This is a genomic window from Enterobacter sp. 296B2, assembly GCF_034106185.1.
GTDB lineage: Bacteria > Pseudomonadota > Gammaproteobacteria > Enterobacterales > Enterobacteriaceae > Enterobacter > Enterobacter cloacae_N.
The window spans coordinates 1-111,812 of record NZ_JAWNCA010000001.1 but is presented as its reverse complement, the minus strand read 5'-3'; the positions used below and the strand labels follow the sequence as shown (position 1 = coordinate 111,812).

The 111,812-nt window shown below is 55.7% G+C and carries 110 protein-coding genes and 1 pseudogene (1 of these 111 running past the window's edge); 65 read left to right on the top strand and 46 right to left on the bottom strand.

Features of this window, described 5'->3' with window-relative positions; all coding sequences use genetic code 11:
* On the bottom strand, positions 1–51 hold the start of the coding sequence (locus URZ40_RS00555; RefSeq protein ID WP_004150795.1) for a general stress protein. The gene continues 135 nt to the left of window position 1, outside the view; 51 of the gene's 186 nt are visible here — the first part of the coding sequence; it begins with the start codon at positions 49–51; its stop codon lies off the left edge, out of view.
* 526 nt (positions 52–577) lie between these two features.
* Between URZ40_RS00555 and URZ40_RS00550 the strand changes: the two genes are divergently transcribed.
* Together URZ40_RS00550 and URZ40_RS00545 are read left to right on the top strand one after the other, a co-directional pair.
* Positions 578–1,921 carry a VOC family protein gene (locus URZ40_RS00550; protein ID WP_116339994.1) on the top strand — a complete coding sequence of 448 codons (1,344 nt, stop codon included), beginning with the start codon at positions 578–580 and terminating at the stop codon, positions 1,919–1,921.
* A 43-nt stretch (positions 1,922–1,964) separates the two neighbouring features.
* Entirely contained in the window at positions 1,965–3,470 is a 1,506-nt protein-coding gene (locus URZ40_RS00545) for a carboxylesterase/lipase family protein (protein ID WP_320719562.1), read from the top strand.
* Here the strand turns inward: URZ40_RS00545 and URZ40_RS00540 are convergent.
* Positions 3,457–4,299: a LysR family transcriptional regulator gene (locus URZ40_RS00540; protein ID WP_320719561.1), complete on the bottom strand. Its 843-nt coding sequence runs from the start codon at positions 4,297–4,299 to the stop codon at positions 3,457–3,459. The genes URZ40_RS00545 and URZ40_RS00540 overlap by 14 nt on opposite strands.
* Positions 4,300–4,413: 114 nt before the next feature.
* Between URZ40_RS00540 and URZ40_RS00535 the strand changes: the two genes are divergently transcribed.
* The 4 genes from URZ40_RS00535 to rimL all read left to right on the top strand — a co-directional run bounded on the left by URZ40_RS00535 (position 4,414) and on the right by rimL (position 9,004).
* Complete coding sequence (locus URZ40_RS00535) at positions 4,414–5,583, top strand: pyridoxal phosphate-dependent aminotransferase (RefSeq protein WP_163329325.1); 1,170 nt, start codon at positions 4,414–4,416, stop codon at positions 5,581–5,583.
* A gap of 155 nt (positions 5,584–5,738) precedes the next feature.
* Complete coding sequence (locus tag URZ40_RS00530) at positions 5,739–6,512, top strand: transporter substrate-binding domain-containing protein (RefSeq protein WP_023330389.1); 774 nt, start codon at positions 5,739–5,741, stop codon at positions 6,510–6,512.
* Positions 6,513–6,754: 242 nt separating this feature from the next.
* The gene (locus URZ40_RS00525) at positions 6,755–8,410 is read left to right on the top strand and encodes a glucan biosynthesis protein D (protein WP_116339984.1); all 1,656 of its coding nucleotides are present in this window, start codon (positions 6,755–6,757) and stop codon (positions 8,408–8,410) included.
* Positions 8,411–8,455: 45 nt separating this feature from the next.
* Positions 8,456–9,004 carry a 50S ribosomal protein L7/L12-serine acetyltransferase gene (gene rimL, locus URZ40_RS00520; protein ID WP_316379115.1) on the top strand — a complete coding sequence of 183 codons (549 nt, stop codon included), beginning with the start codon at positions 8,456–8,458 and terminating at the stop codon, positions 9,002–9,004.
* Here rimL and ydcK read toward each other — a convergent pair.
* Entirely contained in the window at positions 8,999–9,979 is a 981-nt protein-coding gene (gene ydcK / locus URZ40_RS00515; protein WP_116339979.1) for a YdcK family protein, read from the bottom strand. The genes rimL and ydcK overlap by 6 nt on opposite strands.
* 134 nt (positions 9,980–10,113) lie before the next feature.
* On the opposite strand from ydcK, the gene tehB reads away from it, so the two are divergent.
* Positions 10,114–10,707, top strand: a complete 594-nt coding sequence (tehB, locus tag URZ40_RS00510) for a tellurite resistance methyltransferase TehB (RefSeq protein WP_163329331.1) — start codon at positions 10,114–10,116, stop codon at positions 10,705–10,707.
* On the opposite strand, the gene pepT is transcribed toward tehB, so the two are convergent.
* Positions 10,704–11,933, bottom strand: coding sequence for a peptidase T (gene pepT / locus URZ40_RS00505; protein ID WP_320719560.1), 1,230 nt, complete (start codon positions 11,931–11,933; stop codon positions 10,704–10,706). The two genes, tehB and pepT, sit on opposite strands and share 4 nt — an antisense overlap.
* A 111-nt stretch (positions 11,934–12,044) precedes the next feature.
* Between pepT and URZ40_RS00500 the strand changes: the two genes are divergently transcribed.
* Positions 12,045–13,640 (top strand): ABC transporter substrate-binding protein, encoded by a 1,596-nt coding sequence (locus URZ40_RS00500; RefSeq protein ID WP_233003558.1) that lies wholly within the window; start codon positions 12,045–12,047, stop codon positions 13,638–13,640.
* 135 nt (positions 13,641–13,775) lie between these two features.
* Positions 13,776–14,450 carry a DUF3313 domain-containing protein gene (locus URZ40_RS00495; RefSeq protein WP_302218459.1) on the top strand — a complete coding sequence of 225 codons (675 nt, stop codon included), beginning with the start codon at positions 13,776–13,778 and terminating at the stop codon, positions 14,448–14,450.
* Positions 14,451–14,483: 33 nt separating this feature from the next.
* Here URZ40_RS00495 and URZ40_RS00490 read toward each other — a convergent pair whose 3' ends face one another.
* A complete protein-coding gene (locus URZ40_RS00490) occupies positions 14,484–15,380 on the bottom strand; it encodes a DMT family transporter (RefSeq protein ID WP_320719559.1) in 897 nt (298 codons plus the stop codon).
* A gap of 174 nt (positions 15,381–15,554) precedes the next feature.
* Here URZ40_RS00490 and URZ40_RS00485 point away from each other — a divergent pair, with 174 nt between their 5' ends.
* Positions 15,555–16,427 (top strand): helix-turn-helix transcriptional regulator, encoded by an 873-nt coding sequence (locus URZ40_RS00485; RefSeq protein WP_116339966.1) that lies wholly within the window; start codon positions 15,555–15,557, stop codon positions 16,425–16,427.
* Here the strand turns inward: URZ40_RS00485 and URZ40_RS00480 are convergent.
* The gene (locus tag URZ40_RS00480; RefSeq protein ID WP_320719558.1) at positions 16,407–17,573 is read right to left on the bottom strand and encodes a benzoate/H(+) symporter BenE family transporter; all 1,167 of its coding nucleotides are present in this window, start codon (positions 17,571–17,573) and stop codon (positions 16,407–16,409) included. The genes URZ40_RS00485 and URZ40_RS00480 overlap by 21 nt on opposite strands.
* A 92-nt stretch (positions 17,574–17,665) precedes the next feature.
* Here URZ40_RS00480 and URZ40_RS00475 point away from each other — a divergent pair, with 92 nt between their 5' ends.
* Positions 17,666–18,193 (top strand): XRE family transcriptional regulator, encoded by a 528-nt coding sequence (locus tag URZ40_RS00475; RefSeq protein WP_320719557.1) that lies wholly within the window; start codon positions 17,666–17,668, stop codon positions 18,191–18,193.
* 80 nt (positions 18,194–18,273) lie between these two features.
* Positions 18,274–20,238: a U32 family peptidase gene (locus URZ40_RS00470; protein ID WP_116339960.1), complete on the top strand. Its 1,965-nt coding sequence runs from the start codon at positions 18,274–18,276 to the stop codon at positions 20,236–20,238.
* On the opposite strand, the gene URZ40_RS00465 is transcribed toward URZ40_RS00470, so the two are convergent.
* Positions 20,239–20,469 (bottom strand): DUF2554 family protein, encoded by a 231-nt coding sequence (locus tag URZ40_RS00465; RefSeq protein ID WP_116341124.1) that lies wholly within the window; start codon positions 20,467–20,469, stop codon positions 20,239–20,241. It abuts the gene before it with no gap.
* Between the two features lie 243 nt (positions 20,470–20,712).
* Between URZ40_RS00465 and URZ40_RS00460 the strand changes: the two genes are divergently transcribed.
* The gene (locus URZ40_RS00460) at positions 20,713–21,075 is read left to right on the top strand and encodes a hypothetical protein (protein ID WP_166711126.1); all 363 of its coding nucleotides are present in this window, start codon (positions 20,713–20,715) and stop codon (positions 21,073–21,075) included.
* 173 nt (positions 21,076–21,248) lie between these two features.
* Here the strand turns inward: URZ40_RS00460 and URZ40_RS00455 are convergent, their stop codons facing one another.
* Positions 21,249–21,785: a dihydrofolate reductase family protein gene (locus URZ40_RS00455; RefSeq protein ID WP_316379122.1), complete on the bottom strand. Its 537-nt coding sequence runs from the start codon at positions 21,783–21,785 to the stop codon at positions 21,249–21,251.
* Between the two features lie 41 nt (positions 21,786–21,826).
* Positions 21,827–22,834: a transcriptional regulator FtrA gene (gene ftrA, locus URZ40_RS00450; RefSeq protein WP_320719556.1), complete on the bottom strand. Its 1,008-nt coding sequence runs from the start codon at positions 22,832–22,834 to the stop codon at positions 21,827–21,829.
* Between the two features lie 73 nt (positions 22,835–22,907).
* Here ftrA and URZ40_RS00445 point away from each other — a divergent pair, with 73 nt between their 5' ends.
* The 8 genes from URZ40_RS00445 to zinT all read left to right on the top strand — a co-directional run bounded on the left by URZ40_RS00445 (position 22,908) and on the right by zinT (position 30,926).
* A complete protein-coding gene (locus tag URZ40_RS00445; protein WP_163329350.1) occupies positions 22,908–23,321 on the top strand; it encodes a rhodanese-like domain-containing protein in 414 nt (137 codons plus the stop codon).
* A 156-nt stretch (positions 23,322–23,477) separates the two neighbouring features.
* Positions 23,478–24,581: a cobalamin-independent methionine synthase II family protein gene (locus tag URZ40_RS00440; protein ID WP_192982362.1), complete on the top strand. Its 1,104-nt coding sequence runs from the start codon at positions 23,478–23,480 to the stop codon at positions 24,579–24,581.
* A 202-nt stretch (positions 24,582–24,783) separates the two neighbouring features.
* Positions 24,784–26,055 (top strand): urea ABC transporter substrate-binding protein, encoded by a 1,272-nt coding sequence (urtA, locus tag URZ40_RS00435; RefSeq protein ID WP_116339951.1) that lies wholly within the window; start codon positions 24,784–24,786, stop codon positions 26,053–26,055.
* A gap of 24 nt (positions 26,056–26,079) precedes the next feature.
* Entirely contained in the window at positions 26,080–27,654 is a 1,575-nt protein-coding gene (gene urtB / locus URZ40_RS00430) for an urea ABC transporter permease subunit UrtB (RefSeq protein ID WP_320719555.1), read from the top strand.
* Positions 27,654–28,727, top strand: coding sequence for an urea ABC transporter permease subunit UrtC (gene urtC, locus URZ40_RS00425; RefSeq protein WP_316387201.1), 1,074 nt, complete (start codon positions 27,654–27,656; stop codon positions 28,725–28,727). The genes urtB and urtC overlap by 1 nt, the downstream gene beginning before the upstream one ends.
* The gene (gene urtD, locus URZ40_RS00420; RefSeq protein WP_320719554.1) at positions 28,727–29,524 is read left to right on the top strand and encodes an urea ABC transporter ATP-binding protein UrtD; all 798 of its coding nucleotides are present in this window, start codon (positions 28,727–28,729) and stop codon (positions 29,522–29,524) included. The genes urtC and urtD overlap by 1 nt, the downstream gene beginning before the upstream one ends.
* Positions 29,525–29,533: 9 nt before the next feature.
* Positions 29,534–30,232, top strand: a complete 699-nt coding sequence (gene urtE / locus URZ40_RS00415; RefSeq protein WP_163329615.1) for an urea ABC transporter ATP-binding subunit UrtE — start codon at positions 29,534–29,536, stop codon at positions 30,230–30,232.
* A 52-nt stretch (positions 30,233–30,284) separates the two neighbouring features.
* Positions 30,285–30,926: a metal-binding protein ZinT gene (zinT, locus tag URZ40_RS00410; protein ID WP_320719553.1), complete on the top strand. Its 642-nt coding sequence runs from the start codon at positions 30,285–30,287 to the stop codon at positions 30,924–30,926.
* A 46-nt stretch (positions 30,927–30,972) separates the two neighbouring features.
* On the opposite strand, the gene ydeE is transcribed toward zinT, so the two are convergent.
* Positions 30,973–32,190: an efflux MFS transporter YdeE gene (gene ydeE / locus URZ40_RS00405; protein ID WP_233003499.1), complete on the bottom strand. Its 1,218-nt coding sequence runs from the start codon at positions 32,188–32,190 to the stop codon at positions 30,973–30,975.
* 193 nt (positions 32,191–32,383) lie between these two features.
* Here ydeE and eamA point away from each other — a divergent pair, with 193 nt between their 5' ends.
* Positions 32,384–33,289 carry an O-acetylserine/cysteine exporter gene (gene eamA / locus URZ40_RS00400; protein ID WP_163329364.1) on the top strand — a complete coding sequence of 302 codons (906 nt, stop codon included), beginning with the start codon at positions 32,384–32,386 and terminating at the stop codon, positions 33,287–33,289.
* A gap of 31 nt (positions 33,290–33,320) precedes the next feature.
* Here eamA and marB read toward each other — a convergent pair whose 3' ends face one another.
* The 3 genes from marB to marR are packed head-to-tail and all read right to left on the bottom strand — an operon-like array spanning position 33,321 to position 34,408.
* On the bottom strand, positions 33,321–33,539 hold the full coding sequence (gene marB, locus URZ40_RS00395) for a multiple antibiotic resistance protein MarB (RefSeq protein WP_320719552.1): 219 nt from the start codon (positions 33,537–33,539) through the stop codon (positions 33,321–33,323).
* 33 nt (positions 33,540–33,572) lie between these two features.
* A complete protein-coding gene (gene marA, locus URZ40_RS00390) occupies positions 33,573–33,953 on the bottom strand; it encodes an MDR efflux pump AcrAB transcriptional activator MarA (protein ID WP_008502237.1) in 381 nt (126 codons plus the stop codon).
* Positions 33,954–33,973: 20 nt separating this feature from the next.
* Positions 33,974–34,408, bottom strand: a complete 435-nt coding sequence (gene marR, locus URZ40_RS00385; RefSeq protein ID WP_116339933.1) for a multiple antibiotic resistance transcriptional regulator MarR — start codon at positions 34,406–34,408, stop codon at positions 33,974–33,976.
* Between the two features lie 256 nt (positions 34,409–34,664).
* Here marR and URZ40_RS00380 point away from each other — a divergent pair, with 256 nt between their 5' ends.
* Positions 34,665–35,330 (top strand): MarC family NAAT transporter, encoded by a 666-nt coding sequence (locus tag URZ40_RS00380; RefSeq protein ID WP_302218442.1) that lies wholly within the window; start codon positions 34,665–34,667, stop codon positions 35,328–35,330.
* 46 nt (positions 35,331–35,376) lie between these two features.
* On the opposite strand, the gene URZ40_RS00375 is transcribed toward URZ40_RS00380, so the two are convergent.
* Complete coding sequence (locus tag URZ40_RS00375; protein ID WP_116339929.1) at positions 35,377–36,573, bottom strand: sugar transporter; 1,197 nt, start codon at positions 36,571–36,573, stop codon at positions 35,377–35,379.
* Between the two features lie 176 nt (positions 36,574–36,749).
* Here URZ40_RS00375 and URZ40_RS00370 point away from each other — a divergent pair, with 176 nt between their 5' ends.
* From URZ40_RS00370 to URZ40_RS00360, 3 genes are all read left to right on the top strand, one after another.
* The gene (locus tag URZ40_RS00370; RefSeq protein WP_320719551.1) at positions 36,750–37,538 is read left to right on the top strand and encodes a PhzF family phenazine biosynthesis protein; all 789 of its coding nucleotides are present in this window, start codon (positions 36,750–36,752) and stop codon (positions 37,536–37,538) included.
* Between the two features lie 26 nt (positions 37,539–37,564).
* The gene (locus URZ40_RS00365) at positions 37,565–38,359 is read left to right on the top strand and encodes a PhzF family phenazine biosynthesis protein (RefSeq protein ID WP_116339925.1); all 795 of its coding nucleotides are present in this window, start codon (positions 37,565–37,567) and stop codon (positions 38,357–38,359) included.
* A gap of 81 nt (positions 38,360–38,440) precedes the next feature.
* Positions 38,441–38,923: a GNAT family N-acetyltransferase gene (locus tag URZ40_RS00360; protein WP_163329372.1), complete on the top strand. Its 483-nt coding sequence runs from the start codon at positions 38,441–38,443 to the stop codon at positions 38,921–38,923.
* Here the strand turns inward: URZ40_RS00360 and ptrR are convergent.
* Positions 38,877–39,755 carry a putrescine utilization regulator PtrR gene (gene ptrR, locus URZ40_RS00355; RefSeq protein ID WP_116339922.1) on the bottom strand — a complete coding sequence of 293 codons (879 nt, stop codon included), beginning with the start codon at positions 39,753–39,755 and terminating at the stop codon, positions 38,877–38,879. The genes URZ40_RS00360 and ptrR overlap by 47 nt on opposite strands.
* A 98-nt stretch (positions 39,756–39,853) precedes the next feature.
* Between ptrR and sad the strand changes: the two genes are divergently transcribed.
* The 8 genes from sad (at position 39,854) to URZ40_RS00315 (ending at position 48,754) form a co-directional block, all read left to right on the top strand.
* Positions 39,854–41,242 carry a succinate-semialdehyde dehydrogenase gene (gene sad, locus URZ40_RS00350; RefSeq protein WP_320719549.1) on the top strand — a complete coding sequence of 463 codons (1,389 nt, stop codon included), beginning with the start codon at positions 39,854–39,856 and terminating at the stop codon, positions 41,240–41,242.
* A 129-nt stretch (positions 41,243–41,371) separates the two neighbouring features.
* Positions 41,372–42,961, top strand: coding sequence for a methyl-accepting chemotaxis protein (locus URZ40_RS00345; protein ID WP_320719547.1), 1,590 nt, complete (start codon positions 41,372–41,374; stop codon positions 42,959–42,961).
* 64 nt (positions 42,962–43,025) lie between these two features.
* Positions 43,026–43,952: a glutaminase B gene (gene glsB, locus URZ40_RS00340; RefSeq protein WP_163329378.1), complete on the top strand. Its 927-nt coding sequence runs from the start codon at positions 43,026–43,028 to the stop codon at positions 43,950–43,952.
* Positions 43,952–44,314, top strand: a complete 363-nt coding sequence (locus URZ40_RS00335; RefSeq protein ID WP_320719546.1) for a DUF4186 domain-containing protein — start codon at positions 43,952–43,954, stop codon at positions 44,312–44,314. Before glsB ends, URZ40_RS00335 begins: the two co-directional genes overlap by 1 nt.
* Positions 44,315–44,494: 180 nt before the next feature.
* On the top strand, positions 44,495–45,460 hold the full coding sequence (locus tag URZ40_RS00330) for a sensor domain-containing diguanylate cyclase (protein ID WP_320719545.1): 966 nt from the start codon (positions 44,495–44,497) through the stop codon (positions 45,458–45,460).
* An 83-nt stretch (positions 45,461–45,543) separates the two neighbouring features.
* The gene (locus URZ40_RS00325) at positions 45,544–46,071 is read left to right on the top strand and encodes a GNAT family N-acetyltransferase (protein WP_320719544.1); all 528 of its coding nucleotides are present in this window, start codon (positions 45,544–45,546) and stop codon (positions 46,069–46,071) included.
* A 116-nt stretch (positions 46,072–46,187) separates the two neighbouring features.
* The gene (locus tag URZ40_RS00320) at positions 46,188–47,639 is read left to right on the top strand and encodes a tagaturonate reductase (RefSeq protein WP_316379136.1); all 1,452 of its coding nucleotides are present in this window, start codon (positions 46,188–46,190) and stop codon (positions 47,637–47,639) included.
* Between the two features lie 200 nt (positions 47,640–47,839).
* Positions 47,840–48,754: a bestrophin family protein gene (locus tag URZ40_RS00315; RefSeq protein WP_116339904.1), complete on the top strand. Its 915-nt coding sequence runs from the start codon at positions 47,840–47,842 to the stop codon at positions 48,752–48,754.
* Here URZ40_RS00315 and URZ40_RS00310 read toward each other — a convergent pair.
* Entirely contained in the window at positions 48,742–49,290 is a 549-nt protein-coding gene (locus URZ40_RS00310; protein WP_320719543.1) for a GNAT family N-acetyltransferase, read from the bottom strand. The two genes, URZ40_RS00315 and URZ40_RS00310, sit on opposite strands and share 13 nt — an antisense overlap.
* 324 nt (positions 49,291–49,614) lie before the next feature.
* Between URZ40_RS00310 and URZ40_RS00305 the strand changes: the two genes are divergently transcribed.
* From URZ40_RS00305 to URZ40_RS00270, 8 genes and pseudogenes are all read left to right on the top strand, one after another.
* Positions 49,615–49,758 carry a hypothetical protein gene (locus URZ40_RS00305; protein ID WP_163329390.1) on the top strand — a complete coding sequence of 48 codons (144 nt, stop codon included), beginning with the start codon at positions 49,615–49,617 and terminating at the stop codon, positions 49,756–49,758.
* Positions 49,758–50,345 carry a hypothetical protein gene (locus URZ40_RS00300; protein WP_320719542.1) on the top strand — a complete coding sequence of 196 codons (588 nt, stop codon included), beginning with the start codon at positions 49,758–49,760 and terminating at the stop codon, positions 50,343–50,345. Before URZ40_RS00305 ends, URZ40_RS00300 begins: the two co-directional genes overlap by 1 nt.
* A 9-nt stretch (positions 50,346–50,354) precedes the next feature.
* Positions 50,355–50,825 (top strand): GNAT family N-acetyltransferase, encoded by a 471-nt coding sequence (locus tag URZ40_RS00295; protein WP_320719541.1) that lies wholly within the window; start codon positions 50,355–50,357, stop codon positions 50,823–50,825.
* 12 nt (positions 50,826–50,837) lie between these two features.
* Positions 50,838–51,278 (top strand): GNAT family N-acetyltransferase, encoded by a 441-nt coding sequence (locus URZ40_RS00290; protein ID WP_316379140.1) that lies wholly within the window; start codon positions 50,838–50,840, stop codon positions 51,276–51,278.
* A 145-nt stretch (positions 51,279–51,423) separates the two neighbouring features.
* A pseudogene (locus tag URZ40_RS00285) lies at positions 51,424–52,424 on the top strand (alpha/beta fold hydrolase).
* A gap of 44 nt (positions 52,425–52,468) precedes the next feature.
* Positions 52,469–53,209, top strand: coding sequence for a response regulator (locus URZ40_RS00280; protein ID WP_320719540.1), 741 nt, complete (start codon positions 52,469–52,471; stop codon positions 53,207–53,209).
* Entirely contained in the window at positions 53,206–54,504 is a 1,299-nt protein-coding gene (locus URZ40_RS00275) for an ATP-binding protein (protein WP_320719539.1), read from the top strand. The genes URZ40_RS00280 and URZ40_RS00275 overlap by 4 nt, the downstream gene beginning before the upstream one ends.
* A gap of 135 nt (positions 54,505–54,639) precedes the next feature.
* Complete coding sequence (locus URZ40_RS00270; protein WP_320719538.1) at positions 54,640–55,830, top strand: cytochrome c biogenesis protein/redoxin; 1,191 nt, start codon at positions 54,640–54,642, stop codon at positions 55,828–55,830.
* Between the two features lie 6 nt (positions 55,831–55,836).
* On the opposite strand, the gene tam is transcribed toward URZ40_RS00270, so the two are convergent.
* Positions 55,837–56,595, bottom strand: coding sequence for a trans-aconitate 2-methyltransferase (gene tam / locus URZ40_RS00265; protein WP_116339886.1), 759 nt, complete (start codon positions 56,593–56,595; stop codon positions 55,837–55,839).
* 81 nt (positions 56,596–56,676) lie between these two features.
* On the bottom strand, positions 56,677–57,261 hold the full coding sequence (locus tag URZ40_RS00260) for an NUDIX domain-containing protein (RefSeq protein ID WP_320719537.1): 585 nt from the start codon (positions 57,259–57,261) through the stop codon (positions 56,677–56,679).
* 86 nt (positions 57,262–57,347) lie between these two features.
* Between URZ40_RS00260 and URZ40_RS00255 the strand changes: the two genes are divergently transcribed.
* Positions 57,348–58,109 (top strand): DeoR/GlpR family DNA-binding transcription regulator, encoded by a 762-nt coding sequence (locus URZ40_RS00255; RefSeq protein WP_320719660.1) that lies wholly within the window; start codon positions 57,348–57,350, stop codon positions 58,107–58,109.
* 32 nt (positions 58,110–58,141) lie between these two features.
* On the opposite strand, the gene URZ40_RS00250 is transcribed toward URZ40_RS00255, so the two are convergent.
* From URZ40_RS00250 to URZ40_RS00240, 3 genes are all read right to left on the bottom strand, one after another.
* Positions 58,142–58,504 (bottom strand): DUF4406 domain-containing protein, encoded by a 363-nt coding sequence (locus URZ40_RS00250; protein WP_116339880.1) that lies wholly within the window; start codon positions 58,502–58,504, stop codon positions 58,142–58,144.
* Between the two features lie 117 nt (positions 58,505–58,621).
* Positions 58,622–58,993, bottom strand: coding sequence for a VOC family protein (locus URZ40_RS00245; protein WP_163329408.1), 372 nt, complete (start codon positions 58,991–58,993; stop codon positions 58,622–58,624).
* 100 nt (positions 58,994–59,093) lie between these two features.
* Positions 59,094–59,537 carry a PACE efflux transporter gene (locus URZ40_RS00240; protein WP_080327072.1) on the bottom strand — a complete coding sequence of 148 codons (444 nt, stop codon included), beginning with the start codon at positions 59,535–59,537 and terminating at the stop codon, positions 59,094–59,096.
* 375 nt (positions 59,538–59,912) lie between these two features.
* On the opposite strand from URZ40_RS00240, the gene URZ40_RS00235 reads away from it, so the two are divergent.
* Positions 59,913–60,950 (top strand): aldo/keto reductase, encoded by a 1,038-nt coding sequence (locus URZ40_RS00235; RefSeq protein WP_116339876.1) that lies wholly within the window; start codon positions 59,913–59,915, stop codon positions 60,948–60,950.
* 69 nt (positions 60,951–61,019) lie between these two features.
* On the opposite strand, the gene URZ40_RS00230 is transcribed toward URZ40_RS00235, so the two are convergent.
* Positions 61,020–61,967 carry an aldo/keto reductase gene (locus URZ40_RS00230; RefSeq protein ID WP_320719536.1) on the bottom strand — a complete coding sequence of 316 codons (948 nt, stop codon included), beginning with the start codon at positions 61,965–61,967 and terminating at the stop codon, positions 61,020–61,022.
* 280 nt (positions 61,968–62,247) lie between these two features.
* Complete coding sequence (locus URZ40_RS00225; RefSeq protein WP_096927994.1) at positions 62,248–63,234, bottom strand: aldo/keto reductase; 987 nt, start codon at positions 63,232–63,234, stop codon at positions 62,248–62,250.
* Positions 63,235–63,446: 212 nt separating this feature from the next.
* Between URZ40_RS00225 and URZ40_RS00220 the strand changes: the two genes are divergently transcribed.
* Positions 63,447–64,355 (top strand): LysR family transcriptional regulator, encoded by a 909-nt coding sequence (locus tag URZ40_RS00220; protein WP_320719535.1) that lies wholly within the window; start codon positions 63,447–63,449, stop codon positions 64,353–64,355.
* A 36-nt stretch (positions 64,356–64,391) separates the two neighbouring features.
* Here URZ40_RS00220 and URZ40_RS00215 read toward each other — a convergent pair whose 3' ends face one another.
* On the bottom strand, positions 64,392–65,291 hold the full coding sequence (locus URZ40_RS00215) for a LysR family transcriptional regulator (protein ID WP_316379150.1): 900 nt from the start codon (positions 65,289–65,291) through the stop codon (positions 64,392–64,394).
* 139 nt (positions 65,292–65,430) lie between these two features.
* On the opposite strand from URZ40_RS00215, the gene URZ40_RS00210 reads away from it, so the two are divergent.
* From URZ40_RS00210 to URZ40_RS00170, 9 genes are all read left to right on the top strand, one after another.
* Positions 65,431–65,739 carry a hypothetical protein gene (locus URZ40_RS00210; RefSeq protein WP_014831950.1) on the top strand — a complete coding sequence of 103 codons (309 nt, stop codon included), beginning with the start codon at positions 65,431–65,433 and terminating at the stop codon, positions 65,737–65,739.
* Between the two features lie 8 nt (positions 65,740–65,747).
* On the top strand, positions 65,748–66,437 hold the full coding sequence (locus URZ40_RS00205) for a type 1 glutamine amidotransferase domain-containing protein (RefSeq protein WP_116339868.1): 690 nt from the start codon (positions 65,748–65,750) through the stop codon (positions 66,435–66,437).
* A gap of 84 nt (positions 66,438–66,521) precedes the next feature.
* A complete protein-coding gene (locus tag URZ40_RS00200; protein WP_320719534.1) occupies positions 66,522–67,469 on the top strand; it encodes an aldo/keto reductase in 948 nt (315 codons plus the stop codon).
* A gap of 102 nt (positions 67,470–67,571) precedes the next feature.
* Positions 67,572–67,823, top strand: coding sequence for a hypothetical protein (locus tag URZ40_RS00195; protein WP_320719533.1), 252 nt, complete (start codon positions 67,572–67,574; stop codon positions 67,821–67,823).
* Between the two features lie 88 nt (positions 67,824–67,911).
* Entirely contained in the window at positions 67,912–68,484 is a 573-nt protein-coding gene (locus tag URZ40_RS00190; RefSeq protein ID WP_316379153.1) for an NAD(P)H-dependent oxidoreductase, read from the top strand.
* A gap of 2 nt (positions 68,485–68,486) precedes the next feature.
* The gene (locus tag URZ40_RS00185) at positions 68,487–69,506 is read left to right on the top strand and encodes an aldo/keto reductase (RefSeq protein WP_316379154.1); all 1,020 of its coding nucleotides are present in this window, start codon (positions 68,487–68,489) and stop codon (positions 69,504–69,506) included.
* Between the two features lie 59 nt (positions 69,507–69,565).
* On the top strand, positions 69,566–70,261 hold the full coding sequence (locus URZ40_RS00180; protein WP_316379307.1) for an antibiotic biosynthesis monooxygenase: 696 nt from the start codon (positions 69,566–69,568) through the stop codon (positions 70,259–70,261).
* A gap of 15 nt (positions 70,262–70,276) precedes the next feature.
* Complete coding sequence (locus URZ40_RS00175) at positions 70,277–71,080, top strand: carboxymuconolactone decarboxylase family protein (RefSeq protein ID WP_316379155.1); 804 nt, start codon at positions 70,277–70,279, stop codon at positions 71,078–71,080.
* Positions 71,081–71,468: 388 nt separating this feature from the next.
* Positions 71,469–72,137: a hypothetical protein gene (locus tag URZ40_RS00170; RefSeq protein ID WP_320719532.1), complete on the top strand. Its 669-nt coding sequence runs from the start codon at positions 71,469–71,471 to the stop codon at positions 72,135–72,137.
* A gap of 61 nt (positions 72,138–72,198) precedes the next feature.
* Here the strand turns inward: URZ40_RS00170 and silA are convergent, their stop codons facing one another.
* From silA to URZ40_RS00150, 4 genes are read right to left on the bottom strand one after another with little or no spacing between them, the layout of a single operon-like run.
* Positions 72,199–75,339: a Cu(+)/Ag(+) efflux RND transporter permease subunit SilA gene (gene silA, locus URZ40_RS00165; RefSeq protein ID WP_320719659.1), complete on the bottom strand. Its 3,141-nt coding sequence runs from the start codon at positions 75,337–75,339 to the stop codon at positions 72,199–72,201.
* A 10-nt stretch (positions 75,340–75,349) separates the two neighbouring features.
* A complete protein-coding gene (locus tag URZ40_RS00160) occupies positions 75,350–76,600 on the bottom strand; it encodes an efflux RND transporter periplasmic adaptor subunit (RefSeq protein WP_320719531.1) in 1,251 nt (416 codons plus the stop codon).
* Between the two features lie 11 nt (positions 76,601–76,611).
* On the bottom strand, positions 76,612–76,953 hold the full coding sequence (cusF, locus tag URZ40_RS00155; protein WP_316379158.1) for a cation efflux system protein CusF: 342 nt from the start codon (positions 76,951–76,953) through the stop codon (positions 76,612–76,614).
* Positions 76,954–76,976: 23 nt separating this feature from the next.
* Complete coding sequence (locus tag URZ40_RS00150; RefSeq protein ID WP_320719530.1) at positions 76,977–78,362, bottom strand: efflux transporter outer membrane subunit; 1,386 nt, start codon at positions 78,360–78,362, stop codon at positions 76,977–76,979.
* Between the two features lie 163 nt (positions 78,363–78,525).
* Between URZ40_RS00150 and URZ40_RS00145 the strand changes: the two genes are divergently transcribed.
* Positions 78,526–79,209: a copper/silver response regulator transcription factor gene (locus URZ40_RS00145; RefSeq protein ID WP_316379160.1), complete on the top strand. Its 684-nt coding sequence runs from the start codon at positions 78,526–78,528 to the stop codon at positions 79,207–79,209.
* Positions 79,199–80,653: a Cu(+)/Ag(+) sensor histidine kinase gene (locus URZ40_RS00140; RefSeq protein ID WP_316379161.1), complete on the top strand. Its 1,455-nt coding sequence runs from the start codon at positions 79,199–79,201 to the stop codon at positions 80,651–80,653. Before URZ40_RS00145 ends, URZ40_RS00140 begins: the two co-directional genes overlap by 11 nt.
* A 3-nt stretch (positions 80,654–80,656) precedes the next feature.
* On the opposite strand, the gene URZ40_RS00135 is transcribed toward URZ40_RS00140, so the two are convergent.
* Entirely contained in the window at positions 80,657–81,562 is a 906-nt protein-coding gene (locus URZ40_RS00135) for a LysR family transcriptional regulator (protein ID WP_320719529.1), read from the bottom strand.
* A gap of 117 nt (positions 81,563–81,679) precedes the next feature.
* On the opposite strand from URZ40_RS00135, the gene URZ40_RS00130 reads away from it, so the two are divergent.
* Positions 81,680–83,080 carry an MFS transporter gene (locus URZ40_RS00130; protein ID WP_316379163.1) on the top strand — a complete coding sequence of 467 codons (1,401 nt, stop codon included), beginning with the start codon at positions 81,680–81,682 and terminating at the stop codon, positions 83,078–83,080.
* A gap of 79 nt (positions 83,081–83,159) precedes the next feature.
* On the opposite strand, the gene URZ40_RS00125 is transcribed toward URZ40_RS00130, so the two are convergent.
* Genes URZ40_RS00125 through URZ40_RS00115 form a run of 3 tightly spaced genes read right to left on the bottom strand, consistent with a single transcriptional unit; the run spans position 83,160 to position 85,870 of the window.
* On the bottom strand, positions 83,160–84,155 hold the full coding sequence (locus URZ40_RS00125) for a DUF2891 domain-containing protein (RefSeq protein ID WP_320719528.1): 996 nt from the start codon (positions 84,153–84,155) through the stop codon (positions 83,160–83,162).
* 9 nt (positions 84,156–84,164) lie between these two features.
* Positions 84,165–85,151 carry a DUF979 domain-containing protein gene (locus tag URZ40_RS00120; protein WP_166711207.1) on the bottom strand — a complete coding sequence of 329 codons (987 nt, stop codon included), beginning with the start codon at positions 85,149–85,151 and terminating at the stop codon, positions 84,165–84,167.
* Complete coding sequence (locus URZ40_RS00115) at positions 85,148–85,870, bottom strand: DUF969 domain-containing protein (protein ID WP_192982276.1); 723 nt, start codon at positions 85,868–85,870, stop codon at positions 85,148–85,150. Before URZ40_RS00115 ends, URZ40_RS00120 begins: the two co-directional genes overlap by 4 nt.
* Positions 85,871–86,069: 199 nt before the next feature.
* Here URZ40_RS00115 and URZ40_RS00110 point away from each other — a divergent pair, with 199 nt between their 5' ends.
* Positions 86,070–86,615 carry a winged helix DNA-binding protein gene (locus tag URZ40_RS00110; protein ID WP_116339832.1) on the top strand — a complete coding sequence of 182 codons (546 nt, stop codon included), beginning with the start codon at positions 86,070–86,072 and terminating at the stop codon, positions 86,613–86,615.
* Position 86,616: 1 nt separating this feature from the next.
* Here URZ40_RS00110 and glgX read toward each other — a convergent pair whose 3' ends face one another.
* The 3 genes from glgX to treZ are packed head-to-tail and all read right to left on the bottom strand — an operon-like array spanning position 86,617 to position 92,960.
* Positions 86,617–88,692 carry a glycogen debranching protein GlgX gene (gene glgX, locus URZ40_RS00105; RefSeq protein WP_302218360.1) on the bottom strand — a complete coding sequence of 692 codons (2,076 nt, stop codon included), beginning with the start codon at positions 88,690–88,692 and terminating at the stop codon, positions 86,617–86,619.
* A gap of 15 nt (positions 88,693–88,707) precedes the next feature.
* Positions 88,708–91,176: a malto-oligosyltrehalose synthase gene (treY, locus tag URZ40_RS00100; RefSeq protein ID WP_320719527.1), complete on the bottom strand. Its 2,469-nt coding sequence runs from the start codon at positions 91,174–91,176 to the stop codon at positions 88,708–88,710.
* Positions 91,173–92,960: a malto-oligosyltrehalose trehalohydrolase gene (treZ, locus tag URZ40_RS00095; protein ID WP_320719526.1), complete on the bottom strand. Its 1,788-nt coding sequence runs from the start codon at positions 92,958–92,960 to the stop codon at positions 91,173–91,175. Before treZ ends, treY begins: the two co-directional genes overlap by 4 nt.
* Before the next feature lie 132 nt (positions 92,961–93,092).
* Between treZ and URZ40_RS00090 the strand changes: the two genes are divergently transcribed.
* Both URZ40_RS00090 and URZ40_RS00085 read left to right on the top strand, forming a co-directional pair.
* On the top strand, positions 93,093–93,620 hold the full coding sequence (locus URZ40_RS00090; protein WP_080329141.1) for a GNAT family N-acetyltransferase: 528 nt from the start codon (positions 93,093–93,095) through the stop codon (positions 93,618–93,620).
* A gap of 77 nt (positions 93,621–93,697) precedes the next feature.
* A complete protein-coding gene (locus URZ40_RS00085; RefSeq protein WP_320719525.1) occupies positions 93,698–94,444 on the top strand; it encodes a 5'-nucleotidase, lipoprotein e(P4) family in 747 nt (248 codons plus the stop codon).
* A 137-nt stretch (positions 94,445–94,581) separates the two neighbouring features.
* Here the strand turns inward: URZ40_RS00085 and URZ40_RS00080 are convergent, their stop codons facing one another.
* From URZ40_RS00080 to URZ40_RS00070, 3 genes are all read right to left on the bottom strand, one after another.
* On the bottom strand, positions 94,582–95,961 hold the full coding sequence (locus URZ40_RS00080; protein WP_320719524.1) for a NosD domain-containing protein: 1,380 nt from the start codon (positions 95,959–95,961) through the stop codon (positions 94,582–94,584).
* A 17-nt stretch (positions 95,962–95,978) separates the two neighbouring features.
* Positions 95,979–97,391, bottom strand: coding sequence for a glycoside-pentoside-hexuronide (GPH):cation symporter (locus URZ40_RS00075; RefSeq protein WP_407065504.1), 1,413 nt, complete (start codon positions 97,389–97,391; stop codon positions 95,979–95,981).
* Positions 97,392–97,489: 98 nt separating this feature from the next.
* The gene (locus URZ40_RS00070) at positions 97,490–98,500 is read right to left on the bottom strand and encodes a LacI family DNA-binding transcriptional regulator (protein WP_320719523.1); all 1,011 of its coding nucleotides are present in this window, start codon (positions 98,498–98,500) and stop codon (positions 97,490–97,492) included.
* A gap of 251 nt (positions 98,501–98,751) precedes the next feature.
* On the opposite strand from URZ40_RS00070, the gene URZ40_RS00065 reads away from it, so the two are divergent.
* Both URZ40_RS00065 and URZ40_RS00060 read left to right on the top strand, forming a co-directional pair.
* Positions 98,752–99,738, top strand: a complete 987-nt coding sequence (locus URZ40_RS00065) for an MBL fold metallo-hydrolase (protein ID WP_320719522.1) — start codon at positions 98,752–98,754, stop codon at positions 99,736–99,738.
* 1 nt (position 99,739) lies between these two features.
* The gene (locus tag URZ40_RS00060; RefSeq protein WP_320719521.1) at positions 99,740–100,651 is read left to right on the top strand and encodes a LysR family transcriptional regulator; all 912 of its coding nucleotides are present in this window, start codon (positions 99,740–99,742) and stop codon (positions 100,649–100,651) included.
* On the opposite strand, the gene URZ40_RS00055 is transcribed toward URZ40_RS00060, so the two are convergent.
* Positions 100,642–101,526, bottom strand: coding sequence for a LysR substrate-binding domain-containing protein (locus URZ40_RS00055; RefSeq protein WP_320719520.1), 885 nt, complete (start codon positions 101,524–101,526; stop codon positions 100,642–100,644). The genes URZ40_RS00060 and URZ40_RS00055 overlap by 10 nt on opposite strands.
* Before the next feature lie 113 nt (positions 101,527–101,639).
* Between URZ40_RS00055 and URZ40_RS00050 the strand changes: the two genes are divergently transcribed.
* From URZ40_RS00050 to URZ40_RS00040, 3 genes are all read left to right on the top strand, one after another.
* A complete protein-coding gene (locus URZ40_RS00050; RefSeq protein WP_320719519.1) occupies positions 101,640–103,127 on the top strand; it encodes a UbiD family decarboxylase in 1,488 nt (495 codons plus the stop codon).
* Positions 103,128–103,255: 128 nt separating this feature from the next.
* Positions 103,256–103,543, top strand: coding sequence for a VF530 family protein (locus URZ40_RS00045; protein ID WP_320719518.1), 288 nt, complete (start codon positions 103,256–103,258; stop codon positions 103,541–103,543).
* 7 nt (positions 103,544–103,550) lie between these two features.
* Positions 103,551–104,843: a glycoside hydrolase family 10 protein gene (locus URZ40_RS00040; protein ID WP_163329461.1), complete on the top strand. Its 1,293-nt coding sequence runs from the start codon at positions 103,551–103,553 to the stop codon at positions 104,841–104,843.
* Positions 104,844–104,884: 41 nt separating this feature from the next.
* Here the strand turns inward: URZ40_RS00040 and dsbG are convergent, their stop codons facing one another.
* The 7 genes from dsbG to URZ40_RS00005 form a co-directional block, all read right to left on the bottom strand.
* Positions 104,885–105,643, bottom strand: a complete 759-nt coding sequence (dsbG, locus tag URZ40_RS00035) for a thiol:disulfide interchange protein DsbG (RefSeq protein ID WP_320719517.1) — start codon at positions 105,641–105,643, stop codon at positions 104,885–104,887.
* A 41-nt stretch (positions 105,644–105,684) separates the two neighbouring features.
* Complete coding sequence (locus tag URZ40_RS00030; RefSeq protein WP_320719516.1) at positions 105,685–106,296, bottom strand: DsbA family protein; 612 nt, start codon at positions 106,294–106,296, stop codon at positions 105,685–105,687.
* A 7-nt stretch (positions 106,297–106,303) separates the two neighbouring features.
* Complete coding sequence (locus URZ40_RS00025) at positions 106,304–108,328, bottom strand: protein-disulfide reductase DsbD domain-containing protein (RefSeq protein ID WP_320719515.1); 2,025 nt, start codon at positions 108,326–108,328, stop codon at positions 106,304–106,306.
* A 48-nt stretch (positions 108,329–108,376) separates the two neighbouring features.
* Positions 108,377–108,745, bottom strand: a complete 369-nt coding sequence (locus tag URZ40_RS00020; RefSeq protein ID WP_320719514.1) for a hypothetical protein — start codon at positions 108,743–108,745, stop codon at positions 108,377–108,379.
* Positions 108,746–108,832: 87 nt separating this feature from the next.
* Complete coding sequence (locus URZ40_RS00015) at positions 108,833–109,393, bottom strand: RNA polymerase sigma factor (protein ID WP_320719656.1); 561 nt, start codon at positions 109,391–109,393, stop codon at positions 108,833–108,835.
* 5 nt (positions 109,394–109,398) lie between these two features.
* Positions 109,399–109,818, bottom strand: coding sequence for a hypothetical protein (locus URZ40_RS00010; protein ID WP_233003318.1), 420 nt, complete (start codon positions 109,816–109,818; stop codon positions 109,399–109,401).
* A 697-nt stretch (positions 109,819–110,515) separates the two neighbouring features.
* Positions 110,516–111,812 (bottom strand): HEPN domain-containing protein (locus URZ40_RS00005; protein WP_320719513.1); only part of this gene is annotated, 1,297 nt, incomplete at its 5' end.

The window sequence follows — 111,812 nt, the reverse complement described above, 5'->3', positions numbered from 1 at the left end:
TTTTTCACGGTCTTCAGCGAAATTACCGGAACCACCACGATGCTCTGCCATATTAAACCTCATATTCATATATTGGTTATGTCAGTACGATACGAAAATATTCCGTATCACTCGTCGTTCGATTAATAACTTTAGTCGCTATGGGGCATTCGTCAAATGCGTCTTGCTATTTGCGGTTGCGTTATTTTTGAATATTGAACGCTTTGCGCTTCGCCTGACGGGAAAATATTGAGAAGTGGGAGGGACTTGTAAACGTTAGCTAAGATTAGTCCTAAGTTTCGACTAAAAAGTTGAAAGGTGAAGATAAAATAAAGGGCGTGCCATGACTGATTATTTTGCAATCGGCACCGTGCGAAAAATTAATACTTTATAGCTAGAAAACTGAGCCATAAATAATTATAAGGAAAATCCTGGAAAAAGATGACGAGGCGAAAAGCGCGTTTCGGCAGGGAGCGTCAGCGACCGGTAGCACACGGTTTGACCACTGTCGTCTTAAGATCACAAATCAGAAATTCTTCCCCCCGGAAGGAACGGGTTTCTCTACACTCCAGGTAATATTCACTGGAGGCATGACATCATGGCGAACACCATCACGGCTGATGATATTCGGGAACATTTTTCGCAGGCTATGTCGGCGATGTACCAGCAGGAAGTTCCGCAGTACGGCACGTTGCTTGAACTGGTTGCGGACGTAAACCTGGCGGTTCTGGAAAATAACCCACTCTTACATGAACAACTGGCGAATGCCGACGAGCTGGCGCGCCTTAACGTGGAGCGTCACGGGGCGATCCGCGTCGGGACGGCACAAGAGCTTTCCACCCTGCGCCGTATGTTTGCCATTATGGGCATGTATCCGGTCAGCTATTACGATCTCTCCCAGGCGGGGGTACCGGTCCACTCTACGGCGTTTCGTCCGGTTGATGATGCGGCGCTGTGCCGCAATCCGTTTCGTATCTTTACCTCTCTGCTGCGCCTTGAGCTGATTGAAAACCTGGCGTTACGCGAGCGGGCGGCAGAAATTCTCTCTCACCGAAACATCTTTACGCCACGCTGTCTGGAACTTATTGATCTCCACGAGTTGGAAGGGGGCTTTACCGAAACGCAGGCGCACGAGTTTGTACAGGAAGCGTTAGAAACCTTCCGCTGGCACCGTCATGCAACGGTCGACCAGGAGACCTACCTGGCGTTGAGTCACGAGCACCGTCTGATTGCCGACGTGGTCTGCTTCCCCGGGTGCCATATCAACCACCTCACGCCGCGCACGCTGGACATTGACCGTGTGCAGGAGCTGATGCCGAAGTATGGCATTGAGCCAAAAATTCTGATCGAAGGGCCGCCGCGTCGTGAAGTGCCGATCCTGCTGCGTCAGACCAGCTTCAAGGCGCTGGAAGAGCCGGTGCTTTTCGCCGGTGAACACAAAGGCACCCACACCGCGCGCTTCGGTGAAATTGAACAGCGCGGCGTGGCGCTGACTCCGAAAGGCCGGGAACTGTACGATAGCCTGCTGGCCCAGGCCGGAACCGGTAAAGATAACCTCACGCACCAGCTGCATTTGCAGGAGATTTTCAGCGCCTTCCCGGACAGCGAAATGTTCCTGCGCCGTCAGGAGCTTGCCTATTTTCGCTATCGCCTGACCCCGGCGGGAGAAGCCCATCGCCACGCGTTTCGTCCGGGAGACGATCCGCAACCGCTGATCGAGCGCGGGTGGGTGGTTGCTCAGCCGATCACCTACGAGGATTTCCTCCCGGTCAGCGCGGCGGGGATTTTCCAGTCCAATCTCGGGAACGAAACCCAGGCCCGCAGCCACGGTAATGCCAGCCGCAATGCGTTTGAAGCCGCGCTCGGCTGCCCGGTGTATGACGAGTTTACGCTCTACGAGGAGGCGGAAACGCGCAGCAAACAGCGTTGCGGTTTGCTCTGAAATCGTTAATCTTCAGGGGTGTGATGGAAAAAATAAGGTTGTTATGCAAAATCCTTCCGCCCCTGTGGTTGAAACGCGCCAGGGCGCACTGTCTGGTTTAACCGATGAAAACGTTCACCGCTGGTGCGGTATTCCCTATGCCGCGCCGCCCGTTGGCGAGTGGCGCTGGCGCTCGCCGCGGCCTCCGGAACGCTGGGACGGCGTGCGTGAAGCCACCGCCTTTTCGCCCTCAAGCTGGCAAAGCAGTGAATATTGTCAGGAGCTGGGCGGGGGCGATCCCGGCCAGTTTTCTGAAGATTGCCTCTATCTTAACGTCTGGTCCCCCGTTGACCGTACCGGGCCGCTGCCTGTCATGGTCTGGCTGCACGGGGGCGGGTTTACGATCGGCGCCGGTGGCCTGCCGCCGTACAACGGCAAAGCCCTGGCATCACGCGGGGTGGTTGTCGTCACGATTAACTACCGTCTCGGCCATCTCGGCTTTTTCGCCCATCCCGCGCTGGAGGGGGAAGAAGAGCGGGTGGTGCATAATTTTGCCCTGCTGGACCAGATCGCCGCGCTCGAATGGGTGAGGGAGAATATCGCCGCGTTTGGCGGCGACCCCAATAACGTCACCCTGTTTGGCGAATCCGCCGGCGCGCGCAGCGTGCTTTCTCTGCTGGCCTCGCCGCTGGCAGCAGGATTGTTCCATAAGGCGATAGTGCAAAGCGGATACACCTTGCCGGACACGCCGCGCGAGCAGGCCCTGCAAAAAGGGGAAGCGCTGGCCGCCCATTTTGGTCTGGAGAACGCGACGGCAGAGCAGCTGCGCGCCATTCCGCCCGAGGCGTTCTGGCCGCTGACCGCGCCGCTGAACGTCGCCCCGGCGCCCATCTTCGGGGATTGCGTTCTGCCGGAGGCGATGCTGGACGTCTTTTTCGCCGCCCGCCAGCATCCCGTGCCGGTGATGATTGGCTCCAACAGCGATGAAGCCAGCGTGATGGCGGTGTTTGGGGTCGACCTCGCCGGGCAAATCCAGAAGCTTCGCCGGGAGCGCCGCTTCGGTCTGGGGCTCATCAAGCTGCTTTATCCGGGCGTGAAGGGCGATGAGGAGCTCGGCAGGCAGGTATGCCGCGACATGGCCTTCACCACCATGGGCTACGTGGTGATGCAGGCCCAGCAGCGCGTCGGCGGGCTTTGCTGGCGTTACTGGTTTGACTATGTGGCCGAAGCGGAACATGGCACGTATATCAACGGCGCCTGGCACGGCAACGAAGTTCCCTATGTCTTCGATACCCTCGGCCAGGTGGAGCCTTCACGTCAGTATGTCAATGAGCGGGATCTACAGTTTGCCGCCCAGGTGGCTGATTACTGGGTAAGCTTTGCGCGCGATGCCGGAACGCATGACTGCCTTCACGGGCCGACGCGCTGGCCAGCCTGCCGCAAAGGGCGGGACGTGCTGTTACGTATTGGCGTGAATAAACATGCAGGTTTCAGGCTTGAAAACCGCTTTATGCGCGCCCGCATGAGCCTCTTCAAACGCGTGATGAAGCACCACGTCAGCCTCGATTAAGCAAACAGGCGCGAAACGCCGACAGACCATTTTCCTGACAAGGCGTTGCGCGCAGCACCAGCCGGTAGCTCGCGCCGGTTTTTACACTTGCTTCATAGGGGCGCATCAGCCTTCCGGCGCGGACATCTTCTGCCACCAGCGTTTCGTCGGCGATGGCAACACCAAGCCCCTGAATGGCGGCGGTGATGGCGAGATCCATCGTATCGAAGTGTTGATTTTTGTGCATAGCAAAGCCCGGACCTTCCTGATTCGCCAGCCACAGTGACCAGTCTGTCTTATCCCTTGTCGGGTGCAGAAACGTCAGCGAACCCAGTGCGGCACCCGCCCTGACGGGGCTGAATACCGGGGTTAGCGCCTCTTCGAACAGCAGATCGCCTGCGCTCATGTGCGTGCCGAAGACGATGGCCGCATCGTAAGATTCGGTTTTGAAATTGACGTTATGATCGGTGGTGGTGGTGAGCGCGATCTGCAGGTCCGGCTGCTCGCGCTCTACCTCCAGCAGACGCGGCACCAGCCAGCGCATGGCGCAGGTAGGCGCCTTAAGCCGGATCACCGTGTGCAGGCTGCGAGCCTGGTCGGCTACGGTCAGCAGCTGCCCGAAAGCGGACTGCAGCTCAGGCAGCAGTGCGCTGCCATGGGGCGAGAGGCGCAGCCCGCGCGCGTGGCGCTCAAAGAGCGGAAAACCAAACCACGTCTCAAGAGAAGAAATCTTGCGGCTCACGGCCCCCTGCGTCAGACACAACTCTGCGGCGGCGTGGGTCAGATTCAGGTGACGCGCGGTGACTAAAAATGCGTCGATGGCATTGAGCGGGAGCGAACGGCGCGACATGAAAACACCTCAGCTATGCATTTTTCTCATGGTTATTATGACAACAATTCGATTGTCCCGGCAACGCACTTGTTGTTTGAATAGTTATGCAATGTCCATGAGAAGGGAAAGAGGATGACTTTACGAACGCCGGTGCAAACGCGCTCCAAGCTGCCAGACGTGGGAACCACCATTTTTACCGTTATTGGCCAGCTTTCGGCCCAGCATAATGCCATTAACCTTTCTCAGGGCGCGCCGAATTTTTCCTGCGACCCGAAGCTGATCGCCGGCGTCACCCGCGCGATGGAGGCAGGGCATAACCAGTATGCGGCAATGACCGGCTTGCAGCCGCTCAAGGAACGTATTGTTGATAAAATTGCCGCCCTCTACGGCACGCAGTATGACCCTGCCAGCGAGGTGCTGGTGACCGCCAGTGCCAGCGAAGGGCTCTATTCAGCGATAAGCGGGCTGGTGCACCCGGGCGATGAGGTGATCTACTTTGAGCCGTCGTTTGACAGCTATGCGCCCATTGTTCGCCTGCAGGGGGCAACGCCTGTCGCCATCAAGCTCACGGTCCCGGATTTTGCCGTCAACTGGGACGAGGTCCGTGCCGCCATCACCCCGCGCACGCGCATGATCATCATCAATACGCCGCACAACCCGAGCGGCCAGGTCTTCACGGCCAATGACCTGCAGCAGCTGGCGGCGCTGACGCGCAATACCGACATCATTATTTTGTCTGACGAAGTGTACGAACACGTCGTGTTCGATGGAGAACCGCACCACGGGATGGCCACGCACCCGCAGCTGGCGGAACGCAGCGTGATTATTTCTTCTTTCGGAAAAACCTATCACGTCACCGGCTGGCGCGTGGGTTATTGTGTGGCACCCGCAGAGCTGATGGACGAGATATGTAAAGTCCATCAATTTTTGATGTTCTCTGCCGATACGCCAATGCAGCACGCGTTTGCAGAACACATGACCGATCCGCAAACCTGGCTGTCGCTGTCGGCGTTTTACCAGCGCAAGCGCGATCTGCTGCACGGCCTGCTGGCCGATTCGCCGTTTACCCTGCTGCCGAGCGCCGGATCGTTCTTTATGCTGGCGGACTACAGCCGGTTCAGCGACGAGCGGGACAGCGAGCTGGTGAAACGGCTGATCGTTGAATACGGTGTTGCCACCATTCCGCTGTCGGCGTTTTATGCGGACGGCACGGATAATAAATTGATTCGTCTCTCTTTTGCGAAAGATGAGGCGACGTTACGGGCAGGTGCTCAAGCCCTGTGTCGGGTTAAACCACGCTGAGCCTATCCCATTAGGCTATTTTATTCGCCATTTTGGCACCGGGCAGTGCTCGAAATCCTCACGTACTACATGTACGTTCCGGTTTCTGTGCGCTGTCTGGTACCAAACTGTCTTCAACAATTACGCCTACTGGGATAGGCTCTGAGGAGTTTGAAATGAAATTACGCGCGTTAGTTGTCGGCATGGGATTGCTGTGTACCTTTTCGTCCTTCGCTGCCACCGAGTTGCGATACGGTCTGGAAGCGGAGTACCCGCCGTTTGAGAGCCGCAATGCCTCAGGCGAGCTTGAAGGGTTTGACGTTGAGCTGGGTAACGCCATCTGCAAAGCGGCTGCGCTGAAGTGCAGTTGGGTGGAAACCTCGTTTGACGCGCTGATCCCGGGGCTGGTGGCGAAGAAGTTTGACGCCATCAACTCGGCGATGAATATCACCGAACAGCGCCGCAAGAGCATTGATTTCACCCAGCCGATCTACCGTATTCCGTCTCAGCTGGTCGGCAAGGCCGGGACGGCGGTTGAGGCGACGCCTGAAGGGCTGAAGGGGAAAACCATCGGCGTGCTGCAGGGCTCCATCCAGGAAACCTATGCCAAAGAGCACTGGGAAAAGCAGGGTGTCACCGTGGTGTCTTATAAAGATCAGAATATGGCCTGGGGCGATCTGCTGAATGGCCGTATCGACGCCTCGCTGGTCATGTCCGCGGCCGGGCAGGCAGGTTTCCTCAGCAAGCCGCAGGGGAAAGGGTTTGGCTTCATCGGCAAACCGGTGTCTGACGACACTATCCTCGGCAGTGGGATCGGTTTTGGGCTGCGTAAAGGGGACGAGGCCACCAAAAAGCAGCTTGATGCCGCGATTGATAAAGTACGTGCCGACGGCACGATCGCTAAACTCGCTGATAAGTACTTCCCGGGTATCGATGTCAGCGTAAAATAACCGCCTCATTTGCCCCGTCAGCTGATGTCCTGACGGGGCATTTTTATACACATTTTCCAGGCTTTCTTTACACCACTTTCGGGCCGTTCTGGTCGACAGAAAATATTTCTCACTTTGTTCAGATAATCACCAGCCAACAATTGGATTCTTAACCATTTTTGTTTAGGCTGTGCGTTCTTTCTTGCCGTCATTTCGCCGAGCGCGAAACACATTCACACGACCATAAGGACGTTTTTCCAGGCATGAATCGCAGACGTTTTCTAAAAGGCTCGCTGGCAGTGGCAGCCCTGAGCGGTACCTCTGGCCTTGCTTCCCTGTTTTCCAAAGCGGCATACGCGGCCGACTCTGACATTGCTGACGGCCAGAGCCGTCGTTTTGACTTCTCCGTACTGCAATCCATGGCGCATGACCTGGCGAAAACCCCGTGGGGGGGTGCGCCGCGTCCGCTGCCGGAGACGCTGGCGACCATGACGCCGCAGGCGTACAACGCCATCCGCTACGATGAAAAGCAGTCACTGTGGAACAACATTGAAGGGCGTCAGCTGGACGTGCAGTTCTTCCATATGGGAATGGGGTTCCGCCGCCGCGTGCGGATGTTCTCGCTGGACCAGTCGACCTCGATGGCGCGCGAGATCCACTTCCGTCCTGAGCTGTTCAGCTACGGCGAAACGGGTGTGGATACCAAACAGCTGGAAGGGCAAAGCGATCTCGGCTTTGCGGGCTTCCGCGCCTTTAAAGCGCCAGAGCTGGCGCGTCGCGATATTGTCTCTTTCCTGGGGGCGAGCTATTTCCGCGCGGTGGATGACACCTACCAGTACGGCCTTTCCGCCCGCGGTCTGGCGGTAGATACCTTTACCGACACGCCGGAAGAGTTCCCGGACTTTACCTCTTTCTGGTTTGAAACCGTTAAGCCGGGCGACACTACCTTTACCGTCTACACGCTGCTGGACAGCCCGAGCATCACCGGTGCCTATAAATTCGTGATCCACTGCGAAAAAAGCCAGGTGATCATGGAGGTGGAAAACCATCTCTACGCGCGTAAGGACATCAAGCAGCTCGGCATCGCGCCAATGACCAGCATGTTCAGCTGCGGCAATAACGAACGCCGCATGTGCGACACCATTCACCCGCAAATCCACGACTCTGACCGCCTGGCCATGTGGCGCGGCAACGGGGAGTGGATCTGCCGTCCGCTGAATAACCCGCAGAAGCTGCAGTTCAATGCCTACCTCGACAAAAACCCGAAAGGGTTCGGGCTGCTGCAGCTCGATCGCGATTTCTCGCACTATCAGGACGTGATGGGCTGGTATAACAAGCGCCCGAGCCTGTGGGTTGAACCGCGCAACGACTGGGGTAAAGGATCCATCGCGCTGATGGAGATCCCGACCACCGGTGAAACGCTGGATAATGTGGTCTGCTTCTGGCAGCCGGAAAAACCGGTGAAAGCGGGCGCCGAGCTGGACTTCAAATATCGTCTGTACTGGAGCGCACAGCCGCCGGTGCGCTCCCCGCTGGCGAACGTCTACGCGACCCGCACCGGCATGGGCGGTTTCCCGGAAGGTTGGGCGCCGGGCGAAAATTACCCGAAAGTGTGGGCCCGTCGCTTTGCTATCGACTTCGTCGGCGGCGACCTGAAGGCCGCCGCACCGAAGGGCATCGAGCCGGTGATTACGCTCTCCAGTGGTGAAGCAAAGCAGGTTGAAATCCTTTACGTTGAACCGTTTGACGGCTATCGCATTCTGTTTGACTGGTACCCAACCTCTGACTCTACCGAACCGGTGGATATGCGCCTGTTCCTGCGCTGCCAGGGCGATGCCATCAGCGAAACCTGGCTGTATCAGTATTTCCCGCCAGCGCCGGATAAACGTCATTACGTTGATGACCGGGTAATGCGTTAACGATCGATTCCCTCTCCCTCCGGGAGAGGGTTAGGGTGAGGGGCAATGACCGCAACACAATCCGAAACTATTCCCGTATCTGACGCTCTCGAGCTTCGCGCCGTCGAAGAGCGCTATACCGCCGAACTGCATAACCTCGTCGTCAAAAACAGAGCCTTTCTGCAAACCGCTTTTGACTGGGCGCAGCACGTGGGCAGCGAGGACGATACCCGACGCAACGTGCAGAGTAACCAGATGCTGCACCAGCGCGGCTACGCCAAAATGTTTTTGATCTTCAGGGAGGATGCGCTGGTCGGCGTACTGTCGTTCAATGCGATTGAGCCAGCCAACAAAGCCGGGTACATCGGCTACTGGCTGGATGAAGCACATCAGGGGCAGGGGATCCTCTCGCAGTCGCTGCAGGCGTTTATGCGCTACTACGCTGAGCGCGGTGAGATCCGCCGTTTTGTGATCAAGTGTCGGGTGGCGAATCAGCAGAGCAACAGCGTGGCCCTGCGCAACGGTTTTACGCTGGAAGGGTGCCTGCGGGAAGCGGAATACCTGAATGGCGCCTATGACGATGTGAACATCTACGGCAAAATTTATACCCTATAGCGCCCCCAGCAGCGGCGTACGGGTGATGCGCTGGTCGCCGTTGATCACCTTTTCACCGCGCAGATGAATGCTCTCACCAGCAAAGGCTTCAATCACCGCATCGTCGGTAATTTCAACCCGATGCTCAATCAGCACGTCGCCGCTGATCCGCGCGCGTCCCTGAATCACCACTTTATCATCCAGCATGATTGGCCCGCCGCGCAGCCAGGCCTGGCCGCCGATCAGGACGTGGTGCTTGATGACACAGTTTCCTTCCACCACGGCGTTCTCCGCAATCTGCGAGCTGTAGCGCACCGTCGGGATGGCATCGTCATCAAAGCCGGCAATTACCCGGGCGTTGCCGTACACTTTGGCGCAGTCGCACACCCAGACGTTGTTGAGTTCGTTACCTTCGAGGATCGCGCAGTCGAACACTTCGGCGCGGTGCTCAACAAACGCGTTATTCACCATCGCCTCGCCGTAAATTTGTGCCTGATGCACAATGCGCGACCGGCTTACCGTCGCCCTGTCGTATATTTGCAGGATCTGGTCGTGGTCCGGCGTGAGGCCTTTGGCACCTATGATGACGCTGTTGTGCAGGACGCGCGCGTCGCCGAAGAGATGGCATTCGCCACGCACGCAGGAGTGCTGAACGGTGACGTTGTCACTTATTCGCGCCCCGTGGCTGACCTCTGCTGCGTCCAGCCAGCAGTTACCGCCGATATGCGCGTCGTGGCTGACGGTACACGGCAGGGTCAGGCGCGCGTTGCCGGACACGGTTGCACCGGCAAACACCACGCTGTTTTCATCGTAGATCCAGCAGTCTCCCTCCTGGGACAGGGCACGCTCATCGTCAACCCAACCGCCTTTCGTGCCGGCCGTCACGTCGCTAAAATCTACCGTGGCGATAACCTGCCGCAGCGTCGTTGAGTGGGGTGTTTCGCCGTTTTTCCATTGCCAGAGGCGGGTCTCGTCGCTAAGGCGATATTTGTTCATCTTCAAGTCTCTGATAAGCATCTTCACTAAACGTAGCAAATTTTTCGATTTTCGAACGGCTGGCAACCAGACGGTAAACGCCTTAAAATGGCATGTAAAATGCACTTTCAATTTATGAGAACGCAGGAAAAACAATGACCGTCGATGAGAATTACTTCACAGAGAAATATGGACTCACCCGCACGCATTCAGAAGTGCTGTACAGCGCGGGGATTGTAAAGCCCGGTAAGACGCTGGATCTGGGCTGCGGTAATGGCCGCAACAGCCTTTACCTGGCGGCCAACGGCCACGAGGTGACCGCCTGGGATAAAAACCCGATGAGCGTTGATAACATCGAGCGCATCAAGGCGGCAGAAGGGATTGAGAATCTTCATACCGCCGTCAAAGATCTTAACAGCCTGAGCTTTGACGGCGAGTACGACTTTATTCTTTCCACCGTGGTGCTGATGTTCCTTGAGGCGAAAACCATCCCGGGCCTTATCGCCAACATGCAGCGTTGCACTAAACCTGGCGGCTACAACCTGATCGTTGCCGCCATGGATACGGCAGATTATCCGTGCACCGTTGGCTTCCCGTTTGCGTTCAAAAGCGGTGAACTGAGCAACTACTATGAAGGCTGGGAGCTGCTCAAATACAACGAAGAGGTTGGCGAGCTGCACCGCACCGATGAAAACGGCAACCGCATCAAGCTGCGCTTTGCCACCATGCTGGCGCGCAAGCCCGCCTAACGGGCGGCCAGCAGGCAGATCTGCAGGGCAGTGTTGTAAGACGCCTCGAACGACGACAGCGGCAGAAATTCAAACTTCGAGTGGAAGTTATGCGCGCCGGTGAAGAAGTTCGGGGTGAGTACCCCTTTTGCCGAGAGCGCCGCGCCGTCGGTGCCGCCGCGCATAGGGATCGGTTTTGGGGTGATGCCGAGCGATTCCATCGCCTCAAACATCAGGTCGATGGCGCGCCGGTCTTCACCAATCGCATTGCTGATGTTGCTGTAGGTATCTTCAATGCTAAAGTCGACCTTCGCCGTCGGGTGCTGGGCGGCAATCAGCGCGGCGACGTCCGCGATCTGCTGCTTGCGGGCGGCAAAGCCGGCTTTATCAAAATCACGAATGTTGGCCTTTAGCACGGCGTCGTTCTGTCCGGCCTGAATGCCGTTAAACCAGATGTAGCCCTCGCGACCCTCGGTGCACTCTGGCGTTTGCTGGCGGTCGAAATGGCTGATGAAATCGGTCGCCATCAATAACGGGTTCACCAGTACACCTTTGGCGGACATCGGATGCGCCGTCACGCCGGTGAAGCGGATCTCAGCGGCTGCCGCATTAAAGTTCTCGTAGACAATTTCCCCCAGCTCGCAGCAGTCGATGGTCCAGGCAAAGTCGACGTCGAAGCGCTTAAGATCCAGCGCCTTTGCACCGTTCAGGCCGATCTCTTCATCAGGCACAAACGCGACCACAATGTCGCCATGCTGATGCTCAGCGGTGAGGTTTTCCAGTACGGTCATCACCACGGTTACCGCCGCTTTATTATCTGCGCCCAATACGCTGGTACCATCGCTGAAAATAATCTCTTCATTAGGGTAAGCCAGAATTTCAGGATGCTCTTTCACCCGCAGCCAGATCTCTTTTTCTTTATTCAGACAGAGATCTTCACCGGTAAATGTTAATATTTGCGGATGAATATTCGGTGATAAACCCACGTCAACGGTATCAATATGGGTAATAAAGCCAATGCGCGGCGCGCCGGGCACGTTGCCTTTTTTTACCGCCGTCACGGTAGCGAACTCGTCAATCACGATGTCGTCTAAACCCAGCTGCGCCAGCTCCTGCGCCAGTTCTCGCGCCATGTCGTGCTGGCCCGGGGTTGAGGGCAGAGTTTTTACTTTCGGATCGCTCTGGCTGGTAATCGCAAGATAGCGGAAAAAACGGTGCGTTAATTGTCTGGAAAGCGGCGAGCCCATAGTGTTTTCTTCCTTATTTATTTTTCAGGTGTTTGCCACTTCACTTTAATGTTATTTATGAAATGGCAAAAGAATTAATTAGCCGTCGAATTAAAAAGACAGGAATAAATGATGACAAGCAAACGCACAATGTTAACGCTGGCACTCGCTGCGCTCACGGTCAGTTCTACCGTAGCCGCGAAAACGCTGGTGTATTGCTCCGAAGGGTCACCGGAAAACTTTAATCCTCAGTTATACACCTCGGGCACCAGCGTGGACGCCAGCGCCGTGCCGGTCTATAACCGGCTGGTCGATTTCAAACCCGGCACCACGGAGCTGGTGCCGAGCCTGGCTGAGCGCTGGGAGGTGAGCGACGACGGAAAGGTTTACACCTTCCATCTGCGTCAGGGCGTGAAGTTCCAGAGCAATAAATTCTTCACGCCGACCCGTGACTTTAACGCCGATGACGTGATCTTCTCGTTTATGCGCCAGAAGGACGTGAATCATCCGTATCACAATGTCTCTAACGGCAGCTATTCCAACTTCGAAAGCCTGGAGTTTGGTAGTCTGATTACCGCCATTGACAAAGTTGATGACCATACCGTGCGCTTTACCCTGGCACACCCGGAAGCGCCGTTTGTCGCCGACCTGGCATGGTATTTTGCCTCGATCCTCTCCGCGGAATATGCCGATGCGATGCTGAAAGCGGGCACGCCGGAGAAGGTGGATATGCAGCCGATCGGCACCGGGCCGTTTAAGCTGGCGCAGTATCAGAAGGATTCCCGCATTCTGTTCACGGCATTTGCCGACTACTGGCAGGGAAAATCGAAGCTGGACAGGCTGGTCTTCACCATCACCCCGGATCCCTCCGTGCGTTTTGCCAAAATTGAGAAAAACGAATGTCAGGTGATGCCGTTCCCGAACCCGGCGGACCTGCCGCGCATGAAGGCGAACAAAGATATCAACCTGATGAGCAAAGCCGGGCTGAACACCGGTTTCCTGGCGTTTAACACCCAAAAGCCGCCGCTGGATAACGTGAAGGTTCGCCAGGCGCTGGCGATGGCGATCAATAAACCGGCCATTATCGACGCGGTGTTCCACGGTACCGGAACCGCCGCGAAAAACCTGCTGCCGCCGGGCGTCTGGAGCGCTGACAGCGAACTGAAGGATTACGATTACGATCCTGAAAAAGCGAAAGCGTTGCTGAAAGAGGCCGGCCTGGCCAGCGGCATGAGTATCGACCTGTGGGCGATGCCCGTCCAGCGGCCCTATAACCCGAACGCCAGACGGATGGCGGAGATGATTCAGGCCGACTGGGCGAAGGTGGGGGTGCAGACCAAAATTGTCACCTACGAATGGGGCGAATATCTCAAGCGCGTGAAGGGCGGTGAACATCAGGCCGCGCTGATGGGCTGGACGACCGCAACGGGCGACCCGGATAACTTCTTTGGTCCGCTCTTTACCTGCACCTCGGCAAACGGCGGTTCGAATTCGGCGAAGTGGTGCTACAAGCCGTTTGATAAGATCATCGCCGAGGCAAAATCGATAACCGATCGCGATAAACGCGTGGCGCTGTACAAAGAGGCGCAGCAAATCATGCATGACCAGATGCCGGCGGTCATGATTGCGCATTCAACGATCTTCGAACCGGTGCGCAAAGAGGTGACAGGCTACGAAATCGATCCGTTTGGCAAGCATTTATTCTGGCAGGTGGATATTAATCAGTAATTTTTCACTGCCCGGTACGCTGCCGGGCACTCTTTTCGCAATTTGTGCTGTCCGCATCATTTTTTGTCACAACAATCCCACCAGACTTTTGCTATAACTTCAAATGCATACTTGCAGATAACATGGAAAACTATCATGCGTCCTCAAACTTTTTTTAAAGTTGCAGTGCTTACGGGTCTGTTGGCACTGGCGGGCTGTTCTTCAAAAGTCGCCGCGCCAGAACAATATTCAGGCTTTTTAAAAGATTACTCCGGCCTGCAGCAGACGACCTCTGCGACGGGTAAACCCACGCTGCGTTGGGTCGATCCTTCCTACAACGAAGCCAATTACGACAGTATTATCTGGACGCCGATTACCTATTATCCTGCGCCTAAGCCAACCACGCAGATTGGTAAAAGAACGCTTGATGAGCTGTTGAATTACACCAATAACAAAATGAAAACGGCGATTGGTACCCGTAAGCCGATTGTGAGCACGCCGGGTAAACACAGCCTGATTTTCCGCGGTGCAATCACCGGGGTGAGTTCGCAGAAAGAGGGTCTGCAGTTCTATGAAGTGGTGCCGGTCGCGCTGGTGGTTGCGGGGACGCAGATGGCAACCGGCCATCGCACCATGGATACGCATCTCTTCTTTGAAGGTGAGCTGATCGATGCGGCCACCAACAAACCGGTGATGAAGGTGGTTCGTAAAGGCGAAGGTAAAGAGCTGACCAACGAAAGTACGCCAATGACCTTTGCCACGCTGAAGCAGGTTGTTGATGACATGGCGACGGATGCCACCATGTTCGACGTGCATAAAACAGCGAAATAACAGTAAGCGGCCTGCAGTTTGCAGGCCGTTTTTTTATGCTGTCCGCAAGCGCCTGAACCAGGTCTCTGGTTTTGTGAACATCACCATATTCCCGCCCAGAATCAGCAGTAACCCGACGATACCGTTAATGTGCCAGACGTAGCCTTCATACACCGTTGAGATGGAGAGCGCCACCAGCGGGAAGAGCAGCGTACTGTAAGCCGCTTTCCCGGGGCCGATACGTCCCACCAGCGTGAAGTAGGCGCCAAAGGCTATCACCGAGCCGAACAGGGCCAGATAGAGCAGCGCGCCCATGTAGGTGACCGTCCATTCCGGGGTAAAACTGTCGCCTCTGCAAAGCGCAATGCCGCCCATCACCAGCGTGCCGTAAAGCATCGCCCAGGCGTTGGTGGTCATGGTTTCCAGACCTCTGCGCTGATGGCGCATGCTGATCATATTGCCCAGCGAGAACCCATACGTGCCGAGGGCGGAAAGACCAATGCCCGTCAGAAGCGATACGCTCCAGCCGCTGGCCAGCAGGTCATCCCAGAAAAGGGTCACGATCCCCACAAGACCCAGCGCCGCCGCCGTCCAGAAACGCGCGGGCGGGCGCTGTCCGAAGAAAATAAAACAGTTAATGGCGTTGTAGAGCACCGCCATGGAGAAGATCACCGATTCCAGCCCGGTGTTGATGTGCGCGGCCGCGGTATAGAAGCACCAGAAGTTAAAGCAGAAGACGCAGCATCCCTGAAGCATGCAGAACAGGTGATCCCGCAGGGCCAGCTTGCGCAGGCGGCGCAGGGCAAGTAACACCACCATCATCGTGGCGCTGGCCACCGCGAAGCGCCAGAAAATTGACACCGTGGCTGCCACGGGACCCTGCTGCAGGAAAATGGCAATCCAGGTGGTTCCCCAGATGATCACCACCAGTCCGTATAATAATGCGTTCATATTTTTTCTCTTCTCAAACCACGGAAGCCCGCAGTATGGCGCGGAGAGCGACAGGGGACTTTCACCGGCTTGCGGTAGACTTGCAAAATCTTGCGCTTTTTTCTTTTCCGGGGGCTGGCAACGGGGGACAACAGTTCTTAGACTGACAGTTCACTCAATAACGCGCTAACGGTTATGTCTCACGCTTACGATACCTTTGAAACGCTACGCCAGCAGAATGCGGTCCTGCGGGAAACCGTTTCTCTGAATTCCGGCATTCAGCTGGCGGCGTGGTACAACAAGCGCGATACGATAACGGTTAAGAGCAACCATCACACCCTCAGTCTGTACGTCGCCGACGGTTACGAGAGCTATCAAAAGACGCCGGGCGGCTGGAAGAACGGCGGGGGACCGGATCGTTTCTGTTTAATGCCGAAAGAGAGTGAATCGACGTGGGATATCCGCGACGACCTGTCTTTTGTCCATCTCTACTGCACCGACGAACACCTGCGCGATGTGGGCGAAAAAATCTGGGACAAGCGGCCGCTGTCGCTGACGCTGGACGAGCGCATTTTTGGCAGCGACCCGAAGATCACCGCGCTGTACCGCCAGTTTCTTCTCGGCTGCGACTGGCAGCAGCAGGCCAATCAGCTCACCCTGAGTACGGCCTCCACGCTGCTATTGACCCACCTGCTGCAAAACTACGCTAACGTTCAGTGGAAGCTGCCGGTCGTTACCGGCGGGTTATCGCCGTTTGTTCTGCGCAACGTGCTGGCTTTCATTGAAGAAAACCTCGGGCAGCCCCTGACGCTGGCTGAGCTCGCGGCGCAGGCTGCCCTCAGCGAATACCATTTTGCCCGCATGTTCCGCCAGTCGACGGGGCTGGCGCCGCATCAGTACGTCATGCAAAGGCGCATGGAAAAAGCGAAAAACCTGGTACAGCATACCTCGACGCCGCTCACCGATATCGCGCTGGCCTGCGGGTTTAACTCCGCCAGCCACTTCAGTAACCGTTTCCGTAGCGTCATGGGCATCACGCCGTCTCAGCTACGCGCGGCGAGCGCGTGAGAACAGGGCGTAGCACACCCCACCCAGCACCAGCCCCCAGAATGCCGAACCGATGCCGAGGATCGTAACGCCGCTCGCGGTCATCAAAAACGTGACGATGGCCGCGTCGCGCTCCGCTTCATGATTCAGCGCCTGATATAAACTTCCGCTAATGGTACCCAGCAGCGCCAGACCGGCAAGGGTCTGGATCCAGCTGAGCGGCAGTGCTGCCATTATCGCGGTGATAGATCCGCCGAACACCCCCGCCAGCAGATAAAACCCGCCAGCCGCGATGGCCGCCAGCCAGCGTTTAGCGGCATCCGGGTGGGCATCCGGGCTTTGACAGATAGCGGCGGTAATGGCGGCTATGCAGATGGAAAAGACGCCGAAGGGGGACAGCAGCAGCGCGAGCCCGCCCGTAAAAATAATGATCGGTGAGACCGCCAGCGGATAGCCGGACGCTTTCATCGTCGCGAAACCGGGCGCATTTTGCGAGGCCATGGTCACCAGAAAGAAAGGCAAACCGATACTTACCAGACTGGTGAAGGTAAAGGCGGGGGCAATAAACTCAGGCATCACGGGGGAGAGGGTGATTTTATCGGTGACAACGTCACCTCCGGCCCACGCCACGATCCCGCCCACCAGCAGCGTAACGACGATGGCATACCGCGGTGCCAGCGCTTTCGCTACCAGCCACGCCGCAATCATGCTTCCGCACAGCAGAAAGTGCCCGTCCAGATGGGCAAACGCATGCAGCCCAAACTGCAGGAGTACGCCCGCCAGCATGGCGGCCGCAAGCGAATGGGGGATTAGCTTCATCAGACGGGCAAAAAGCCCGGTAACGCCGCAGAGTAAAATGAGCGCGTTGGCGAAGATGAACACGCCGATCGTCTCAGCCAGCGTTACGCCGTGCAGGCTTGTGGCGAGCAGCGCCGCGCCGGGCGTAGACCAGGCGGTCAGCACCGGGGCTTTATACCACCAGGAAAGCGCCAGGGTGCTGACGCCCATTCCTGTCCCCAGCGCGGTCATCCAGCCCGCGATCTGCTGCGCGCTGGCGCCCGCCGCTGCCGCGGCCTGCCAGATAATGGCTGCAGAACTGGCGTAACCGACCAGGACCGAGACAAATCCAGCCAGTGCGGCTGGTACGAGATGAGAGGAAGGGCGCATGGGAACTCCGTTGTGCGTTATAACGTCCGCGATAAGGTAACACTGTGCGTTATAGCGTACAAGTGGTATGCTCATCACCATCAGGAGGGAGCATGGACATTACACAACATCTTGCAGCAACGCTGAAAACGCTGCGCCAGGCCCGCGGCTGGAGTTTGTCGAAGCTGGCGGAAGAAACCGGCGTGTCGAAAGCGATGCTCGGGCAAATCGAGCGCAATGAGTCCAGCCCGACGGTGTCGACGCTGTGGAAAATTGCCACCGGGCTGAACGTTCCGTTTTCCGCGTTCATCACGCCCGAGGCGGACAGGCCGGCGGTGTTTGATTCGCAGCAGCAGGCGATGGTGGTTAAACCGCTCTTTCCCTGGGATGAGACGCTCAGGTTCGATCATTTCTCCATCACGCTGGCACCGGGCGCCCTGAGCGAGTCCACGCCGCACGAGGCGGGGGTGATCGAACACGTGGTGGTGGTTGACGGCGAGCTGGAGATGAACATCGACGGGGAGTGGCAGACGGTTTATGCCGATTCTGGCGTTCGTTTTGCCGGCGATAAAGCACACGCCTACCGCAACAGCACCGACCGGCCGGTGCATTTTCACTCTCTGATCCATTATCCCCGCTGAGGCTACGCAAAACTGTTTCGCTGTCGCATACTTCTGACTACAATAGCCGCCATTTTGACCATAACGGATAACGACGAAGTATGCGCCTGCAATCCCATCATCTTGAACTTTTAAGCCCGGCCCGCGACGCCGCCATTGCCCGTGAAGCAATCCTTCACGGCGCTGACGCCGTCTACATCGGCGGCCCTGGCTTCGGTGCCCGCCATAACGCCAGCAACAGCCTGAGCGATATCGCCGAGCTGGTGCCGTTCGCCCACCGTTTCGGGGCGAAAGTGTTCGTGACCCTGAACACCATTCTTCATGATGATGAGCTGGAGCCCGCGCAGCGTCTGATTACCGATCTCTACCAGACCGGCGTTGATGCCCTGATCGTTCAGGACATGGGCGTTCTGGAGCTGGATATTCCGCCCATTGAGCTGCACGCCAGTACCCAGTGCGATATCCGTACGGTAGAAAAGGCGAAGTTTCTCTCCGACGTCGGCTTTTCGCAGATTGTTCTGGCGCGCGAGCTGAACCTTAATCAGATCCGCGATATTCACCAGGCGACGGACGCGACGATTGAATTCTTTATCCACGGCGCGCTGTGCGTGGCCTATTCCGGCCAGTGCAACATTTCCCACGCCCAGACGGGCCGCAGCGCCAACCGCGGCGACTGCTCTCAGGCCTGCCGTCTGCCGTATACCCTGAAAGACGATCAGGGCCGCGTCGTGGCGTTCGAAAAACACCTGCTCTCCATGAAGGATAACGATCAGACGGCTAACCTGGGCGCGCTGATCGACGCGGGCGTGCGTTCCTTCAAGATTGAAGGGCGCTACAAAGATATGAGCTACGTAAAGAACATCACCGCGCACTATCGCCAGATGCTCGACGCCATCATTGAAGATCGCGGTGACCTGGCGCGCGCGTCAGCCGGGCGTACCGAGCATTTCTTTGTTCCGTCGACGGACAAAACCTTCCACCGCGGCAGCACGGACTATTTCGTGAATGCCCGTAAAGGGGATATCGGCGCGTTTGACTCACCGAAGTTTATCGGCTTACCGGTTGGTGAAGTGCTGAAAGTGGCGAAAGATCACCTTGATGTCGAAGTGACGGAACCGCTGGCGAACGGCGATGGCCTTAACGTGATGATTAAGCGTGAGGTCGTGGGCTTCCGCGCCAACACGGTCGAAAAAACCGGGGAGAACCGCTACCGCGTATGGCCGAATGAAATGCCCGCCGATCTCTACAAGGCAAGGCCGAACGCGGCGCTTAACCGTAACCTGGATCATAACTGGCAGCAGGCGCTGCTTAAAACCTCCAGCGAGCGTCGCATCGCGGTGGATATTGAGCTGGGCGGCTGGGAAGAGCAGCTGATTCTGACCATGACCTGTGAAGACGGCATCAGCGTGACGCATACGCTCGACGGCCTGTTCGAGGTGGCAAACAACGCGGAAAAAGCGCTTAACAGCCTGAAGGATGGCGTGGCGAAGCTGGGCCAGACAATTTACTACGCGCGCGCGATAGAGGTTAATCTGCCGGACGCGCTGTTCGTACCGAACAGCCTGCTTAACCAGTTCCGCCGTGAAACGGCAGAGATGCTGGATGCAGCGCGTCTGGCCCAGTATCCGCGCGGCAGCCGTAAGGCCGAATCTGTTCCTGCGCCCGTGTATCCGGACACCCATCTATCCTTCCTCGCGAACGTTTACAACCACAAAGCGCGTGAATTCTATCATCGTCACGGCGTGCAGTTGATCGACGCAGCCTATGAAGCGCACGAAGAGAAGGGCGATGTGCCGGTGATGATCACCAAGCACTGCCTCCGCTTTGCTTTTAACTTGTGTCCTAAGCAGGCGAAAGGGAATATCAAGAGCTGGAAGGCGACCCCCATGCAGCTGGTTAACGGCGACGAAGTTCTGACCCTGAAGTTTGACTGCCGTCCGTGCGAAATGCACGTTATTGGTAAGATGAAAAACCACATCTTCAAAATGCCGCCGCCGGGCAGCATCGTCGCGTCCGTCAGCCCTGACGATCTGATGAAAACCCTGCCGAAGCGTAAAGGCAGTTAACTACCTTACGTGCGTGTCCGGTTTGCGCGATTTCTGCCACTGGTGGTGTTCGCGCAAACCCTCCGCCGACTCTTCTGCCGCACTGCGTAACTCGTCGCTGTCGGCCTCATGCCGCAGCTGATGTTCAACATTTTTTACCCATACGTATTCATGGCCTTTGTGCCCGGCCATAAGCTGGCCTGAAAACAGAGCACAAATAAGCAGGACGACAGATAACCCTTTTTTTAGCATGGTGTTCACCGCTGAATAACATTGCGGAATAAGCATGCCGATCGTTTCTTCGTGTTATTATTCTTTTATTCAAAGTACGGCAAAGAAAATGTCAAATACTGTTGGATCGGAATTCGTCTTAGGAAATTTCCTAAATATGATTGTGGCGTTGTAAACTACCTGTTCTGGTACTGAAAGAGACGTTTACTTTAAGGATAATCCTATATAATAGAGGTTCTCTGGCTAAGGAATGGGTCTTAATTAATGAAAAAAATAATCGCGCTTGCGCTCCTTGTGGCGGCCGTAGGGGCTACCGCAGGGTTGCGCTATATCGAGAATGGCGAACCAGAATATATTCAGTCCGCAGAAACCCGCGTTGGTTCCTATTTAACCAGCGACTACGGACGCGTAGCCTGTAATAGCAAAAAAGTAAATGAACAACGCTGGGAATTAGACTGCACGCATCAGGCTGGGGGAAAAACATTCCAGTTCGCGGTGTATCCCTCTGAAAAAGCACCCTATGGTGTCTCGCGATCGTTTTATCTCGAAGCCCTTAACGATGATGCAAAACAGAGCGCTGAGCAGGGTCTGATGCGCTATTTGCAAATCAACACCAGGTCGAGTTAATCCTTAATAAGGCTGTTGAGCTTTCGTTGAGGAAGCCGGTGTTAGTTTGTTCGAGATCCGCTGCCCGACCATGGAGTGTCGGGGACGTAGAGACCAAAATACAAATCTATCCATGCAAGCATTTACCGCCAGAAAATGGCGGTTTTTTTTGCCAACTCGCTTGTGCCATGCCCCTATGATCTCACCTGATAGTGTGACTGTACCAGTCCCGAAGGGAAGCTGCGGCTTGATACCAGGGTTAAATCAATATCCCGGGACAGCGTGCCAAAAAGCGGTTTTCCTGAGCCGAGCAGCACGGGTACGGTAGTGATAACAATATCGGCGACCAGCCCTTCGCGCAGGAAGGACTGTATCACCTGCCCGCCATCGATATAGACGCGATTTACGTTTTGTGCCGCCAGATCGCCGAGAACCTCTTTTGGCGTGTTGCGTGAGAACTGCACTTTGCCCTTCAGCGCCTCGGGCACGGGCGTCCCGGCCAGCTGTCGGGAGAGCACCAGCACGGGCCGGTCATAAGGCCATGCGTCAAAGGTCAGCACCTTTTCGTAGCTACCCCGGCCCATCACGATCCACTCTTTATCGGCGATGAATGCGTCATAGCCATGATCTTCTGTCGGGTCATCGCGCTGCAGCAGCCAGTCGATATCGTCATTTTCTCTGGCGATGTAGCCATCAAGACTGACAGCGATAAAAACGTGTGTGGTGACCATCAGGAGCTCCGTATTCAAACGTAATCGAAAAGACTGACCGTTTAGCGGCCAGCATCAGGGGGCGAAAACTGTTTACGATACTGGGCAGGCGAAAGCGCATACTGCTGGCGAAAATGATGGCGCAGCGTCGATGCCTGACCGAACCCGGTCTGTTCAGCAATGCTGTCGATGCTCAACCGACTGCTTTCCAGATAATCTTTCGCTCTCAGCAGGCGTTCATTGATCAGCCAGCGTGCGGGCGTCATCCCCGTCGCCGCCTCGAAGCGGCGCAGGAAGGTGCGCTGGCTCATACCGACCCGACGCGCCAGCGAGTCGAGGCTGTGCGGCTCGATAAGATGCTGGTGCAGATAGTCAAACAGCTGGCCCAGGCGCTGGCTCTCACGCAGCTGTGCCACCGGGCGGCTCAGCTGCTGCGGCTGCGAACCGTCACGGTGAGGGGGGATCACCAGCCGCCGCGCCACGCTGTTGGCGGTTTCCATACCGTAATCCCGCCGGACGACGTGCAGACAGAGATCGATCCCTGCCGCGCTGCCCGCAGAGGTCAGGATGTCTCCCTCGTCCTGGTAGAGCACGTCCTCAACCACTTCGATTTCAGGGTAGCGGGCCTTAAGCCCGTCAATATAGCGCCAGTGCGTTGTGGCCTTGCGGCCGTTCAGTAGCCCCGTAGCGGCCAGCACGAACACGCCCGAACAGATGGACAGCAGCTGGGATCCGCGCGCGCTGGCCTGGCGCAATGCCTCGCAGAGCGCGTCCGGAACCGGTGCATCCAGCCCACGCCAGCCGGGAACCACGATCAGATCTGCCGACGCAAGCAGGCTCAAATCGCCATCAGTAACCATGCGGATCCCGCCGGTCGCCCGCAGTTCTCCGCTATCCACGCTCGCCACCGCAAAACGATACCAGTCGTCGCCCAGTTCCGGACGCGGCAGGCCAAAAATCTCCACCGCGACGCCAAACTCGAAGGTACACAGTCCGTCATAAGCCAGCACCACCACCTGCGGGCGGGAAATCTGCCTTAAATTTGTCATCTTTTTGCTGTTTTCTGGCATAAGCAAGCGCATTCATGAGCTGAATTTGTGGATAGAGTAGTGTTAACACAAACGCCAAAGATGAGGAAGGATCATGAGCTATGTTACTGAATTTCCGGCTGCCGAGCCGCAGGAAGCCGTTACCCATTTTCTGCGTCGCCTGAGCGTCGAAACCGACTGCGCCGACGTGCATCATGCCATCGCCAATAATGAGCAGGACTTTGTGCTGCTGCACGTGGTGGGGAGCCCGGAACAGTTTGCCCGTCGCCATGTGCCGGGGGCACTGCATATGCCCTGGAGCCAGATTACCGCTGAGCGGATGTCCCAATGGCCGGAAGGGACGCTGTTTGTCGTCTACTGCGCGGGGCCCCACTGTAACGGGGCTGACCGAGCCGCGTTGAAGCTGGCGCGTCTCGGGCTACCGGTCAAAATCATGCTTGGCGGCATTACCGGCTGGGAAGATGAGCACTACGCGTTTGCCAGCCTGGCGTCCGTCGCCGCGCTGTGAATATGAATTTTTTTCAACACCCGTGAAATTTTCTCGTTTGCCGGAAGCGGTGAGGTATGACATCTTTTTTGGACATTTAGACATCCAGAAGTCTAAATATTCAAATGATGAATTATCACTGCCGGCAATTATCGCCGGCAGACTGAGGAGATTTCCATGCAACGACAGCACGCCCCTTACCGCGCCGACGTAGTCGGCAGCTTTTTACGTCCGGATGCCGTTAAACAGGCGCGCCTGAAGTTCGCCAGCGGCGAAATTGATGCCGGACAGCTTCGTGCGGTGGAGGACGAGGCCATTCGCCACGTCGTCGAGCAGCAGTGTGCGTGCGGCCTGCATGTAGTGACCGACGGTGAATTTCGCCGTGCCTGGTGGCACTTCGACTTCTTTGACGGTCTGCAGGGCGTTGAGCGTTACGATTCACAGCAGGGCATTCAGTTCAACGGAGTACAAACCAAGGCCCACGGCGTGCGCGTGACCGGCAAGCTGGGCTTTGGCGACCACCCGATGCTGGAAGATTTCCGCTATCTGAAAAGCATCAGCGGCAATGCCCAGCCGAAGATGACCATTCCCAGCCCAAGCGTGCTCCATTTCCGCGGCGGGCGCAAAGACATCGACGCGACGGTTTACCCGGATCTGAACGACTATTTCGAGGACCTGGCGACCACCTGGCGCGACGCCATCCGCGCATTCTACGACGCGGGCTGCCGTTACCTGCAGCTGGACGACACCGTCTGGGCTTATCTCTGTTCGGACGATCAGCGCCGTCAGATCCGCGAGCGCGGCGATGATGCCGATGAGCTGGCGCAAATCTATGCCCGCGTGCTGAACAAGGCGCTGGAAGGCAAGCCGGAGGATCTGACCATCGGGCTGCACGTCTGCCGCGGCAACTTCCGTTCCACCTGGATTTCCGAAGGCGGCTACGAGCCGGTGGCGGAAGTGCTGTTCGGAACGGTTAACGTTGACGCCTTTTTCCTCGAATACGATAACGACCGCAGCGGGGATTTCGCGCCGCTGCGCTTCGTTCGTCCGGGCAAGCAGCAGGTGGTGCTGGGGCTGATCACCACGAAAAACGGTGAGCTGGAGAACCCGGAAGGCGTCAAGGCGCGTCTGGAAGAGGCAGCGAAGTACGTGGCGAAAGATCAGATTTGCCTCAGCCCGCAGTGCGGTTTTGCCTCGACAGAAGAGGGCAACAGCCTGAGCGAAACCCAGCAGTGGGATAAAGTCCGTCTGGTCACGCAGATTGCCAGCGAAGTCTGGTAAACCTTCCGGCACAGCGCTGCATTATAAAAGTGCAGCGCTGTGCCATTCTGAGTCGTTCTCTTTACATCCTGCACTCTGTTTCCTGTAATAGCGCATTTTTCATTCTGGCATCCTTTTTGCTCCTGCTTCGCTGACACCTTTATTTCCGCGTCCATGCCGTAACGGACGTTTTCGCACAGCGTTCTTTTTCAGGAGTGAAAATATGCAGCGTCGTACCTTATTAAAAGCCTTTGCGTTATCCGCGTCCGTCGCGGCGATGGGAATGAGTTTTGGCGTGCAGGCCGCCGATACCATCAAAGTGGGGATCATGCATTCTCTGTCCGGCACGATGGCCATCTCCGAAACCCCGCTGAAAGACGTCGCGCTGATGACCATCGATGAGATCAACGCCAAAGGCGGCGTGCTGGGTAAGAAACTGGAGCCGGTGGTGGTGGATCCGGCCTCGAACTGGCCGCTGTTTGCCGAGAAGGCGCGTCAGCTGTTGAGCCAGGATAAAGTGGCGGTAGTGTTCGGCTGCTGGACGTCGGTTTCGCGTAAATCGGTGCTGCCGGTCTTCGAAGAGCTGAACGGCCTGTTGTTCTATCCGGTGCAGTATGAGGGCGAAGAGATGTCGCCAAACGTCTTCTATACCGGCGCAGCGCCGAACCAGCAGGCCATTCCGGCGGTGGAATACCTGATGAGCGAAGACGGCGGCGGGGCAAAACGCTTCTTCCTGCTGGGGACCGACTACGTTTACCCGCGCACCACCAACAAGATCCTGCGCGCGTTCCTGCATTCGAAAGGGGTGGCGGATAAGGACATCGAAGAGGTTTACACCCCGTTTGGTCATAGCGACTACCAGACCATCGTCGCCAACATCAAGAAATTCTCCGCAGGCGGCAAAACCGCCGTGGTCTCGACCATCAACGGCGATTCCAACGTGCCGTTCTACAAAGAGCTGGCTAACCAGGGACTGAAGGCGACCGACGTCCCGGTGGTGGCGTTCTCCGTAGGTGAAGAAGAGCTGCGCGGGATCGACACCAAACCGCTGGTCGGCAACCTCGCGGCGTGGAACTACTTTGAATCCGTGGATAACCCGACCAACCAGGCCTTCGTCGCGGATTACAAAGCCTATGCCAAAGCGCACAAGCTGCCGAACGCCGATACCGTAGTGACCAACGACCCGATGGAAGCTACTTACGTGGGGATTCATATGTGGGCGCAGGCGGTGGAAAAAGCGGGCACCACCGACGTGGATAAGGTGCGTGCGGCGATGGCCGGTCAGTCGTTTAAGGCGCCTTCAGGCTTTACGCTCACCATGGATGCCACCAACCATCATCTGCATAAGCCGGTCATGATCGGTGAAATCGAAGGCAACGGCCAGTTCAACGTGGTCTGGCAGACGGAGCAGCCGGTACGTGCCCAGCCGTGGAGCCCGTTCATCGACGGGAATGACAAAAAGCCCGACCAGCCGATGAAAACCGCCAGCAACTAAGCCTTCACCGCAGGGAGAAACGTCATGAACGCCATGCGCATGTTCATCGCTCTTGTATGGCTTTCCGGACTGCTGCCAGGGATGGCGCAGGCATCGGATGCCGATCGTTTTGTTGCCGCCAGCCGCAGCCAGCAGGCGGATTTACTCACGCAGTGGGCCGCCGCGCCGGATGCCGCTCGTCTGCCGCTGCTTCAGTCTCTGCAAAAGGAAAACCTGTATACCGACAGCCAAAAGCACGCCTTTGCGCAGCGCAATGGTCAAATGGTTTCGCTCGGTGAAGCCCGTGTGATCGAAGGGCAAACCAAAGCCGTTCGTCTGACCAACCGGCTGCGCGTGCTGGCCGCTACGGCCATCGCTACACATCAGCTGGTGAGTGACAGTGTCACAGAAAGACGAGCGGCGGCGCGTCAGCTTCAGCGGGATGCCCAGTCGGGGATGCTCGCTTTTCTCGAAAAGCGGGTAAACGATGAAACGGACGCTGTCGCGCGCCAGGCGCTTTTACTGGCGGTGGCGAATCTCCAGCTGGCCAGCCCGCAGGCAGAGGTGCGCCACAAGGCTGTCGAATTATTAGGCCAGTCAGACGATCCGGACGTTCAGTCCAGACTCACCCCGTTCACTCAGGCGCAGACCGAGCCGGACGCCAGCGTGCGCGCGGCCGCGCAGGAGAGTCTTAGCCAGATCCAGCATCGACTGATGTGGGGCGACCTGCTGGGCCAGGCGTTTATGGGGCTGTCCCTGGGATCGGTGCTGCTGCTGGCCGCGCTGGGGCTTGCCATTACCTACGGCCTGCTGGGCGTCATTAATATGGCGCACGGCGAGATGCTGATGCTGGGCGCGTACGCCACGTGGATGGTGCAGCAGGCGATGGCCGGGCTTGCGCCCCAGTGGCTGGCGCTCTATCCCGTTATCGCGCTGCCGGTGGCGTTCTGCCTGACGGCGGGCATCGGGATGGTGCTGGAGCGCACCGTGATCCGTCACCTGTATGGTCGCCCGCTGGAAACGCTGCTGGCAACGTGGGGGATCAGCCTGATGATTATCCAGCTGGTGCGCATGACGTTTGGCGCCCAGAACCTGGAGGTCGCCAACCCGGCATGGCTGTCCGGCGGGGTGCAGGTTTTTGCCAACCTGACGCTGCCGTGGAACCGCATCGTGGTGCTGGGCTTTGTGCTGATGGTGCTGTTCTTTACCTGGCTCATTCTGAATAAAACCCGTCTGGGGCTCAACGTGCGGGCGGTAACGCAGAACCGCAGCATGGCCGCCTGCTGCGGGGTACCGACCGGGCGCGTCGATATGCTGGCGTTTGGGCTGGGCTCAGGGATCGCCGGGCTAGGCGGCGTGGCGTTATCCCAGCTTGGGAACGTCGGGCCGGAGCTCGGTCAGGGTTACATCATCGACTCGTTCCTCGTGGTCGTTCTCGGTGGCGTGGGCCAGCTGGCAGGCAGCGTAGCCGCCGCATTTGGGCTGGGCATTTTCAATAAAATTCTTGAGCCCCAGATGGGGGCCGTACTGGGCAAGATTGTGATTCTGGTAGCGATCGTGCTGTTTATTCAGAAGCGTCCTCAGGGGCTGTTTGCGCTGAAAGGGAGGGTGATTGACTGATGAGCCAGCCGCTAACCTTAACGCTGGCGCGTAAAGCGCCGCGCGTCACGCAGATTGCAGGCAGCCTCCTGGTGGCATGTCTGCTGATATTACCGTTTTTCGCCTTGCTGCCTGCGACGCATCCGCTGGCGCTGTCGACCTGGATGCTGACGCTCATCGGCAAGATCCTCTGCTATGCCATCGTTGCGGTGGCGCTGGATCTGGTGTGGGGCTATGCCGGCATGCTCTCTCTTGGGCACGGCATCTTCTTCGCCCTGGGCGGCTATGCGATGGGGATGTACCTGATGCGTCAGGCGTCAGGGGACGGCCTGCCCGCGTTTATGTCGTTTCTCTCCTGGAGCGAGCTGCCGTGGTTCTGGTGGGGCACCCAGCACTTTGCCTGGGCGCTGGTGCTGATTGTGATGGTGCCGGGCCTGCTGGCGCTGGTGTTTGGCTGGTTTGCCTTCCGCTCAAAGATCAAAGGTGTCTACTTCTCGATTATGACCCAGGCGCTGACCTACGCGGGCATGCTGCTGTTCTTTCGCAACGAAACCGGATTTGGCGGCAATAACGGCTTTACCGGCTTCACTACGCTGCTCGGGTTTTCGGTGACGGAAACGGCCACCCGCATCGCGCTGTTCCTGGCAACCGTGCTGCTGCTGCTCATGGCGTTGGGTACCGGATTTGCGCTGGCGAAGAGCAAGTTTGGCCGCATCCTGACCGCCGTTCGCGACGCCGAAAACCGCCTGACGTTTTGCGGCTACGATCCGCGCGGGTTCAAGCTGCTGGTATGGACGCTCTCTGCCGTGCTGTGCGGCCTGGCGGGGGCGCTGTACGTCCCGCAGGTGGGCATTATCAACCCCGGAGAGATGTCGCCGACCAACTCGATAGAAGCCGCCATCTGGGTGGCGCTGGGCGGGCGCGGCACGCTGGTGGGGCCGGTGATTGGCGCGGCGCTGGTCAACGGAGCGAAGAGCTTTTTCACCGTCGCCATGCCAGAGTACTGGCAGCTTTTTCTGGGACTGATTTTTATTGCCGTCACGCTGTTCCTGCCGCGCGGCGTCTACGGTCTGTTGCGTAAGGGAGAGAAATAATGCAGCCAACGGAAGGATTATTTACCCGCCAGCTGCCCGGCGATCGCTACCGGGAGCAGACTGACCCGGTGCTTCAGCTTGAGGCCATTAACGTCAGTTTCGACGGCTTTCAGGCCCTGTCCGATCTCTCGCTGAATATCGGCGTGGGCGAGCTTCGCTGCGTGATTGGCCCCAACGGGGCCGGTAAAACCACGCTGATGGACGTCATTACCGGCAAAACGCGGCCAAAGAGCGGCAGGGCGATTTACGATCAGTCCATCGACCTGACCGCGCTTGAGCCTGCGGCCATTGCCCGTCAGGGGATTGGTCGAAAATTCCAGAAGCCCACGGTCTTTGAAGCGCTGACGGTGTGGGAAAACCTCGAGATCGCCATGAAAACCGACAAATCCGTCTGGGCGAGCCTGCGGGCAAAACTCAACGGCGAGCAGCGCGACCGGATCGATGAAATGCTGGTGTTGCTGCGCCTTAGCAGCGAGCGCGATCGCCGCGCCGGGCTGCTTTCGCACGGGCAGAAACAGTTCCTGGAGATCGGCATGCTGCTGGTGCAAGACCCGCACCTGCTTCTGCTGGATGAACCCGCCGCCGGGATGACTGACGCAGAAACGGAATACACCGCCGAGCTGTTCAAAACCCTGGCGGGCAAGCACTCCCTGATGGTGGTGGAGCACGATATGGGCTTTGTTGAAACGATTGCCGACCACGTCACGGTGCTGCATCAGGGGCGGGTGCTGGCGGAGGGCTCGCTTCGCGAGGTGCAGGCCAACGAGCAGGTGATTGAGGTCTATCTGGGGCGCTAAGGAGCGATGATGTTACAGGTTAACGAACTGAATCAGTATTACGGCGGCAGCCATATCCTGCGCGGCGTGAGCTTTGAAGCCGTCACCGGCGAAGTCACCTGCCTGCTGGGGCGCAACGGCGTCGGGAAAACCACGCTGCTGAAGTGTCTTATGGGGCTGATCCCGGCGAAAACCGGGGAGGTCATCTGGCAGGGTAAAACGATCACCCACAGCAGGCCGCACCAGCGGGTGCAGTCTGGCGTGGCGTATGTCCCGCAGGGGCGCGAGATTTTTCCGCGCTTAACTGTGGAAGAGAACCTTCTGCTGGGGCTGTCGCGATTTCCCGCCCGCGAGGCGAAGCAGGTGCCTGACGAAATCTGGCAGCTGTTTCCGGTACTTAAAGAGATGAAGCATCGTCGCGGGGGCGATCTCTCGGGTGGGCAACAGCAGCAGCTGGCGATTGGACGCGCGCTGGCGAGCCGTCCGCAGCTGCTGATCCTGGATGAACCCACCGAAGGCATACAGCCATCCGTCATCAAAGAGATTGGCCATGTGATCCGCACCCTGGCAAACAGAGGCGACATGGCGATCCTGCTCGTTGAGCAGTTTTACGACTTTGCCGCAGAGCTGGCCGACAGCTATCTGCTGATGTCCCGCGGCACCATTATTCAGCGCGGGCGGGGTGAAAATATGGAGCAGGAGGGCGTTCGCGGGTTGGTTGCGATCTGAAATGTTATAATATAACATTCTCGTTCTTGTAAAACGGAACGAGGGCGTTACTTTGGCTGCACATATTGGAAAATTTGCCATGACTCTGGGGGCGCTGCTGGTCAGCGGCCAGCTGTTTGCTCACTCGCACGGTCATCAGATGACCGAAGCGGAACAGAAGGCGGCAAACGGCGTGTTTGAGGATAAGGACGTGAAGGACAGAGCACTGTCAGACTGGGACGGGACCTGGCAGTCGGTTTATCCGTTCCTGCTGGACGGCTCGCTGGATCCGGTCTTCAGGCAGAAAGCGCAGAAGGATAAAAGCAAAACCTTTGACGAGGTGAAAGCGTACTACCGCAAGGGATATGCGACGGACGTGGATGCCATCGGCATCGAAAATAACGTGATGGAATTTCATAAAGGCAAAGCGGTCAGCCGCTGTCAGTATGCTTACAGCGGCTACAAAATTCTGACCTATGCGTCAGGTAAGAAAGGCGTTCGCTATCTGTTTGAGTGTAAAGATGCCGACAGCAAGGCGCCTAAATTCGTGCAGTTCAGCGACCACACCATCGGACCGAAGGCCTCTTCGCACTTCCATATTTTCATGGGCAACACCTCCCACGAGGCGCTGCTGAAAGAGATGGATAACTGGCCGACCTATTATCCAAACGAGATGTACAAAGAGCAGGTGGTGGAGGAGATGCTGCACCACTAGGCTGTTGCTTTTGCCGGGTGGTGGCTTCGCCATACCCGGCACACGATTAGGGTTTTGTAGGTCGGGTAAGCGCAGCGCCACCCGACACGCTATCTTCACTTTTCACGCTCATCCCGCGCAAAATCATCAGCCACGCCACAATAATCGCGGCCATCATAATCACAAACAGCGACCAGTGCGGCAGGTTGGTCAGGATAATACCGGTGATCATCGGGTTTGCCGCCGCGCCGAGCCAGCCCAGCGCCTGGGCTGAGAAATAGCTCGCCTTCATCCCCGGCGGGGCGATGTTGTCGATCAGCATGTATTCACCCGGTGCGTAGATAATCTCACCCAGCGTAAAGACGGCGGCGGCGATGCCCCAGTAAATCAGGTTCTCCCCGGAGAGCATAAAGCCCCCCAGCCCCAGGATAAAAAACAGCGTTGCGGCAGTCATTAAAGGCCGAATATTGCTGGCGGAGATCTTGCGCCCCAGCGCATACTGCAGCGTCACCACCACGGCGGCGTTAACGGGCAGCACCACGGCGACCACCTTCTGGGCAAAATCGCTGTCGGCATTGGCGGCCAGAACATACTGCGAAATGCAGCTGGCGAACGATCCGCCCACGTAAGACGCGAGCAGGCCGGAGAGGGTGAACCAGAACAGGGCGCGGTCTTTCAGCAGCACCGACGGCTGCCAGGGCATCTTCTCCTCGGCGGTATCCAGCGCGACGCTTTTCTGCACGAAGAAATGAATAAACCCGAGCGGCAGCGCGGCGCAGAAGGCAGCCAGCCAGAACGGCAGCTGCAGGCTGTACATCACCAGCAGGGTGCCAATGGGCGGCCCGATCGTCCAGCCAATGTTCAGGAAGCTGTAGTTCAGCGAGAAGACTCGCGCTTTCTGGCTTGCGGTGAGCACGTCGGAGAACCAGGCCTTCAGCACCGTCGAAAAGACGGAATAGGCGCAGTTGATCAGGGAAAAGAACAGCACCACCAGCGTGACGTTATCCACCAGCGGGATCGCGACAAAACCGGCGATAAAGGCCACGATCGCGATCAGCATGTAGCGCTTTTTATCAAACTTATCGGCCAGAATGCCAAATCCCAGGCTGAACACTACGCCGACGGTGAGCGCAATCGTCAGGGCATAACCAATATTCTCGACGCTCATATTAAACACGCGCGTGAGATAAATGGTCATGAACGGCAGCGTTGCCCCCCGACCGATGGTTAATAACAATGACGATGCCAGCAGCGCTGCGGTTGAGCGCCTGAGAGATGGTTTCATATTCCTGCCCGACAATTGCTTATGCTTTTTATGTTGTGTCCTAAAAGGAGTATCACGACATAAGGGGCTTGTATAGCTCCCGATTTATCCCTAAGTGCTTCAGCTCCCTGCCAGAAATAATGATCTTCTCGCGACACACTTTTTTCTGTTACCTTGAAGTGTTAACAAATTATTAATAATTCAGGGGCAGGGTATGACGCGTAAAGACGGGCTGCTGGCGTTGCTGGTGGTCGTGGTATGGGGGCTCAATTTTGTGGTCATCAAGCTGGGATTGCACAATATGCCCCCGCTGATGCTGGCCGGTTTGCGTTTTATGCTGGTGGCGTTCCCGGCGCTCTTTTTCGTCGCCCGTCCAAAGATTCCGTTAAAACTGCTTTTGGGCTATGGCCTGACCATCAGCTTTGGCCAGTTCGCGTTTCTCTTCTGCGCCATTAAGTTCGGGATGCCGGCCGGTCTTGCCTCGCTGGTGTTACAGGCGCAGGCGTTCTTTACCATTATTCTCGGCGCGTTCGTGTTTGGCGAACGTTTACAGGGCAAACAGCTGGCGGGGATCGCGCTCGCGGTGTTTGGCGTGCTGGTGCTGATTGAAGCCAGCCTGAACGGTCAGGACGTGGCGCTGCTCGGGTTTATGCTCACGCTGGCGGCGGGGCTGAGCTGGGCCTGCGGCAATATCTTCAACAAGCTGATTATGCAGCATGAAGCGCGCCCACAGGTGATGTCCCTGGTGGTCTGGAGCGCGTTGATCCCGATAATCCCGTTTCTGGCGGCATCGTTTATTCTGGATGGCCCGGAGGTGATGCTGAACAGCCTGGTCGACATCGATCTGACCACGATCCTTTCTCTTATCTATCTGGCGTTTGTCGCCACCATCGTGGGCTACGGGATCTGGGGCTCTCTGCTGGGGCGCTATGAGACCTGGCGCGTCGCGCCGCTGTCTTTGCTGGTTCCGGTGGTGGGGCTTGCCAGTGCGGCGATACTGCTGGATGAAACGTTAAGCGTGCTGCAGCTGCTCGGCGCCGTGCTGATCATGGCCGGTCTGTACATCAACGTGTTTGGTCTGCGTGTACGTCGGGCGGCGCGGGTGAGTGGGAAGGCATAAAAAAGCCCCGCGTATGCGGGGCAAAAACGAATCAGAGGCCGTGCCGATTATAATAAGGCACGCCTAATTCGTCGGATTTGTCGCTACCAGCACCCATATGGTTGAAATCATAAGGTGACTGGTCATGTGCTGACGGCAAAATCATCGTGTCACGATTATTTTGCTGCGTTGCACCTGGGGTTTGCTCCGCGAAGGTCTGGCTGGAAAACAGCACCAGCAAGGCGAGGGCGGCGGAGGCGGTAACGTTCATTTTTTCCTCGGTTACGTCTGTTACAGGCGATGTTTAACTACAGTGTTTTAACGGATACAGATAACGGGATTCACCCGGTACGCTGGTGATTCGGTACTTATGAGGCGGCACGTCAAAGTAGTTCTTGAACGTACGCGTCAGGGTTTGCTGTGATTCAAATCCGTAACGCTCCGCCAGATAAAGGATCGGCTCATTGCTTTCTTTCAGTTTCTGGGCAATTTCCGTCAGTTTGCGGCTGCGAATATATTGACCTAATGAATGACCGGTCTCTTTTTTGAACATCCGTTGCAGGTGCCATTTGGAGTAACCTGAACGCTCAGACACTTTTTCAAGGGAGAGCGGCGATTCCAGGTTATCTTCGATCCAGTCCAAAATGCTATGAATAGTGATAGCGTCAGTATTGCGTCTGGACATCGTCATACCTCTTTTTCTGTTTACGGCAGTATTTTCTTCAGCAAAAGCTCAAGGGTTGCCACTTCATCTGCCGTTAAGTTTTTTGTTAGTTCCTGATGCAGTGTTTGTCCTACTAATTGATGACATTGCTCGCACATAGCCGCGCCATCGCTGGTGAGCCTGACCAGTACGCCGCGTTTGTCATTTGGGTTAGGGCTTCGTTCTACCCATCCTTTGCAGACGAGACGATCGAGCATGCGCGTTAACGCACCCAGATCGACAGAGAGCACCTTTTTCAGCTCAACCGGCGTGATACACCCTTCGCAGCGAATGGAGCACAGCACTTTGAACTGTGTTGCGGTGATATCCAGCGGTGACAGATAGTCATTGAGCAGGCGATCTTTTTTCTGGTTAACCATATGAATAAGACGACCCAGTGGAACAACGTCGTTGAAGATATCACTGGTGTTTTTCACAATGGTTGCCCTGGCAAGTAGTTTAGTCACGGCAGATATTATTGCTCAGGCAAGTATAAGTCAACTGAATGAATCGGCCGATGCCACGAATTGCTAAAACGTTTCATGAACTTTATTTGAAAGCTTGTAAATCATATAGATAACTGCTGGTTATCATTACCTTAAGAAAATAATCGTTACGTTGCGCTGAGGGCTGAGCGTCACACTTTCACCCTATAATTGCGATGTTAAATATGGATAAGGACAACGACGCACTATGTTGGATTTGATTAAAGCAATTGGGCTTGGGCTGGTGGTACTGCTGCCGTTGGCTAACCCGTTAACGACGGTGGCGCTTTTCCTCGGGCTGGCAGGGAACATGAACAGCGCCGAGCGCAATCATCAGTCGATGATGGCTGCCGTGTATGTCTTTGCCATCATGATGGTGGCCTATTACGCCGGGCAGCTGGTGATGAATACCTTCGGGATTTCCATCCCTGGCTTGCGTATCGCCGGGGGGCTGATCGTGGCCTTTATCGGCTTCCGCATGCTGTTCCCGGCGCAAAAGGCGCACGAGTCGCCCGAGGCGGCCAGTAAATCCGAAGAGCTGGAAACCGAACCGAGTGCCAATATCGCCTTTGTACCGATTGCCATGCCGAGCACGGCGGGGCCGGGTACTATCGCGATGATCATCAGCTCCGCGTCGACGGTGCGCGACAGCGCAACCTTCCCGGACTGGGTGCTGACGGTTGCGCCGCCGCTGATTTTTGCGATTATCGGGCTTATCGTCTGGGCGTCGCTGCGCAGCTCTGGCGCCATTATGCGCTGGGTAGGCAAGGGCGGGATTGAAGCCATTTCGCGGCTGATGGGCTTCTTGCTGGTTTGTATGGGCGTGCAGTTTATTATTAACGGCGTGCTGGAGATTATTAAGACCTACCATTGAGTTTATTGCCGGGTAAGGCGAAGCCGCCACCCGGCATAAACAAACCTCACCCGTGCTGCCCCTGTTCCTCCAGCGCCACCGGCCACTTGCGGAAGATGAGTACCGACCAGATCAGCGCCACCAGGGCCGGAATGGCTCCCAGATAGCCAATCGCCGACATCGACACGTGCAGGCTAATCTGATTTCCCACCAGCGCCCCCGCGCCAATCCCCAGATTGAATATCCCCGAGAACAGCGACATCGCCACGTCCGTGGCATCCGGTGCCAGGGCCAGGACTTTCACCTGCATGCCGAGACCAATAATCATAATCGCTACGCCCCAGAAAAGGCTCAGGATCGCCAGATGGCTTTCGCTGCCTGACGCAGGCAGCAGCAGCACCAGGCACGCCAGCAGCAGGCCGATGGCGCTGCTCACAAGCAGGGAGGCATGCTGGTTACCCAGTTTGCCAAACAGCACGCTGCCAATAATGCCCGCGCCGCCAAGGATGAGCAGTAAGAGGGTGGCAAAGTTAGCGCTAAAGCCCGCGACCATCTGCACAAACGGCTCAATGTAGCTGTACGCCGTGTAATGCGCGGTGACCACGATAACGGTGAGCAGGTAGATACTCAGCAGCGCCGGGCGACGCATCAACAGCGGCAGACTTTTCAGCGAGCCGGAATGTTCGCTCGGCAGCGCGGGCAGCAGCTTAATCAGACACACCAGCGTCACCAGCGCGCCCATGCCGATGGCGAAGAAGGTGGTACGCCAGCCGAAGTATTGTCCCACGATGCGGCCAATGGGCAGCCCCAGCACCATTGCCAGCGCGGTACCGGTGGCAATCAGGCTCAAGGCCTGGGCGCGTTTACCCGCCGGCGCGAGTCGAATAGCCAGCGACGCGGTAATCGACCAGAAGACCGCGTGGGCAAAAGCGATGCCGATGCGGCTAATGACCAGCACCGTAAAATTCCACGCCATAAACGACAGGACGTGACTGGCAATGAACAAAGTAAACAGACCGATCAACAGCCTGCGCCGCTCCATCTGGCTGGTCAGCAGCATAAACGGCAGCGACATCAGCGCCACGACCCAGGCGTAGATGGTCAACATAATGCCCACCTGCGCCGTTTCCATCTGGAAGCTTTCGGCTATGTCAGACAACAGCCCAACCGGAACAAATTCTGTGGTGTTAAAAATAAACGCGGCAATGGCCAGCGTGACCACGCGTAGCCACGCAACTCTGCGGGAAACTGTGTTCGTTGTCATAGGGATGTGGAGATACGTTGCTGGAAAGAAGAGGAGACGATCTTAAAACGTTGAACGGCGAAAACTCAACCATTATGTGACGCAGATCTCAATATTTACCTTATGAAAGCGGTAGCCGGAGGCACTGTTTTCATTGAATATAAAAGTACAACACAGCAAAAACAGGCGGTAAGACAATGCAGGAGATTGATTTTTATCTGGTAGATGCGTTCAGCAAAAGTGCTTTTGGCGGCAACCCGGCGGCGGTTTGCCCGCTGAAAGCGTGGTTACCCGATGAGACGCTACTGAAAATGGCGCAGCAGCATAATCAGTCGGAAACCGCATTTTTCGTCTGCACTAAAGGCGGCATTGAGCTACGCTGGTTTACCACGCTCGCCGAAGTCAATCTTTGCGGTCATGCTACCCTTGCCGCCGCGTACGTTCTGTTTAATGAACTGGATTATCCCGACTCACGGATCCATTTTGACACTGCGTCCGGTCGCCTGACGGTCAGCCGGGAGGGAAAGTGGATGACGCTGGACTTCCCGGCGTGTCCAACCTGTGAAGAGACGCCGCCGCCGGAGTTGCTTGCGGCGCTAGGTATCCGCGATTACGTTGAAGCCCGTAAGGGCCGCGCCTGGGTGATTGTGCTGGAAAACCGCCAGCAGGTTGAAGCGCTTGAGCCGCGCTTTTCGGCGATGACGCCGGGCGAGCATAAGGTGAGCGTGACGGCACCGGGCGAAGGGGAGTATGACTTTGTCAGCCGCTTCTTCTCGCCGGGCGTTTCCGTTCCGGAAGATCCGGTCACCGGATCCGCGCACACGATGCTGATCCCCTACTGGAGCGAAAAGCTGGGGAAAACGGCGATGTTTGCCCGTCAGGTCTCGGCCCGCGGCGGGGATGTACGCTGCGAGCTGCGAGGGGAGCGCGTATTGATGAGCGGTCAGGCGTCGTGCTACCTGAAAGGCACTGTGTATCTGCGCTAAAACTGATAACAAGAGAGGAAGAGACAATGCGGGAAATTGATTTTTATCTGGTGGATGCCTTCAGCGACAAAACCTTTGGCGGCAACGCCGCGGCGGTATGTCCTCTGGAAGAGTGGCTGCCCGACGAGACGCTTCTCAAGATGGCGCAGCAGCATAACCAGTCTGAGACTGCCTTTTTTGTGCGAACAGACGGTGGGTTTGAACTGCGCTGGTTTACCACGCTGCATGAAATTAACCTCTGCGGCCATGCGACCCTCGCGGCATCACACGTCATTTTTGAGTATCTGGACTACCCACATACGGAAATTCACTTTACCACGCGCTTCGTGGGCGAGTTGACGGTCAAACGCAGCGGCGACTGGCTGACGCTGAACTTCCCCGCGTGGTCGACGGAAGCCGTCGATAACCCGCCGCCGGCGCTGTTTAGCGCGCTGGGCATCCCGGCGGCGAAAGAGGTGCGCGTCGGGCGAGATTATATGGTGGTGCTGGAGAGCCAACAGCAGGTGGAGGCGTTAACGCCTGATATTGGCGCGATGGTACCGCTGGATAAAATGGTCTGCGTGACCGCGCCTGGCGAGGGTGAATATGACTTCGTCAGCCGCTTCTTCTGCCCGGGCGAAGGGGTACCGGAAGATCCGGTTACCGGGTCCACGCACAGCATGCTGATCCCTTACTGGAGCGAAAGGCTGGGTAAGACGTCGCTGAACGCCCGCCAGGTGTCGTACCGCGGCGGGGATCTTCGCTGTGAACTGAAGGGCGACCGCGTGCTGATTGGCGGCCAGGCAACGCTGTATCTGAAAGGGCGTGTCTTTTTGCGCTAGCCGGACGGCGTATAAGTTAATACTATGATGCACCCAGGCAGGCCTGCGCTATGTTGAAATAAAAACAACAAGGAGCCTGCCATGTATTCCATTACCTCTGAATCTGCCCGCCATCCGGACATTACCAGACTGATCGCGGCGCTTGACCGCTATCAAAGCGAACTCTATCCCGCCGAAAGTAATCATCTGCTCGATCTGGCTGCGCTGCCGGAAACGTCGCTGATCCTGATGATCGTCCGCGACCAGCAGCTTCAGGCCGTCGGCTGCGGCGCCATCGTGCTCAACGGGGACGGAACGGGAGAGATGAAGCGGGTCTATATCGATCCGGCCCATCGGGGCCAGCATCTCGGTGAGACGCTGCTGGCCGCCCTGGAAGACGAGGCCCTGAGCCGTCATTGCCACACGGTGCGGCTGGAAACGGGCATTAAGCAACGCGCTGCGGTTCGTCTCTATGAACAGTGCGGATACGAACTGCGTCCGGCCTTTGCCCCCTACGTTGACGACCCGCTCAGCCTGTTTATGGAGAAGGCGCTGGTTGAAGACGTTCGTTTAGCAGCGCTATAAACGCCTCCAGCTGGCGGGTCATCGCCCCGCGACGCCACACCAGCCAGGTGGTGAGCCAGCGCCAGTTTTCCGCCAGTGGCCAGGCTTCAACCTGATGATGGCCCGGCATACTTTCCAGCATTGAGCGCGGCATCAGGGCAATGCCTGCACCCGCAATGACGCAGGCGAGCATGCCGTGGTAGGACTCCATCTCATGAATGCGGCCGGGCGTGGCTCTGTCCGCATGAAACCAGCTTTCAAGGTGTCGGCGATACGAGCAGTTCGCGCGAAAGGCATAAACGTCGCTGCCGCTCACCTGCGCGGCGCGCGTGACCTCCGCCTGCCCGGCAGGTGTGACCAGCATCATCTCTTCCCTGTAGACCGGCATCCCCTCCAGCTCCGGGTGCGACAGCGGTCCGTCGACAAAAGCGGCGCTCAGGGTTCCCTCCAGTACGCCGTCAATCATCGTCCCGGATGGCCCGGTAGAAAGGGCAAACTGGATGCGCGGGTAGCGCTGGTTAAACTGCGCCAGCGTCTCGGGGATGCGCACGGCGGCGGTGCTCTCCAGCGCGCCGAGGGCAAACAGCCCCTGCGGCTCATCGCCCGCGACGACCATGCGCGCTTCATCCACAAGCGCCAGAATCTGCCTGCTGTAGCGCAGGAAGTTATGCCCGGCGGGAGATAAGCGCAAACGCTGGTTCTCACGAATAAACAACTCAACGCCAAGATCGGCCTCCAGCTGGCGGATGCGGGTCGTCAGGTTCGAGGGAACGCGATGCACCTTCTGTGCCGCCTGGGTGATGCTGCCCGTCTGCGCGACGGCGTTAAACATTTCAAGCTGGGTTAAATCCATAGCATTCTCGTTTCGTGAATAAGGTGGTCAGTATTATTCATTTTTAAGAAATAGCAGAGTGAGCCACACTTAATCAACCGTAATGCGTGGAGAACATCATGAAATATTCATCTGCTACACATGCCCTGTCAGTTAACCCGGCAACGGGCGAAACGCTCGCCGCCTGTCCGTGGGCGACGCAGGAAGAGGTTGAACGTGCCATCGCGCTGGCTGATGCGGGCTTTCGTCAGTGGCGGTGCGAAAGCGTTGCCCACCGGGCGCAGAAGCTGCGCGATCTCGGCGCCGCGCTGCGCGGCCGTGCGGAAGAGATGGCCCTGATGATGTCCCGCGAGATGGGAAAACCCATTCAGCAGGCGCGGGCGGAAGTGGCGAAATCAGCGGGTCTGTGCGACTGGTATGCCGATCATGGCCCGGCGATGCTGCGTGCGGAACCTACGCTTGTGGAAAACCACAACGCGGTCATTGAATACCGTCCGCTGGGACCGATTCTGGCGGTAATGCCGTGGAACTTCCCGCTCTGGCAGGTTCTGCGCGGCGCGGTGCCGATCCTGCTGGCAGGTAATAGCTATCTGCTCAAACACGCGCCGAACGTGCTCGGCTCGGCGGAACTTATCGCGCAGATTTTTGCAGATGCCGGTTTTCCTGAAGGGGTGTTCGGCTGGGTGAATGCCACCAATGACGGCGTAAGCCAGGCAATTAACGATCGCCGCATTGCGGCGGTGACCGTCACCGGCAGCGTGCGCGCCGGGGCCGCCATTGGCGCGCAGGCGGGGGCGGCGCTGAAAAAATGCGTACTTGAGCTGGGTGGCTCCGACCCGTTCATCGTACTCAACGATGCCGATCTGGACCTTGCCGTGAAGGCGGCGGTAGCAGGGCGCTACCAGAATACCGGGCAGGTGTGTGCGGCGGCCAAACGCTTCATTGTGGAAGCGGGTATTGCGGATACCTTTACCCGACGCTTCGTTGACGCCGTCGCCGCGTTAAAGATGGGCGCGCCGGATGAAGAAGAGAACTACCTTGGCCCGATGGCGCGCTATGACCTGCGCGATGAACTGCATCAGCAGGTGCAGGCGAGCCTGGCAGAAGGGGCAACGCTGCTGCTGGGCGGAGAGAAAATCAGCGGCGACGGGAATTATTACGCGCCTACCGTGCTGGCGAACGTCACCCCGTCGATGACAGCCTTCCGCCAGGAGCTGTTTGGTCCGGTTGCGGCCATTACGGTCGCGAAAGATGCGGATCACGCTCTCACGCTTGCCAACGACAGCGACTTTGGTTTGTCTGCGACGGTCTTTACCGCTGACGCAGCGCTTGCGGATAAATTCTCTCGCGAGCTGGAGTGCGGCGGGGTGTTTATCAACGGTTACAGCGCCAGCGACGCGCGCGTGGCCTTTGGTGGCGTGAAGAAGAGCGGTTTTGGCCGCGAGCTTTCTCATTTCGGGCTGCATGAATTCTGTAATGTGCAGACGGTGTGGAAGAACAGAGTGTAATTTATCGCCCGGCGGCGCCGCGCTTGCACCTCAGGCAAGACGGCGTCGCCTGTCATTTTTCTGCAATGGTTCTGTCATTTTCGTTTCGTAGACTCGCACGCGTCTAACGTCTTGTTACTGAAGAAAATTATGAACCTAACGCAAATTTTTCGTCGTATTGCGCAGCGTATTATCCCTCGCCAGTTTGGCCTGCTGACGGGTATCTTCTGCATCATTGGCCTTTTCTCCGCGCTGCAGCTCTCCTCATCCTTTCTGCTTAACGCCTCCCTGAAGGAAGCTCAGCGCAACGAACAGCAAAATCTGCTGGCGTACCAGCAGCAGAACAAGCTGGATCTGGCGCGCGTCTCCCTGCTGGCAGCAAGCGATCTGCTCAACCGCTCCGGCGTCTGGTTTATGCAGGATAAAGAGACCGGCTCGGAAGGAAGCTGGCACAGCCTGATGGAGGAGGCGCAAAAGTCGCTGGCGGTTTCACAGCAGGCGTGGAAGGCCTGGCTGGCGATCAGCCCGCAAAAAGATGAGGCGCTAATTAACAGCTACCAGCTTTTCTACGATGCCATTAAAGAGCAATCGGAAGCGCTTGTCAGAACCAACTCCATTGATGCCTTTTTTGCCGTGCCGGCTCAGGCGTTTCAGACCGACTTTAACGACAACTACGCGCGCTACCAGCAGGCCAGCGAAAAGCAGGCGATGCAGGGGCGTCAGGCCTTGATGGCGCAGCTCTCCGGTCTGCAAACGCTGTTCCTGTTGGCGCCTGTTCTGCTGCTCGCCATCGCCGTAGCGGTCTGGTTCGGCATGTCCCGTTGGGTGATTACGCCGCTGCGTCGCCTGATTGCGCATATTAACCGACTGGCGGCCGGGGATCTCTCCGGCACGCCGCCCGATGTTATGCGTTTTAACCGGGAGACCGGGCAGCTCAGCGACAGCGTTGCCACCATGCAGCGCGGCCTTCAGCAGCTGGTGACCCAGGTCAGCCACGCCACAGCCACGATGGTGGAGAACATTGGCTCCCTCGCAGAGGGAAACCAGAAGCTGTATCAGCAGTCGGCGCGTCAGGCAAAAGAGCTGGAGGAGGTGACAACACATATCGCGGCGCTGGAAACCCACGTGGAAGGCAATACCGGCTATGCCCGGCTCGCCAGCTCGCGTGCGGATGAAGCGCGTCAGGCCGCGGTGGGCGGCGACCAGATGATGTCGACCGTGAATGCGTCCATGCAGGCGATCGTCGAGCGATCTTCAGAGATGCGCGGGATCGTGGCGATGATCGACAGCGTGGCGTTTCAGACTAACATTCTGGCGCTGAACGCCGCCATTGAGGCCGCCCATGCCGGAAACCAGGGGCGAGGGTTTGCCGTTGTCGCGCGGGAAGTCGGGCTTTTGGCCAGAAAAAGCAGCCATTCGACGCAGACCATTCAGGAGCTTATTAACCGCTCGCTGCAGGGCATTGAAGACGGTTCTCGTGCCGTTAACCTGATGGAAGAGAATCTGCAGCAGGTCACTGGGCTTGTGGGGAATTTAAGCAGTTTGCTGAATGAGATCTCAACCGCCACGCTCAGCCAGGGAGAGAGTATTCACCAGATGACGCGCCAGCTTCAGGCGCTGAATCAGGTCTCCCGCCAGACGGATTTGCTGGTTTCTGACGCCTCGGAAGCCTCAGAACGCCTGCAAAAGCAGTCCGATCTTTTATTGCAGGCCGTTTCGCGTTTTCGTCTTAGCGCCTGACGCAATACATTAGCCTCTGTTATACTCGCAGCCCGTTTTAGCCTGAGGGCAAGGAGCAATAAGAGTGGCTGCGGTCATCCATAATGAGATGCTGGACGAGATTCTTGCGCAGGTTCGTCCGTTATTGGGAAAGGGTAAGGTTGCCGACTATATACCGGCCCTTGCCTCGGTGAGCGGGAATAAGCTGGGCATCGCTATCTGTACCATAGACGGACAGCGATACCAGGCCGGCGATGCGACTGAACGTTTCTCCATTCAGTCCATTTCTAAAGTGCTGAGTCTGGTCGCGGCGATGCGCCAGTACGAGGAAGAGGAGATCTGGCAGCGCGTGGGGAAAGATCCGTCCGGCCAGCCTTTTAACTCACTGCTTCAGCTCGAAATCGAGCAGGGTAAACCGCGCAACCCCTTTATCAATGCCGGGGCGCTGGTGGTCTGCGATATGCTGCAAAGCCGCCTCAGCGCACCGCGTCAGCGAATGCTTGAGATCGTGCGTCAGCTCTCGGGCGTGGATGACATTGCCTACGATTCAGTGGTGGCGCGCTCGGAGTTTGAACACTCCGCCCGCAACGCGGCTATTGCCTGGCTGATGAAATCCTTCGGCAATTTCCACAACGATGTGGCGACCGTGCTGCAAAACTACTTCCATTACTGCGCCCTGAAGATGAGCTGCGTTGAGCTGGCCCAGACGTTTCTGTTCCTTGCGTACCAGGGACACGCGCCGCATCTCGATCAGGAGGTGGTTTCCCCGCTTCAGGCGCGTCAGGTTAACGCCCTGATGGCAACCAGCGGCATGTATCAGAACGCCGGCGAGTTTGCCTGGCGGGTTGGCCTTCCGGCCAAATCGGGCGTTGGCGGCGGAGTGGTGGCGATTGTGCCGCATGAAATGGCGATTGCCGTCTGGAGCCCGGAACTGGACGAAACGGGAAATTCACTTGCCGGCGTGGCAGTTCTGGAGAAGCTGACTCAACGTCTTGGACGTTCCGTATACTGATGTCTGACCTGGACCCTCTCTTTTCCCGTCTGGCGCGATCGACGTTTCGCTCGCGCTTTCGACTGGGCAATAAGGAACGGCAGTACTGCTGGGACAAAGGCCCCGAAACCATTGACCAGCATGCCGCCGATTTTGTCGCTAAACGCCTTGCACCGGCGCAGCCCGCAAACGACGGTAAGCAGACGCCCATGCGCGGCCATCCGGTGTTTATCGCCCAGCATGCCACCGCGACCTGCTGTCGGGGTTGTCTGGCAAAATGGCATAGCATTCCCCAGGGCGTGCAGCTGAGCGCGCAGCAGCAGCACTATATCGTCAGCGTTATCCACCACTGGCTGGTGATACAGATGAACGCCCAAAAATGATAATTAATGCGTTCTGCTCTTAACGCCATCGGGCATTCCAGCCTCGCGCCCGGCTGGCGGACGAGCAAATCGTCATAAGGCATTGACGTAAAAATGGATAGCGGCTTAACAGGATGTCGAACACTGACAATGTCTCTGTTTAAGCTACGCTTTGAGTAACGCTTTACGTCAGGAGACATTATGAAAGCACCTGCAACACCTGAAAATGAAATGGACAGACTTAACGCGCTGCGCGAATCGGGTCTGCTTGAGATTGACAGTTCCCCGGCGTTTGACCGCTTAACGCGTCTGGCAAAGCGCTTTTTCCAGGTACCGCTGGCAATGGTCAACCTTATTGATGAGCATACGCTGATCGTTAAGTCGGCTGATGGGCAGGCACCCGGTTCCGTTCCGCGTAATATCTCATTTTGTGGTCATACCATCCTCACCGAAGCACCGCTAATTGTGGGGGATATGCTTCAGGACGATCGTTTTGCAGATAACCCGCTGGTGGCCGGCGAACCTCGCGTGCGGTTTTACGCAGGCTTTCCGCTGCGCCTGCGCAACGGCGCAAGCGTTGGCTCGCTTTGCCTGATTGATTACGCACCGCGGGAGTTCTCAGCGGCCGATCTCGCCGTGCTGGGGGATTTGGGCGCGCTTGCTGAAGACGAGTTTGCAGCAATCAGCGCGGCGACAACCGATGAATTGACCGGATTATTCAACCGACGGGGCTTTAACCAGCTCGTGCGCTTCACGCTCTCCATAGCCCGACGCCGGGCTGAGCCGTTAACGCTCGGCTGGCTGGATCTGGATCGGTTTAAGGATATTAACGATCGCTACGGGCACGAAGAGGGGGATAAGGCTTTAAAAACCATGGCGCAGTTGATGCGCGCCTCTTTCCGCGAAGCGGATCTGCTGGTTCGTTTCGGCGGCGATGAGTTTGCCGTGCTCTTTGCCGATACGGATGAGAAGGGCGCGTGGATTGCCATGCAGTATCTCGCTGAGCAGGTTGAAAACTACAATGCGCGCAAGCTACATCCGTGGTCGCTTATGTTCTCCTGGGGGCTCAGCGAATTCGATCATAACAGCAACGACCTGCAGCAGTGGCTCAAAGATGCCGATGAAAAAATGTATGCCATGAAGCAGCAGCGGCAGCGGGCCAGGTAACATAACAAAACCGTATGGCCGTTTCGTTTGCGTTAATAAAATGTTAAATGCAAAGTGAGGGTATTCAACGTAAGGACTCAACAATGAATACCCCACTGCAAATTAAAAACCTCTCCCGGGACGATATTCTCACCCATCTTGATGCGCTGTCCGAAATCCTCGAAAACTGCGTTAACGGCGGCGCATCCGTCAGCTTCATGCTGCCTTTTAGCCCGGAAAAGGCCCGTTCATTCTGGCTCGGCATAGCTGACAGCGTAGGGCGCAACGAGCGCGTTGTGCTGGCCAGTATCGATCCGCAGGAGGGCGTTATCGGCACGGTGCAATTGATTACCGACCAGCCGGAAAACCAGCCGCACCGTGCGGACGTGGCAAAGCTGCTGGTTCATGAAAAGGCGCGGCGTAAAGGAGCCGCAATGGCGCTGATGGAAGCGCTGGAGGCTGAGGCCCGGTCAAGAAACATTTCGGTTCTGGTGCTCGATACCTCCACCGGCAGCGGCGCGGAAACCTTCTACCAGCGTGCCGGCTGGCAAAAGGTCGGTGAGATCCCACGCTACGCCCTGATGCCGGACGGCGCCATGACGGCCACGTCGGTGTTCTATAAATTCCTGTAATTATTTCACAACCACGCCCGGGATTGATCGAAACAGGGTTTCTGGTCGTAAAGTTTTGATAAGTTATCGTACCAATCTTATCAGGCTGTATGACTAATCATAAAAGGAACCCCCTTGTGAACACGCTCAACCGTCGTGATTTTCCCGGTGCGCAGTACCCCGAACGCATCATTCAGTTTGGTGAAGGCAATTTCCTGCGTGCGTTTGTCGACTGGCAAATTGACCTCTTGAATGAACATACCGATCTCAACGCCGGTGTGGTTATCGTTCGTCCTATTCAGAGCGACTTCCCGCCCTCGTTAAGCACACAGGATGGGTTGTACACCACCATCATTCGTGGCCTGAATGAGCAGGGCGAAGAGGTGAGCGACGCTCGACTTATCCGCTCCGTTAACCGTGAAATTAGCGTATACGACGATTACGACGCATTTCTGAAGCTGGCCCACAACCCGGATATGCGCTTTGTTTTCTCGAACACCACCGAAGCCGGCATCAGCTACCACGCGGGGGATAAGTTCGACGATGCCCCTGCGGTGAGCTATCCGGCGAAGCTGACGCGGCTACTGTTTGAGCGCTTTAGCCACTTCAACGGCGCGCCTGACAAAGGCTGGATCATCATTCCGTGTGAACTGATTGACTACAACGGTGACGCATTGCGTGAACTCGTGTTGCGCTATGCGCAGGAGTGGACGCTGCCTGCCGCCTTTATCCAGTGGCTGAACGAGGCGAACAGCTTCTGCTCAACGCTGGTTGACCGCATCGTGACCGGTTATCCGCGCGACGAAGCGGCCACGCTGGAGGCTGAGTTGGGGTATCACGACGGGTTCCTGGATACGGCTGAACACTTCTATCTGTTTGTTATTCAGGGGCCTGAATCTCTTGCCCGCGAGCTGCGCCTGGATCAGTATCCGCTAAACGTGCTAATCGTGGACGACATCAAGCCCTACAAAGAGCGCAAAGTCGCCATCCTGAACGGTGCGCACACGGCGCTGGTGCCGGTGGCATTCCTGTCCGGGCTGGATACCGTGGGCGAGGCGATGAACGATGCAGCGATCTGCGCATTTGTCGAAAAAGCGATTTATCACGAGATAGTCCCGGTCCTCGATCTGCCCCGTGACGAGCTGGAATCTTTCGCCAGCGCGGTGACAGGGCGCTTCCGGAACCCCTACATCAGACACCAGCTGCTTTCCATTGCGCTCAATGGCATGACCAAGTATCGCACGCGTATTCTTCCGCAGCTGCTGGCAGGGCAGAAGGCAGTGGGAAAATTACCCGCACGTTTGACGTTTGCCCTGGCGGCACTGATCGCATTTTATCGCGCGGAGCGTAACGGGGAGAGCTACCCGGTGCAGGATGATGCGTTCTGGCTGGAACGGTATCAACAGCTATGGGCGCAGCATCGCGATAATCAAATAGCTACCCGTGAACTGGTGCACGCCGTGCTGAGCGAGGAAGCGCACTGGGAGCAGGACCTGACGAAGTTGGATGGTCTCGTCGACCAGGTAACGCTCGATCTTGATGCCATTCTGCTGAAGGGTATGCGCGCGGCGGTGAAGCCGCTTTGCTAATCACGTGACCCGGCTTCGGCCGGGTTTAAACAGGCATTACTTTAGTTACAACATACTATTTGCCATTACTTAAAAAAAACATGCAGCACCGTGCGGTTTACGTTCTTCAGATGAGAAAATGCAATGTTCCGTTAACATGCTTGCAACCGTGACGGGGATCACGTTTAATAGCCACGCTCTTTTCTTGCCTGAAACTCACTATGATCGTTCGTCCTAAACAGCACTGGCTACAACTGATTTTTGTCTGGCACGGTTCGGTACTTCCTAAAATCTATACCCGACTGCTGCTCAACTTCCTGCTTTCTATCGCCGTTATTCTGATGCTGCCGTGGTATACCTCACTCGGCATCAAATTTACCGTGGCACCGTTTAGCATTCTCGGCGTGGCAATTGCTATCTTTCTGGGTTTCAGAAACAACGCCTGTTATTCGCGCTACGTTGAGGCTCGCCTGCTCTGGGGGCAACTGATGATAGCGGCACGCTCGCTGTTTCGCGAGGTAAAAAACACCTTGCCTGACGATAAGCACCTGGGGGAGTTTGTCCGCCTGCAGATCGCCTTTGCCAACTGCCTGCGCATGACCCTGCGCCGGGATATGGATGCTGAGCAGCTCTCTCGCTATCTGGCTCCGGACGCTTTACATCAGGTAATGGGCGCCAACTCGCCGGCGAACCGTATTTTACTGATCATGGGGGAGTGGCTGGCCGTACGGCGGCGTAACGGGCAACTCTCAGACATCCTGTTTCACAGCCTGAACAACCGTCTGAACGATATGTCCATCGTCCTTTCCGGGTGCGAGCGCATTGCGACAACGCCAGTGCCGTTTGCCTATACGCTGATTTTGCACCGCACGGTGTATCTCTTCTGCATCATGCTGCCGTTCGCGCTGGTTGTGGACTTGCACTACATGACGCCGTTTGTCTCGGCGCTGATCTCCTACACCTTTATCTCGCTGGATACCCTGGCGGAAGAGCTGGAAGACCCGTTTGGCACAGAAGATAACGACCTGCCGCTGGACGCCATCTGCAACATGATGGAACGCGATCTGCTGCAGATGAACGATGAAGAGAACATTCCGGAAAGGCTGATGCCGGATAAGCACTATCAGCTGACCTGACGGGCATTCCACTCGTCGCGGGTGATCTCCCACAGTTCGGAGTCCAGCATCCCGCTGACGTAGGCTTTCTTTTCCGTTCTGATAAGCCGCATGCCGCTGCTGTCTGAAAAACGACGGGAGCGGCTGTTCGCGGCGGCCTTCGGCGCCCGCAAAACGGGTTTGTTCAGCGTATTAAACCAGTAATCCGTCGCCGCAATGCTGGCCTCACGCATATACCCCTGTCCCTGAAACTCCGGCGCCAGCCAGAATCCGCGGTTATTATCGTCAACGTCATACAGGCAGATAATACCCATCAACTCATCCGGCACCTCGCGACGGCGGATGCTCCAGAACCAGGCAATCCCTTTTGCCATATCCGGCAGCGCGACGTTGTTGACATAATTTTCCGCGCCGTTATCCGGGTAGGGCCAGGGCACTGTAGAGACCATATAGCGGACGATCTCCCAACGCGGATACAGCTTTTGAATCTGAACCGCATCTTCGGCAACCAGCGGTTTCAGCAGGAGACGTTCTGTCGTGAGTGTCGGTATCGTCATCTGCGGATCTCCATATTTAAGCGTTATGTTTTTGTTTGCGTTCTGGTATTTTCACTTCTATCACATTCTGTTTAGTTGCGTTGTAACTTATTTACTACCAAAATTTTGCTCTGCAGATCTCTCGATTACCGTCAGATTAGTTGGGTTAACCTACCCACAAACATAAGGAGTAATGTATGGTTTTGCCTGGAATGAATCCTGAGAAAAATCTACCCGGATATGATTATGCTCGCATGGCAGGTTTTGGAGCTGCGGATTTCGATTTCAAAGCATTGGGTTCCGCAATGGACTGTAATCGCGAATTCACACAAGCCGGGATCATTTATGCTGATGGAGCTCAACGATACCTGGTTCGTTCTGGTCAGCGTCATCCTAATGGTCAAAGTGGTATTGGTTGCGTCACCCGGTAACATACCACGGACGGGTAAATACATTATCGGTACCATTCAGTCGCTGGCGGTATTCTGATGAGCTTTCTGAGTTTTTTAACCGGACGCGTATTCCAGGATTTCCTGCTGCATGGCAAAGAGATAGAAGAGGCTGTTGCTCGTCGTGATAGCCGCCTTTTAAACCATTCCACTCCCGAGCTGGAACGGTATTTTTCCCGGCCGCTCAGCGAGCTTCCGCGTCAAAATCCTTATCCGGTAGCGGCGCTGTTACCTCTGTTTTTAGTGGCATTTGCATTAAACCTTTTGCCTTTTCTTCACGCATTGCCGGGCTTATCGCCATTACATCATGCACTGAGTTTTTTCATACCATCATTAACAATGACAGGCGTGCTCATTGCGATAAGCGTACTTCTGGCCCGTGGAAAGACGTCTGGATTGTTGGGGTTTATGGCCTTGTTCATCATTCTGCTGATAACGACCCTCGTTCAGGCGCTCCATATACTGCTTTCTCATGACGGAAGTCTTTGGCCACTGGTCATCGCATTTTTTGCTCTGCTACTTTGTCGGATGGTGATGAACAGCAGAGGCTTTGTGCTGTTTACGCTCTATTGTCGCACTCAGCGTCTTGCCAGACTGGCACGCGAAATGCGGCTAAAAAGCCATTAATGAGGTGATATGACGTTACGAACTGCTCAACCCCAGGAAGCCGAAATACTCTGGAATATACGCAATCAGGCGATTCGTCACGGCTGCAAAACCAGCTACGAAGCTGACGTGATTGCACGCTGGACGCCGGATCTGATGCCCGAGCATTACCGTCAAACGATCATTCAATACCCTTTTTACGTGGTGGAAGACGAGAAGGGCGTCATTGCGGCAACCGGCTACCTGGATCTTGATACCCATTGCCTGGAGGCCATATTCACCTTGCCCTCAGCCACCGGGAGAGGCATGGCGACCCGGATTATCAAGGCGCTTACAAACGAGGCGCGCAGTCGGGGAATAACCCGCCTGAGGCTGGATGCAACGCCTAACGCCCAGTCCTTTTATCAGAAGCTGGGGTTTGTGACGCTGGGCGAAAACTATCATCACTCGCGTATGGCGGGGGCTGATTTACGCTGTTTTGAAATGGCAATCGACTTGTAATGTGAGGAACGCATGGCAGTTACGGTAAGACCTCTTCGCGAAGACGACTATTCCCAGTGGCGACCGCTGTGGGATGGCTATACCCATTTTTATGATTGCTACCTTGACGAGCCCGTCACCGCATCGACATGGGAAAGGGCGCTCTCAGCGCATTCTCCGATATTCTGCCGCGTGGTAGAGAAAGACGAAAAGGTTATCGGTTTCGCAATGTGTGTTCTGCACGAAGGAACCTGGTCAACCGCGCCCATTTGCTATCTGGAAGATCTGTTTGTTGATGCCGACGAACGCGGTGCGGGAGCGGGTAAGGCGCTTATTGATGCCCTGATAGCGGAAGGCACGCGTGAAGGGTGGTCAAAACTTTACTGGGTCACCCGGGAGAACAATCCGGCACGTAAACTCTACGATCGATACGGTGACGCTGACGATTACGTCCGCTATCGAATCTCTTTGTAAGGCAACAGCGCCTGTGTTTGTATCACACTGTATCTGCATACCGGATACATACGCAGGCTTGCAATAAACCCGCTTTCGCACATATCCGCTATACATTGCAGTGTTGTTATATCCCCGTGAATTGTACTCAACCGGAGATACCAACATGTTCAGCAAACTCGCTTATTCAACGCTTGCTCTCACCGTTTCCCTTGGCACCGTCATGTCATGTCATGTCAGGCCGAAGTCACCGGCACTAACTTCGCGGCGGCTTTCGATCGTCCACAGCAAATTAACGCAGGCGATCTTAACGTCGGGTATGTCGACATTGGTCCTAAAGACGGCCAACCGGTTATTTTATTACACGGTTGGCCCTACGATATTCACAGCTACGCTGAAGTCGCGCCTGCGCTGGCGGCAAAAGGCTACCGCGTGATTGTGCCTTCCCTGCGCGGCTACGGCACTACGCGTTTCCTGTCTGCAAAAACACCGCGCAACGGCCAGCCTTCCGCAATGGCGAAAGATATCGTGAACCTGATGGACGCCCTGAATATCAAGCAGGCGGTATTTGCAGGCTATGACTGGGGCGCCCGTACGGCGGATATCGTTGCGGCGCTGTGGCCAGAACGCGTTAAGTCGCTCGTTTCGGTGAGCGGTTATCTCATCAGCAGTCAGCAGATTGGCAAACAGCCGTTGCCGCCAAAAGCGGAGCAGCAGTGGTGGTATCAGTTCTATTTCGCCACCGAGCGCGGTGCTGAAGGCTATGCCAAAAACACCCATGACTTCGCCCGTCTGATCTGGTCTCAGGCCTCGCCTGACTGGAAATTTAGCGATGCAACCTTCAACGCCAGCGCCAAATCCCTTGATAACCCGGATCACGTTGCGGTGACGCTTAGCAATTATCGCTGGCGCTTAGGGCTGGAAAAAGGCGAGCGCAAATACGACAGCTACGAGCAAAAGCTGGCCACGCTGCCGAATATCACCGTTCCAACGATCACCATCGAAGGCGGAAACAACGGGGCGCCGCATCCAGCACCGCAGGCCTACGCAGGTAAATTTACCGGTAAATATGAACACCGTACCTTCGGCGCAACCGTGGGACACAATCCACCTCAGGAAGATCCGCAGGATTTCGTCAAGGCAGTTGTTGACGCTGACAAACTCTGAAATGTGCTATTTTCAATACGTTACCCTTCGGTCTGGAGATTTCGGTGGAGCATATTGATCATATCCTTGTCGTCGATGACGACAGGGATATTCGTGAACTGATTATCGACTATCTCGTTAAGTCCGGTTATCGCGCCACTGGCGCGGCAAACGGCAAAGAGATGCGCGTCGTGCTGGATAAGCAGCATATCGACCTGGTGGTGCTGGACGTTATGATGCCCGGCGACGACGGGCTTACGCTGTGTCGGCAATTACGCAGCGGCAAACACAAGGATCTGCCTATTCTGATGCTGACGGCCCGCAATGAGGAGACGGACAGGATCCTCGGTCTGGAGATGGGCGCGGATGACTACGTGGTGAAGCCGTTTGTCGCCCGCGAACTGCTGGCACGTATCAAAGCGATTTTACGCCGTTTTCGCACGATGCCGCCCAATTTACAGGTCACGGAAGCAGGGCGGCTGGTGACGTTCGGTGAATGGCAGCTCGATACCGTTGCCCGCCACCTGATTGACCCGGAAGGGGTGATCGTGGCGCTCAGCGGGGCAGAATATCGCCTGCTGCGCGTTTTCCTTGACCACCCGCAGCGGGTGCTGACCCGCGATCAGCTGCTCAACCTGACGCAGGGGCGTGACGCCGAACTGTTTGAACGCTCAATCGACCTGCTGGTTAGCCGGGTTCGCCAGCGTCTGAATGAAGATGCCCGCACGCCCGCGTATATCAAAACCGTGCGCAGCGAGGGCTACGTTTTTACCATGCCGGTCATCATCAAAGAGGCTAACGAATGACGCTCTGGCCCCGCTCGCTGCTGGCCCGCTTGCTGATCGTCGTGCTGCCCGGACTGTTGCTGGCCAACGCCCTGAGCCTGACGCTGGTCATGATTGAGCGAATGCACAGCGCCCGAACGGTGATGCTCGGTAATCTGGAATACGATGTCGCGACCAGCGTGGCTATTTTAGACCGCTTACCCGCCAATGAACGCGCGGCCTGGCTGCCGCGACTCGAACGCGGTAACTACCGCTATATTCTGGGGCCGGGAGAACCCGGCAACGCGCCGACGGATAAGCGTTCGCGGGACGCAATCCGAACCTTAAAAGCGACGCTTGCGGCACAGTACCCGCTCAGCTTCACTGCCGTTCCCGGCGCCATTTCACACATCCAGGCGCATCTCACGTTACGCGATGGCGCGCCGCTGACCATCGATCTGATCCCGCGGATGCCGCCGGTCGCCAGCTGGCTGCCCGTGGTTCTGATTCTGCAGCTGCTCGTGCTGGCTGCCTGCTCCTGGATCGCCGTGCGGCAGGTGGTACGGCCTTTTTCGCAATTTACCCGCGCGGTAGATTCCCTGGACCCGGCCGCCAACACGCCAATGACGGAAAAGGGTCCGGTTGAGGTGCAGCGTGCAGCGCATGCCTTCAACGCGATGCAGGCGCGAATTCAGTCCTATCTCAGGGAGCGGGCGCAGATCCTGGCGTCCATTTCGCACGATCTCCAGACGCCCATTACCCGCATGAAGCTTCGTGTTGAGATGGCCGAACAGCCTGAACTGCGCGACAAGCTTTTAAACGACCTTGATAATATGACGCGTCTGGTGCGGGAGGGCATTGCGTATGCCCGGTCATCAGAATCACTGGAAGAAACCTCGCTGAAGCTGGAGCTGAATGCCTGGATAAACAGCATCGCCTGCGATTATCAGGACATCGGTAAAAACGTGCAGTTTCAGGCAGGTGAAACCCGTTTGCCCATCGTCACGCGTCCACAGGCGCTTCGCCGGGTGATGACCAATCTGCTGGATAACGCCCTGAAATTTGGCGAGTACGCCACCATTAGCATTGATGACTCGACTACCGGAGAGGTGACCATTCACATCATGGACGGCGGGCCGGGTATACCGGATGCCGAACTGGAGGCAGTATTACAGCCGTTTTATCGGGTGGAAACATCACGCAACCGCGATACCGGCGGGACAGGCCTTGGCCTGGCGATCGCTGCGCAGCTCACCGCACAGCTGGACGGAAAGTTGAAGCTGGCAAACCGCGCAGCGGGCGGGCTGGACGTCTCGATTACACTCCCGCGCCGTTAATTGTACGGCTTTGTATCTGCCGGAAAGGGCGATACAGAGCCAGACAAAAACCACGCTTTTACACATATCCTGAACACATCCGCACGATGAAATAACCTCACTGCAGCGTCGCAGGACTTGTATTGTGAGGTGTTTATGTTTCTGATAATTGCTTTTCTGGGCGGGATGATAAGCCTGCTCAGTCCATGTACGCTCCCGGTTATTCCACTCCTGTTCGCCGGTTTTCAGGGGCAGCGGCGGCACATTCTGGCGCTGCTCGCGGGGATGATCGTCATGTTCACCCTGGTGGCGATGGTGGTCACCGTTGCCAGCGAGTGGATCGCCGAGGCAACCATCGTCGGGCGCTGGATCGCCCTCGTCATTCTGGCCGCGGCCGCGCTGGCCTTAATTTTTCCTGCTTTTGCCCAGCGTATTGCCGGGCCGGCTGTCAGCGCGGGAAATGTCCTCAACGCCCGAAGCGGGCAAACGCGCGGTATGGCATCGGCATTTCTGGCCGGGCTTGCGGTCGGGCTGCTCTGGTCTCCCTGCGCGGGACCGATCCTGGGCGCCATTTTCAGCATCAATATTGCCGGACATTCGGCCATTGCCACAGGCGCTTTGCTGGCCGCCTATGGTAGCGGCTGCGCGCTGATGCTGGGTTTACTCGTTCTCGGAGGCCGCACGCTGATGGCGCCGCTGAGAGCCAAATCGACGCTGATGGAAAAGCTACGTCAGGGGGCAGGCGTGGTAATGTTAGCGGCCGTCGTCTTTAACGCAACGGGGATGACGTCGGTTCTGCAGGGCGCGAACGGCGTCGCGGATCGCCTTGAAACCACGCTGCTGAATCTGGCGAAACCCGCCACGCAGTCGCCGAAGCTTCAGCCGGTAGTGATGACCGAGCCCAGCAGCCAGCTGCCTTCATTAAGCGGTGGGACAGGGTGGGTGAACGGTGACCCTGTCACGTCTGAATCATTACGCGGGAAAGTGGTTCTGATCGATTTCTGGACCTGGGACTGCATTAACTGCCAGCATACGCTTCCGCACGTGCGCGACTGGGCAACAAAATACCAGTCTCAGGGCCTGGTCGTCATAGGAGTACACACGCCTGAATATCCCTGGGAGAAACCGATCGCCTCGGTGAAAAACGCGGTAAATAAATGGCAACTCCCGTACCGGGTTGTAACGGACAACAACTATCAAATCTGGAACGCTTTCGGCAACCAGTACTGGCCCGCACACTACTATTTCGATGCAAAAGGCCAGCTGCGCTATACCTCGTTTGGCGAAGGGAACTATGAGCAGCAGGAAAAGGTTATCCAGCAGCTGCTCAAAGAGGCCCGTTCATAGCCCCGTTCAGGGCTGACGCTGGGCAACGATAAACAGCCGAGGAAAAGCCAGCAGTATCTGCCCGTTTTCCTGGAGCGGATACTGCTCTTCCAGCAGCTCGTGATAGCGTTTCAGGAAACGTTTCTGCTCGCTCTCGTTCAGATCCTGGAGCCACGGCCGCAAACCGGTGGCGCTGACCCAGTCAATAATGGCCTGGTGCGAGCTCATTTTATGGAAATAGGTTGTCCGCCAGATATCCACATCACAGCCGGCCTCCGACAAGATATCGTAATAGGCATGCACGCCTGGCAGCGGTTCGCGGCCGCGGTCAGGATAGTCCTGCTCCAGCGCCACTTCGCGCATCGCCACGTGCGTGGGTTCGAGCCAGTTATCCGGCATCTGGATCGCCAGTACGCCATTTAGCGCGAGCAGAGAGACAAGATGAGGCAGAAGATCGTAATGGTCAGGAACCCATTGCAGCGAAGCATTGGCATAAATCAGACTCAGCGGCTGGCCAGGCCTGTACTGGCGGATATCGGCCTCAACGAACTGGCAGCCGGGCAGTGCGCTACGGGCCTCTTCCAGCATGGCTGGTGAGTTATCGACGCCGACGATCTGAGCTTTCGGCCAGCGATGGTGCAGCAGCGCCGTGCTGTTGCCCGGCCCGCAGCCCAGATCGGCGATGGTGGCTACGTCATCGAGGGGAATTCTGGCAAGCAGCTCAGCGGCGGGGCGCGTTCGTTCGGCGCCATATTGCAGGTAAAGCGAAGGGTTCCAGTCGGCCATCTTCAGATCTCCGTTTTGCGTGTTTCAGCAAGGATAGCACAGGCCGACACCTGCACCGGGGCAGGCGTCGAGAGCGGCAGGTTACAGAATGCCTTTTAGCGCAATATGATAGAGCAGCATGATGGTTTTTCCGTCGACGATCTTGCCCGCATCAATTTCCCGCAATGCCTCTTCAAAGGGCATTTCCAGTACGTCGATATCTTCTCCCTCCGCTTTGATACCGCCGCCTGCGCTGGTTTTGTCCTTCGGATGATACTCGGCAAGATAGAAGTAGAGTTTCTCCGTGACGGAGCCAGGGCTCATATAGGCTTCAAAGATTTTCTGCACGCTCGACACGTTAAACCCGGTCTCTTCTTCCGCCTCTGCTTTAATGCGGCTTTCCGGATCCATGTTATCGAGCAGGCCGGCCGCCGCCTCAATCAGATCGTCCTCATGGCCATTAATAAAGACCGGGAAGCGGAACTGGCGGGTCAGAATCACCGTTTTTTGGTCACGGTTGTAGAGCAGGATCGTGGCGCCATTCCCCCGGTCATAAACTTCACGCGTTTGCCGCTGCCATTCGCCATCGCGTCTTTGCAGGTCAAACGTATATTTTTTAAGTAAGTACCAGTTATCGGACAGCGTTTCACTGTCAATGATGCGCACATCTGCACGTTTTGATTGCACGTTTCATCCTCCTTACGTAGAGTAACTATCAATAACAGCATTAACGTGCAGTTTCAAGATTAAACATGCAATATCAGGAATCCATGATGCTCACCAGTCAGCGAAAACAGTTGATCCTCGAAAAGCTCGGCACCGAAGGTCAGGTTCAGTCAAAAGCGCTAAGCGTTCTCTTCGACGTCTCTGAAGACACCATCCGACGCGATTTACGCGAGCTGGCGGCAGAAGGGCGTTTACAGCGAGTTCACGGCGGCGCGCTGCCGTCGTCTTCCGCTATTGTGCCTTTCGCGGAACGACAGTCAGTGAAAATGGATGCCAAAAGAAAGGTGGCGCAGAAGGGAGCGCAGCTGATCTCTTCGGGCCAGGTGGTGATCGTTGACGGAGGAACGACCACCTCAGAGCTGATCGCCTTCTTACCGCATGACCTGCGTATTACCGTGGTGACGCACAGTCCGAGCATTGCTCTGGGGCTTGTTAATCATCCTTCCATCGAAGTGATTCTGATCGGTGGCCGTTTGTATAAGCACTCGATTGTGGCCGTCGGCGCGGCGGCTATTGAAGGCATTGAAAACATTCATGCGGATCTGTTCTTTATGGGCGTGACCGGCATCCATCCGGAAGCAGGGCTGACGACCGGTGATTTCGAAGAGGCGTGCATCAAACGTGCATTTTCCGGCAGAGCCGCCGAAACGGTGGTCCTTGCGTCGCCGGAAAAAATAAACACGGCGTCATCATTTGTAATAGGCGATGTGTCACTGGCAAATACGATTGTCGTCGAAGGCGATACCGATCGTGGCTGGGTGAATGCGGTATCGGAAAAAGGGGTATCGATCGTGCTGGCTACCGCGTGAGCCAGCCAGAATACTGGCTGGCGCAGGCACCGTTAAGCCTGAGGTATGCTTTCAAGTGCGGTATAAATCGTGAGGCCGTGTTTACGGGCAACCTCTATGTCCATATCCGCGCCCTGAGACGCGCCGGCAATACGATAAATCGCATCGCATTTTGCGATGAGCCGGTGCGCAACGGGATACAGCATCGATTCTGCGACCTCATCGGCTACAGACTTTGAGCCCGCGGCCTTCGCCAGTGGAAGCGCCAGCCATTCACCAATCACCGGAACGTGGCCGAGCTGGTAAACGGCTAATGCAGCACGTTCAAGACGGGCAAGATTTTCATCAATGCGGGACTGAATGCCATCGGTACCGCTCCGATAGGGGCCAGCAATCAAAATCAGCTGTTGCGTCATATTCACCTCGTTAAGTGTTTTTGCATGATGTTGCAGGTTTGCGTGTCACATTACGGGGATAATAATCGGCACTATCGTGCAATATCAAGAATTATCATGCATATTTACGAAGTTAAATTATTCCTCCTCGGGGGCATGGCATACCGCTTCGATATTATGACCGTCAGGCGCAATGACAAATGCTGCATAGTAATTTTTACCGTAGGAGCGCAATCCCGGTGCGCCATTATCGCGTCCGCCTGCGCGCAGCGCGGCATGGTAAAAGTCATTAACCTGCTGGCGTGTCGTGGCCACAAAGGCCAGATGAAGCGGAGCGGGTTTATCATTCGACTGAAAAAGGCAAAGAGAAACGTCGCCGGAACTCATTTCGACGCCATAGTCGGGAGAGCCTTCATCGACGAGTTCGACACCGAGCGGTTGAAGCGCCATGAGGAAGAAGGCTTTACTTTTCTCATAATCGCTGACGCCGAATTTCACATGATCAAACATTATGGACTCCTCAAAAAGTGATAACGAAATGGGAAGTATAGAAAGAGAGTGGAGTCCAATGCGATCAAGGGGTTGTGAATGTGACCGATATCAAGATTCGCTACACAGCAGACCGTTTCCGCCCAACGAATGTCCAACGCAGGTAATCATAAAGCCAGTTAAAGAGCATCGTGTATGGCAGGAAAAACAGAACAAGGCCAATCTCAACAAAAAATGCCTCAGCGATCGTTAAATCCAGCATGAACATGGCTACAGGAATTAAGGAGACGATAAGGCCTGTTTCAAAACCAACCGCATGGATGGCGCGAACGAGGAATGTTCGTTGAAACTGATGTTTTTTCTGCAGGGAGTCAAAGAGCTTATTGAAGACAAAATTCCAGGCCGTTGCGGTAAGTGCGGATATCACGGACAACGAACCGGACTGAAGTACCGAAACGTTCATCAACCATGCAAGAGACAGTGCGATAATGACGTTGGCCGTCACTTCAAAAATGACAGCGTGGAAAATCCTTTCTTTAAAGCTTTTATCGAGTTCAATTTCCATAAGTCTGCGGGAGCGGTGGTCAAAGGCTTGAGTATATCAAACGTTTTTTAACCTTGTATAAACGTAGAAGTTGGCAGCTCACAAGCTTTCTATAACCAGGGCAATCACGACCGTAGAAAGGCAGATTTTTCCTGCCTCCATCTTAGTGCGCATAATGTATATTATGTTAAATGACATCTGATAGTTAATCACGGGCCGATACATCAATCTGTTACTAATTCTGACCTCCCTCTTGCTTCTCGTCTTTCACTGTCGATTACGACGATTTGTGAAAAAAACTCAAAACACCATTCGATGGCGCATGCTGTTTCCCTTCATGTCTGTGCAATACCCTGTCACATACAGAATTGCTGGCAATAAAAGAAGGAACACAGAATGAAGTATGTGAATCTGGGTCGTAGCGGTTTGCAAGTCTCCCGTCTTTGTCTCGGTTGTATGAGCTATGGTGAACCTGAACGTTTGCCTCAACCCTGGTCCCTGGATGAAAAGGCGTCACGCCCGCTCATTCGTCAGGCGCTTGAAGCGGGCATTAATTTTTTTGATACCGCGAATATCTACTCGGGCGGAAGTTCTGAAGAGATCACTGGAAAAGCGCTGAGAGAAATGGCCAGACGCGATGAGATCGTTGTGGCGACAAAGACCTTCTTTCCGTGGCGCAACTCACCCAATACCGGGTTTCTTTCCCGCAAGGCCATTTTTCAGTCTATTGACGATAGCCTGATGCGCTTAGGTATGGATTATGTGGATCTCTTTCAGATTCACCGCTTTGACCACTCCACGCCTGTTGAAGAGACCATGGAGGCTCTGCATGACCTCGTTAAATCAGGAAAAGTACGTTACATCGGCGCATCATCTATGGAAGCCTGGCGCTTTGCAAAAATGCAGCATACTGCAGAGCGTAACGGCTGGACCCGATTTATTACGATGCAACCGCAATACAACCTGCTTTACCGGGAAGAAGAGCGCGAGATGTTGCCCCTGTGTGAAGACCAGGGTGTTGGTGTGATCCCCTGGAGTCCGATGGCACGCGGCAGGCTCACGCGCGACTGGAGTGTCACGTCCCGACGAACGCAAAACGATGCCTTTGCGTTAAAAATGTATGAGAACGCAGCCCTTCTGGATAAGCCCGTTATTGATGTCGTTGCCAGAATTGCCGAAAAGCACGATGTGCCAAGAGCCCATGTTGCAATTGCCTGGTTGCTATCAAAAACGGTCATCACAGCACCGATCGTAGGCGCGACGAAACCAGAACATCTTTCTACGGCTATCAGCGCGCTGGACTTTTCACTTAGCGATGCCGAAATCATGGAACTCGAGGCACACTATCTGCCGCACCCCGTCGACGGGATCATTCCCCCGCTTCCGGATACGCCACCTTCACTCACGCCGCCTTCAGCAATACAGGACTGTTAATGCCCTACCCTGGCCCGGCGTTGCCGGGTCTCCCTGGCCACTGATGTGAAAAAAGGTGGCCATCACCGTTTAACTTTTATCAAACTGACTTTCGGTAAACGGATCTGCGCGACCGCCCTGCAATGGGATCCTGGCAAGCGCTGCATCGATTTCGCGTAACTCGCTGTCCGTCAACCGGACTTGCGATGCACCGCGATTTTCTATCAGGTGCGGATATTGCGTCGTACCCGGGATAGGGACAATCCATGGCCGCTGTGCCATAACCCACGCCAGCGCGAACTGAACCGGAGTGGTGTTTTTGCGACGGGCCCACGACTGCGCGAATTCAAGCAGTACCATGTTTTTGGCCAGGGCATCGGGCTGGAAGCGTGGCAGGTTATGCCGCCTATCTGTGCTGTCGAACCGCTGGCTTGGATTGACTGCCCCGGCAAGGAAACTCCGGGCGGTCGGGCAGTAAGGTACAAAGCCGATACCCAGCTCTTCGAGCGTTGGAAATATCCGCGTCTCCGGTTCACGCCACCACATGGCATACTCACTCTGTACTGCAGTCACAGGGAGTACCGCATGTGCGCGGCGGATTGTCCTGGCACTCGCTTCCGACAATCCCCAGTGTTTCACTTTACCCTCCTGGATCAACGCCTTCACGGTTTCCGCCACATCCTCAATCGGCACATTCGGATCGGGGCGATGCTGATAAAGAAGATCGATGTGGTCCGTTTTCAGACGCTTTAGCGAGCCCTCTACGGCACGGCGAATATGGTCAGGATGGCTGTTGAGTGAGGTTGGCTTCCCCTCCTCCACGCCGAAACCGAACTTAGTGGCAATCACCACACGATCGCGAACGGGGGCCAGTGCTTCCCCGACAAATTCTTCACTGAGATGGGGGCCATACACCTCGGCAGTATCAAAGAACGTGATGCCTTGTTCGAAGGCGGCCCGGATGAGCGAAACCATGGCTTTACGATCGCGCGGACCACCGCCGTAATACCCCACCATAGGCAGACACCCGAGTCCCATGCTGGAAACCTCCAGCGAGCCGAGTTTACGCGTGGTTAAGGTCTCCTTCTGGACGGGAACAGCATCCGAAGGGGCGCTCGACGTGTCCTGACCAGCCGGTTTAGCCATCACGGCTCCGCTCCTGCCAAGGGTGGTAGCGGCCAACGCCAGACCGGCGCCGGCGATCAGAAAATTGCGACGATCCCGGGAAGCGGGTACGGAAGCAGAATGCTGGTCATGCATCATCTTGCTCATAAACTGGAACTCCCTATAGCGAAGAAAGGATTCATTAATTTGGGCATTACCAGGCATAAGCCTGGGGCGCTTCTCCCCCGGGGCCGGGCCAGATTTCGTCGAGACAGCTCATGGTGTCGTCTGATAGCGTGATTGTTGTTGCGTGAAGCGCCTCCCGGAGTTGTTCCGCCGTACGAGGCCCGATAAGTGGAGCAGTAACGACAGGATTCTGCAGGAGCCACGCAAGCGCCACATCGGAAGGGGTTTCGCCGAGGTCCTCACATAATCCTTCGTAGGCTTCCAGCTGCGGACGATACTGTTCGATTAGACGGGCAAACGCGGGCCTCGCACGGCGCCCGCTGGCCATCTTTTTCAGTACGCCGCCAAGCAACCCTCCGGCAAGTGGACTCCAGGGAATCAGTCCCAGGCCAAAATGACGGCATGCGGGAATGACCTCCAGCTCAACAGTTCGGGCAGTCAGATTGTAGAGACTTTGCTCAGCAACCAGGCCCAGGGAATGACGGGCCGTGGCAACTGACTGCGCAGTCGCAATGTCCCAGCCTGCGAAATTGCTGCTACCGATATAAAGCACTTTTCCCTGCTGAACAAGGAGCTCCATGGCCTGCCAGACCTCTTCCCATGGTGTATAACGATCGATGTGATGCATCTGATAGACGTCAATATGGTCGGTCTTAAGCCGTCGCAAACTGTCCTCGCAGGCCTTGCGAATATGGTAAGCAGAAAGACGGCGATCGTTCGGACCTGGTCCCATAGGCTGATAGGCTTTCGTCGCCAGAACGATACGGTCACGGCGGCCACCCTGCTGGAGCCAGCGACCAATAATCTCTTCGGACAGCCCCGAACCTTGCTGGATATCGGGTGATTGCTCGGTGCCATACACGTCTGCTGTATCAATGAAATTGATACCCGCCTCAAGCGCTTCATCCAGAATGCGGGCGCTGGTTTTCTCGTCGGTGACGTCACCAAAATTCATGGTTCCGAGACAAAGGCGGCTGACTTTCAGGCCGGTGCGGCCAAGATGCGTATAGTTCATACACGGCTCCGTTAGGTGAATATTCCGCCCTGACCGACGGCCAGAGCGCATAATTTTCAAGAATAACGAAGCACAACGTGTTCAGTGAGAGGCGATGAGTGGATGGACTTGTGAAATAAATTCAGCAACGGATTAGCCCTGGTCGGTCTATGGTGTATATCATTTCCGTATCAACGCATTCGGGCCTTAACGCACAAGGAAAACGATTCTGTATGCAAATAAGCAGAGCTGATGTCGCCGATCTCATTTATTTCATGGCTATTGCACGTCATCGCAGTTTCAGCCGTGCGGCGATTGAATTAGGTGTCAGTGCATCAGCGCTTAGTCATGCCCTGAAGGGACTGGAAACAAGGCTCGGGGTTCGCCTGCTTAATCGCACGACCAAGAGCGTTACCCCTACGGCTGCAGGTGAAGAACTGGTTCAGTCTGTCCTTCAGCCTTTCGACAAGATAGAAGGCGCGCTTGAATCGCTTAACCGGTATCGTAATACGCCTACCGGGCGTATCCGCATCAATGCTGCCGTTGAAGCAGCCAATCTTTTGCTTGCACCGGTTATGCCCGCTTTTATGGATCGCTATCCCGATATTGAAATCGATATTGTGGCCAGCAACCGTATGGTTGACGTCACTGATGCGGGCTTCGATGCCGGTATCCGCTATGGTGGCACCGTCCCGGAAGACATGGTTGCCCGGCGTTTATCTGCCGATATTCGCTGGGTTATCGCAGCATCCCCCGACTACCTTGAACGCTACGGAACGCCTGAACATCCTGATGATTTATTGCACCATCGCTGTATTAGCAATCGCCTCGGCGACGATCGGATTTATCGCTGGGAACTTGAGCGAGATGGCGAAACGTACCAAATCACTGTGCCTGGCTCAGTGACGGTCAACCAGGCTGAAACGGGTCTTGTGGCCGTATTAGGTGGAGCCGGCCTGATGTATTTTCCGGAGCCTCTTGTTGCACCCTGTGTGAAGGATGGACGGCTCCGCCTGGTGCTTACGGAATGGTCCCCGCTGGAGGAAGGTTTTTATATCTATTATTCAAGCCGCCGGCAACTGCCGACCGGGCTTCGCCTTCTGATTGAGTTCATACAGGAGGCCAGGCCGCTGGAGTTGTGAAATAGCGCTTCCATACGGGACGATGCGTTATCGTCTTTATCGCCCCGTAGCGAATATCAGAAAATCAATCAGGGCCTTCACTCTTTTCGTTTTACCCGCATTTTTAGGGTAATAGAGATAGACTGGCGGGTAGGTTTTCCAGTAACTCTCCATCACGGGGATAAAGTGCTCCCTGTCGGGCTGTAACTGCCAGATGGGTTCAAACAGGCGTCCAATTCCCAGCCCGTTACGGATCCCGTCAGCCATAACGTCGATATCGTTACTGATTAACTGCCCGGGCATCTCAACCGTCAACTGCTCTCCGCGGTCGTTAAGAATCAACGGAAGGATGCGGTTGTTAGTGATAAAACGGTAGCCAATCAGCTTGTGTTGACTGAGGTCAGCCGGCACCTCGGGCATTCCATACTCGCGAATATAAGCTGAGGATGCATATAACCCTTCACGAAAGGGTTTCATTAACGGCCGCGCCACCACCCCACCTTCGAGAATATCGCCAAAACGGATCCCAAGGTCAAAACGCTCTTCGATGATATTCACGGTACCGTCGTAAACCGATATTTCCAACTGTATACCCGGGTATTGCTGACAGAATTCCGCCATTGCAGGCTTGAGAATTAACAGATAGGCAAAACGCGAGAGCGTAATTCTCACCACACCAGAGGGCTCCTGATTCTGGTCGCGAATGCTTTCAAGCGAATTTTCCAGCGACTCCACCGCCGCGGCGGTCTGTTCCAGCAACAGCTGCCCGGTTTCTGTCAGCTCAATACGGCGGGTCGTACGCACAAAAAGCGGATGGCCAATATGCTCTTCCAGCAATTTAAGCGCATTGCTGACGGAGGGAGGCGTAATTTCCAGTTTTCTTGCGGCTGCCGAAATATTGCCCTCACGTGCAATGCTCTGAAAGATGCGTATCTGGTTATACAGGGCGTTATTCATAATGTGTTCCTTAAGCAATCACTGCTTAATTATTAAGTACAGCCTAAAGATGCTTAAGTCAATGCCCCTCTAATCTTCGTGAAATTCGCCTCTTATACTTTTATCTCTTTCTACAACAACCTGAGTTCAGGAGACTATGATGCGAATTTTATGTCTGGATATCCCCGCACCTGGAGCATCGCTGGAAAAATATGCTCCACACCTTAACGCTGAAGCGCTGCACGCCTGGGGATTGTATAAATCCGGCTTCATCCGCGACATTTACTTCCGTCAGGACAGACCTGGCGTCGCTATTTTTCTTGAATGTGACTCTGTCGATGAAGCGATGAACGTAATGGCCGAATTCCCGCTGGCAAAAGCAGGCTTATTAAGCTTTGAGTGCATTCCGCTTGGCTCCTTTATTAACTGGGAAAATCTCTTTGCCGCTGAATTTAAAAATAAAGAGTGAGGCCCGATATGAAACCTGCAGATAAACCCGTGCTGTGTGTCGTTTCCAGCCATCCGATTAAAGGCGCATCCGGTGTACCAACCGGTTTTTTCCTGGCTGAGCTGACGCATCCGCTGAAAGTACTGGAAGATGCCGGACTAAAAACGACGATAGCCAGCATTCGCGGGGGACAGCCGCCGGTGGATGGATTTGACCTCAGTGACTCTGTCAACGCCTGGTTCTGGAACGAAACCGATTTTCAGCAGCGCCTGGCCACAACGCCTTCGTTATCCGAGCTGAACGGTACCGATTACAGCGCCGTTTTCTTTGCGGGCGGGCATGGAACCATGTGGGATTTCCGCGACAGCCAGGATGCCCAGCGTATTATCCGCGAAGTGTATGAAAGTGATGGGATTGTCTCAGCCGTCTGCCACGGACCTGCGGCACTGGTTGACGCAAAGCTCAGCAGCGGCGAATACCTGGTGAAAGGCAAAAACGTGGCGGCCTTTACCAACAAGGAAGAGGAAGAAGTTCACACCACAGATGTGGTTCCCTTCCTGCTTGAGACTGCACTCCGCGAGCATGGCGCGCTTCATCATGAGGCCCCGAACTGGTCTGAAAACGTGGTTACCGACGGACGCCTTATCACGGGGCAGAATCCCGCTTCAGCGCACGGTGTGGGTGTGGCGCTGTTAAATGCCCTCCGCCAGCCAACTTAATTCATTCATCTGTCTTTCACCGTTACTCACCCTCTTTGGCCGGTTTACGTCAGCAACGTTCCGGCCTTTTTTCAGGAGCTGAATATGAAATCTCTTCCTTCAGTCGCGCTCGGCACATGGTCCTGGGGCACAGGCTTTGCCGGTGGCGACACCGTCTTCGGCAATCATCTTTCTGATACTCAGATGGCAGACGTGTTCACCACGGCCATGAGTAAGGGTCTCAATCTTTGGGATACCGCAGCAGTATATGGCATGGGGAGTTCCGAGGCAGCGCTGGGAGCATTAGTCCGTCAGTTCCCCCGCGAGGATATGATTTTATCCACCAAATTCACGCCGCAGATTGCGAACGAACAGTCAGCACAGCCTGTCAGCGATATGCTTGAGGCCAGCCTCGGACGCCTGGGCGTGGACGCGATTGATATCTACTGGATCCACAATCCCCTCGACGTTGAGAAATGGACGCCAGGACTGATCCCACTTTTACAAAGCGGTAAGGTCAAACGCGTCGGGGTTTCCAACCACAATCTGGCACAAATCAGACGCGCCAACGAAATCCTTAACGCTTCCGGTTATTCCCTCAGTGCAGTACAGAATCATTACAGCCTGCTCTATCGCGCCTCTGAAGAGGCCGGGATCCTTGATTACTGCCGACAAAATAACATCACGTTCTTTGCTTACATGGTCCTGGAGCAAGGCGCGCTCAGTGGTCGTTATGATTCAAATCATCCCATGCCTGCCGGGAGTGGCCGGGCCGAAAGTTATAACGCAGTACTGCCGCAGATAGAAAGATTAACCGCCGCCATGAAAAAAATGGGAACTGAAAGGAATGCCAGCGTGGCACAGATAGCCATCGCATGGGCTATTGCAAAAGGTACCCTTCCCCTCGTTGGTGCGACTAAAGTCCATCACGTTCTGGACGCCGCCTGCGCTTCAGACATCCAGTTACGCGATGAGGAAATCATCCTGCTGGAAAAAGTCGCCACAGAGACCAGAGTCGATACACGAGGCGCCTGGGAAAAACCGATGGTGTAAACCCTGTCCGGGACAGACTGTCATGAATGACACTCACGAACGGGCTGTTCCGGGCGATCCTAATCTGCATCACTTTTACTGCTTTGTATGAAGAGTGAGAATATGAAAATCATTTGCCTCGAAGAACATTATCTCGACAGCGAGTTAGGGCGAGCGTGTATGCCTGTTGCGCTTGAGCAGGCACCTTTCCTTGGCGACTGGGGGAAAACCGTCGCTGATGGTCATAATCCTGACCGAAGCCAACCGCAGATAGAAAAGAATGCGCTGATAAACGCGAAAGGCGCTGATTTGGGAAGCCGCCAAGGGATATGGGGGCACAATGAGATCAATCGACCATTATTAGTTTTTGTCTAAAAGTGAATGAGCCTTTACTGCTCTAAAAAAAATAATGGTGTCACTCTATACTGGGTTAAAAATCCACCAGCCTCTTTAACGTATTGAAATGAAAAATATCCTTGTTATTTCAGGTCATCCTGAGCTGAACCATTCCGTCGCCAACGCCACTATCCTTGATGAAGTGGCAACCGCCCTTCCCGATGCTGAAATTCGTCGTCTGGACTGGCTCTATCCGAACGGCAAATTCAATATCGCTGCGGAGCAGGAAAGCCTGCTCAGGGCCGATGTGATTGTCTGGCAGTTTCCTTTTTCCTGGTATGGGCTGCCCGGGTTAATGAAACAATGGCTGGACGAGGTCTTTGTCCACGGCTTCGCGCATGGCTCAACGGCGAAACTGGGCGGTAAAAAGCTGATCCTCTCCTTCACTACAGGGGCGCCACAGGCGCTCTATACCGCTGACGGTTTCTTTGGCCATGCCATTGAAGAGTATCTTATTCCGTTCGAGACCACGGCAAAACTGTGCAATCTTGAGCTGCTGGCGCCGGTTTATACCTGCGGTATCAGCTATGCCGACCGGGATGCCGACAAAATCGCGCAGCATAAAACGCTTGCCCGGGAACACGCTTCAAGGCTTGTCGATCTGCTCAATTCCGTCGTGAATAATCCAGAGGGAGAATAACGATGCAGTATACCCGGCTCGGTAAAAGTGACTTACTGGTCTCCCGCATCTGTATGGGATGTATGGGGTTTGGCGACCCGTTAACGGGCCAGCATCGCTGGACGCTGGACGAAACAGCAAGCCGGGACATCATCCGCTACGGTCTCGAAAAGGGTATCAATTTTTACGATACCGCCATCGCCTATCAGAACGGTTCCAGTGAGCGATACGTTGGCCGGGCGCTGCGGGAGATGGCAAAACGCGAGGATGTGGTGCTGGCCACCAAGTTTCTGCCGCGAACCGCCGCGCAAATTGCCGCGGGGATCGGCGGAAAAGAGGCAATAGCCCGATCGCTCGACCAGAGCCTGCAAAATCTGGGGATGGACTACATCGACCTCTACATCTACCACATCTGGGATTACAACACGCCCGTTATTGAGGTGCTTGAAGCGCTTCATGCCGCCGTTACTGCGGGCAAAGTGCGCGCTATTGGTATTTCCAATTGCTATGCCTGGCAGCTGGCGAAAGCGAACGCCCTTGCCGAACGCGAAGGGCTGACGCCCTTTGTTTCCGTGCAAAGCCACTACAACCTGATTATGCGTGAAGATGAACGAGAGCTCTTCGGTCTGTGCGCTGAAGATGATATCGCCATGACCCCCTATAGCGCGCTGGCCAGCGGTCGTCTCTCCCGGAAAGAAGGCCACACGCGGCGAGCCACCGAGGATGCCTATGCCCGCGGAAAATATGACAGCACGGCTGAACAGGATCGGATCATTATCGAGCGCGTCGCCGAGCTTGCTGAACGATATCAGGTGTCCATGACGGAAATCTCACTCGCCTGGCTGCTGACAAAAGTCACGTCACCTGTCGTAGGGGCCACAAAAAAAGATCACGTTGATGGCGCGGTAAACGCCGTAAATCTTCAACTGAGCCCGGAGGAAATCCGGTTTCTGGAAGAAACCTACCAGCCGCATGTTCTGACGGGGATCATGGCGCAAAACACGCCGCAAACGAAAGACGTTAAGCAGGTCTGGACGCGGTAGCAAACAGTAATTTCAGTAAAAGGATCAACGTGAAAAAGCCCCTTATGTTTTTAATTTGTATGCTAATAAGCATCCCTGTCTTTGCAACAAAACCGGACACGCAGAATAAGCCCGTGATGAATATCTTCGAGTTTGGCGTCAGACCCGATCGGGACAAAGTTTTTGCAGACGTGGCCAGGCAGACGATTTCCGCTTCGGTTGATCATGAAGCAGGTACGCTGGCGATGTACGCCCTGCAACGAAGCGACAATCCACGTCAGGTATTCGTGGTCGAACTCTATGAAAACGAGAGTGCTTACCGCAAACATCTGAATGCTGAACCGTACAAGGCATTCGCTGCCCGGGCACCTGACATTATCGATCGGAAAAATAAAATCACTCTGGAGCCCCAATTTCTGGGGGACAAATACATCCTACCGAATGAGCGAACCATTAATAATCTGGTGATCGTTGAGGTAAAGCCTGAATTTCAGACCGAATTTAAAAACATCGTTCTGCCTGAAATGGCTGAGTCGCTCAACGTTGAGAAAGGCGTGTTAGCCATGTATGCCGCTACAGACTCACAGACGCCAAACCGCTGGTATTTCTATGAGGTTTACGCCAGTGAGGAAGCGTATCAACTGCACCGACAAACGCCACACTTCCGGGACTATCTCAGGCAAACGGCGCATATGAGCGCCAGTAAGGACGCTATCCCGGTAAAACCGGTATTTCTTCGTAACAAAGGCGGAATCAAACAGGATCCGCACCGTTGACCAGTGAGGATTAACATGAAAAGCGTAATTGCAGCGGCGGCCATGTCGCTTGTTATTTCTGATTTTGCTAATGCTGAGGAAACAAGAGGTAAAGCTATGATGAAAATTGAACCTTCAGCGATTCCTGAAGCTGATATTCGTTCTGTCTCACCGGCTCTTGCCCGCTTTGGTCGAGAAGCTATTACTGAAGATCTGTGGACACGCGATGCCCTCTCGCCCAGGGATCGTAGTATGGTGACCGTCGCCATGCTAATTGCCAGAAACCAGCCTGGCGACCTTAAGCACTATGTAGACATTGCCCTTGATAATGGCGTTTCGCCAGCGGAATTGTCAGAAATCATTACCCATCTGGCGTTCTACTCAGGTTGGCCAAATGCCATGTCAGCAGTCAGCGTGACCAAAGCAGTATTTGAATCTCGTGGCGTCACGGCAGATGCACTTCCTGACGCTTCTCCGGACCTGCTTCCTCTCAATCAGGAAGCAGAAAAGCAGCGTTCAGAGACAGTGGAAAAAAACGTGGGACCGATATCACCTGGTCTGGTTAAATTTACTGCTGACCCACTGTTCCTGGATCTCTGGCAAAGACCCGCGCTGAAACCCCGCGACAGAAGCCTGATTACGGTCAGCGCGTTAATCGCATCTGGACAGAGCGCGCAGATTGGCTATCACCTCAACAGAGCGATGGATAATGGACTTTCTGCTGAGGAAGCTGGGGAGATCGTTACCCAAGCCGCGTTTTACGCTGGCTGGCCAAACGCATTTACCGCTGCTCCTGTTGTCGGAGAGGTATTAAGCAATCGCTCATCGAGTAAAAGGTAATATTACTTAACACGAAAACCTGACGTACATCACAAAATTAGAACGAACAGTTCATGAACTAACAGACGTAACATCGAGTGATTTCTGGACAGCGTTTAACACAGTTATGAACCAAAACTGAGTTCATAACTGTGAGTTTGAATCGCCATTTGATTAATATCCATTTAAAACAGTTTGTTATAATGTTTCTGGTGCTGTCGTAAATTATGTATATTCCTCAAACCCAGAATAGTTAAATATCTTCTTTACCTAAGATGGTTATGACTCTAATAAAATAATAGGAATATAGAATTAAGTCCCCTCCCATATCTTTCGTTTGCTGACACTATGCGTGAGGTGCGGTTATGGTTTGGAGTTATACTACTTTTCTTTTAATTGAGTTAACGTCATGGATATCATTCAGTTACTCGAAGTGCTGAAACCCGCTAAAGACGTGGTTACAGTCCAGATTGCAAGCCAAAAAGATCAACTGGCCCCTTGGATTGATCTTGCAAAAGCAGTTTTGCCCGCTGCAGCTACTGCTGGGGTTGCATGGCTGGCCATGAAAAACTCGCATCGCCAATTTGATAAAAGCTCAGAGCGTCAGGCTACCGAGTTTAAATTGGGGATTGAACAACAAGTCAGTACACTCAAGATAAACACTCAGCTGGCAACCGAAGTTGCGTTGAAAAAGGAGAACTGCAATGGTGTTCGTGATTCTTGTGCCAGATTTTTATCTCATGCCACTCAAGCAAGCCTTCGTCAACATGCGTATGGATTAGCAGAAAAAAACGCCTCTATAGAAGAGTTAGATGTCATCCATAATCAGTGGATGGACGAAATGCGTGAAATGACAGCATCGAAAATCATCCTTCTTTCGTTCCTTTCTCCAGAAGCTGACAGGGATTTTTACAAAGCGATACAGACTGTTGGTAATGAAATGGATGCTGGTTGCGAAAGTTTAGGCATAGCAGGAAATGGGTGCCTCATAGAGTGCAGAAACTATATAATGAGAAAACATCAAGAAATCATAGACCTAACAAACAATATTAATGATTTGAGCAAAGCGATATCGTGAAGCTTAAATATTCAGCTGAGAATTCTTCCCATAAGAATCCCGCCACTATTGGCGGGATTTTTTATGCCTTTCTCTGCCTGCGCAACCAAATTAACTTATACGCCGCAGGAATAATAAACAGCGACAGCAGCGGCGCCGTGATCATCCCGCCAATCATAGGCGCCGCTATCCTGCTCATGACCTCTGACCCGGCACCGGTCCCCCAGAGAATGGGCAGCAGACCGGCAATAATCACCGCCACGGTCATCGCCTTCGGCCGCACGCGCAGCACGGCACCATGATAAAGCGCGTCATCAAGCCCCTGCTCGGTGAACGTGTCCCGATGGGACAACGCCGGATTCTCCTCAATGGCATGACGCAAATACATCAGCATGACCACCCCAAACTCAGCCGCCACCCCGGACAGGGCGATAAACCCGGTGCCGGTTGCGACAGACATGTGGAAGCCCTGCCAGTACAGGAACCAAATGCCTCCGACCAGGGCGAACGGCAGACTCATCAGGATTAGCAACGCTTCTTCCACGCGACGGAACGCCAGATACAGCAGAATAAAGATGATTATCACCGTCATCGGCACCATCAGCTTCAGCTTCTTGTTGGCATGTTCGAGGAGCTCAAACTGGCCTGAGAATGACACGCTGGTTCCCGGCTTCAGCTTCACGTTCTGGCTGATGGCCGTCTTAATGTCGTTCACCACCGACACCATATCCCTGCCACGGGCATCGATGTAAATCCAGCTGGCAGGACGCGCATTCTCCGTTTTCAGCATGGTCGGGCCAGATACGACCTTAATATCAGCCACATCGCCCAGCGTGATCTGCTGTTTCATTGGCGTCAGGATCGGCATCTGCTTCAACGCGCTCGGGCTGTTCCGGTAGTCCTGAGGATAGCGAATATTAATCGGGTACCGGGCGACGCCCTCCACCGTTTCACCCACCGTCGCCCCGCCGATGGCCGAGGAGACAAACAGCTGCACGTCACCCACCGTCATTCCGTAGCGGGAGGCTTTTTCCCGGTTGATATCGACATCAATGTAGCGCCCGCCCTCCAGACGTTCAGCCAGGGCAGACACCACTCCCGGCACGGTTTTCGCTACCGCCTCGATGCTTTGCGCCGTCGCGTCGATATCAGACAACACGGTACCTGACACCTTGATACCAATCGGGCTTTTGATCCCGGTGGAAAGCATGTCTATCCGATTGCGGATCGGCGGAACCCAGAGATTCGCCAGACCGGGCAACCGAACGGTCTTGTCGAGCTCGTCAATAATCTTCTCAATCGTCATGCCGGACCGCCACTCATTCTCAGGCTTGAGCTGAATGGTGGTTTCCACCATTTCGAGCGGCGCGGAATCCGTAGCCGTTTCGGCTTTACCCGTCTTGCCGAAAACAGAGGCCACTTCAGGCACGGTGTTAATTAACTTGTCCGTGGTCTGTAACAGTGCGGCCGCTTCTGCCGGAGAAACGCCCGGCAATGTTGACGGCATATACAGCAGATCGCCTTCGTTGATCTTCGGTAAAAACTCGCCGCCCACCTGGCTGAGCGGCCAGATCACCGTGAAGATGGATAAGGCCGCAACCAGCAGGGTTGTTTTGGGCCAGTGGAGCACCTTAATCAGAGCCGGATGGTAGGCTTTAATCAGCAGCCTGTTCAATGGGTTACTGGTCTCAGCGGGAATCTTACCCCTGATCCAGAACCCCATCAAAATAGGAATAACAATGATGGCAAGCGCAGCCGCGCCCGCCATGGAGTACGTTTTGGTGAAGGCCAGCGGACCAAACAGCCTCCCTTCCTGGCCCTCAAGAGTGAAGATAGGAATGAAGGATAAGGTGATGATCAGCAGGCTGATAAACAGCGCGGGGCCAACTTCGACAGAGGCGTTGGTGATCACCTTCCAGCGCGTGGCGTTATCAATCTGCTCTCCCGGATGCTGGTGATCCCACTCTTCCAGCCGCTTGTGCGCGTTTTCAATCATCACGATAGCGGCATCCACCATCGCGCCAACCGCAATGGCAATGCCTCCCAGGGACATAATATTGGCGTTCAGCCCCTGGAAATGCATGACGATAAAGGCAATACACAGGCCCAGCGGCAGAGAAACAATTGCCACCAGCGCAGAGCGAACGTGCCACAGGAACAGCGCGCAGACAATGGCCACCACGATAAACTCTTCGAGCAGCCTGGAACTCAGGTTGTCGATTGCCCGGTCGATCAGCTGGCTGCGATCGTAGGTGGTCACAATCTCAACGCCTTCCGGCAGGCTGGCCTTCAGCGTCTCCAGCTTATCTTTTACCGCCGTAATGACTTCACGCGCGTTTTTGCCCGAACGCAGGATCACCACACCACCAGCGACTTCCCCCTGCCCGTTCAGCTCCGCAATACCGCGCCGCATTTCCGGTCCCGCCTGTACGCGGGCAACATCACGAAGGTAAATCGGTACCCCGTTTTCTCCGGTTTTCAGGACGATGTTAGTGAAATCGTCCATCGTCTGCAGATAACCGCTGGCCCGGACCATATACTCCGCTTCCGCCATTTCAACTGACGATCCCCCTGCCTCCTGGTTAGACGACTCAAGGGCCTGCTTAACCTCAGGCAGGCTAACGCCGTACTGAGCCAGTTTTAACGGGATGACCTGAATCTGATACTGCTTAACTACGCCGCCCACCGACGCCACTTCAGCCACGTTCGGGATTGTTTTCAGTTCAAATTTCAGGAACCAGTCCTGCAGCGAGCGCAACTCTGCGAGATCGTGTTTTCCGCTGCGATCCACCAGCGCATACTCGAATATCCAGCCCACGCCCGTGGCATCAGGGCCGATTTCAGAGCTCACACCCGCAGGCAGTTTGCCCTGAACCTGATTCAGATACTCCAGCACGCGGGACCGGGCCCAGTACAGATCGGTGCTGTCTTCAAAAATGACATACACGTACGAATCACCGAACTGAGAAAAACCGCGCACAGTCTTTGCGCCGGGAACCGAGAGCATGGTGGTGGTGAGCGGATAGGTCACCTGGTTTTCAACAATCTGCGGTGCCTGGCCGGGATAGCTTGTTTTGATAATCACCTGAACATCAGACAGATCGGGCAAGGCATCGACCGGGGTGTTGATAACGGTCCATGTCCCCCAGACGCTGAGGAACAGCGCCCCCATCATGACCAGGAAACGGTTGGCGACTGACCGCCGGATAATCCATTCAATCATCATCGTCTCCTTAATGGCCGGAATGCGCGCCGTCAGCAGCTTCAGCGTGACGCATGCGCTCCAGCGCGCCGGTAATATTGGCCTCCGAGTCAATCAGGAACAGGCCGCTGACCACTACCGACTCCCCCTCTTCCAGTCCGCTACCAATGCCGGACTGCTGCTGAGATTCATGCAGAACGTGGATCCTTTTCGGGACAAAATTCCCGTCCGCATCTACCGTCATAACGCGCTGTTCTTTGCCAGTATCGATAACGGCCTGGGAGGGGATCAGCAGCATCTCCTGACTTTGGGTATTCAGCTTCAGGTAGGCGTTCATGCCCGGTTTCAGCAGCTCGTCCTTGTTAGCGACCTGCAGGCGAACCTGCAGCGTGCGGGTGGTCTGGTCCACGCTCGGCAGGATATTCCATTTTTCAACCGGGAAGGTTTTATCCGGATAAGCCGGTACCGAAACAGCAAACTGCGAGGTGTCTTTCAGCAGATAAGCAATGGATTCAGGCACTGCCGCGCCGATCCAGACCGGATCCATCCCCTGAATTTGCGCCACTACCTTATCTTTGGAAATATTCATGCCGGTACGCAGGTCAAAAGCCGTGATCACTCCGTCGATCGGCGCCTTGATGGTAAAGCGGGTCTGGATCGTTCGGGTGGCACGCAGCCTCTGAATATCCTCATCCGGCATACCCGCCAGCCGAAGACGTTCCAGAACGCCTTTTATTTGCGTCGGCGTTCCGCCGGTGCCGGATAACAGCAGAAACTCGCTCTGCGCCTCTACCCAGTCAGGAATGGTAATATCAATAAGTGGCGTGCCTTTCTTCACCTTATCGCCCGTCGTCAGCGGGTACACTTTCTCCACGAAGCCTTCCGCGCGCGCCTGCACAATGACGAACTGATAGTCGTTATAGCTAACGTTAGCCGGGATGGTCTGAGCATAATTCAGCGTTCCGCGCGTCACCTTTTGCGTTTTTAATCCGAGGTTCTGAACCTGGGTCGGGTCAATACGGATACCGACACTGCTTTTATTGTCGTTTTCATCCGCATATTTCGGCACCAGATCCATATCCATAAACGGCGATTTACCGGGCTTATCGAATTTCACGTCGGGCTTCATCGGGTCATACCAGAAAAGCACCTTTCTTTCTGGTGCGCTATTTTCTGTTTTTTCAAAGGAATGAATAGCCTGCCAGGCCGTCACCGATATCAGCCCTCCCGCAATTAGGCTGCTGACTATCATGGCAGCATATTTTATTTTTAATGAGGCCATGCTGTTTCTCGCTATTTAATGCTCTTCAGTAAAGAGATATTGCCCTGCTGAATAAACGAAAAATCAACGTGACTGCCGACTTTTAAGGCATTGATACTCTCATCAGCCTGAATAAAGGTGAAACGCATGGTCATCGCGGGCCAGCCAATCGCCGGAATGGCTTCATGAGAAATCGTCACTTTTTTATTCGTGAGATCAATGCCCTTCACGATACCGGTCCCGGTGATGAGCTGCTCTGAGGTTCCTTCACTGGCAGCACTGACCATCTCGTGCTGATGAACCTCAGCCTGGAGGCTGGCAGAAAACACAATAGAGACTGCACCGAATACAACGGCTTTAAGTGAATTACGCATTTTTATTTTCCTCTTTAATGAAGTTATTCAACCCAACCGCCGCCGAGCGCGGTGAAGAGATTAATCTCATTCACCTGGCGGGCGTAAATAAGGTCGAGAATGGTTTGCTGCGTGGAGAAAAGAGAACGTTCCGCGTCGAGCACCTCGATATAGCTGACCACACCGCTGGAATATAATCCTCTGGCCCGCTGCAGGGTAATTTGCAGCGAATCAAGATAACGCTGCTGCGCTTCAACTTGCTGATTAATGCTGTCCCGCAGCGCGAGCGCGTCGGCAACCTGTTTGAAGGCGGACTGAATTTTTTGTTCGTAATTCACAACCGACTGCTGCTGGCGAATTTCGGCCAGCTTCAGGTTGGCCTTATTCCTGCCCGCATTAAAAATGGGAATGTCGATTTTAGGAATAAAATTCCACATCCCGCTCCCTGACGTGAACAGGCTGGACAACTCCGTGCTGCCGGTTGAAAGCCCGCTGGTCAGCGAAATGGACGGGAAAAAAGCAGCACGTGCCGCGCCGATATTGGCATCGGCCGCTTTAAGCTGATACTCCGCCTCCATAATATCCGGGCGTTGCAGCAGTATTGCGGAGGAAAGATGGGGAGGTAGTTTTACCGGCGCAACGTAGCTGGCGTTCATGCTGCCGTCGCCCGGCAGCGCGCGATACGTGCCGAGGAGCAGCTGCAGGGCATTATTGGCCTGCGCCAGCTCCCCCTCTCTTTTGGCAATCTCTGCCTGCGTGCTTTCGATCTGTCCCCGGGCCTGTTCCAGCGCCAGGACGTTCGTGCTGCCCGTCACCAGCTGCTGCTCAACGAACGCATAGGAGTGCTGGTAATTCGCCAGCGTATCCCGCGCAATACGCAGCTGTTTATACGCCAGTTGCTGGTTGAAATAGCTCTGCGACACATTAGAGACGAGCAGGATATGCACCGCGCGACGGGCCTCTTCGCTGGCAAAATAGTTTTGTCGATCGGCCTCGCTCATGTTTTTCAGCTTGCCGAAAAAGTCGAGCTCGTAGCTAAGCGCCAGCCCCGCGTCATACTGTTGTGAAGTGGGTTTGTCACTTTTCAGCCCGCCGCTGTACGTGATGCCGGAGGAGGCATTCAACTGAGGATAACGATCCGCATCCGTTACGTTGAACTGCGCGCGGGCTTCCTCAACCTTCAGGGCGGCCTTTTTTATATCCCGGTTGTTCTTCAGGGCTTCCGTAATCAGCCCCGCAACCTGAGGATCGACAAAAAAGCGTCGCCAGCCGGTGTCCTGGTACCCCGCCGCCGCGGGCGTCAGGCCGTTACGGGAAAGCGAAAACTGCTGGGGTACCGGTGCTTCCGGCCGCTGGTATTCAGGCGCCAGCGAGACGCAGCCTGCCAGAATAAATACCGTACTGATGCTTAGTCGTTTTAACAGGAACATAACGGTTTAAATGAAGTCCAGAGTAGATTTAGGGTTACTCTACGGAACGCATCCTGTTTGACGGGTGACAGGATAATGACAATGTTGTCATTTTTAGCGTAAGTCATTGTTAACGGTCGCAGGCTCACTAGAATGTCTCCAGCAGCCAGCCAGGGGGAGCACGATGAAAATACTGATCGTCGAAGATGAAATGAAAACCGGTGAGTACCTCAGCAAGGGGCTGACGGAAGCGGGGTTTGTCGTGGACCACGCGGATAACGGCCTGAACGGCTACCACCTCGCCATGACCGCTGAATACGATCTGCTGATTCTGGATATCATGCTGCCCGATGTGAACGGCTGGGATATTGTCCGCATGCTTCGCTCGGCCGGTAAAGGGATGCCCATCCTGTTACTCACGGCTCTCGGAACGATTGAGCACCGGGTTAAAGGGCTTGAGCTGGGCGCGGATGATTATCTCATTAAGCCGTTCGCCTTCGCTGAGCTGCTCGCCAGGGTAAGGACGCTGTTAAGACGCGGGAATACGGTGATCGCGGAAAGCCAGCTCCATGCGGCTGACCTGACGGTTGACCTCGTATCGCGAAAGGTCAGCCGGGCGGGCAATCGCATCCTGCTCACCAGCAAAGAGTTCAGCCTGCTGGAGTTTTTCCTGCGTCATCAGGGAGAGGTGCTTCCCCGCTCCCTGATTGCCTCCCAGGTGTGGGACATGAACTTTGACAGCGACACGAACGCAATTGACGTGGCAGTAAAGCGGCTGCGCGCAAAGATCGATAACGATTTTGAACCGAAGCTGATCCAGACGGTGCGCGGCGTGGGTTATATGCTGGAGGTACCGGATGCACGTTAAGCTTCCCAGGCGCCCTTTTTCTCTTGCCTTGCGGCTGACCTTTTTTATCAGCCTCTCCACGATACTGGCCTTTTTCGCCTTTACCTGGTTTATGCTCCATTCCGTTGAAAAGCATTTCGCCGAGCAGGACATCAGCGACTTACAGCAGATCAGCAGCGCGATGCATCGCATCCTCCAGTCTCCGGCCGATCCCGACCAAAAGAAAATCAGCAAGCTCAAAGAGTCGGTCGCCAGCTACCGCAACGTGGCCGTCCTGCTTCTGGATCCGCAGGGCAATACCCTGTTCAGCTCGGCGCAGGGCGCGGCACTGCGCCCGGCGATGAATACGGCGAACTTTAGCGCACACCGTCGTGCACAGGATGTGTTTCTCTGGACGGTTGAAGACCCTGCCGCCCCCCTGCACGCCGGGTCCGACATGAAGATGCAAACCTACCGGATTATCGCCTCTTCAGGCACGGCGACGCTGCAGGGCAAAACCCAGAACTACGTCATGCTGATCGGGCTCTCGATAAATTTTCATCTCCACTACCTTGAGGCGCTGAAGAAGAATCTTTTTGCCATAGCCGCAGCGATCAGCCTGCTGATTGTGCTGGTTATTCGTATCGCGGTGCGCCAGGGACACTTGCCCCTGCGTAACGTCAGCACCGCCATTAAAAATATCACCTCCGAAAATCTGGATGCGCGGCTGGAGCCGTCCCGCGTGCCCGTTGAGCTGGAACAGCTGGTGATCTCCTTCAACCATATGATTGGGAAAATTGAAGATGTCTTTACCCGGCAGGCGAATTTTTCCGCCGATATCGCCCACGAAATCAGAACCCCCATCACCAACCTGGTGACGCAAACGGAAATTGCGTTGAGCCAGAACCGCTCCCAGAAAGAGCTGGAAGATGTCCTCTACTCCAGCCTGGAAGAGTACAACCGGATGACCCGCATGGTCAGCGATATGCTATTTCTGGCGCAGGCGGATAATAACCAGCTGATCCCTGACCGGGTGATGTTTGATTTAAGCGCCGAGGTCATGAAAGTGTTCGATTTCTTCGAAGCCTGGGCGGAAGAACGCCACATCTCACTGAAATTTAACGGGATGCCCTGCCTGATAGAAGGCGATCCGCAGATGTTCAGAAGAGCAATCAATAATCTGCTCTCCAACGCCCTGCGCTATACGCCGGAAGGGAAAACGGTAACGGTCTCCATCAGAAAACGGGATAACGACGTTGAGCTGGTGACAGAAAACCCCGGCACGCCGATCCCGCAGGCGCATCTGCCAAAGCTGTTTGACCGTTTTTATCGCGTCGATCCGTCCAGACAGCGCAAAGGTGAAGGCAGCGGAATTGGGCTTGCCATCGTGAAGTCCATCGTCACGGCGCACCACGGCAAAGTCCGCGTGGAATCGGATGCGGTGTCGACGCGCTTCATCCTCACAGTACCCGGAAAAGTGTTCTGAGCGTCAGCAAACAGCGCGGCACACCTCAAGGACCTTTTCCCTGAGCCAGCGATGCGCCGGGTCCCGCTCCATGCGAGGATGCCACATCTGTGACACCGTAATGGTGCGGGTCTTAAAGGGCAGTTCAAAGACGTGCACGCGCTCGGTCATCGCCTGATTGAGCAGGTACAGCGCCGGCACCATGGCAATAAGATCGGAGGCCAGCGCCACGGATAACGCCGTCGGGAATCCAGGCACCACACTGGCGATCTTTCGTTTCATCCCTCGTTCCGCCAGCGCATCGTCAACAGACCCGTGTAATGCCCCATCAGGCGACGCCACCACATGGCCCCACGCGACATAATCGTCAAGGCTGACATCAGGCTGTGACGACAGCGGATGCCCCTTGCGCACCGCGCCAACAAACCGATCCTGAAAAAGCCGCTGCAGCCGTATTTCAGGCCCCATATTGTTCTGCACGCCGATCTCCAGGTCGACAAGCCCCTCCCGCAAATAGCGCGACGTTTTCTCGGGTTTGGGAGCGAAGCGGATGCACACTCCGGGCGCAACGCTCGCCACGGCGGCTATGAGCAGTGGCCCAAATGCCACCACAAAACCGTCGTTGGCCCGGATGGTGAACAGCCGCTCGAGACTTTCCACCTTCAGCGTGTCGGTGGAGGGCTGCAGCACCGCCCTCGCCTCATGCACGGCGCTTCTGGCGCGGTCCCGCGTGGCTTCAGCCCAGGGGGTCAGCACCATATGGCGCCCGGCCCTCACCAGAATAGCATCGCCGGTTGCCTCCCGCAGCCTGCTCAGGGTACGGCTCATGGCGGAGGTGCTCAGATTTAAGCGCCTCGCCGCGCCCGCCACGCTGGCCTCGGCCAGCAGAACGTCGAGCGCAACCAGAAGGTTAAAGTCAGGATCGGACACGATGGCTCCTCAGATAAGGCGTTCTATGCAACGATAAAGTGCAAACGCTGCGTCTTCCGCCCTGTATACCCCATGATTATAGTTTCGTCATCACTATTCTTATCCGGAGTAACGACGATGACGCTATTTTCAAACCTGCCCGGCGATGAAGGATTACCCGGTCATGAACGCGCCAGGGTGATGGCCGCCGTCATGACCACCACGCTGATGGGCGTCTTTGACGGCATCATGATCAACATCGCGCTGCCCTCCATGGCAAAGGCAATGCAGGTGCCCGCGAACGTTGCGGTGTGGTTTGCCAACGGCTATCTGCTGTCAGCGGCCATGACACTGGCCATCTTCGCGGCGCTGGCGGCGCGGGTGGGCTATCGCCCGGTGTTTCTTGCCGGGCTTGCCACCTTTACGCTCACCTCGCTCGGCTGCGCGCTGGCGACCACGTCAGAAATGCTGATCGGCATGCGCATTCTGCAGGGCATCGGCGGGGCGGCCACCCTGAGTATCGCCCCGGCGATCCTGCGATCCGTATTTCCGGGTCGACTGCTTGGCCGAATTCTGGGGCTGCACGCCCTGCTTATCGCCTCCAGCACGGCGATTGCCCCTGTCCTGGGCGGAACCATACTGGACATGCTGAGCTGGCAGTGGCTGTTCGCCATTAACATTATTCCGGGCAGCGTTGCCCTGCTGCTGGCGTGGCGGGCGTTACCGCGCCAGCCAGACGTTGATCGGTCCCCCTTTGATACGCCGGGCGCCGCGCTCTCCGCCGTGCTGTTAGGTTCTGCAATCATGCTTGCCGACAGCCTTCAGCACATAACGCAAGGTATCAACCCGGCGGCCACAGGCTGGGGGTTCCTCACGCTGGTCAGCACCCTCGCCTTTATCTGGCGTATTCGGCGCGCGCAAAGTCCCATACTGCCGCCCGTTATTTTCAAAAATGGGCGCTTTACGCTTGCAGCCCTGACCTCGCTGGCCTCGTTTGTCAGCCAGGGCATTACCTTTGTCGCGCTGCCGTTCCTGTTTCAGAGCGTGTATGGCTACAGCCCGGTGGTTTCGGCGCTGCTGTTCACCCCGTGGCCGGTTGGCATCGTGCTGATCGCGCCGCACGCGGGGCGCTGGGCGGATACCCTTTCCGCGCCGCTGATCTCGACTGTCGGGCTGATGATTTTTGTCGGTGGGCTGGTTCTGCTGGCGACGTTGCCGGATAGCCCTTCCGCATGGAATATCTGCCTGCGCAGTCTGGTGTGCGGGATTGGGTTTGGCTGCTTCCAGAGCCCCAATAACCGGGAGATGCTCGCTAACGTGGCGCGGGAATATGCCAGCTATGCCTCCGGCGTGTTGTCGATTGTGAGGACATTTGGCCAGTGTCTTGGTGCCGCCGCGGTTGGCGTGCTGCTTGCTACGACCGAATCAGACCATGACCGGGCCGTGCATTTTGCGCTGTGGATCGCCGTCATCGCCTCGACGGGGTCAGTGTTGTTTAGCGTGAGTCGGCTGCGCCCTGCGGTTCGGGCATCAGCCTGATTCGCCCGGCGGCGCTACGCTTGCACAATGTAGGCCGGGTAAGCGCAGCGTCACCCGGCAAAAAAGACGACTCGCTCGTTTACTCCAGCGCCAGCAGCGCGAAGCTCGCCAGCCAGTGCCCGCCGCTGTAGTGGCTGCCCACCACGTGCTCGACGCTTGCCGTCAGGTGTTTCGCCACGGCATCACGCAGCGCCTGCTGCGCCGGATGGTTTGCGGGAAGCGCTTTGGCAATATGCTTCATGCACCACGCACGGCTGAGGTTTAACCCGTCGAGATGGGCAATTTTCGGATCGGTACGGTCGCTCACCTCCGCCGGGTTCATCAGCGCCGCAACGGAGCCGACATCCGGCAAAAACGCGTCAAACCAGGCCGGGAAGTCTTCTAACACCTTGCTCATCAGCAGCGCTTCCGTCAGCGCGCCGGAAATGTACTCATCCCCGCCGGGTTCGTAGTGGGCCGGATAGCGCGTGTCGGCGCGATAAAACCGCTCCGCCGCCGTGACAATCGCCTGCTCAAGCGCGCTATCCTCCACGCCTCGCGCGTAATCGAGCGCCAGCGCGAGGGCAAACGCCGTGTTGTAATGCGTCCCGACGCGGATTGGATAGGTGAGCTTGCTGAGGTAATCCACCAGCCTGTGGCGAATATCCTGCGTTAGCGGCTCAAGCGTTTGATACCAGCCTGCGGCCTGCGGCAGCGACGACTGTTTCAGCTCCTGGGCCAGCGCCAGCAGCCAGCCGTAGCCGTACGGTCGCTCAAACGAGGCGCGGAACGGCGCGGTGAAATAGGCCAGCTCTTTCGCCACGTTCTTTTCCGTCAGGTGCTCGTCGAAAAGCGCGACGATCGAGTCCCGGCTCGGCAGCTCCGGATAGAGGCGCACGCAGCGCAGCAGCAGCCAGTAGCCGTGCACCGCCGAGTGCCAGTCGAAACAGCCGTAGAAAATCGGGTGCAACTCGCGCGGCGGCAGAACGTCACCATCATCATTCAGCAGGTGCATGATGTGGTTCGGGTATTCCTGGCGCAAATAGGTTAAAGGCATGCGGGCAAACGCGTCAGCCTGATGTTGCGTCAATTCCATAACAACTCCTTAGCGAAACACGAGGAAATACATGAGGAACACGTTCACCACCAGCAGGGTTAACGCGGTCGGGATCTGGATCTTGATCACCTGATATTTGTCTTTCAGCTCCAGCAAGGCGGCGGGAACAATATTGAAGTTCGCGGCCATCGGCGTCATCAGCGTGCCGCAGTAGCCCGCGTACATGCCAATCGCCAGCAGCGGCGCCGGGTTGCCGTGATGCACGTTGATCAGGAACGGTAAGGCGATACCGGCACTTAATACCGGGAAAGCGGCAAAGGCGTTACCCATGATCATGGTAAACAGCGCCATCCCCACGCAATAAATCACCACCAGCATGAAGCGACTGTCCGGGTTCACGAACAGGCTGACCACCTTCTGCACCGAATCCCCGGTATTGGCCGCGACGAACACGCCGCCGAGCATCGCCAGCATCTGCGGCAGGATCACCGCCCAGCCGATAGTGTCGACAAGACGACGAGACTGCCGAATGGCATGCAGCGGCGTCCCCTTCGTCAGCCACCAGCCGGTGAGGATCGCCGCGACGCAGGCCACGCACAGCGCCGCCAGGGTGAGCTGTTTCTGGTCGAGCAGGAACACGCCGCCAACCGACACCCCTTTCAGGAACAGCGTCCCGATAACCGTTACCACCGGGATCATCAGCGCGGGCAGGAACAGCCAGTTTTTAAGGCGCTTTGACGAGGCAACGCGCTCCTCCTCGGAGGCCATTTTGTAGTGCCCTTTCCCGACCAGGCCAAAACCCGCCAGCAGCGCGATAGCGATGACGCACCCGCCAACGATCCGGTACGCCAGCGATTTACCCAGCTCCTGCACCATCAGGTCACCGAACAGGAAGATCCCGCCGAATAAAAACCAGAACAGCGCGGTGGTAAAACGCTTCGGATTGGCGCGATCGCGCAGGGTCATAACGACCAGCAGCATCACGACAAAGCCGATCAGGTAATACACACGGTTAATGGTGATAAGCGTCATCATTGCGCGGCCCCCTGCGTTCCCTGCTCTGCACGCCAGGCCATCACGTCGCGACGGATGCTGGCATCCAGGCGCAGCAGGCGCGTCATATGAATAATCAATGCCGCAATCGCGGTTGGGATAGCCCACAGGCCGATATGCAGCGGTTCGATGCCCTGAATACCGTTCTCTTTCAGGAACGCGTCGATCAGCAGCACCGCACCAAAGGCGATAAAGATGTCTTCTCCAAAGAAGACCGCAATGTTGTCGCACGCCGCAGCATGGGCCTTGATTTTGTCGCGAATGTGCTGCGGCAGCTCGCCATATTCGTTCAGGGCGGCCCCTTCAGCCATCGGCGCCAGCAGCGGACGTACAGTCTGGGCATGACCGCCCAGCGACATCAGCCCCAGCGCGGCGGTGCCTTCACGCGCCACGAAGTAGAGCATCAGGATACGCGCCGAGGTGGCGCTGGCGATCTTCGCGACCCAGGCCTGGGCGCGCTCTTTAAGCCCGTAGTATTCCAGCAGACCAATCACCGGCAGGATCAGGATGAAGGTCGCCAGCGATCGGCTATTGACGAACTTCTCGCCGAAGGTTTCCAGCAGCATCCCGAAATCCATCCCGACCAGCAGGCCCGTCGCCAGCCCCGCCACCACGACTACCAGCAGCGGGTTGAAGCGCAGTGCAAAACCAATAACCACGATCGGTATCCCGATCAGCGGCAACAGCGTAGTACCGTCCATAACGTTTACCCTATCGAAAGTGAGCGTTGCGCGCCGACGGCTATTTTTTTAATTTGCGGCGAGCGATGTTGTGTTTTACGTCAGGCTTCACAAAACCTGCGCTAAAAAGCTATATCTGAACCTCAAAAACATGTAAACAAATTATCAATAAAATGTTCTTATTTTATCGACGAGTTTACATTTCTGGCTAAGGAACGTTATGACCTCGAAAAAGAGTGCTTCACCCGATCGCGACGATATCAACGATGGCCGGATCGTCTCTTCCCGCCATCTGGTTTCCGAGCGCTGCGCAGAACTGTCAGAGCTGGAGTACGCGCTGATCATGACCGGCAACGCGTTCAACAAGTGGATGGTGCGCTGCATGACCGCAGCCGGCGAACCGGATATGGGCGCCTTTGACGTTTCGCTGCTGCATCACGTGAACCACCGCGACCGCAAGAAAAAGCTGGCCGACATCTGTTTCGTGCTTAACGTGGAAGATACCCACGTGGTGACCTATGCCCTGAAGAAGCTGGTCAAAGCGGGCTACGTGACGAGTGAGAAAGCGGGTAAAGAGCTCTTTTTCTCCACCACGGAGGAAGGGAAAGCGTTGTGCATGAAGTACCGGGACGTGCGGGAAGCGTGTCTAATTGCCATCCACGCGGAGAGCGGCATTTCCGGGAAAGCGATCGGCGAAACCGCGCAGCTGTTACGCGCGATCTCCTCCCTGTATGACACCGCCGCCCGCGCGGCGGCATCGCTCTGAACTACGGACGTCTGAACAGAGTAATGCTGCGTCCGGCCAGCTCGTACTCTACGGTGTCGGTGATTGCTGTTCCGGCGGCAGCGTCATCCGCCGTAGACAGTTCAAGAACCCATCCCCCTTCGCCAAACTGCGGGATCTGGAACGGCACGGTGCCTTCGAACGGGTTAAACAGCATCAGCACGTCGTGCCAGATTCCGTCCTCCTGCCTGAGATCCGGTCTGCTGATGGAGACCCCGAGCGTCGAACCTTCATCCCACTGCTCGGCCTGCTGCGGACCGCCCCCGGCATTAAACCAGCGGATCTCCAGCCCGTCGCGCCAGCTTTCACGGCGCAGCAGCGGCTGTTGCGCGCGAAGGGCAATGAGACGACGGGTAAACTCGCGAAGCGCAGCGTCGTTTTCGGAGAGCCCCTTCCAGTCGATCCACGAGATCTCGCTGTCCTGGCAGTAGCCGTTGTTGTTGCCCTTCTGCGTGCGGCCAAACTCGTCCCCCGCCAGCAGCATCGGCGTGCCGTGGGAGAACAGCAGCGTGGTCAGGAAATTGCGCTTCTGCCGTTCGCGGGTAGCAATAATATCCGGGTTCTCCGTCGGTCCTTCTTCCCCATAGTTGTACGAGCGGTTATCGTTATGCCCGTCGTTATTGTCCTCTCCGTTATCGGCATTATGCTTCTCGTTGTACGACACCAGATCATTCAGCGTAAAGCCGTCATGAGCGGTGATGAAGTTGACGCTGGCCCACGGACGACGCCCGCGCAGATCGTACAGATCCCCGGAGCCCAACAGACGCGCGGCAAAGTCGGTGGAGACGTTATCCCCCTTCCAGTACTCGCGAACGGTATCACGATACTTATCATTCCACTCCCCCCAGCCCGGCGGGAAACCGCCGACCTGATACCCGCCGGGGCCAATATCCCAGGGTTCGCCAATCAGCTTGAGTCTCGATAACACCGGATCCTGAGTCATGGCGTCGAAGAAACCGCCGCGTGGGTCAAACCCCTCGGGCTCGCGGCCCAGTATCGTCCCCAGGTCGAAACGAAAACCGTCAATATGCATCGATTCCGCCCAGTAGCGCAGGGAGTCCATCACCATCTGTAGCACACGCGGGTGCGAGGTGTTGACCGTATTCCCCGTCCCGGTGTCGTTGATGTAGTAACGGTGCTGGTCCGGCAGGGTTCGGTAATAGCTGTAGTTATCGATCCCCTTAAACGAGAGCGTAGGCCCCAGCTCGTTACCTTCCGCCGTGTGGTTATAGACCACGTCCAGAATCACCTCAATGCCCGCGTCATGATAGGCGCGCACCATGTCGCGAAAGCCCTGGATCCCCGCCGGGCCGTAGTAGCGCGACGCCGGGGCAAAAAAGCCGAGCGTGTTATAGCCCCAGAAGTTTTTCAGGCCACGGTCGAGGAGATGCTGGTCATCCGGGAACCAGTGAACCGGCAGCAGCTCCACCGAGGTAATGCCCAGGTTTTTGATGTAGTCGACCGAGGCTTTGTGTCCCATGCCCTCGAACGTTCCGCGCAGCTCGGGCGGGATGGCCGGGTTCATCTGGGTAAAGCCCTTGACGTGGCTCTCATAGACGACGGTATGCGGCCAGGGCACGTTTGGCCGGTTGTGATCCTGCCAGTCGAAAGCGTTCGGGTCGATAACCTTGCATTTCGGCGTGAACGGCGCGCTGTCCCGCGTATCAAAGCTTAAATCTAACTCGTCATGCCCCAGCTCATAGCCGAAATGGGCATCGTTCCAGTCGATATCGCCCACCAGTTCACGGGCATACGGGTCGATAAGCAGCTTATGCGGGTTAAAACGGTGACCGTTTTCAGGGTCGTAAGGTCCGTAGACGCGATAGCCATACAGCGCGCCGGGCTTCAGATCGGGCACATAGCCGTGCCAGACCTCATGGGTATATTCCGGCAGCTCCAGCCGGGCGATTTCCGTTTTCCCGGACGGGTCAAACAGACAGAGCTCCACCCGCTCAGCGTGCGCGGAGAACAGCGCGAAGTTAACCCCCTTCCCGTCATAATTCGCCCCCAGCTGTTGGCCATGACCGGCCCGAATTTCAAACGTAGTATCCTTTGCCATTTTTGTTCTCCACGATTATTCGCAGGTAAGCAGAACCAGTACACATCCCTTTTCTGACGTTAAATCCAGCGTCTCTTGCAGAATGCGGCTCTCACCGCTGAACAGATCCCGATAGCGCTTCCCGGCCAGTTCGTCGGGTATCGCTACCGTGGTATTGACCCACAGCTGATGATTATCGGTGACGCCAAAAACCAGACGCGGCACGGCAACGATCAGCGCCTCGTCGTCCTTAACCCGCGCATAGACAATCAGGTTTTCCTCGCGCTCGCCGGAAACCTTGAGCGGCAGCCAGTCGCCGTAGCGGAAAAGCGCGTCGTAATGCGGTCGAAGTCGTAACAGCGTGGCGGTAACGAACTGTTTAACGCGCCCGTCACGCCAGCAGGCCGGGTTGTCAAACACCGTGGCATCCGCCGCGCTGAGGTTTTGCACCAGGGCCGGGAAGTCCGGCTCCCGTCGGTTATCCGGGTCGACCAGGCTAAAGTTAAGCGCCTCGCTGCCCTGATAGATATCCGGCACGCCGGGAGCTGTCAGCTTGATCAGCGTCTGGCTGAGGCTGTTTATCAGCCCGGCGCGGATAAAGGGCTGCATCGCCTCGCTGAAATCGTGCAGGAACAGGCTGTTATCCGAGGACAACAGGTGCCGCGCGTAGCTCAACACCACGCTCTCGTAGCTCTCGTTGCTGTCGATCCAGTCGGTGCGCTGCTTCGCCTCGCGAAGCGCTTTCTCAAGGAAGCCGAGGAAGCGCGTCTCCAGTGATGCAAGCCCTTCAGCGTCGTCCGGCGACAGCGTGGCGGGCCAGACGCCCGCCAGCGCCTGGTAGATCATCCACGTATCTGCGGCGTTCGGCGCGGTGCCGTCATTAAGAAAACGCACCCGGGTCTGGTTAATCTGCCGCCAGCGGGCGAGATTTTCTCCCCAGCGTTCCGGCGCCTCCGTCAGGGTGTAGAGACGCGCCCGGGCGTCTTCTCCGCGCTTGGTATCGTGCGTGGAAGTGCCCAGCAGCGCGTCCGGCTGACGGGCCAGACGAATGCGCATCTCCTGATGAAAGCGGGATAGTGAAAACGCGCGCGGCGTCGGGTCAGCGCCCACTTCATTGAGCGCAAGCTCAAGGTTAAGGCGGAAAAACAGCGTGTCTTCCACCGACTTCGCCATCAGCGGCCCGGTCAGCTGCTGGAAGCGTGTTCTGAAAAGCGCGGCGGACTCGCGGCAATCTTCCGGCAGGTCGCCGGTAAGAATGCGCACAATCAGACTCAGGGCCGCCTCGGACGTATTTACGCCGGCGACCACGCGGCTAAGCAGCGCCACGTCCGGCGGGGTTAACCCCTCGCGAGTGCCATAGGTGCGGTACACCGGAAACGCAATAAGCAACTCGCGCAGCGCGTGACGGATTTCCTCGCGCGGCAGCGCTACCTCATTACGGCGGGCCAGATCGTCCGCAAGGTTTAGCAACGTGGTGAACTCGCCCTCAAAATTACGATCGGTCATCAGGCCCTTGGCATCGCGCAGTTCCGCATGGCGATCGACCGTCATTCCCAGCGTCTCGTCGTGGATGGTCTCCAGACGCGAGAGGTTATCGTCGTCGACCAGCACCTCCGCCAGCGAGGCGATAAACTCGTACCCGGTGGTTCCGGAAACCGGCCAATCGGTGGGCAGCTGCTCTCCCTTCGCGAGAATTTTCTCGACCGTGATGTAACAGTCGGGTCCGGCTGCCTGCCGCAGCTTCTGCAAATAACCCTGCGGATCGGCCAGGCCGTCAATATGGTCAATGCGCAGGCCGTCTACGACGCCCGCGTGAACCAGCTCAAGGATCAGCCGGTGCGTATCGTCGAACACCTGTTCGTCTTCAACCCGAACGCCCACCAGACCGGTGATCTCGAAGAAGCGCCGCCACGAGAGCTGCTTCGGCGCTTCCCGCCAGGACATCAGCCGCCAGCTTTGCGCGTCGTGCAGTTCGGCAATGCTTTTCTCCTCGCTGTAGGTGCCCGGGTTGAGCGGGTACGCGGTGTCGTAATAGACCAGAGAAGCTTTGTTAGTGACAGTGTCACGTTCTAGCGTGATAGCCCCCTTCTCCAGCTCCGCCTCAAAGGTGTCGCCGAGAAACGGCAGCGTCAGTGGTCGCGACGCGTCGATATCGAAATAGCGGAAATAGCGGCTCTGCTGGCCGTATTCAATCACGTCCCGCCACCAGGTGTTCTCCAGCGAGGTGGACATATGGTTTGGGACAATATCCAAAATCAGCCCCATGCCGGCCTGCCTGAGCGCCGCGGCCATGCGGTCAAAGCCTTCCCGACCGCCGATCGCGGGATCAATTTCATTCGGGTTGGTCACGTCATAGCCGTGAGTGGAACCCGTTGTGGCGGTAAATACGGGCGAGGCGTAGAGGTGGCTGATGCCGAGGTCTTTCAGATACGGCACCAGTTCGACAGCGCGGTCAAACGTCATGCCGTTGCGGAACTGGATACGGTACGTGGCGGAAGGGATCATAACGATGCGTCTCCATCAGCAAAGCGAACGACAATACTGTTCGGCGGCAAAACGTCCGTTACCTCCGGCCAGGCAAAGCGCGTCTCCCCTGAAAGCACAGGCAGATCGACAGGCTTAGGGCCGATATTCAGCGCCAGATAGAGCGTCCCGGACGGGAAGTGCCAGCTCACCACCACCATGCCGGGCACGGTCTTGATTACCTTGCCCTGAACGGTGCCGCCATGACGCAGAAGCGGAACGATATGGCGATGGCGCAGCGTCAGCAGGTGGCGCGTGAAGCGCAGCCACGTTTTACCTTCGTCGGTGGCAATCTTATGCCAGTCTAGCTTTGATCGAACGAAGGTGTTCACGTCGTTCGGATCCGGGACGGTTTCATCGTGCCCGGCGTGGCCGGTGAACTCTTTCGCGCGCCCTTCCCGCACCGCTTTTGCCAGTTCGCCGTGAAAATCGGTGAAGAACAGGAACGGGTGCGTTTCACCGAACTCTTCGCCCATAAACAGCAGCGGGATATGGGGAGAAAGCAGCAGCGCGGCAAGCAGCACCCGCGTCTTATCGGCCCCCGCGAGGGTGATAAGCCGCTCGCCCTGGGCGCGATTCCCGGTCTGATCGTGGTTCTGAATAAAATCGACGAAGAACTGCGGCGGCTGCGTGCTGCACTCCACCCCGCGAGATTCCCCGGTTTGCAGCGAAATCTCACCCTGGTAGACAAACCCTTCCGCCAGCGCACGAGCGAACTTTTTCTCCGGCTCAAAGGCAAAATCCTGGTAGTAGGCGTGCGTTTCGCCGGTAGCAAACACGTGGGCAGCGTTGTGGAAGTCATCATTCCACTCGGCGGTGAACAGCGGCGTGTTGCCCTGTTCATCGCGCGGATGCAGGAAAATCACGTTGCGGCTGTCTTCCGTGGTCAGGTGAACGTGACGGTGCGGGAGCGCCTCGCGGATCTTCGCGGCAATCTCCTCAAGAATGTGCGTCTCCGCGCTGTCTTTAATCTGGTCGATGGCATCAAAGCGCAGGCCGTCCAGACGGTATTCCGTCAGCCAGTAGAGCGGCGCATCGGTAATGTAATGCCTCACCGGCTCGCGCTCGTAAGCGATGCCGTTGCCCCAGGGCGTCATCCGCTTCGTATCGAAAAACGCGGGCGACAGCAGAGGCAGATAGTTCCCCTCCGGGCCGAAGTGGTTGAGCACGATATCCAGCACCACGGAAAGCCCCAGCCCGTGCGCGGCATCGATAAACGCGTGGAAATCCTCCGGCGTGCCGTAGGCAGCGTGCGGGGCATACAGCAGCACGCCGTCGTAGCCCCAGCCGCGGGATCCGCCAAACTGGGAGACGGGCATAACTTCAAGCTGGGTGATACCCAGCTCTGCCAGATAAGGCAGCTTGTCGATGGCCGCCCAGAAGGTGCCCTCCGGGGTAAAGGTGCCGATGTGCAGCTCGTAGATAACCGTCTCTTCCCAGGGCCGCCCTGCCCAGTCCCGGTTAACCGGCTGATAGCGTCGGGGATCGATAACGACGGAGGGGCCGCTAACGTCGCCCTTTTGCGCGCGCGACGCCGGGTCGGGTACCGCCATGCCGTCCTGCAGTACAAACTGATACTCTGCACCGTGCGTGACGCCATGAACGTCTGCCTGGAACCAGCCGTGCCCCACCGCCGTCATCGGCACGTCGATGGCGGCCAGACGTAGCGTAAGTTCTTTCTGTCCTTCTGCCCAGACGCGAAAACGTACAACGTCATCGGAAATAAACTCAGCACCCCACTGCTTTTGAAATGTCCTGAATTCCATTCATTGTCCTCGAATGACCCACATTTTACGCGGAACGAAGTACAAGCTTAGTTCAGGATTAAAAGTCCGTTAGCTCAGCGGATTTAACCGCTTCGTCTATTCTTTATGAAATAACTCACTACCGGGAATACTATGCAGATTCGAAAAGGATTAAATACCGATCTCCCACGCCTTGAATGCTGTGACTTTTCTTTCACCATTAGCCGCATCGCCAGAGAGCCTTTTATCCACGGTGATTTGCATATCGAAGCCGTTGCCGAGCCCTGGATAAAAACCTACGAGCTCGACATCCAAACCCTTGAAAACCACTGCGTTAATCCGGATGCCATCTTTCTTGTTGCTGAAACGGATGACGGTGAAATAGCCGGATTTATTACCGCTTCGATCGGCTGGAATAAATTTATCTCAGTGGATTACATCGCCGTGGAGCGCACGAAACGCCGAACCGGCGCCGCGCAAAAGCTGATGGCCGCCGCGCACGTCTGGGCCCGGAGCGTAAACGCGCCGGGATTACGGCTTGAAACACAAAATGTGAACGTCTCTGCCTGTCTGTTTTACCGTCACTACGGGTTTACCCTGGGCGGATACGATCGTTATCTCTACAACGCCTTGCCGGAAAAAGACGAAGTCGCCCTGTTCTGGTATTACATGCTGGTGTAGCGATGCAGCCTTCATATTTCTGTCATTGAACTTCATTACGCTTTCGGGATTTTAACCACGGTGTTGAGGAAAGAAGTGTGAATTCAATGGCTAAGGCATTACTGCTGGTATTACCTGTTATGAGTGCAGCGGCAGCGGCGACGGCCGCCGGGCGCGAGTTGTGTGAACCCAAAGCGTACGAAATGGCGCTGCGCTATCAGCAGAAATCGGCAGAGATTATGGCCCTTCAGCTGCAGACGTATCGGTTTGCCACCGAGCGTTTTAACGAGAAGTTAAAGGATCTGAAAACGCCTGAAAATTACGCCGTAGTAATGGACCTGGATGAAACGGTGCTGGATAACACCCCCCTGCTGGTGCGCGACATGGGGCAGTGTCACGACTATACGAAATGGGATACCTGGAGCGACTGGGAGAAGCAGGGAAAACCCGGCTTAATTCCGGGAGCGAAGGCATTTCTTGACCATGTGAATCAAAGCAAGGTCCGTATCTATTACGTCTCGGACCGCATGCAGGAAAATAAAGCCGATACGCTCAGAACGTTAACAGCCCTGGGACTTCCGCAGGTGTCCGATGAAAGCGTGCTTCTGGATACGGTCAGCAAGGAAGAGCGTCGCCAGAGCATCCTCAAAAAGCAGCAGATCGTGATGCTGTTTGGCGACAGCCTGCCGGATTTCGCCGTGCAGTTTAAAAACAAAAAGCCGAGCGAGCAGCAGCGCGAGCTGGTTGAGGCCAGCGCGGAACACTTCGGTAATGACTGGATTGTGCTGCCTAATGCCGCTTATGGCTCCTGGTCGAAAGCTTCCCTGGACAACTGGAAACCATAAGCGCAGGCCTGGAATTTTGCCGGGTAGCGCTGCGCTTACCCAGCCTACCTACTAAGTGTAGGCCCGTGCAAGCGTAGCGCCGCCGGGCGATACTCACATTTTGTGGGATGCTAAATATTCATCAACATCCAGCCAAATCATGCATTAATGCCCTCCACCGTTAACCCAGGCGAGGGGGTCGCTCTGAAGGCATTCGCGGTTTTATCCATCATTACCTGAGCGTCAGTGCCTGAATCCAGCACGGTATTTTGTACCGATGCCGTTTCAATCTGGACGGTTGTCACCGTCAGCGTGTCAAGGCCATCGGTCGCCAGTAACGCACTCACCTGGGTAGAGAAACACGCGCTGGCGGCTGCCACAGCCTCTTCAACATTGGTTTCGGTTGTGGCAACAATATAATTATCAGAAATATAATTTCCTTTACCCGCAGCCACCCGAATAATGACCGGCGTCGCGCCAGATGGGGTTATATATTGCGTATCAATGGCCTCGGAAATATGGTTGGCAATGACGGAATTATTATCACCACTGATATAAAGCAGGCCATATAAATCATCTAACCCGTTATTGTAGCTCTGCATCGGCCCCCAGGGTTCTCGCTCGCGGAAGAAATGGTTTGACGATACCAGGTTTTCAGCGCTGCCTTCTTCAATGACCAGCATGCCTGGATAAAACGAATGGAATCGGTTGCTGCTGATTGAAGAACGAACCACCCCGGAGAAATGCACGCTGCTTTTTCCGCGCGGAAATATATTGTTGGCGGTAATTAAAAGGCCGCCGAAGTTTTCAGCGTAAATAGAGTAGCCTCTGTAGCCCGCACCAATCAGGTTATCAGTGATTTTTGACGCCTGACCGGAACCACGCAACTCAATGCAATTACCACATTCCGCGATAAAGTTGTTATGGATAGCCAGGGCATCAGCATTATAAATCGTCACGCCGTGCTCAAGATAAACCAGACCCATACCGCTGATGCGGAAGGAGTCTTGTGCGCTCGCTATGTAAATGCCGGTCTTGCCGTTAAGGTAGCTATTCTCCGGGTCATTGCTTCCAGAACCGTCATCAACAAAGTGCAGTCCGTCGATGCAAAAATCAGCAAACTCAACCGAGCTTATCCGCGGGTCGCCACTGCGCGCAATATAGAATGCGGCTCCAGTAGATTCCTCGTCTCCCTCTTCGGGTGATAAATCCACCAGGACACGGCTGCCACCGGGCCATAATTCATGCCAGTTTGACCAATCAGTTTCTGGGGTATTAAAGCGAATACTGGAAGACGTAAAACCATGCCCGGACCCCATGATTTTTAGATAACTAATATCAATTACAACCTGTGTAAGAAGATGATAATCGCCGGGTGGAATATAAATCACCGCACCGGGTTTACCGCCTTCATTTACATTGGTATTTGTCTGCCGACTCTTAATGTCTGCGATAATGCTATTAATCACTTCACCAATGTCATTATATGGATTACCTGTATTCCACTCTGTGACATCGTAATAATTGTTACTGGACATGTGTAAAATCCTTCTGGTCAATTAACATACAGCTGGTTTGTTGCAACGCGTAAGTGGTTTTTTTCCAATTCACGTTTAGCGAGCTCAACTTTGATTTTCTCGAGGAATATATTATTCAGTTTGAAATAGCGCACTATCCACGCGCTAAAGAAATAGCTCACCATCGGTAATAACGAAAACATCATAATAATCCCCTGGATAGTCTGTGGATTTTGTTGAGTCTGATTCGCAACATAACCGGTCCAGGACAATATCCATGCGACAATAGCTCCGGCGACAGCCAGACCCATTTTCAGCATGAAAAGATTCCCGGCAAAAGAAATACCGGTCAGACGTTTACCAAACTTCCAGTCACCGTAATCGTCGACATCGGACATCATTGCCCATAAAATCGGCCCAGACTGAATTAAGTGCAGAATATTAATGACGATAAACAGCGTCAGTAGCGGAGTCAGTGAATGCGGATCGACAAACCACAGGGCAAACGAAAGTATGCCGAGAATAATATTTATAATCCGAAAGAGTTTAACTTTATCCAAACGATCGGTCAGCGGTTTAGCAATGACGCTACCTAGCATGTTGCAGGCCACGCCGAGAGCCATAAAGAAGGTGATAAATCCTACAGATGCTTGCATCACATAGGTAGCATAATAGATGGTTACCGCCCCCCGAATAAATGCTGGAAAAACGTTCAGGAAGGTAATGGTGATCATCAGCAGCCATTGGTCATTTTTAATGATGTCGTTAAGATCCTTTCTTAAGGAGTCATTGGTCTTAATTGAGACCACGCGCTCTTTGATACTGGAGAAACAGAACAAGAACATTAATGTGGCGGCTCCCCCCATGATCATCATGGTCAATTGAAAGCCAGATGCCCGATTACCGTCTCCCAGCCAATCGGTTAACGGCAAAATGGAGGAGGAAACAATCAGCGTGGCGAGACCATTAAGGAAGAAGCGCCATGAGAGACAGCCCAGACGCTCTTTTTGATTAAGCGTAATAACACCAGCAACCGAGCAGTAAGGGATGTTTATTGCTGTATAAATCAGAGACATAACAAGATAGGTAACCCATGCATAAATGATCTTCCCATTCATGCTCAGGTCTGGAGTGGTAAACATCAAAACTGCGCCCAGCCCAAACGGTACAGCCATCCACAGCAGCCACGGCCGGAACTTACCCCAGCGGGTTTGTGTACGATCGCAAATTGCGCCCATGACGGGGTCGCTGAAGGCGTCAAAAATACGGATTACCAGAAAAAGGGTCCCAACAATACCGGCATCAAGGCCATACACGTCGGTATAAAACCAGGTCAGATATAGCGCCAGCACGCTCCAGATCATACATGACCCAGAATCGCCCATACCGTAGCCGATTTTTTCTTTCAGACTCAATTTTTCATAAGCGCTGTGTTTATCTGCGGCTGTCATATATATCCTTAAAGGTTGATAGTAAATACAAAGCAAGGTCTACCCTGAGAAGTCAGGGAAACATTACCCTCTTCCAATTGCGTGTAATAAATAAATACTTAAAGCGTAGTAATATTAAGGGTGATGCTGCTATCACGGATAATCAGGCGAGAGTCGATTTCAATCATTTCGATGCTTTCCTGTTTGTTTTGATTATTGACCATCTGAAATGCCAGATGCGCAATTTCATTTATCGGCTGTGTGATACTGGTAATTTTCTTAGTCTGCGCCAGTAGCGTATTATCGAAACTGATGATAGCAATGTCCTGTGGAATGCATAACCCCTTAGCATTCAACCCGTCAATAATATAGCTAGCAGCTACATCGTTATAGATCATCAGGCCCGTGCATACCGTTTTTCGGCTGGCTAGCTTTTCTATAATATCGTCAAGAATACTGATATGGCCTGATATTTTTTCACCCTCACCTTTTGCTATCCAGAATTGGTTCTGGGGATTAAGCGCTATTCCGTGGCCGGTGATTTTTTTACTCCAGGCTGATACTTTTCGATTGTCTACGCCCTCCTGTGCAATAAAACCTAGTGCGGTATGTCCGGTCTGGATAAAATGATCCGCAATCTTTTCCGCGCCTTTGCTCTGATCAATCGACACCGAGTTAAAAAAACGGGAAACCTGTGTCACCACGGCTACCGGAATGTGTGTTGCGGTAAGCCACTGAGCAATCTCAGCTTCCGCTTCCGTCGGAACCCACAGCAGGCTGTCAATTCCCATTCCGATCAGGGTATGAACGATCTGTTTATCCTGCTGCGCCTGGTTCTGGTGCGTTTTAACGATCACCGTTTTGCCAATGTATCGCGCTTCTTCCTCAAACGTCGTCAACAGTTCGCAGAAATGTGGATTGACCAGATTCGGCAGCACGACGGCTATAAGACCTGAGCATTTACCACTCAGTTGAATCGCGCTTTTATGGGGTACATAACACAGGTAATCCATCGCATCACGTACTGCCCGACGCGTTTCGGGCACCACGCTTGGATGATTGTTCAGCACTCGCGATACGGTAGCTGTTGATACTCCAGCTTTTTTTGCGACGTCTTTAATGGAAGCCATAATGATGAAATGTACCCTTTAAACTGTGACGTCACTATAAAGTGTGATAGAGGTCTAAAATGTAAGCCAGTTCACATGTTGTTTCGTTACATGAATTCCAGTTCACGCTCTCATTTTTCCCTTAGCGTTGCGAAACGTTAGCCGCCCTTTCCCACTGTACCTATCCATTCCGTTTATAGGTCCTATCATTTCCGGGCAGGTTCTTATACTTTTACGGAGCAGTAAGATGAGCACTTTCAAAGGAGACTCGTATGCTTACCGTGAAAAAACTTGCTCTTTCCACGCTGATTTCAAGTTCAATGCTTTTTTACCCTGCGCTGCAGGCCTCGGCGGAGACGCCGCAGCACGTCGTTAAACAATCGGCAGGCGGTTACAGCGTGCAGGTCGGCGACGTTGTGGTGACCTCGTTTACCGACGGGACCGTCGCGCAGGATCTGCACAAGCTGCTGCGCCGGACCACAGAGCAAAAAACTGACGCACTGCTCGCGAAAAATTTCCAGACCAACCCGGCGGAAGTGTCCATCAATGCCTTTCTGATTGCGATGCCCGGACACAAAATCCTGGTCGATACCGGCTCCGGTCAGCTCTTTGGCTCCGGTAACGGCGGACGTCTGATTGAGAGCCTCGCCACTCAGGGAATCAAACCCGAGGACATCACTGAAGTCCTGCTGACCCACGCCCATTCCGACCATGCGGGCGGCCTGGTGAAAGACGGCAAGGTGGTGTTCAGCAACGCGCGCGTTTACGTCGGCAAACCGGACGTCGACTTTTTCTTTAACGATGAGAATCAGAAAAAAACCGGCTACGGCCAGAACTACTTTGACGTCGCGCAGAAAACCTTAAAGCCCTATCTTGACGCCGGCAAAGTGGTGCCGTTTAGCGGAACCTCTGAGATTCTTCCGGGGCTTACCGGCACGGTTCACCCCGGACACACGCCGGGTTCGGCCTTCTACACGCTTGAAAGTAAAGGCGAGAAGATCACCTTCATCGGTGACGTTATTCACGTTGCGGCGGTCCAGTTCCCGCAGCCTGAGGTTACTATTGCCTACGATCAGGATCAGGACGGCGCAGCCCGCGTGCGCGAGCATGCGTTCGCAGAGTTTGTGAAAAACAGAGACCTGGTTGCCGCGCCCCATCTGCCTTTCCCGGGCATCGGGTATGTGACGAAAGGAGAGAAAGGCGGCTATGCCTGGGTACCTGTCACCTATACCAACCGGGACGCCAGCAGCGCGAAATAAGATGGCGCCCGTTTCTGAGATGGACATAGACCTGCTCCTGACGCTGGACGCTCTGCTTCAGGACAGGAACATCACCCACGCGGCCGCGCGGCTGGGCATCAGCCAGCCCGCGCTGTCCGCTCGCCTGGCGCGTCTGCGCGCGCTCTTTGGCGAACCGCTATTTATTCCTTCTCCGCATGGACGCGGGGTGTTACCCACGCCGAGAGCGGAAGCGCTGAAGCCGCAGGTAGAGATTGTTTTGCGCGGCATTAGCGCGATGTTTGCCCCCGCCGCGTTTGATGCGAAGACCAGCACCCGGACCTTTGTCATCGCGCTGCATGAAAACCCGGCGCTGATGCTGGGCACCGGGCTGCTTAACCAGGTGGTAGCCGATGCTCCCGGCATCCGCCTGCGCTTCGCCCTGCCGGAGATGGCTGCCCTGCCACAGCAGCTGGAAAAAGGTGATGTCGATATCTATATCGGCGTGAGCGCGGGTGCCCATGACGGCTGGGTAAGGCGCAAACTGCTCGACGACGCGTTTGCCACCGCCCAGCGCAAAGGCCATCCGCGCGGGACCGGTGCGTTAGACCTGGAAAGCTACTGCGCGCTTTCCCATCTGGTAGTGTCGTCGGCCGGGGATCCGTTTACCGGCTTTGTCGATCAAACCCTGGCCGGGCTGGGCCATCAGCGGCACGTCGCGATGTCCACCCAGAGCTACGCAATGGCGCCTGCGCTTGTCGCCGGTACCGACCTCGTTTGCACCTTACCGGAACGGATGCTGCGACAGTTCGCCAGCACGCTGGATATTTTTCCCCCGCCGCTGCCGCTCCAGCCGATTACCATTTACATGTACTGGCACCCGAAAAACAGCCGGGATCCGGCGAGCGTCTGGCTGCGCGAGCAGCTGCTGGAGGCGGCCGGGCGTCAGGTGTGATCGAGGGTAACCAGAAACTTTTTAAGCACTTCTGAGCGAATAATCCGGTGGCAAACCAGCGTCAGCTCGCTTTCCCGGAGCCGGTCCAGGATGTCCACGTAAACCACATTCTCGACGCTCACCGCCTTTGCCGACGTCGGCAACAGCGCCAGGCCAAATCCGGCCGAGACAAGGCTTATCACCGTGGGCACGTCAGTCGCGTTTTGTACCACGTCCGGCTGAAAGCCCGCGCCGCTACAGGCGTCAAAAAAATACTGTTCCAGCCCCATTCCCTCCGGGTCGCGCAGGGAGATCCATTTTTCATCTTTCACCGACGAAAGAGTCAGCGCGGACGATCCCGCCAGCGGATGCTGACGATAAAGCGCCAGGACCGTTTTCTCTGACGCGAACGGGCGGCTTTGCAGATCGTCAGGCAGCGACGGCAGCGGTGCCCGGATAATGGCCACATCCAGCTGGTTACTCTGCACAGCAGCGTAGAGCGTCTGCACGTTTCCCGTCACCAGCGACATGGTAATGGCCGGCCAGCGCGTGTGCATCTGGCGCAGCGCAGTGGGCAACCTGCCGTCAAACATCGCGCTCGATACGCACCCCAGGTTTAACACCCCCTGCTCACCTCGTGCCGTTTGTCTGGCGTCCAGAACCGCCTGCTCGGTCAGGGAGATGGCGAGCCTGGCTTTCACCAGAAACGCTTCGCCCGCAGGCGTCAGGGTTAAGCGGCGGTTCGCCCGGCTAAAGAGCGTAACGCCTAAACGTTCTTCCAGCGCCTTTATCTGCTGGCTTAACGCCGGCTGCGCCATGTTCAGACGCTCGGCGGCCCGATGCATGTGGAGCTCTTCGGCAACGACGATGAAATTGCGCATCTGACGAAACTGCACGGAACGCCTCCTTATATTGATATGAATTCACTTATCAATTTAACAATAATGATGCAATTGATGCTATTGGTCATTGCCATAAAAATGGAGGTATTCAAACGAGGGAGGAAAATATGGAAAACCCGATCAACGATCTCCGCAGCGCCATCGCCCTGCTTCAGCGCCACGAAGGGCACTATCTTGAAACCGATTATCCGGTCGATCCCAACGCGGAGCTGGCGGGTGTGTACCGTCATATCGGCGCGGGCGGTACGGTAAAACGTCCGACGCGCATTGGCCCGGCCATGATGTTCAACAGCGTGAAGGGCTATCCGGGCTCCCGCATTCTGGTGGGCATGCACGCCAGCCGCGAGCGCGCGGCGCTGCTCTTGGGCTGCGAGCCCTCTGAGCTGGCAAAACACGTCGGCCAGGCGGTGAAAAAGCCGGTCGCCCCCGTTGTCGTCCCCGCCTCGCAGGCGCCGTGTCAGGAGCAGGTTTTCTACGCTGACGATCCTGACTTCGACCTGCGTAAGCTCCTTCCGGCACCGACCAATACGCCGATTGATGCAGGCCCGTTCTTCTGCCTGGGGCTGGTGCTGGCAAGCGATCCTGAAGATAGCTCGCTGACGGATGTCACCATTCACCGCCTCTGCGTCCAGGAGCGCGACGAGCTTTCTATGTTCCTTGCCGCCGGCCGGCATATCGAAGTCTTCCGCAAAAAGGCGGAAGAGGCCGGAAAACCGCTGCCGGTGACCATCAACATGGGGCTCGACCCGGCCATCTATATCGGCGCGTGCTTTGAGGCCCCTACCACCCCGTTTGGCTACAACGAGCTGGGCGTCGCCGGGGCGCTGCGCCAGCAGCCGGTCGAGTTGGTACAGGGCGTGGCGGTAAAAGAGAAAGCGATAGCGCGGGCGGAGATTATCATCGAGGGTGAACTGCTCCCGGGCGTGCGCGTAAGAGAAGATCAGCACACCAACACCGGCCACGCGATGCCGGAGTTCCCGGGCTACTGCGGCGAGGCGAACCCCTCCCTGCCCGTGATCAAAGTGAAAGCGGTGACCATGCGAAACCACGCGATCCTGCAAACGCTGGTGGGCCCGGGGGAGGAACATACCACGCTGGCCGGTTTGCCGACGGAGGCCAGCATCCGCAATGCCGTTGAGGAGGCGATTCCTGGCTTCCTGCAAAACGTCTATGCGCATACCGCAGGCGGCGGCAAGTTCCTCGGCATACTGCAGGTGAAAAAACGCCAGCCGTCGGACGAAGGACGTCAGGGCCAGGCGGCGCTTATCGCCTTAGCCACCTATTCGGAATTGAAGAACATCATTCTTGTCGACGAAGACGTGGATATTTTCGACAGCGACGACATCCTGTGGGCGATGACTACCCGCATGCAGGGCGATGTCAGCATTACCAATATTCCGGGGATCCGCGGCCACCAGCTGGATCCGTCCCAGTCGCCGGAGTACAGCACCTCGATTCGCGGAAACGGCATCTCCTGCAAGACCATCTTCGACTGCACGGTGCCGTGGGCGCTGAAGGACCGCTTCGAGCGCGCACCGTTTATGGAGGTGGATCCGCGTCCGTGGGCGCCGGAGCTGTTTAAAGACAAAAAGTAAACGGACATTTCTCTTTTCTTCACCCCTCAGGGGTGAAGAATCTCACGCTAAAATTGCCGCTTCCCCTGCTTTCTTGTACCCTTTCACCGGTAAACCCACCCCCACTAAAACTGAGACCTTCGACACCTATGACTGCACACATTTCCAAAGATCCTTTACATGGCGTAACGCTGGAGATGATGGTCAACGCCCTTGTGGCGAAATATGGCTGGAGCGAGTTGGGTGACCGCATCAAAATTAACTGTTTCAGAAGGGATCCCAGCATTAAATCGAGCCTGAAATTTCTGCGCCGCACCCCATGGGCGCGGGCGGAAGTTGAAGCCCTGTATCTGGACTCCCTCAACGATGAGGAAAGCACAGAACAGGCGGTGCCCACCTTTAATCCCTGGGCTAACAGTCGGATTATCAAGAGCTAATACGCAAATGACGCGACACGTAAAACGGATCGGTGCGCTGGCTGCCTGCGCACTTTTACTTGTAAGCTGCTCCTCAAAACCACCCAAATCACTGGTTACCCCTCTCCCCACCGCGAGCAAACCGACACCGCAGGCCAACGCGCCGATGCGCGGGATCTGGCTGGCGACCGTCTCGCGTCTCGACTGGCCACCGGTGGCCTCGGTGAATGGCCGCAGCGCCGACCAGCGCATCGCCATGCAAAAGCAGGCGCTCACCAGCAAGCTCGACAATCTTAAGCACCTCGGGATTAACACGGTATTTTTCCAGGTGAAGCCGGACAGCACCGCGCTCTGGTCATCAAAAATTTTACCGTGGTCGGATATGCTGACGGGCAACATCGGCGAGTACCCGGGATACGACCCGCTGCAGTTTATGCTGGATGAAGCGCACAAGCGCGGCATGAAGGTCCATGCCTGGTTTAACCCATACCGCGTGTCGACCAACACGAAGCCGTCAACCATCGCCGCGCTGAACCGAACCTCATCTCTCTCTCCGTCCAGCGTCTATGTGCAGCATCCGGAATGGGTGCGCGTCTCCGGCGATCGTTTTGTTCTCGACCCAGGCATTCCCGAAGTGCGCGACTGGATAACCAAAGTGGTGACCGAAGTGGTGGCGAACTACCCGGTAGACGGCGTGCAGTTTGATGATTATTTCTATGCCGAATCGCCGGGATCCGCGCTCAACGACGCGCAGACCTGGCGACAGTACGGCCAGGGATTTGCCTCAAAGGCCGACTGGCGAAGACACAACACGCAGCAGCTGATCGTGCAGGTGTCCCGCGCGATTAAACAGACGAAGCCCGACGTTGAGTTTGGCGTCAGCCCGGCGGGCGTGTGGCGTAACCGCTCCTTTGACCCGGCAGGCTCGGACACCCGCGGCGCCGCGGCTTATGATGAATCCTACGCAGATACGCGTCAGTGGGTTCAACAGGGCTTGCTCGACTACATCGCGCCGCAGATTTACTGGCCCTTCTCCCGGGACGCCGCGCGCTACGACGTCCTGACCAAATGGTGGGCCGACGTGGTGAAGCCGACCCACACGCGCCTGTATATCGGCATTGCGTTCTACAAGGTGGGCGAGCCCTCGAAAAATGAGCCGGACTGGACGGTTCAGGGCGGCGTGCCGGAGCTGAAAAAGCAGCTCGATCTCAACGATTCGCTGCCCAACGTCAACGGCACCATCCTGTTCCGGGAAGATTACCTGAACCAGCCGCAGACGCAGCAGGCGGTGAACTATCTGAAAGGGCGCTGGGGAAGCTAAGTAACCATCAGGCAGAAACGGGGCGTTTCTGCCTGATTTTTTTACGGCTTCGGCCCGAACATCGCCTCAAGCTGCTGCGCGTCCGGCATTCCGACCACCTGCTGTAGCTCATTGTCTGCATTCAGATAGTAAATGGCCGGCGTGGCGTTAGCGCCCAGGCTGTCCATCAGCGTCTGGTGCTTCTGCAGGATCTCTACCGTTTCACGGGAAGCGTCCCCTTCTGGCCTGGGCAATTTTTTCCCACCAGAAAGCTCGTATTCACGCCAGGCGGAGACCGGATCTTTCGCATTCAGGATCGCAGAGGCGTTGCGCCCGCTGTTAGGGTTGAGAAACGCCACCAGCAGCGTGTTGAGCTGAACCTTGCCCGCCTTCACCCACGGCTGCGCTTCGGCCCAGAACTGCTTGCAGTACGGGCAGAACGGATCGGCGAAGACGAAGACCTTACGCGGGGCGTTATCTGCCCCTTCCTTCAGGGGATGCGCCGCGTTCAGGTTCTTCCACATCTCGCGTCCCATCGGAGCGTAGATCTCTTTCTGGAAATAGCCCTCGCTGAGGTTTTTTCCTTTGTCATCGTACAGATAGCCCGAAATGACGTGCTTGCCGTCCGGCGTTAAAAAGATCGTCACGCCCATGTCCTGATATTGCCCCAGCCAGACCGGTGCGCCGCCGGGAGCATCAAGTTTCTTAATGATTTTAATCTGCTGCTGCTCGCTGAACTGCGTCACCACATCCGGTATGGTATCAGCGGCCTGGGTCAGCCCTGAGGTCACCAGCGCCGAAAGTAACAATAATTTTTTCATTTCCCTCTCCGGTTTGTCGGGGGCATTCCGCCCCCTTCAGGTTAGCGGTTTTTCAGAGTGTCACTGACCATTTCGTCGAACTGTTCAAATGGAACCCAGCCGGGCAGCAGCCCTTCGCCGATAAGCGTGGCGGGCGTGCCCTGAATTCCCATTTTTTCTGCGACGATCAGGCTGCGTTTGATCGACACCATACTTTCATCATCCGGCGCGGTGACGCTCACCCCGGCCCGTTTTTGCGCCTCCTGAATGCTGGCGTCATCGTGGTATCCCTTTTTTGCCATCAGGGTATGGTTAAATTTCATAAACTGCTCGGGATGCGCGCGCCAGACGGTTAACGCGTCACGGGCGGCGGTCAATGAACTTTCCGAGCGGAAAGGTAAAAACTTAAAGACCACCGCAACATCCGGGTGTTTTTCGACGATCTTCTCCAGGTACGGATCGAATTTCTTACAGTACGGGCAGTTGTAGTCGGTAAACACCACCAGGGTGAGCTTTGGATTTTTCGCGCCGATACGCGGTGAGTTCGGATCGTTAAACAGGAAATCAGCGATCATTTTCTGCGCGCGCTGCTCCTGGTCCGGCGTCAGCGGCTGGGCAGCGAACACCTGAAGCGGGGCCAGCAGGAGCAGAAGCGTTATAAGGAATTTTTTCATGACACAGTTAGCCTTTTGCGTTGTTCAGGGTGGTGACCAGGGTGCGCTTATCCAGCAGCGGGGAGAGGATCTCCCCCTCAGGCGTGCCGGGGCCATACACCTCATTAAAGGGAATGGCGTAGCGGTTTCGCTTCGCCAGAAAATCCGCGATTAGCGCGGAGGGCTGGCTCCAGTCTCCGCGCAGGGCCACCACGTCCGGCTGCCTCAGCGCGGCAATAACGTCCGGCTGGGTCAGTACCCGATGCTCGTTAACTTTGCAGGTCACGCACCAGTCCGCGGAGATATCCACAAACACCCGTTTCCCCTGCGCCAGCGCCAGCTGGATGGCCTCCTCGCTGAGCGGCTGCCACGGGATAGTCTGAGAGTCATTCCGCGCCACGGCGTCAGACGGTGAGTTAAGCAACCCGCGCAGCTGATACCCGCCGAACACCGACAGCGCGATAACCACGAACCAGAACAACGGCGAAGAGGTTTGCCCCTTCTTCGCGAACAGCGCCAGCGCGATAGCGATCAGCACCAGCATCACGATCTGGCTGACCGCCTCGCCCAGATGCAGGCTCAGCAGCGTGACCAGCCAGAGGCTGGAGGCCAGCATCATCAGGCCCAGGATCGTTTTGAGCGTGTTCATCCAGCGGCCGGGTTTTGGCAGCAGCATGGCCGTTTTCGGCACCAGGGCGACAAACAGCCACGGCAGGCTCATGCCCACGCCGAGCATCAGAAAGATGAGCCACAGGGAGTGCAGCGGCGCGCCAAGGGCAAAGGCAACCGCCGTACCGAGAAACGGTGCGGAGCACGGCGTCGCCAGCAGCGTGGCGAACATCCCTTCGCAGAAGCTGCCGCCGATCCCCGCTCCCCCTGCCGTCGCCAGCCGTCCTGCCGCAGAGGAAGGCAGCAGCATTTCAAACGCCCCAAACAGGTTCAGCGCAAACAGGAAGGTGACGGCGACCATCAGGCCGATAAACCACGGGTTCTGGAACTGAATGCCCCACCCCAGCGATGCCCCGGCCAGCTTCAGCGCGGTCACCATCGCGGCCAGCAGCATAAAGGAGGTAAGGATCCCGGCGCTGGTGGCCAGAAAGCGCAGCCTGATGGCGCGCCTGTCCGATCCTGCCTGCAGGATGCTGTTAAGCTTCATGCCCATGACCGGCAGCACGCAGGGCATCAGGTTCAGGATCAGTCCGCCCAGCAGGGCAAAGAGCACCATTTTACCCATCCCTTCAGGCGCGGAAGGCTCTGCGGGGGTTGCCCCAACGGTCATGGTAGTTTGCTGCGCGTTACCGCCATTAGTCAGCACAAACGACAGCCTCTTGCCTTCCAGCGAGGCGGGTTTATCGCCCCATTCGTCGGTCACGGGTACCGCCACCCGAAGCGTATTGCCGTCGTGCTTAATAACCGGCTCGCCGGGAAGAATGTCTCCCTCCAGCGGGTCAAAATAGATCCCTGGATTGACCCACTTCCCGTCCGTGGTGCCGGTAATCACCAGCTTGTCGCCAGAGAGCCAGGCGGAAAGATCTGCGGATACGCCAGACGTGCCCGGAACAGTGCGCATTGCTTGCTCGAACTCGCTACGGAAGCCCTCATCCACCGGCTGGGTAAAATCGAGATGCAGCGGGTAGTCCGTCAGCAGGCAGACGTTACTGCACGTCGAGAGTGTGAGCGTTCCGTCGAGTGTGTCGCCCTTCACTCCGTCGAGAACGATCGGAATCGTGACCTTATCGTGATACCCCTGCGTCGTCATGCCGGAGATATCGAAGCGCGATGGAACCGGCCAGGACCAGCTGTCCGTTACGCCTTCCGGCCAGCTGATTTTTGGCGCGACGCCGCCCTCTCCCGGCGATCGCCAGTAGGTTTTCCAGCCGGGTTTTAGCTCAACGGTGAGCAGGCCTTTTACGTGCGTTTGTTCCCTCTCCGCCTGAAAGCGGATGCGGGCGTGATCGTTTTGTGGGGAGACAAGCCAGCCGGTGTCTGCCGCATGGGCAATGCCGATGCAGGACAGCCACAGGAAGACGAATCCCCTGAAGAGGTTAACCATGTATTACTCCGTGAACAGTGAAAAATTATCGTGTGGTGACGATGATTTTCATTCACGGAAAACGCAGTTTTTAAGGTGTATTCGGGGAGGCGGTGCCTGAACGGGCTGTTCCGCGGGAGCAAAGGCCCGCCCTTGCGTCAGCAGCTGTAACAGCGCGAAGAAGATAATGATGGCCGGCAGCGCGCCGTCAAAGAACAGCGGCTGGGCACAAAGAAGCGACTGGGCGCCTAACTGGCAGGGCGATGGCCCGGACTGCTCGGTGCTGCTTTGCGATGGGGCATCTGCACTCAGTGAAATCTGCGGATCCAGTCCCTGTAAAAAATGGTTGAGCATCACCGCACGCTGCACGAGGCAAAGCGCCATCGCGAGACAGGTGATAATCAAAAGCCATTTTCCGAGGAGCTGACGGTTGCGCATAATATTCCAGAGTAACAGGACGCCCCGATCATAAACGATAGTGATGAATCTACAAGTGCCCGGAGTGTAAGGTTTTGTCTGTCGCCGCTATTCACCCGTCAGCGCGTCGTAGATATCCCGCAGCCGCGTACGCAGAAACAGCACCGCCTTGTGCTTGCGGGATAACAGCGCCTGCTCTGTGGCCCCCGTCTCCTCTGCCAGCATTTTAATGCTGTAGCCGTGCAGCTCGGTCTTTTCAAACACCTCGCGCTGCGGCGGCGGCAGTTCAGACAGCGCCTGCCCCAGCTCTTCCCACAGCAGCGTTTTGAGATACTCCTCCTCTGGCGTTTGCGGTACGCCGAACAGGGTTTCGGCCAGCTCGTCTTCGGGGAAACCCTCTTCGTCTTCGCCAGTAAAATAGCCGGAGAGCGACACCTCGCGCTTTTTACGCGCCCGGTCGGTCATCTCGTTACGCGCCGCGCGGAACAGCCAGGCCGCGACGTTTTCGACCGGCTGCTCCACTTTCATCAGCTGAAAGGTCACTTCCTGCAAAATGTCGTCGGCATCATCGCGAACGGACGTTCGTCCGCGAATGAAGGCTTTCAGCCGGGCGCGGCAGGCGTTGAGCGCCGACATCAGCATGGATCCGCCCGTCTCCCCGGCTTTCATTTCGCTCACTCGGTTTCCGGCGCTTTTGGCGCGGCGTCATCGCGCTTATCGTCACGATGGCCATGCCAGCCGCAGTGACCACGACCGTGGCGACCAAAGCCTTCGCGGCGCTGCTGAATAAACGCCTCACGCTGCTCGGGCGTCATGTTCATCCAGCGCTCGTGCATCCGGCGGTGCGCGCCAAACATCCCGGGGCGGAAACCTAACCCGCCAAACAGAATGCGGCTCAGCACCAGAATCCCCAGCGCCTGCCAGAATCCGATGGCCTTCACGCCGAGGATCGCCGGGAGCAAGGCGTTCCACAGGGACATCACCAGCAGGCCGAGCACGATGAAAATTACCGCGCCGATGATTAAACCCTTGCCCATACGGTGGCGACCGAATCCGCGCCCGTGACCCCTGCCGTGCAGTTCAAAATCTCTCATGGTGTTTACCTCGTTTATCGTAACTGATTATGGCTTGTGATGAGGTAGACGGATGAGGAAGGGAAATATTGCTGGGGTGAATATAAAATTTTTTGTGCTGCGGAAACTGGACTCATAGCGGTTAGGGCTGGCACTCGCTATGAGTCACCTTCAGACCATCATTTTTTGCGAATAATTCGCTTAACGAATGCGATAGCGATGGCGGCCAGTATGATCGACACCAGAGCGAGGAAGATGAGCAAGGACAATAGTGGATTTAACAAGCCACCTAAACTGGTGAAGTCGCTGATATGACCAAGTTGCTCGGACGTGCATACACGCAGAATGATCTCAGGGATAATAAGCAAAAATATAATGACGGTCAGGACATAAACCAGAGCACTCTTGCTTCTCAATCATGATCAATAATAATAAGATAAAATGATACTGCAAGGTTATAAAAATGACACAAACTATTTGCAACTAAAAATGCAATCGAACAAACATTATCGCCGCACCCACTAGACATGTATAAAAATGCATAAATTAACTCAAGAAAAATTGAAAGCGAGAACTCAGAATCTCGTTGACTACGACGGATGCTTTAAGTAAAACCATTTAATTCTATCAGAGTACAAGCTAGGCTTTAAGGCGTTTTGTTTAATGTATCATAATAAACCTTAAAGCCATAAAAATACTTCAAGCCCCCATCGCGGGGTTAATTAAAATATAAGTTATAATCCGGACTAAATATAATTCTTTTGTAATTAGCTTTATCAATTACTTCATCATCTTTCAATCCTGCAAGGATACGATCATATTCTTCACTGATCATTTTTTGCTCATACAAAAAATCCTTAATTTCCCTTCTTCTCTCAAAAGATTTCACCACAATAGTGTTTAAAATGCTATCAAGGTAATAATGTGCAATTTCCACCAAATTATCACGCGCTTTAACCTCACCTTGGTGAACAATTTCATTACGTATTAAATAGATTCGTTTAATATCAAACCTGATCTTTTCTTTTATTTTTTTACGAATTTCTTTAATGTGACCAACACTCCTTAACAATTTACTCGCTTCCCAAAGCTTATTCAGCAAAAGTGGCGAAGGTGAGCCCAATGATAACTCTTGCCCAATTTCCTTTAAAAGGGGTTCATGTTCTTTGAAGCATAATAACTGTGCTAATTTAACGTTATGAGCGTTGTCAGTTTTGTCAACCCTCTCTAGCAGAGACTCATAAAAATCCTTGTTCCAATTAAGAAGATAGGAATCAAGATCTTCAAGTTTTGATGCGAAATAATCGTTACATATTATATGAGTGAGATAATTCTCAACTTCACCAACATGGCTTCCTTTCCCAGTAACCAAGAGAGATTCAATACATATCCATAAATTGAGCAACTGAGCACTTAAGCTCTCAGTTTTTAACGCCAAAGCATGGAGCTCAATGCTTTGGTTAAATCGCTCAAAAGAGTGGTTACTCATTCTAAATCCTCGCAAAAAAACACCAAGGTTTTTTTTAGCATAATCAATACCGACATCAGCCGTTTTGGACATAATGTTTGCTGGCAGACTAAGCAATTTAACATGTTCTTTATTCTTATTATAAATTAAACAATCATTCGAGTACCAAAATTTTGATTTATGGTGCATAAAAGAAAATATATTTGATATTTTACTTAATTTCGCTCTCGCAAGAAAAACAGCATGCATATAATCTAAAGCTCGGACCTTACTACAAAGAATATATTTCACATCTTCACTTTTGAAAAACTTACGTTCTACTTTAAGTCCATACTTTGGTTGAGGCTCCGTTACATATGAAATTGAAAATATATCAAACCCCCCTTCTAAATCACCAGTTGCATTTGAACACTTAAAATAAACATCAAATTCTTTATTTCTTAAATCAAATAGCTCGAAATAATTAGTTAGATACGATGAGTCTTTAACTACGCCATCACTTAAATCATAGAAGAAAATTTTCTGAAGAAGGTAATATATACTAGAT

What these genes read in the sequence shown, in the direction of transcription:
- URZ40_RS00325 (WP_320719544.1), top strand. Translation starts at nt 45,544, where the DNA reads ATGAATACCCCACTGCAAATTAAAAACCTCTCCCGGGACGATATTCTC.
- ydeE (WP_233003499.1), bottom strand. Translation starts at nt 32,190, where the DNA reads ATGAAACCATCTCTCAGGCGCTCAACCGCAGCGCTGCTGGCATCGTCA.
- URZ40_RS00200 (WP_320719534.1), top strand. Translation starts at nt 66,522, where the DNA reads ATGAAATCTCTTCCTTCAGTCGCGCTCGGCACATGGTCCTGGGGCACA.
- URZ40_RS00145 (WP_316379160.1), top strand. Translation starts at nt 78,526, where the DNA reads ATGAAAATACTGATCGTCGAAGATGAAATGAAAACCGGTGAGTACCTC.
- URZ40_RS00050 (WP_320719519.1), top strand. Translation starts at nt 101,640, where the DNA reads ATGGAAAACCCGATCAACGATCTCCGCAGCGCCATCGCCCTGCTTCAG.
- URZ40_RS00550 (WP_116339994.1), top strand. Translation starts at nt 578, where the DNA reads ATGGCGAACACCATCACGGCTGATGATATTCGGGAACATTTTTCGCAG.
- URZ40_RS00305 (WP_163329390.1), top strand. Translation starts at nt 49,615, where the DNA reads ATGCTGATGGAGCTCAACGATACCTGGTTCGTTCTGGTCAGCGTCATC.
- URZ40_RS00225 (WP_096927994.1), bottom strand. Translation starts at nt 63,234, where the DNA reads ATGAACTATACGCATCTTGGCCGCACCGGCCTGAAAGTCAGCCGCCTT.
- URZ40_RS00330 (WP_320719545.1), top strand. Translation starts at nt 44,495, where the DNA reads ATGAAAGCACCTGCAACACCTGAAAATGAAATGGACAGACTTAACGCG.
- dsbG (WP_320719517.1), bottom strand. Translation starts at nt 105,643, where the DNA reads ATGAAAAAATTATTGTTACTTTCGGCGCTGGTGACCTCAGGGCTGACC.
- URZ40_RS00235 (WP_116339876.1), top strand. Translation starts at nt 59,913, where the DNA reads ATGAAGTATGTGAATCTGGGTCGTAGCGGTTTGCAAGTCTCCCGTCTT.
- URZ40_RS00530 (WP_023330389.1), top strand. Translation starts at nt 5,739, where the DNA reads ATGAAATTACGCGCGTTAGTTGTCGGCATGGGATTGCTGTGTACCTTT.
- URZ40_RS00455 (WP_316379122.1), bottom strand. Translation starts at nt 21,785, where the DNA reads ATGGTCACCACACACGTTTTTATCGCTGTCAGTCTTGATGGCTACATC.
- URZ40_RS00545 (WP_320719562.1), top strand. Translation starts at nt 1,965, where the DNA reads ATGCAAAATCCTTCCGCCCCTGTGGTTGAAACGCGCCAGGGCGCACTG.
- URZ40_RS00440 (WP_192982362.1), top strand. Translation starts at nt 23,478, where the DNA reads ATGCAACGACAGCACGCCCCTTACCGCGCCGACGTAGTCGGCAGCTTT.
- treZ (WP_320719526.1), bottom strand. Translation starts at nt 92,960, where the DNA reads ATGGAATTCAGGACATTTCAAAAGCAGTGGGGTGCTGAGTTTATTTCC.
- URZ40_RS00270 (WP_320719538.1), top strand. Translation starts at nt 54,640, where the DNA reads ATGTTTCTGATAATTGCTTTTCTGGGCGGGATGATAAGCCTGCTCAGT.
- URZ40_RS00180 (WP_316379307.1), top strand. Translation starts at nt 69,566, where the DNA reads ATGCTAATAAGCATCCCTGTCTTTGCAACAAAACCGGACACGCAGAAT.
- URZ40_RS00335 (WP_320719546.1), top strand. Translation starts at nt 43,952, where the DNA reads ATGTCTGACCTGGACCCTCTCTTTTCCCGTCTGGCGCGATCGACGTTT.
- URZ40_RS00205 (WP_116339868.1), top strand. Translation starts at nt 65,748, where the DNA reads ATGAAACCTGCAGATAAACCCGTGCTGTGTGTCGTTTCCAGCCATCCG.
- URZ40_RS00175 (WP_316379155.1), top strand. Translation starts at nt 70,277, where the DNA reads ATGAAAAGCGTAATTGCAGCGGCGGCCATGTCGCTTGTTATTTCTGAT.
- URZ40_RS00190 (WP_316379153.1), top strand. Translation starts at nt 67,912, where the DNA reads ATGAAAAATATCCTTGTTATTTCAGGTCATCCTGAGCTGAACCATTCC.
- URZ40_RS00315 (WP_116339904.1), top strand. Translation starts at nt 47,840, where the DNA reads ATGATCGTTCGTCCTAAACAGCACTGGCTACAACTGATTTTTGTCTGG.
- URZ40_RS00210 (WP_014831950.1), top strand. Translation starts at nt 65,431, where the DNA reads ATGCGAATTTTATGTCTGGATATCCCCGCACCTGGAGCATCGCTGGAA.
- marB (WP_320719552.1), bottom strand. Translation starts at nt 33,539, where the DNA reads ATGAACGTTACCGCCTCCGCCGCCCTCGCCTTGCTGGTGCTGTTTTCC.
- URZ40_RS00365 (WP_116339925.1), top strand. Translation starts at nt 37,565, where the DNA reads ATGCGGGAAATTGATTTTTATCTGGTGGATGCCTTCAGCGACAAAACC.
- ftrA (WP_320719556.1), bottom strand. Translation starts at nt 22,834, where the DNA reads ATGCCAGAAAACAGCAAAAAGATGACAAATTTAAGGCAGATTTCCCGC.
- URZ40_RS00040 (WP_163329461.1), top strand. Translation starts at nt 103,551, where the DNA reads ATGACGCGACACGTAAAACGGATCGGTGCGCTGGCTGCCTGCGCACTT.
- urtB (WP_320719555.1), top strand. Translation starts at nt 26,080, where the DNA reads ATGAACGCCATGCGCATGTTCATCGCTCTTGTATGGCTTTCCGGACTG.
- URZ40_RS00460 (WP_166711126.1), top strand. Translation starts at nt 20,713, where the DNA reads ATGAAAAAAATAATCGCGCTTGCGCTCCTTGTGGCGGCCGTAGGGGCT.
- ydcK (WP_116339979.1), bottom strand. Translation starts at nt 9,979, where the DNA reads ATGAACAAATATCGCCTTAGCGACGAGACCCGCCTCTGGCAATGGAAA.
- cusF (WP_316379158.1), bottom strand. Translation starts at nt 76,953, where the DNA reads ATGCGTAATTCACTTAAAGCCGTTGTATTCGGTGCAGTCTCTATTGTG.
- URZ40_RS00125 (WP_320719528.1), bottom strand. Translation starts at nt 84,155, where the DNA reads ATGGAATTGACGCAACATCAGGCTGACGCGTTTGCCCGCATGCCTTTA.
- URZ40_RS00150 (WP_320719530.1), bottom strand. Translation starts at nt 78,362, where the DNA reads ATGTTCCTGTTAAAACGACTAAGCATCAGTACGGTATTTATTCTGGCA.
- marA (WP_008502237.1), bottom strand. Translation starts at nt 33,953, where the DNA reads ATGTCCAGACGCAATACTGACGCTATCACTATTCATAGCATTTTGGAC.
- urtE (WP_163329615.1), top strand. Translation starts at nt 29,534, where the DNA reads ATGTTACAGGTTAACGAACTGAATCAGTATTACGGCGGCAGCCATATC.
- URZ40_RS00290 (WP_316379140.1), top strand. Translation starts at nt 50,838, where the DNA reads ATGGCAGTTACGGTAAGACCTCTTCGCGAAGACGACTATTCCCAGTGG.
- URZ40_RS00240 (WP_080327072.1), bottom strand. Translation starts at nt 59,537, where the DNA reads ATGGAAATTGAACTCGATAAAAGCTTTAAAGAAAGGATTTTCCACGCT.
- URZ40_RS00525 (WP_116339984.1), top strand. Translation starts at nt 6,755, where the DNA reads ATGAATCGCAGACGTTTTCTAAAAGGCTCGCTGGCAGTGGCAGCCCTG.
- rimL (WP_316379115.1), top strand. Translation starts at nt 8,456, where the DNA reads ATGACCGCAACACAATCCGAAACTATTCCCGTATCTGACGCTCTCGAG.
- URZ40_RS00140 (WP_316379161.1), top strand. Translation starts at nt 79,199, where the DNA reads ATGCACGTTAAGCTTCCCAGGCGCCCTTTTTCTCTTGCCTTGCGGCTG.
- URZ40_RS00445 (WP_163329350.1), top strand. Translation starts at nt 22,908, where the DNA reads ATGAGCTATGTTACTGAATTTCCGGCTGCCGAGCCGCAGGAAGCCGTT.
- URZ40_RS00120 (WP_166711207.1), bottom strand. Translation starts at nt 85,151, where the DNA reads ATGATGACGCTTATCACCATTAACCGTGTGTATTACCTGATCGGCTTT.
- URZ40_RS00215 (WP_316379150.1), bottom strand. Translation starts at nt 65,291, where the DNA reads ATGAATAACGCCCTGTATAACCAGATACGCATCTTTCAGAGCATTGCA.
- URZ40_RS00535 (WP_163329325.1), top strand. Translation starts at nt 4,414, where the DNA reads ATGACTTTACGAACGCCGGTGCAAACGCGCTCCAAGCTGCCAGACGTG.
- URZ40_RS00045 (WP_320719518.1), top strand. Translation starts at nt 103,256, where the DNA reads ATGACTGCACACATTTCCAAAGATCCTTTACATGGCGTAACGCTGGAG.
- URZ40_RS00300 (WP_320719542.1), top strand. Translation starts at nt 49,758, where the DNA reads ATGAGCTTTCTGAGTTTTTTAACCGGACGCGTATTCCAGGATTTCCTG.
- URZ40_RS00370 (WP_320719551.1), top strand. Translation starts at nt 36,750, where the DNA reads ATGCAGGAGATTGATTTTTATCTGGTAGATGCGTTCAGCAAAAGTGCT.
- pepT (WP_320719560.1), bottom strand. Translation starts at nt 11,933, where the DNA reads ATGGGCTCGCCGCTTTCCAGACAATTAACGCACCGTTTTTTCCGCTAT.
- URZ40_RS00170 (WP_320719532.1), top strand. Translation starts at nt 71,469, where the DNA reads ATGGATATCATTCAGTTACTCGAAGTGCTGAAACCCGCTAAAGACGTG.
- urtD (WP_320719554.1), top strand. Translation starts at nt 28,727, where the DNA reads ATGCAGCCAACGGAAGGATTATTTACCCGCCAGCTGCCCGGCGATCGC.
- URZ40_RS00075 (WP_407065504.1), bottom strand. Translation starts at nt 97,391, where the DNA reads ATGACAGCCGCAGATAAACACAGCGCTTATGAAAAATTGAGTCTGAAA.
- URZ40_RS00250 (WP_116339880.1), bottom strand. Translation starts at nt 58,504, where the DNA reads ATGACGCAACAGCTGATTTTGATTGCTGGCCCCTATCGGAGCGGTACC.
- URZ40_RS00495 (WP_302218459.1), top strand. Translation starts at nt 13,776, where the DNA reads ATGCGTCCTCAAACTTTTTTTAAAGTTGCAGTGCTTACGGGTCTGTTG.
- URZ40_RS00010 (WP_233003318.1), bottom strand. Translation starts at nt 109,818, where the DNA reads ATGAGAGATTTTGAACTGCACGGCAGGGGTCACGGGCGCGGATTCGGT.
- sad (WP_320719549.1), top strand. Translation starts at nt 39,854, where the DNA reads ATGAAATATTCATCTGCTACACATGCCCTGTCAGTTAACCCGGCAACG.
- URZ40_RS00130 (WP_316379163.1), top strand. Translation starts at nt 81,680, where the DNA reads ATGACGCTATTTTCAAACCTGCCCGGCGATGAAGGATTACCCGGTCAT.
- URZ40_RS00115 (WP_192982276.1), bottom strand. Translation starts at nt 85,870, where the DNA reads ATGGACGGTACTACGCTGTTGCCGCTGATCGGGATACCGATCGTGGTT.
- URZ40_RS00345 (WP_320719547.1), top strand. Translation starts at nt 41,372, where the DNA reads ATGAACCTAACGCAAATTTTTCGTCGTATTGCGCAGCGTATTATCCCT.
- URZ40_RS00090 (WP_080329141.1), top strand. Translation starts at nt 93,093, where the DNA reads ATGCAGATTCGAAAAGGATTAAATACCGATCTCCCACGCCTTGAATGC.
- tam (WP_116339886.1), bottom strand. Translation starts at nt 56,595, where the DNA reads ATGGCCGACTGGAACCCTTCGCTTTACCTGCAATATGGCGCCGAACGA.
- URZ40_RS00025 (WP_320719515.1), bottom strand. Translation starts at nt 108,328, where the DNA reads ATGGTTAACCTCTTCAGGGGATTCGTCTTCCTGTGGCTGTCCTGCATC.
- URZ40_RS00470 (WP_116339960.1), top strand. Translation starts at nt 18,274, where the DNA reads ATGCGCCTGCAATCCCATCATCTTGAACTTTTAAGCCCGGCCCGCGAC.
- URZ40_RS00375 (WP_116339929.1), bottom strand. Translation starts at nt 36,573, where the DNA reads ATGACAACGAACACAGTTTCCCGCAGAGTTGCGTGGCTACGCGTGGTC.
- URZ40_RS00465 (WP_116341124.1), bottom strand. Translation starts at nt 20,469, where the DNA reads ATGCTAAAAAAAGGGTTATCTGTCGTCCTGCTTATTTGTGCTCTGTTT.
- URZ40_RS00030 (WP_320719516.1), bottom strand. Translation starts at nt 106,296, where the DNA reads ATGAAAAAATTCCTTATAACGCTTCTGCTCCTGCTGGCCCCGCTTCAG.
- URZ40_RS00015 (WP_320719656.1), bottom strand. Translation starts at nt 109,393, where the DNA reads ATGAAAGCCGGGGAGACGGGCGGATCCATGCTGATGTCGGCGCTCAAC.
- treY (WP_320719527.1), bottom strand. Translation starts at nt 91,176, where the DNA reads ATGATCCCTTCCGCCACGTACCGTATCCAGTTCCGCAACGGCATGACG.
- URZ40_RS00110 (WP_116339832.1), top strand. Translation starts at nt 86,070, where the DNA reads ATGACCTCGAAAAAGAGTGCTTCACCCGATCGCGACGATATCAACGAT.
- URZ40_RS00275 (WP_320719539.1), top strand. Translation starts at nt 53,206, where the DNA reads ATGACGCTCTGGCCCCGCTCGCTGCTGGCCCGCTTGCTGATCGTCGTG.
- URZ40_RS00540 (WP_320719561.1), bottom strand. Translation starts at nt 4,299, where the DNA reads ATGTCGCGCCGTTCGCTCCCGCTCAATGCCATCGACGCATTTTTAGTC.
- URZ40_RS00255 (WP_320719660.1), top strand. Translation starts at nt 57,348, where the DNA reads ATGCTCACCAGTCAGCGAAAACAGTTGATCCTCGAAAAGCTCGGCACC.
- tehB (WP_163329331.1), top strand. Translation starts at nt 10,114, where the DNA reads ATGACCGTCGATGAGAATTACTTCACAGAGAAATATGGACTCACCCGC.
- urtA (WP_116339951.1), top strand. Translation starts at nt 24,784, where the DNA reads ATGCAGCGTCGTACCTTATTAAAAGCCTTTGCGTTATCCGCGTCCGTC.
- URZ40_RS00360 (WP_163329372.1), top strand. Translation starts at nt 38,441, where the DNA reads ATGTATTCCATTACCTCTGAATCTGCCCGCCATCCGGACATTACCAGA.
- urtC (WP_316387201.1), top strand. Translation starts at nt 27,654, where the DNA reads ATGAGCCAGCCGCTAACCTTAACGCTGGCGCGTAAAGCGCCGCGCGTC.
- URZ40_RS00065 (WP_320719522.1), top strand. Translation starts at nt 98,752, where the DNA reads ATGCTTACCGTGAAAAAACTTGCTCTTTCCACGCTGATTTCAAGTTCA.
- URZ40_RS00080 (WP_320719524.1), bottom strand. Translation starts at nt 95,961, where the DNA reads ATGTCCAGTAACAATTATTACGATGTCACAGAGTGGAATACAGGTAAT.
- URZ40_RS00245 (WP_163329408.1), bottom strand. Translation starts at nt 58,993, where the DNA reads ATGTTTGATCATGTGAAATTCGGCGTCAGCGATTATGAGAAAAGTAAA.
- URZ40_RS00500 (WP_233003558.1), top strand. Translation starts at nt 12,045, where the DNA reads ATGACAAGCAAACGCACAATGTTAACGCTGGCACTCGCTGCGCTCACG.
- URZ40_RS00380 (WP_302218442.1), top strand. Translation starts at nt 34,665, where the DNA reads ATGTTGGATTTGATTAAAGCAATTGGGCTTGGGCTGGTGGTACTGCTG.
- URZ40_RS00490 (WP_320719559.1), bottom strand. Translation starts at nt 15,380, where the DNA reads ATGAACGCATTATTATACGGACTGGTGGTGATCATCTGGGGAACCACC.
- URZ40_RS00485 (WP_116339966.1), top strand. Translation starts at nt 15,555, where the DNA reads ATGTCTCACGCTTACGATACCTTTGAAACGCTACGCCAGCAGAATGCG.
- URZ40_RS00185 (WP_316379154.1), top strand. Translation starts at nt 68,487, where the DNA reads ATGCAGTATACCCGGCTCGGTAAAAGTGACTTACTGGTCTCCCGCATC.
- URZ40_RS00020 (WP_320719514.1), bottom strand. Translation starts at nt 108,745, where the DNA reads ATGCGCAACCGTCAGCTCCTCGGAAAATGGCTTTTGATTATCACCTGT.
- URZ40_RS00220 (WP_320719535.1), top strand. Translation starts at nt 63,447, where the DNA reads ATGCAAATAAGCAGAGCTGATGTCGCCGATCTCATTTATTTCATGGCT.
- eamA (WP_163329364.1), top strand. Translation starts at nt 32,384, where the DNA reads ATGACGCGTAAAGACGGGCTGCTGGCGTTGCTGGTGGTCGTGGTATGG.
- silA (WP_320719659.1), bottom strand. Translation starts at nt 75,339, where the DNA reads ATGATTGAATGGATTATCCGGCGGTCAGTCGCCAACCGTTTCCTGGTC.
- URZ40_RS00070 (WP_320719523.1), bottom strand. Translation starts at nt 98,500, where the DNA reads ATGGCTTCCATTAAAGACGTCGCAAAAAAAGCTGGAGTATCAACAGCT.
- glgX (WP_302218360.1), bottom strand. Translation starts at nt 88,692, where the DNA reads ATGGCAAAGGATACTACGTTTGAAATTCGGGCCGGTCATGGCCAACAG.
- URZ40_RS00295 (WP_320719541.1), top strand. Translation starts at nt 50,355, where the DNA reads ATGACGTTACGAACTGCTCAACCCCAGGAAGCCGAAATACTCTGGAAT.
- ptrR (WP_116339922.1), bottom strand. Translation starts at nt 39,755, where the DNA reads ATGGATTTAACCCAGCTTGAAATGTTTAACGCCGTCGCGCAGACGGGC.
- URZ40_RS00310 (WP_320719543.1), bottom strand. Translation starts at nt 49,290, where the DNA reads ATGACGATACCGACACTCACGACAGAACGTCTCCTGCTGAAACCGCTG.
- URZ40_RS00195 (WP_320719533.1), top strand. Translation starts at nt 67,572, where the DNA reads ATGAAAATCATTTGCCTCGAAGAACATTATCTCGACAGCGAGTTAGGG.
- URZ40_RS00475 (WP_320719557.1), top strand. Translation starts at nt 17,666, where the DNA reads ATGGACATTACACAACATCTTGCAGCAACGCTGAAAACGCTGCGCCAG.
- URZ40_RS00480 (WP_320719558.1), bottom strand. Translation starts at nt 17,573, where the DNA reads ATGCGCCCTTCCTCTCATCTCGTACCAGCCGCACTGGCTGGATTTGTC.
- URZ40_RS00230 (WP_320719536.1), bottom strand. Translation starts at nt 61,967, where the DNA reads ATGGGACTCGGGTGTCTGCCTATGGTGGGGTATTACGGCGGTGGTCCG.
- URZ40_RS00060 (WP_320719521.1), top strand. Translation starts at nt 99,740, where the DNA reads ATGGCGCCCGTTTCTGAGATGGACATAGACCTGCTCCTGACGCTGGAC.
- URZ40_RS00160 (WP_320719531.1), bottom strand. Translation starts at nt 76,600, where the DNA reads ATGGCCTCATTAAAAATAAAATATGCTGCCATGATAGTCAGCAGCCTA.